At 71.3% G+C, this 115343-nt stretch carries 103 protein-coding genes, 2 tRNA genes, 1 pseudogene and 1 riboswitch (1 of these 107 running past the window's edge); of the genes and pseudogenes, 42 read left to right on the top strand and 64 right to left on the bottom strand.

Annotation, left to right across the window (positions count from 1 at the left end):
• From DI272_RS16880 to DI272_RS16895, 4 genes are all read left to right on the top strand, one after another.
• Positions 1-1231, top strand: a 1231-nt coding sequence (locus tag DI272_RS16880) for a sodium:solute symporter (RefSeq protein WP_109496163.1), incomplete at its 5' end; no start/stop codon positions are given.
• Positions 1232-1304: 73 nt separating this feature from the next.
• Complete coding sequence (locus DI272_RS16885; protein ID WP_109496164.1) at positions 1305-1805, top strand: GNAT family N-acetyltransferase; 501 nt, start codon at positions 1305-1307, stop codon at positions 1803-1805.
• A 45-nt stretch (positions 1806-1850) separates the two neighbouring features.
• A riboswitch (cobalamin riboswitch) is annotated at positions 1851-1988 on the top strand.
• Between the two features lie 121 nt (positions 1989-2109).
• A complete protein-coding gene (locus DI272_RS16890) occupies positions 2110-4467 on the top strand; it encodes a ribonucleoside-diphosphate reductase subunit alpha (RefSeq protein WP_109496165.1) in 2358 nt (785 codons plus the stop codon).
• Positions 4467-5480: a ribonucleotide-diphosphate reductase subunit beta gene (locus tag DI272_RS16895; protein WP_109496166.1), complete on the top strand. Its 1014-nt coding sequence runs from the start codon at positions 4467-4469 to the stop codon at positions 5478-5480. The genes DI272_RS16890 and DI272_RS16895 overlap by 1 nt, the downstream gene beginning before the upstream one ends.
• A gap of 12 nt (positions 5481-5492) precedes the next feature.
• Here the strand turns inward: DI272_RS16895 and DI272_RS16900 are convergent, their stop codons facing one another.
• Complete coding sequence (locus tag DI272_RS16900) at positions 5493-6269, bottom strand: hypothetical protein (protein ID WP_258314586.1); 777 nt, start codon at positions 6267-6269, stop codon at positions 5493-5495.
• 236 nt (positions 6270-6505) lie between these two features.
• Between DI272_RS16900 and DI272_RS16905 the strand changes: the two genes are divergently transcribed.
• Positions 6506-7471 (top strand): helix-turn-helix domain-containing protein, encoded by a 966-nt coding sequence (locus DI272_RS16905; RefSeq protein WP_109496167.1) that lies wholly within the window; start codon positions 6506-6508, stop codon positions 7469-7471.
• A 19-nt stretch (positions 7472-7490) separates the two neighbouring features.
• Here the strand turns inward: DI272_RS16905 and DI272_RS16910 are convergent, their stop codons facing one another.
• From DI272_RS16910 to DI272_RS16955, 10 genes are all read right to left on the bottom strand, one after another.
• On the bottom strand, positions 7491-8867 hold the full coding sequence (locus DI272_RS16910) for a cytochrome P450 (protein WP_109496168.1): 1377 nt from the start codon (positions 8865-8867) through the stop codon (positions 7491-7493).
• Positions 8864-9949, bottom strand: a complete 1086-nt coding sequence (gene cyc1, locus DI272_RS16915; protein WP_109496169.1) for an epi-isozizaene synthase — start codon at positions 9947-9949, stop codon at positions 8864-8866. Before cyc1 ends, DI272_RS16910 begins: the two co-directional genes overlap by 4 nt.
• A 290-nt stretch (positions 9950-10239) precedes the next feature.
• A complete protein-coding gene (gene def, locus DI272_RS16920) occupies positions 10240-10890 on the bottom strand; it encodes a peptide deformylase (RefSeq protein WP_109496170.1) in 651 nt (216 codons plus the stop codon).
• A 146-nt stretch (positions 10891-11036) separates the two neighbouring features.
• Positions 11037-12017 (bottom strand): hypothetical protein, encoded by a 981-nt coding sequence (locus tag DI272_RS16925; RefSeq protein WP_109496171.1) that lies wholly within the window; start codon positions 12015-12017, stop codon positions 11037-11039.
• A gap of 105 nt (positions 12018-12122) precedes the next feature.
• Positions 12123-13421: an HD-GYP domain-containing protein gene (locus DI272_RS16930; RefSeq protein WP_109496172.1), complete on the bottom strand. Its 1299-nt coding sequence runs from the start codon at positions 13419-13421 to the stop codon at positions 12123-12125.
• Positions 13418-14713 (bottom strand): HD-GYP domain-containing protein, encoded by a 1296-nt coding sequence (locus DI272_RS16935; protein ID WP_109496173.1) that lies wholly within the window; start codon positions 14711-14713, stop codon positions 13418-13420. The genes DI272_RS16930 and DI272_RS16935 overlap by 4 nt, the downstream gene beginning before the upstream one ends.
• Before the next feature lie 108 nt (positions 14714-14821).
• Positions 14822-15133: a mycothiol system anti-sigma-R factor gene (gene rsrA / locus DI272_RS16940; RefSeq protein WP_109496174.1), complete on the bottom strand. Its 312-nt coding sequence runs from the start codon at positions 15131-15133 to the stop codon at positions 14822-14824.
• On the bottom strand, positions 15130-15837 hold the full coding sequence (locus tag DI272_RS16945) for a sigma-70 family RNA polymerase sigma factor (protein WP_109496175.1): 708 nt from the start codon (positions 15835-15837) through the stop codon (positions 15130-15132). The genes rsrA and DI272_RS16945 overlap by 4 nt, the downstream gene beginning before the upstream one ends.
• Before the next feature lie 258 nt (positions 15838-16095).
• The gene (locus tag DI272_RS16950) at positions 16096-16728 is read right to left on the bottom strand and encodes an alpha/beta family hydrolase (RefSeq protein WP_109496176.1); all 633 of its coding nucleotides are present in this window, start codon (positions 16726-16728) and stop codon (positions 16096-16098) included.
• A 1-nt stretch (position 16729) separates the two neighbouring features.
• Positions 16730-17545: an SOS response-associated peptidase gene (locus tag DI272_RS16955; RefSeq protein WP_109496177.1), complete on the bottom strand. Its 816-nt coding sequence runs from the start codon at positions 17543-17545 to the stop codon at positions 16730-16732.
• A gap of 50 nt (positions 17546-17595) precedes the next feature.
• Here DI272_RS16955 and DI272_RS16960 point away from each other — a divergent pair, with 50 nt between their 5' ends.
• The 4 genes from DI272_RS16960 (at position 17596) to DI272_RS16975 (ending at position 21167) form a co-directional block, all read left to right on the top strand.
• Complete coding sequence (locus tag DI272_RS16960) at positions 17596-18309, top strand: M50 family metallopeptidase (RefSeq protein WP_109496178.1); 714 nt, start codon at positions 17596-17598, stop codon at positions 18307-18309.
• Positions 18310-18408: 99 nt separating this feature from the next.
• Complete coding sequence (gene aroA, locus DI272_RS16965) at positions 18409-19734, top strand: 3-phosphoshikimate 1-carboxyvinyltransferase (RefSeq protein ID WP_109496179.1); 1326 nt, start codon at positions 18409-18411, stop codon at positions 19732-19734.
• Between the two features lie 12 nt (positions 19735-19746).
• Positions 19747-20757 carry a ribosome small subunit-dependent GTPase A gene (gene rsgA / locus DI272_RS16970; RefSeq protein WP_109496180.1) on the top strand — a complete coding sequence of 337 codons (1011 nt, stop codon included), beginning with the start codon at positions 19747-19749 and terminating at the stop codon, positions 20755-20757.
• Positions 20758-20843: 86 nt separating this feature from the next.
• Complete coding sequence (locus tag DI272_RS16975; RefSeq protein WP_109496181.1) at positions 20844-21167, top strand: multidrug efflux SMR transporter; 324 nt, start codon at positions 20844-20846, stop codon at positions 21165-21167.
• A gap of 12 nt (positions 21168-21179) precedes the next feature.
• On the opposite strand, the gene DI272_RS16980 is transcribed toward DI272_RS16975, so the two are convergent.
• A complete protein-coding gene (locus tag DI272_RS16980; protein ID WP_181387215.1) occupies positions 21180-21788 on the bottom strand; it encodes a TetR/AcrR family transcriptional regulator in 609 nt (202 codons plus the stop codon).
• 403 nt (positions 21789-22191) lie between these two features.
• On the opposite strand from DI272_RS16980, the gene hisN reads away from it, so the two are divergent.
• The 6 genes from hisN (at position 22192) to DI272_RS17010 (ending at position 27062) form a co-directional block, all read left to right on the top strand.
• Complete coding sequence (gene hisN, locus DI272_RS16985; RefSeq protein WP_109496183.1) at positions 22192-22992, top strand: histidinol-phosphatase; 801 nt, start codon at positions 22192-22194, stop codon at positions 22990-22992.
• Positions 22993-23185: 193 nt separating this feature from the next.
• The gene (locus tag DI272_RS16990) at positions 23186-23587 is read left to right on the top strand and encodes a cyclic nucleotide-binding/CBS domain-containing protein (protein ID WP_109496184.1); all 402 of its coding nucleotides are present in this window, start codon (positions 23186-23188) and stop codon (positions 23585-23587) included.
• Positions 23588-23718: 131 nt separating this feature from the next.
• Positions 23719-24135, top strand: coding sequence for a Fur family transcriptional regulator (locus DI272_RS16995; protein WP_109496185.1), 417 nt, complete (start codon positions 23719-23721; stop codon positions 24133-24135).
• A gap of 163 nt (positions 24136-24298) precedes the next feature.
• The gene (locus DI272_RS17000) at positions 24299-25066 is read left to right on the top strand and encodes an ABC transporter ATP-binding protein (RefSeq protein ID WP_109496186.1); all 768 of its coding nucleotides are present in this window, start codon (positions 24299-24301) and stop codon (positions 25064-25066) included.
• Entirely contained in the window at positions 25063-25923 is an 861-nt protein-coding gene (locus tag DI272_RS17005) for an ABC transporter permease (protein ID WP_109496187.1), read from the top strand. Before DI272_RS17000 ends, DI272_RS17005 begins: the two co-directional genes overlap by 4 nt.
• Positions 25920-27062, top strand: coding sequence for an ABC transporter substrate-binding protein (locus tag DI272_RS17010; protein ID WP_109496188.1), 1143 nt, complete (start codon positions 25920-25922; stop codon positions 27060-27062). The genes DI272_RS17005 and DI272_RS17010 overlap by 4 nt, the downstream gene beginning before the upstream one ends.
• A gap of 48 nt (positions 27063-27110) precedes the next feature.
• On the opposite strand, the gene DI272_RS17015 is transcribed toward DI272_RS17010, so the two are convergent.
• From DI272_RS17015 to DI272_RS17035, 4 genes are all read right to left on the bottom strand, one after another.
• Positions 27111-27184, bottom strand: a tRNA-Met gene (locus DI272_RS17015).
• A gap of 417 nt (positions 27185-27601) precedes the next feature.
• On the bottom strand, positions 27602-29416 hold the full coding sequence (locus DI272_RS17025) for a tetratricopeptide repeat protein (RefSeq protein WP_109496190.1): 1815 nt from the start codon (positions 29414-29416) through the stop codon (positions 27602-27604).
• A 218-nt stretch (positions 29417-29634) separates the two neighbouring features.
• Positions 29635-29708, bottom strand: a tRNA-Met gene (locus tag DI272_RS17030).
• 44 nt (positions 29709-29752) lie between these two features.
• Positions 29753-32707 carry a UPF0182 family protein gene (locus DI272_RS17035; RefSeq protein ID WP_109496191.1) on the bottom strand — a complete coding sequence of 985 codons (2955 nt, stop codon included), beginning with the start codon at positions 32705-32707 and terminating at the stop codon, positions 29753-29755.
• Between the two features lie 163 nt (positions 32708-32870).
• On the opposite strand from DI272_RS17035, the gene DI272_RS17040 reads away from it, so the two are divergent.
• Positions 32871-33413 (top strand): PPA1309 family protein, encoded by a 543-nt coding sequence (locus DI272_RS17040; protein ID WP_109496192.1) that lies wholly within the window; start codon positions 32871-32873, stop codon positions 33411-33413.
• Between the two features lie 21 nt (positions 33414-33434).
• Here the strand turns inward: DI272_RS17040 and DI272_RS17045 are convergent, their stop codons facing one another.
• The 4 genes from DI272_RS17045 to DI272_RS17060 form a co-directional block, all read right to left on the bottom strand.
• Positions 33435-34529, bottom strand: a complete 1095-nt coding sequence (locus DI272_RS17045) for a PDZ domain-containing protein (protein WP_109496193.1) — start codon at positions 34527-34529, stop codon at positions 33435-33437.
• A gap of 36 nt (positions 34530-34565) precedes the next feature.
• Positions 34566-34778 carry a hypothetical protein gene (locus DI272_RS17050; RefSeq protein WP_146238337.1) on the bottom strand — a complete coding sequence of 71 codons (213 nt, stop codon included), beginning with the start codon at positions 34776-34778 and terminating at the stop codon, positions 34566-34568.
• 114 nt (positions 34779-34892) lie between these two features.
• Positions 34893-35354: a molybdenum cofactor biosynthesis protein MoaE gene (locus DI272_RS17055; protein ID WP_109496195.1), complete on the bottom strand. Its 462-nt coding sequence runs from the start codon at positions 35352-35354 to the stop codon at positions 34893-34895.
• 93 nt (positions 35355-35447) lie between these two features.
• Positions 35448-36560 carry an SDR family oxidoreductase gene (locus tag DI272_RS17060; protein WP_109496196.1) on the bottom strand — a complete coding sequence of 371 codons (1113 nt, stop codon included), beginning with the start codon at positions 36558-36560 and terminating at the stop codon, positions 35448-35450.
• A 190-nt stretch (positions 36561-36750) separates the two neighbouring features.
• On the opposite strand from DI272_RS17060, the gene DI272_RS17065 reads away from it, so the two are divergent.
• Both DI272_RS17065 and DI272_RS17070 read left to right on the top strand, forming a co-directional pair.
• A complete protein-coding gene (locus DI272_RS17065; RefSeq protein ID WP_109496197.1) occupies positions 36751-38178 on the top strand; it encodes a zinc-dependent metalloprotease in 1428 nt (475 codons plus the stop codon).
• Entirely contained in the window at positions 38175-38690 is a 516-nt protein-coding gene (locus tag DI272_RS17070) for an NUDIX hydrolase (protein WP_109496198.1), read from the top strand. The genes DI272_RS17065 and DI272_RS17070 overlap by 4 nt, the downstream gene beginning before the upstream one ends.
• 150 nt (positions 38691-38840) lie before the next feature.
• Here DI272_RS17070 and DI272_RS17075 read toward each other — a convergent pair whose 3' ends face one another.
• The 4 genes from DI272_RS17075 to DI272_RS17090 all read right to left on the bottom strand — a co-directional run bounded on the left by DI272_RS17075 (position 38841) and on the right by DI272_RS17090 (position 42739).
• Positions 38841-39596, bottom strand: a complete 756-nt coding sequence (locus DI272_RS17075; protein WP_109496199.1) for an AIM24 family protein — start codon at positions 39594-39596, stop codon at positions 38841-38843.
• Between the two features lie 18 nt (positions 39597-39614).
• A complete protein-coding gene (locus DI272_RS17080) occupies positions 39615-40295 on the bottom strand; it encodes an AIM24 family protein (protein WP_109496200.1) in 681 nt (226 codons plus the stop codon).
• Positions 40296-40306: 11 nt separating this feature from the next.
• On the bottom strand, positions 40307-42013 hold the full coding sequence (locus DI272_RS17085) for a TerD family protein (RefSeq protein WP_109496201.1): 1707 nt from the start codon (positions 42011-42013) through the stop codon (positions 40307-40309).
• Between the two features lie 129 nt (positions 42014-42142).
• The gene (locus DI272_RS17090) at positions 42143-42739 is read right to left on the bottom strand and encodes a M48 family metallopeptidase (RefSeq protein WP_109496202.1); all 597 of its coding nucleotides are present in this window, start codon (positions 42737-42739) and stop codon (positions 42143-42145) included.
• Between the two features lie 291 nt (positions 42740-43030).
• On the opposite strand from DI272_RS17090, the gene DI272_RS17095 reads away from it, so the two are divergent.
• Positions 43031-44245, top strand: a complete 1215-nt coding sequence (locus tag DI272_RS17095; protein ID WP_109496203.1) for a TOMM precursor leader peptide-binding protein — start codon at positions 43031-43033, stop codon at positions 44243-44245.
• Positions 44238-45605, top strand: coding sequence for an AarF/ABC1/UbiB kinase family protein (locus DI272_RS17100; protein WP_109496204.1), 1368 nt, complete (start codon positions 44238-44240; stop codon positions 45603-45605). The genes DI272_RS17095 and DI272_RS17100 overlap by 8 nt, the downstream gene beginning before the upstream one ends.
• A 41-nt stretch (positions 45606-45646) precedes the next feature.
• On the opposite strand, the gene DI272_RS44170 is transcribed toward DI272_RS17100, so the two are convergent.
• From DI272_RS44170 to DI272_RS17120, 5 genes are all read right to left on the bottom strand, one after another.
• Positions 45647-45856, bottom strand: a complete 210-nt coding sequence (locus DI272_RS44170; protein WP_146238338.1) for a hypothetical protein — start codon at positions 45854-45856, stop codon at positions 45647-45649.
• A gap of 136 nt (positions 45857-45992) precedes the next feature.
• On the bottom strand, positions 45993-46316 hold the full coding sequence (locus DI272_RS17105; RefSeq protein ID WP_109496205.1) for a hypothetical protein: 324 nt from the start codon (positions 46314-46316) through the stop codon (positions 45993-45995).
• A complete protein-coding gene (locus DI272_RS17110; RefSeq protein ID WP_109496206.1) occupies positions 46313-46681 on the bottom strand; it encodes a WhiB family transcriptional regulator in 369 nt (122 codons plus the stop codon). The genes DI272_RS17105 and DI272_RS17110 overlap by 4 nt, the downstream gene beginning before the upstream one ends.
• 177 nt (positions 46682-46858) lie before the next feature.
• A complete protein-coding gene (locus DI272_RS17115) occupies positions 46859-47143 on the bottom strand; it encodes a hypothetical protein (protein ID WP_079311785.1) in 285 nt (94 codons plus the stop codon).
• Between the two features lie 198 nt (positions 47144-47341).
• Positions 47342-49642: an ATP-dependent DNA helicase UvrD2 gene (locus DI272_RS17120; RefSeq protein WP_109496207.1), complete on the bottom strand. Its 2301-nt coding sequence runs from the start codon at positions 49640-49642 to the stop codon at positions 47342-47344.
• An 86-nt stretch (positions 49643-49728) separates the two neighbouring features.
• Here DI272_RS17120 and DI272_RS17125 point away from each other — a divergent pair, with 86 nt between their 5' ends.
• A complete protein-coding gene (locus DI272_RS17125; protein WP_059192461.1) occupies positions 49729-49971 on the top strand; it encodes a mycoredoxin in 243 nt (80 codons plus the stop codon).
• Between the two features lie 58 nt (positions 49972-50029).
• Here DI272_RS17125 and nudC read toward each other — a convergent pair whose 3' ends face one another.
• From nudC to DI272_RS17150, 5 genes are all read right to left on the bottom strand, one after another.
• Positions 50030-50971 carry an NAD(+) diphosphatase gene (gene nudC / locus DI272_RS17130; RefSeq protein WP_109496208.1) on the bottom strand — a complete coding sequence of 314 codons (942 nt, stop codon included), beginning with the start codon at positions 50969-50971 and terminating at the stop codon, positions 50030-50032.
• 66 nt (positions 50972-51037) lie between these two features.
• The gene (locus DI272_RS17135) at positions 51038-52450 is read right to left on the bottom strand and encodes a dipeptidase (RefSeq protein ID WP_109500880.1); all 1413 of its coding nucleotides are present in this window, start codon (positions 52448-52450) and stop codon (positions 51038-51040) included.
• 10 nt (positions 52451-52460) lie between these two features.
• On the bottom strand, positions 52461-56039 hold the full coding sequence (locus tag DI272_RS17140; RefSeq protein WP_109496209.1) for an ATP-dependent DNA helicase: 3579 nt from the start codon (positions 56037-56039) through the stop codon (positions 52461-52463).
• Positions 56040-56150: 111 nt separating this feature from the next.
• Positions 56151-59489: an ATP-dependent DNA helicase gene (locus DI272_RS17145; protein ID WP_109496210.1), complete on the bottom strand. Its 3339-nt coding sequence runs from the start codon at positions 59487-59489 to the stop codon at positions 56151-56153.
• Between the two features lie 266 nt (positions 59490-59755).
• Positions 59756-60133 (bottom strand): MGMT family protein, encoded by a 378-nt coding sequence (locus DI272_RS17150; RefSeq protein WP_109496211.1) that lies wholly within the window; start codon positions 60131-60133, stop codon positions 59756-59758.
• Between the two features lie 186 nt (positions 60134-60319).
• On the opposite strand from DI272_RS17150, the gene DI272_RS17155 reads away from it, so the two are divergent.
• The 3 genes from DI272_RS17155 to DI272_RS17165 all read left to right on the top strand — a co-directional run bounded on the left by DI272_RS17155 (position 60320) and on the right by DI272_RS17165 (position 66527).
• Positions 60320-63043, top strand: a complete 2724-nt coding sequence (locus DI272_RS17155) for a lysylphosphatidylglycerol synthase transmembrane domain-containing protein (RefSeq protein WP_109496212.1) — start codon at positions 60320-60322, stop codon at positions 63041-63043.
• 254 nt (positions 63044-63297) lie between these two features.
• Entirely contained in the window at positions 63298-64842 is a 1545-nt protein-coding gene (locus DI272_RS17160) for an alpha/beta hydrolase (protein WP_109496213.1), read from the top strand.
• A 131-nt stretch (positions 64843-64973) separates the two neighbouring features.
• The gene (locus tag DI272_RS17165; RefSeq protein WP_109496214.1) at positions 64974-66527 is read left to right on the top strand and encodes an alpha/beta hydrolase; all 1554 of its coding nucleotides are present in this window, start codon (positions 64974-64976) and stop codon (positions 66525-66527) included.
• A gap of 62 nt (positions 66528-66589) precedes the next feature.
• On the opposite strand, the gene moeZ is transcribed toward DI272_RS17165, so the two are convergent.
• The 12 genes and pseudogenes from moeZ to DI272_RS17220 all read right to left on the bottom strand — a co-directional run.
• Complete coding sequence (gene moeZ, locus DI272_RS17170) at positions 66590-67768, bottom strand: adenylyltransferase/sulfurtransferase MoeZ (RefSeq protein ID WP_053851724.1); 1179 nt, start codon at positions 67766-67768, stop codon at positions 66590-66592.
• 63 nt (positions 67769-67831) lie between these two features.
• Positions 67832-68584 (bottom strand): spherulation-specific family 4 protein, encoded by a 753-nt coding sequence (locus DI272_RS17175; protein WP_109496215.1) that lies wholly within the window; start codon positions 68582-68584, stop codon positions 67832-67834.
• Positions 68572-69534, bottom strand: a complete 963-nt coding sequence (locus tag DI272_RS17180) for an NAD(P)-dependent oxidoreductase (protein ID WP_109496216.1) — start codon at positions 69532-69534, stop codon at positions 68572-68574. The genes DI272_RS17175 and DI272_RS17180 overlap by 13 nt, the downstream gene beginning before the upstream one ends.
• 408 nt (positions 69535-69942) lie before the next feature.
• On the bottom strand, positions 69943-71307 hold the full coding sequence (locus tag DI272_RS17185) for a hypothetical protein (RefSeq protein WP_258314587.1): 1365 nt from the start codon (positions 71305-71307) through the stop codon (positions 69943-69945).
• 263 nt (positions 71308-71570) lie between these two features.
• Positions 71571-73292, bottom strand: a complete 1722-nt coding sequence (locus DI272_RS17190; protein ID WP_258314588.1) for a glycosyltransferase — start codon at positions 73290-73292, stop codon at positions 71571-71573.
• 219 nt (positions 73293-73511) lie between these two features.
• On the bottom strand, positions 73512-75233 hold the full coding sequence (locus DI272_RS17195; RefSeq protein ID WP_109496218.1) for an ABC transporter ATP-binding protein: 1722 nt from the start codon (positions 75231-75233) through the stop codon (positions 73512-73514).
• Complete coding sequence (locus tag DI272_RS17200; RefSeq protein ID WP_181387217.1) at positions 75230-76219, bottom strand: ABC transporter permease; 990 nt, start codon at positions 76217-76219, stop codon at positions 75230-75232. Before DI272_RS17200 ends, DI272_RS17195 begins: the two co-directional genes overlap by 4 nt.
• A 113-nt stretch (positions 76220-76332) precedes the next feature.
• On the bottom strand, positions 76333-77319 hold the full coding sequence (locus tag DI272_RS17205; RefSeq protein ID WP_109496219.1) for an ABC transporter permease: 987 nt from the start codon (positions 77317-77319) through the stop codon (positions 76333-76335).
• 4 nt (positions 77320-77323) lie between these two features.
• Positions 77324-79042: an ABC transporter substrate-binding protein gene (locus DI272_RS17210; RefSeq protein ID WP_109496220.1), complete on the bottom strand. Its 1719-nt coding sequence runs from the start codon at positions 79040-79042 to the stop codon at positions 77324-77326.
• A gap of 172 nt (positions 79043-79214) precedes the next feature.
• On the bottom strand, positions 79215-79307 hold the full coding sequence (locus DI272_RS46230) for an Ms4533A family Cys-rich leader peptide (RefSeq protein ID WP_329334993.1): 93 nt from the start codon (positions 79305-79307) through the stop codon (positions 79215-79217).
• Between the two features lie 57 nt (positions 79308-79364).
• On the bottom strand, positions 79365-81077 hold the full coding sequence (locus tag DI272_RS17215; RefSeq protein WP_109496221.1) for a DUF3152 domain-containing protein: 1713 nt from the start codon (positions 81075-81077) through the stop codon (positions 79365-79367).
• Positions 81078-81426: 349 nt separating this feature from the next.
• Positions 81427-82369 (bottom strand): annotated as a pseudogene (locus DI272_RS17220) (alpha/beta fold hydrolase); the annotation flags it as partial.
• A gap of 220 nt (positions 82370-82589) precedes the next feature.
• On the opposite strand from DI272_RS17220, the gene DI272_RS17225 reads away from it, so the two are divergent.
• From DI272_RS17225 to DI272_RS17240, 4 genes are all read left to right on the top strand, one after another.
• The gene (locus DI272_RS17225; protein ID WP_109496223.1) at positions 82590-82805 is read left to right on the top strand and encodes a hypothetical protein; all 216 of its coding nucleotides are present in this window, start codon (positions 82590-82592) and stop codon (positions 82803-82805) included.
• A gap of 192 nt (positions 82806-82997) precedes the next feature.
• Positions 82998-83639, top strand: coding sequence for a TetR/AcrR family transcriptional regulator (locus tag DI272_RS17230; RefSeq protein ID WP_109500883.1), 642 nt, complete (start codon positions 82998-83000; stop codon positions 83637-83639).
• Between the two features lie 147 nt (positions 83640-83786).
• Positions 83787-84014, top strand: coding sequence for a DUF3107 domain-containing protein (locus tag DI272_RS17235; RefSeq protein WP_079310382.1), 228 nt, complete (start codon positions 83787-83789; stop codon positions 84012-84014).
• 295 nt (positions 84015-84309) lie between these two features.
• Complete coding sequence (locus DI272_RS17240; protein WP_109500884.1) at positions 84310-84579, top strand: hypothetical protein; 270 nt, start codon at positions 84310-84312, stop codon at positions 84577-84579.
• Positions 84580-84690: 111 nt separating this feature from the next.
• On the opposite strand, the gene DI272_RS17245 is transcribed toward DI272_RS17240, so the two are convergent.
• Positions 84691-85428, bottom strand: coding sequence for a ferritin-like fold-containing protein (locus DI272_RS17245; RefSeq protein WP_181387218.1), 738 nt, complete (start codon positions 85426-85428; stop codon positions 84691-84693).
• A 493-nt stretch (positions 85429-85921) separates the two neighbouring features.
• Between DI272_RS17245 and DI272_RS17255 the strand changes: the two genes are divergently transcribed.
• A complete protein-coding gene (locus DI272_RS17255; RefSeq protein WP_109496226.1) occupies positions 85922-88315 on the top strand; it encodes a DEAD/DEAH box helicase in 2394 nt (797 codons plus the stop codon).
• Between the two features lie 361 nt (positions 88316-88676).
• A complete protein-coding gene (locus tag DI272_RS17260) occupies positions 88677-89549 on the top strand; it encodes an alpha/beta fold hydrolase (RefSeq protein ID WP_109496227.1) in 873 nt (290 codons plus the stop codon).
• Between the two features lie 132 nt (positions 89550-89681).
• Here DI272_RS17260 and DI272_RS17265 read toward each other — a convergent pair whose 3' ends face one another.
• On the bottom strand, positions 89682-90575 hold the full coding sequence (locus tag DI272_RS17265; protein WP_109500885.1) for an NYN domain-containing protein: 894 nt from the start codon (positions 90573-90575) through the stop codon (positions 89682-89684).
• 195 nt (positions 90576-90770) lie between these two features.
• Between DI272_RS17265 and DI272_RS17270 the strand changes: the two genes are divergently transcribed.
• Positions 90771-90923, top strand: coding sequence for a hypothetical protein (locus DI272_RS17270; RefSeq protein WP_109496228.1), 153 nt, complete (start codon positions 90771-90773; stop codon positions 90921-90923).
• Positions 90924-91002: 79 nt separating this feature from the next.
• On the opposite strand, the gene DI272_RS17275 is transcribed toward DI272_RS17270, so the two are convergent.
• From DI272_RS17275 to DI272_RS17285, 3 genes are all read right to left on the bottom strand, one after another.
• On the bottom strand, positions 91003-91608 hold the full coding sequence (locus tag DI272_RS17275; protein ID WP_109496229.1) for a MarC family protein: 606 nt from the start codon (positions 91606-91608) through the stop codon (positions 91003-91005).
• A gap of 203 nt (positions 91609-91811) precedes the next feature.
• Positions 91812-92669, bottom strand: coding sequence for a PHP domain-containing protein (locus tag DI272_RS17280; RefSeq protein ID WP_109496230.1), 858 nt, complete (start codon positions 92667-92669; stop codon positions 91812-91814).
• Between the two features lie 189 nt (positions 92670-92858).
• The gene (locus tag DI272_RS17285; RefSeq protein WP_109496231.1) at positions 92859-93500 is read right to left on the bottom strand and encodes a DUF6758 family protein; all 642 of its coding nucleotides are present in this window, start codon (positions 93498-93500) and stop codon (positions 92859-92861) included.
• Positions 93501-93659: 159 nt separating this feature from the next.
• Between DI272_RS17285 and DI272_RS17290 the strand changes: the two genes are divergently transcribed.
• Positions 93660-94886: an MFS transporter gene (locus DI272_RS17290; protein ID WP_109496232.1), complete on the top strand. Its 1227-nt coding sequence runs from the start codon at positions 93660-93662 to the stop codon at positions 94884-94886.
• Positions 94887-94916: 30 nt separating this feature from the next.
• Here DI272_RS17290 and DI272_RS17295 read toward each other — a convergent pair whose 3' ends face one another.
• Complete coding sequence (locus DI272_RS17295; protein ID WP_109496233.1) at positions 94917-95501, bottom strand: suppressor of fused domain protein; 585 nt, start codon at positions 95499-95501, stop codon at positions 94917-94919.
• A 557-nt stretch (positions 95502-96058) separates the two neighbouring features.
• Between DI272_RS17295 and DI272_RS17300 the strand changes: the two genes are divergently transcribed.
• Together DI272_RS17300 and DI272_RS17305 are read left to right on the top strand one after the other, a co-directional pair.
• Positions 96059-97186 carry a magnesium and cobalt transport protein CorA gene (locus tag DI272_RS17300; protein WP_109496234.1) on the top strand — a complete coding sequence of 376 codons (1128 nt, stop codon included), beginning with the start codon at positions 96059-96061 and terminating at the stop codon, positions 97184-97186.
• Between the two features lie 33 nt (positions 97187-97219).
• Positions 97220-97732, top strand: coding sequence for a hypothetical protein (locus DI272_RS17305; protein WP_109496235.1), 513 nt, complete (start codon positions 97220-97222; stop codon positions 97730-97732).
• Here the strand turns inward: DI272_RS17305 and DI272_RS17310 are convergent, their stop codons facing one another.
• On the bottom strand, positions 97733-98488 hold the full coding sequence (locus DI272_RS17310; RefSeq protein ID WP_109496236.1) for a hypothetical protein: 756 nt from the start codon (positions 98486-98488) through the stop codon (positions 97733-97735).
• Positions 98489-98663: 175 nt separating this feature from the next.
• On the opposite strand from DI272_RS17310, the gene DI272_RS17315 reads away from it, so the two are divergent.
• Genes DI272_RS17315 through DI272_RS17325 form a run of 3 tightly spaced genes read left to right on the top strand, consistent with a single transcriptional unit; the run spans position 98664 to position 101706 of the window.
• Complete coding sequence (locus tag DI272_RS17315; protein WP_109496237.1) at positions 98664-99956, top strand: magnesium transporter MgtE N-terminal domain-containing protein; 1293 nt, start codon at positions 98664-98666, stop codon at positions 99954-99956.
• The gene (locus DI272_RS17320) at positions 99946-100530 is read left to right on the top strand and encodes a DUF1003 domain-containing protein (protein WP_109496238.1); all 585 of its coding nucleotides are present in this window, start codon (positions 99946-99948) and stop codon (positions 100528-100530) included. The genes DI272_RS17315 and DI272_RS17320 overlap by 11 nt, the downstream gene beginning before the upstream one ends.
• 42 nt (positions 100531-100572) lie before the next feature.
• Positions 100573-101706, top strand: a complete 1134-nt coding sequence (locus tag DI272_RS17325) for an Mrp/NBP35 family ATP-binding protein (protein WP_109500886.1) — start codon at positions 100573-100575, stop codon at positions 101704-101706.
• 57 nt (positions 101707-101763) lie between these two features.
• Here DI272_RS17325 and DI272_RS17330 read toward each other — a convergent pair whose 3' ends face one another.
• From DI272_RS17330 to sigE, 5 genes are all read right to left on the bottom strand, one after another.
• Complete coding sequence (locus DI272_RS17330) at positions 101764-102420, bottom strand: hypothetical protein (protein WP_181387219.1); 657 nt, start codon at positions 102418-102420, stop codon at positions 101764-101766.
• 251 nt (positions 102421-102671) lie between these two features.
• Positions 102672-103109 (bottom strand): sec-independent translocase, encoded by a 438-nt coding sequence (locus DI272_RS17335; RefSeq protein WP_109496240.1) that lies wholly within the window; start codon positions 103107-103109, stop codon positions 102672-102674.
• Positions 103110-103291: 182 nt separating this feature from the next.
• Complete coding sequence (locus tag DI272_RS17340) at positions 103292-105277, bottom strand: S1C family serine protease (protein ID WP_109496241.1); 1986 nt, start codon at positions 105275-105277, stop codon at positions 103292-103294.
• Between the two features lie 158 nt (positions 105278-105435).
• Positions 105436-106404 (bottom strand): anti-sigma factor, encoded by a 969-nt coding sequence (locus DI272_RS17345; RefSeq protein WP_109496242.1) that lies wholly within the window; start codon positions 106402-106404, stop codon positions 105436-105438.
• Positions 106401-107099, bottom strand: a complete 699-nt coding sequence (sigE, locus tag DI272_RS17350) for an RNA polymerase sigma factor SigE (RefSeq protein ID WP_109496243.1) — start codon at positions 107097-107099, stop codon at positions 106401-106403. Before sigE ends, DI272_RS17345 begins: the two co-directional genes overlap by 4 nt.
• 211 nt (positions 107100-107310) lie before the next feature.
• Here sigE and DI272_RS17355 point away from each other — a divergent pair, with 211 nt between their 5' ends.
• Positions 107311-108009: an O-methyltransferase gene (locus tag DI272_RS17355; RefSeq protein WP_109496244.1), complete on the top strand. Its 699-nt coding sequence runs from the start codon at positions 107311-107313 to the stop codon at positions 108007-108009.
• A gap of 81 nt (positions 108010-108090) precedes the next feature.
• On the opposite strand, the gene DI272_RS17360 is transcribed toward DI272_RS17355, so the two are convergent.
• On the bottom strand, positions 108091-108258 hold the full coding sequence (locus DI272_RS17360) for a DUF3117 domain-containing protein (RefSeq protein ID WP_003966491.1): 168 nt from the start codon (positions 108256-108258) through the stop codon (positions 108091-108093).
• 371 nt (positions 108259-108629) lie between these two features.
• Between DI272_RS17360 and DI272_RS17365 the strand changes: the two genes are divergently transcribed.
• Complete coding sequence (locus tag DI272_RS17365) at positions 108630-109421, top strand: enoyl-CoA hydratase/isomerase family protein (RefSeq protein ID WP_109496245.1); 792 nt, start codon at positions 108630-108632, stop codon at positions 109419-109421.
• Between the two features lie 6 nt (positions 109422-109427).
• Here the strand turns inward: DI272_RS17365 and DI272_RS17370 are convergent, their stop codons facing one another.
• Together DI272_RS17370 and DI272_RS45995 are read right to left on the bottom strand one after the other, a co-directional pair.
• On the bottom strand, positions 109428-110009 hold the full coding sequence (locus DI272_RS17370) for a DNA-3-methyladenine glycosylase I (protein ID WP_109496246.1): 582 nt from the start codon (positions 110007-110009) through the stop codon (positions 109428-109430).
• On the bottom strand, positions 110006-110380 hold the full coding sequence (locus tag DI272_RS45995; RefSeq protein WP_109496247.1) for a DivIVA domain-containing protein: 375 nt from the start codon (positions 110378-110380) through the stop codon (positions 110006-110008). Before DI272_RS45995 ends, DI272_RS17370 begins: the two co-directional genes overlap by 4 nt.
• 166 nt (positions 110381-110546) lie before the next feature.
• Between DI272_RS45995 and folP the strand changes: the two genes are divergently transcribed.
• Complete coding sequence (gene folP / locus DI272_RS17380; protein WP_109496248.1) at positions 110547-111407, top strand: dihydropteroate synthase; 861 nt, start codon at positions 110547-110549, stop codon at positions 111405-111407.
• 28 nt (positions 111408-111435) lie between these two features.
• On the opposite strand, the gene DI272_RS17385 is transcribed toward folP, so the two are convergent.
• Both DI272_RS17385 and dapE read right to left on the bottom strand, forming a co-directional pair.
• Positions 111436-112194 (bottom strand): TIGR00730 family Rossman fold protein, encoded by a 759-nt coding sequence (locus DI272_RS17385; RefSeq protein WP_109496249.1) that lies wholly within the window; start codon positions 112192-112194, stop codon positions 111436-111438.
• A 98-nt stretch (positions 112195-112292) separates the two neighbouring features.
• Positions 112293-113372 (bottom strand): succinyl-diaminopimelate desuccinylase, encoded by a 1080-nt coding sequence (dapE, locus tag DI272_RS17390; RefSeq protein ID WP_109496250.1) that lies wholly within the window; start codon positions 113370-113372, stop codon positions 112293-112295.
• 84 nt (positions 113373-113456) lie between these two features.
• Here dapE and DI272_RS17395 point away from each other — a divergent pair, with 84 nt between their 5' ends.
• Both DI272_RS17395 and DI272_RS17400 read left to right on the top strand, forming a co-directional pair.
• On the top strand, positions 113457-114428 hold the full coding sequence (locus tag DI272_RS17395) for a heavy metal transporter (RefSeq protein ID WP_109496251.1): 972 nt from the start codon (positions 113457-113459) through the stop codon (positions 114426-114428).
• A gap of 310 nt (positions 114429-114738) precedes the next feature.
• On the top strand, positions 114739-115191 hold the full coding sequence (locus DI272_RS17400; RefSeq protein WP_109496252.1) for an ATP-binding protein: 453 nt from the start codon (positions 114739-114741) through the stop codon (positions 115189-115191).
• 68 nt (positions 115192-115259) lie between these two features.
• Here DI272_RS17400 and DI272_RS17405 read toward each other — a convergent pair whose 3' ends face one another.
• Positions 115260-115343 carry the 3' portion of a bifunctional succinyldiaminopimelate transaminase/glutamate-prephenate aminotransferase gene (locus DI272_RS17405; protein WP_109496253.1) on the bottom strand. 1008 nt of this gene lie beyond the right edge of the window, so only the last 84 of its 1092 coding nucleotides appear in the window; its start codon lies off the right edge, out of view; its stop codon occupies positions 115260-115262.

Raw genomic sequence — 115343 nt, forward strand, 5'->3', positions numbered from 1 at the left:
GGTCACCGGCATCCTCGCGACCATGCCCTACATCGCCCTCCAACTGGTGGGCATCCAGGCCGTCCTGGACGTCATGGGCGTGGGCGGCGGCGAGAACACCAACTGGTTCGTCAAGGACCTGCCGCTGCTGATCGCGTTCGGTGTGCTGGCCGCGTACACCTACTCGTCCGGTCTGCGGGCGCCCGCCCTGATCGCGTTCGTCAAGGACACGCTGATCTACATCGTGATCGCGGTGGCGATCATCTACATCCCGATCAAGCTGGGCGGCTTCGACGAGATCTTCGCCAAGGCGGGCGAGGCCTACAGCCAGACCAACCCGGCGACGGGCGCCCCGCGCGGTGCGCTGACGCCGGCCGAGCCGGGGCAGTGGACGTACGCCACGCTGGCGCTGGGCTCCGCGCTCGCGCTCTTCATGTACCCGCACTCGATCACCGCGACGCTCTCCTCCAAGAGCCGTGAGGTGATCCGCCGCAACACCACGATCCTGCCCCTGTATTCGCTGATGCTGGGGCTGCTGGCGCTGCTCGGGTTCATGGCGATCGCGGCCGGAGTCAAGGTCACCAACGGCCAGTTGGCGATCCCGCAGCTCTTCGAGAACATGTTCCCGGCGTGGTTCGCGGGGGTGGCCTTCGCGGCAATCGGCATCGGCGCGCTCGTGCCCGCCGCCATCATGTCCATCGCGGCGGCGAACCTGTTCACCCGCAACATCTACAAGGACTTCATCAAGCCGGACGCCACGCCCCAGCAGGAGACCAAGGTCTCCAAGCTGGTGTCCCTGCTGGTGAAGGTCGGCGCGCTCGTCTTCGTCCTCACCATGGACAAGACGGTCGCCATCAACTTCCAGCTGCTGGGCGGGATCTGGATCCTCCAGACCTTCCCGGCCCTGGTCGGCGGCCTGTTCACCCGCTGGTTCCACCGCTGGGCGCTGCTCGCGGGCTGGGCGGTCGGCATGGTCTACGGCACCGTCGCCGCGTACGGCGTCGCCTCCCCGACCCAGAAGCACTTCGGCGGCTCGGCGAAGGAGATCCCGGGCATCGGCGAGATCGGCTACATCGGCCTCACGGCCTTCGTGCTCAACGTCGTCGTCACCGTGGTCCTGACCTTCGTCCTGAAGGCCGTCAAGGCCCCCGACGGCATCGACGAGACCAGGCCGGAGGACTACACGGCGGACGCGGGCGACCCCGGCGTCCAGGTGGAGCTGCCGCCGGCCACGGCAGGCACCTCGCACTGAGTGTCACGACCGTCAGCGGGCCGTCGGGAAATCCGGCGGCCCGTCGTCGTGCCGGTCGGGCAGACTCACCCGCATGGACATCGTGATCCGGGCAGCGCACCCCACCGAATACGAGACCCTCGGCGAGATCACCGCCCAGGCCTACCTCCAGGACGGGCTTCTGGCCTTCGGGGAGAGCGACTGGTACCTCGGCGAGCTGCGGGACGTGGCCAAGCGCGCGGCCGCCGCGGACATCCTCGTGGCCGCCGAACAGGACCGGCTCCTCGGCAGCGTCACCTTCGTCCCCGCCCCCGGCCCCATGGCCGACCTCGCCCGCCCCGGCGAGGCCGAGATCCGCATGCTCGCCGTCAGCCGCGCGTCCCGCGGCAGAGGCGCCGGCGAGGCCCTCGTACGGGCCTGTGTCGACCGGGCGAGAAGCGCGGGGTGCGCGGGCGTCGTGCTGTCCACCCAGCCCACCATGCAGGCCGCCCACCGCATCTACGAACGTCTCGGTTTCGTCCGCGTACCGGAACGCGACTGGAAGCCGATCCCCGGCGACGACTTCACGCTTCTCACCTATGAGTTGACGCTCTGAAGTCACCGCGACACAACATCTAGGGGTGCCACCGCGCCCCGGCACAAGATGTATGCTCATGCTCGCTGTCGCCGCAGGGGAATCCGGTGCGAATCCGGAACTGTCCCGCAACGGTGTACTTGTGCACGCCTTGGGCGTGTACGGGAGTCAGTCCGAGGACCTGCCGACAGCGTGCCCAGGCCGCCGTGGCCCGGGTCCATGACGTCCGGGCCTCGTGGAGTGGGCCGGTGGACGCGACGCCGCGTGCGCTCGTGCTGCCCCCTGCCCTCCGCAAGGCCCCTTGCCGAGCGAGGGAGAGCCCCACGTGACCATCGCGCCAGCCGATCCGGCTTCAGCGGTCCAGGTGGAGAACGACGGTCCCGGTGCCGCGCTGCTGCGGACCCTGACCGAGCTGACCGCCGACCTGCCCGACGCCGACCCCGGACGGGTCGCCGCCGCCGCGCTGCGGGGCCGCTCCGCGCGGGCCGACGAGGCGGAGCTGCGTGAGCTGGCCACCGAGGCCGCCGCCGGGCTCATCTCCGAGGACCCCGCCTACTCCCGGCTGGCCGCCCGGCTGCTGACCGTCAGCATCGCCGCCGAGGCCGCCTCCCAGGGCGTCACGTCCTTCACCGAGTCGGTCGCGGTCGGCCACCGCGAGGGCCTGGTCGCCGACCGCACCGCGGAGTTCGTACGGCTCCACGCGGCGCGCCTCGACGCGCTGATCGACCCGGCCGCCGACGACCGCTTCGGCTACTTCGGCCTGCGCACCCTGCACAGCCGGTACCTCCTGCGGCACCCGATCACCCGCCAGGTCATCGAGACGCCCCAGCACTTCATGCTGCGCGTGGCGTCCGGCCTCGCCGAGGACGACACCACCCGTGCCGTGGACGAGGTCGCCGCGCTCTACGGCCTGATGAGCCGCCTCGACTACCTCCCCTCCTCCCCCACCCTGTTCAACTCCGGCACCCGGCACCCCCAGATGTCGTCCTGCTACCTCCTCGACTCCCCGCTGGACGAGCTGGACTCCATCTACGACCGCTACCACCAGGTCGCCCGGCTCTCCAAGCACGCCGGTGGCATCGGGCTGTCGTACTCCCGTATCCGCAGCCGCGGTTCGCTGATCCGGGGCACCAACGGGCACTCCAACGGCATCGTGCCGTTCCTGAAGACGCTGGACGCCTCGGTCGCCGCGGTCAACCAGGGCGGCCGGCGCAAGGGTGCCGCCGCGGTGTACCTGGAGACCTGGCACTCCGACATCGAGGAGTTCCTGGAGCTGCGCGACAACACCGGTGAGGACGCCCGGCGTACGCACAACCTGAACCTCGCGCACTGGATCCCGGACGAGTTCATGCGCCGCGTGAACGCCGACGCCGAGTGGTCGCTGTTCTCCCCGGCGGACGTGCCCGAGCTGGTCGACCTGTGGGGCGACGAGTTCGACGCGGCGTACCGCAAGGCGGAGGCGGCCGGTCTCGCCAGGAAGACCATCCCGGCCCGTGACCTCTACGGCCGCATGATGCGCACCCTCGCGCAGACCGGCAACGGCTGGATGACCTTCAAGGACGCCGCCAACCGCACCGCCAACCAGACGGCCCTGCCCGGCCATGTCGTCCACTCCTCCAACCTCTGCACGGAGATCCTGGAGGTCACGGACGACGGCGAGACGGCGGTCTGCAACCTGGGGTCGGTGAACCTGGGCGCGTTCGTCGACCAGGAGACCGGCGACATCGACTGGGAGCGGCTGGACGAGACCGTCCGCACCGCCGTCACCTTCCTCGACCGCGTGGTGGACATCAACTTCTACCCGACCGAGCAGGCGGGCCGCTCCAACGCCAAGTGGCGTCCCGTCGGCCTGGGCGCGATGGGCCTCCAGGACGTCTTCTTCAAGCTGCGCCTCCCCTTCGACTCCGCCGAGGCCAAGGCGCTCTCCACCCGGATCGCCGAGCGCATCATGCTCGCCGCGTACGAGGCCTCCGCCGACCTGGCCGAGCGCAACGGCCCGCTGCCGGCCTGGGAGAAGACCCGTACCGCGCAGGGCGTCCTGCACCCCGACCACTACGGCGTCGAGCTGACCTGGCCGGAGCGCTGGGCGGCGCTGCGGGAGCGGATCACCGCGGTCGGCATGCGCAACAGCCTCCTCCTCGCCATCGCGCCGACGGCCACGATCGCCTCGATCGCGGGCGTGTACGAGTGCATCGAGCCGCAGGTCTCGAACCTCTTCAAGCGCGAGACCCTGTCGGGGGAGTTCCTCCAGGTCAACTCCTACCTGGTGGCCGAGCTGAAGAAGCTCGGCGTGTGGGACGCGCAGACCCGGGAGGCGCTGCGCGAGTCCAACGGCTCGGTGCAGGGCTTCACCTGGGTGCCGCAGGAGGTCCGCGACCTGTACCGCACGGCGTGGGAGATCCCGCAGCGCGGCCTCATCGACATGGCCGCCGCCCGCACCCCGTTCCTGGACCAGTCCCAGTCGCTGAACCTGTTCCTGGAGACGCCGACCATCGGCAAGCTCTCCTCGATGTACGCGTACGCCTGGAAGTCCGGGCTGAAGACGACGTACTACCTGCGCTCGCGCCCGGCGACGAGGATCGCCCGCGCGGCCCAGGCAACTGTCCCCGTGCAGCAGGTCACTTCGGAAGAAGCGATCGCCTGCTCCCTTGAGAACCCCGAGTCCTGCGAGGCCTGCCAGTAATGACCAGCGAAGCCAAGAACCTTCTCGACCCGGGCTTCGAGCTGACTCTCCGCCCCATGCGCTACCCGGACTTCTACGAGCGCTACCGGGACGCCATCAAGAACACCTGGACCGTCGAGGAGGTCGACCTCCACTCGGACGTCGCCGACCTGGCGAAGCTGTCCCCCGAGGAGCAGCACCTGATCGGCCGCCTGGTGGCGTTCTTCGCGACGGGCGACTCGATCGTGGCGAACAACCTGGTGCTGACGCTGTACAAGCACATCAACTCCCCCGAGGCGCGCCTGTACCTGTCGCGCCAGCTGTTCGAGGAGGCCGTGCACGTCCAGTTCTATCTGACGCTCCTGGACACCTACCTTCCCGACCCGGAGGACAGGGCGGCGGCCTTCGCGGCGGTGGAGAACATCCCGTCCATCCGCGAGAAGGCCGGGTTCTGCTTCAAGTGGATAGACTCGGTCGAGAAGCTGGACCGCCTGGAGTCGAGGGCCGACCGCCGCCGCTTCCTGCTCAACCTGATCTGCTTCGCCGCGTGCATCGAGGGCCTGTTCTTCTACGGTGCCTTCGCGTACGTCTACTGGTTCCGCAGCCGGGGCCTGCTGCACGGCCTCGCCACCGGCACCAACTGGGTGTTCCGCGACGAGACCATGCACATGAGCTTCGCGTTCGACGTGGTCGACACCGTTCGCAAGGAGGAGCCGGACCTCTTCGACGACCAGCTCCAGCAGCAGGTGACGGACATGCTGCGGGAGGCCGTCGAGGCGGAGCTCCAGTTCGCGCGCGACCTGTGCGGTGACGGCCTGCCGGGCATGAACACCGAGTCGATGCGCCAGTACCTGGAGTGCGTCGCAGACCAGCGCCTCACCCGCCTGGGCTTCGCGCCGGTGTACGGCTCGGAGAACCCGTTCTCCTTCATGGAGCTCCAGGGCGTCCAGGAGCTGACCAACTTCTTCGAGCGGCGTCCGTCCGCGTACCAGGTCGCCGTGGAGGGCACGGTCGACCTGGACGAGGACTTCTGATCCCGGCGGACGCTACTTCAGCGTGACGGCATCCCCGGCCGACACGATCCGCGCGGTCGTCGTCGTGCCGGGGAAGTACCAGCGCCAGCTGCCGGCCGAGGTGACGGTGACCTTGGTGGTCAGCTTCCCGGCGTCGCCCGTCCGCACGGTCTTGACCGTGCTGTAGTGGGCGGCGCCGGCCGGGCGGTACTGGAGTCTGACGTCCTGCCCGGTGAAGCCGTGGTACTTCAGGTCCTCCCAGTCGGCGCGGGAGAGCTTGCCGTTGATGGTGAGCCTGGCGCCCTTGGCCACCGGCTCGGGCGTGGCGTCCGTGGTGAGCTTCGAGGCGCGCTTGACCTTGTACTCGGCGATGTCGTCCGAGATCCAGTAGTCGCCGTCGTTGGCCTTGACGGTGGCGTTGACCTGCCAGACGCCGGCGACCTTGTTGCTGTCGATGTCGTCGCTGTCGGCGATCCAGCCGGGGTCGACCGTCATCGTGCCCGTGCACACCGAGGTCGTGGCGCTCTTCTTCACGCACGACGAGTCGCCGTCCCAGGTGATGAAGCCGTAGCCGTTGGACCTGTTGAACGTGCTCAGATCCGTGATCTTCTTGACGCCCGAGTCGTCCTTGACGGTGATCGCGATCGGGTACCTGACGGTCTTCGCCACCCCGATGATCACGTTGCTTCCGCGGTTGACGACCGTGTTGGTCACCCGGATGTCGCCCCGCCCCTCGGCGTGGGCCCCCGTGGCCGTGAGCAGGGTAAGGGCCGCAACCCCGCCCGCCACGGCCGGCATTCTGTGTCTCATGTTCCTCCCCTGTTGGTGCAGGAGAGGTTATGTCTCCTTGAGCTGCCGGTCGATCCGGTGTTCGTGGGCCCACCCCACGAGCCCCGGGGCGGCGAGGAGGGCGAAGAGGATCAGCAGGGTCACGTATCCGATGAATGCGTCCATGAGGTAAGCATCACGGGCGCACGTCACTCCTGACAGTGGCAGGACTGCCGCAGTACCTCGATTTACTGCCAATCCCGAGGCACACTGGCAGCATGCTGAGAAACGTCGCCGCCGTCCTCCTCGACGGCGTACACCCCTTCGAACTCGGCGTCGTCTGCGAGGTGTTCGGCATCGACCGCAGCGACGAGGGGCTGCCGGCCTATGACTTCGCCGTGGCCTCGGCGGAGGGACCGACCCTCACCACGCACGTCGGCGGCCTCACCGTCGGCACGCCGTACGGGCTGGAGCGGCTGGAGGAGGCCGACCTGATCGCCGTACCGGCGGGGTCGGACTACGTCGTGCGCGACTACCCGCCCGCACTCCTCGACGCCCTCGTCCGGGCCGTCGACCGGGGCGCCCGCGTCCTCAGCGTCTGCTCCGGCGTCTTCGTGCTCGGCGCCGCCGGGCTGCTCGACGGGCGGCGGTGCAGCGTGCACTGGAAGCAGGCCACCGAGCTCGGCATCCGCTACCCCAGGGCGGTCATCGAGCCGGACGTGCTCTACGTCGACGAGGACCCGGTGATCACCTCGGCCGGCACCGCCGCCGGCATCGACGCCTGTCTGCACATCGTCCGCAAGGAACAGGGCCCCGAGGTCGCCAACACGATCGCCCGGCGGATGGTCGTACCGCCGCACCGGGACGGCGGCCAGGCGCAGTACATCGAGCGGCCGCTGCCCGCGTCGGCCTGCGACACCGTCGCCGAGGTCCTCGTCTGGATGCAGCGGCATCTCGACGAGGAGGTCACCGTCGAGCAGCTCGCCGCCCGCGCGCACATGTCGCCGCGCACCTTCGCCCGCCGCTTCCAGCAGGAGACGGGAACCACGCCCTACCGCTGGATCCTGCGGCAACGCGTGCTGCTCGCCCAGCGGTTGCTGGAAGGGACGGACGAAACGGTGGACGCGGTCGCGAGCCGAACGGGGTTCGGCACCGCGGCCGCACTGCGCCACCAGTTCGTACGGGCGCTGGGGACCACGCCCCAGGCCTACCGGCGTGCCTTCAGGGGCCCGCAGGCGGCCTGAACCGCCGGCCCCGGCTCCCTCACCTCGCGACCGGCCGCAGCAGCAGCTGGTGCGGCCGGAGCGTGATGCCCACCCGGGTCCCGTCGTTCGACCCCGCCACCTGCTCGAAGCGGTACTTCGTGGCGAGCGCCGCCGTGATGAGTGACAGCTGCGCCATCGAGAAGTGGTCGCTCGGGCACTTGCGGTTGCCGACGCTGAACGGGCTCATGGCGTATTTCGGCACGTCCTTGGCCCGCTCCGGAAGCCAGCGGTCGGGGTCGAACTCCAGGCTGTCCTTGTACGACTTCGGATCGCGCTGGATCGCGTACGGGCTGTACACGATGTCGGCACCGGCCGGAATGCGATACCCACCGAGTTCCGTGTCGGCGACCGCGCGGCGCGTCAATATCCATACCGCGGGACGCAAACGCATGGCCTCGACGACGACATTGTTGGTGTGCGCGAGCGAGCGGACGTCGTCGAATGCGACGGGACGGCCACCGGTTACGGATTGAACCTCGTCGCGCACCCTGTCCGCGTGTTCCGGGTGTTCCGCGAGGACTTGGAGCAGCCACATGATCGTGGACGCCACCGTTTCGCTGCCGGGGGTGACTATGGCGACGACCTGGTCGTGGATCTCCTGTTCCCCGATGGGGTCGCCATTGTCGTCCTTCGCCTCCAGCAATGCCGTCAGCAAATCGTCCGGCTTTTGACCAGATGCACGGCGCTCGGCGATGATCTCGTCGACGAGGAGATGCAAATCGGCCAGGGCCGCGTTGAATTTCCGGTTGGGCGGCAGGGGCAGGTTGTAGAGCGGCCCGAGGGGCACGACCATCCGCCGGTACATCCCGCGGAAGACGGTGGCGAGGGCGACGCACAGCCGCTCCGCGCGCTCGTCCATGAAGTCGCCGCGCAGCAGGCAGCGGGCGGCGATGCGGACGGCGACCCGGAAGGACTCGGTGGTGCAGTCGACGGTCTCCCCGGGCTGCCAGCGCTCGGTGAGCGCGTGCGCCTCCTCCTCCATGATCGGCCCGTAGCCGGGTATCGCGTCGAGCCGGAAGGCGGGCTGTATGGTGCGCCGCTGACGCCGGTGCTGCGGGCCGTTGGCGGTGGCCACGCCCTCCTTGCCGAGCAGGCCTTCCAGGGACTCCCAGAGCGGTCCGGCGATGACGAAGTCGGGGTTGAGCGCGAGGGCTCCGGTGAGGGCCGGTGTGGTGGGCGCGTAGACCTCCTTGGGGCCCAGCTTGAGCCGTACGACGTCGCCGTGGTCGCGGAGCTGCGACATGAAGGCCAGCGGGTCGCGCAGCAGCTTCAGGCCGTGTCCGAGGAGCGGGACGCCGCCGCCCGCGAGGGGTGGTTCACGAAGCTCGGGCGCCGGGGTCACCGGGGCTTCGGGCTTCACAGACTCGACGGTCATTTCTCACCTGCTGCTTCGTTGTTGACGTACGGAGGCGTGGACCGGTCGTCCCAGCTGTCGACCGTGTAGCGGCCGGACTCGTGGTGGAACCAGTAGACGGTGCTGAACCAGTTGCGCATATTGCCGACGCAGGCCCGCACGGTGTGACTCAGCTCTTTTCCGTGGACCGTTCCGTCCGCCAGCGAGTCCGCGAACCTCAGGGCGTCGTGCTCGGCGACGATGAATTCGTCGATGCATTCCTCGACGCGTCGCCTGACTTCCCCGACGGCCTGTTTGAGGGTCATCCCCTCGTGTTTGATGAGACTGATTCCGAGATTGTGGACCTCATCGCCCGCGATTTCCTTGGGGAGTGAGCAGAGGTCGTTGTACCAGGCGGCGAATTCCTGGCTCAGCAGCGCCGCCCGCCGATAGGCCGGGTTTTTCCGCACCCGGTCCGGGAGTTCGCGGCCCGCGCTGGGTTCCAGCAGATCCGTCCAGATCCAGTGCGCGAATGTGAGGCGGCGCAGTGCGAGATATTCCTCGACCGTCGGCACGACACCTTCGGTGCGGTTGCGGAATTCCCGGTCGTACGCCTCGATCACCTCGTGGAAGTGCCGGGCGAACCGCGCGTTCCAGGTACGCGGCAGGAACGAGTACAGCCGCTCCATGCTGTCGGCGAACCCGGCGACCAGCGGATCTTCGTGGTGCAGATGGTCCCCGGGGGAGTCGAGGGCCGCGTGCAGCCGGAACCTGAGCCGCCGCCAGGCCTCGGTCCGGCCGTGGACGATGTCGCGGTCGTGCCGGTCGTCCCAGACGAAGAACCAGGCGCTGTAGTCCGCTATCGCCTGGAGGACCTCGTCGGGGGCACCGAGGTAGTAGCCCGCCATGAGGTCCGTGTAGCAAAGTCCGTCGGCATATTCCTCCACCTTGTCGGCCGGCATGAGCCGCTTTTCCAGCAGCCAGGTGCGCGTCTTCTCCTGGAGCTGGGGCCAATACGGGTGGAGTTGCCGGGGAAACGCTGCCTCGATCACCGGGAGAGAGAGCGACGGTGGAACCGCGACCGCTGTCGGTGTCGATGTGGTGCCGTGTGAGAAAGCGTGCACGAACTAACCCCTCTCAGCCGCCAGTTGCGCACGCCCCTCCCGCTGTACCGGGCGTGCGCCGTTGCGTATCCCCGCACTTCCCATTCAGCACTACAACTGACCGTTCTGGGAACGGATTTGCACCATTCACTACCCCACAGTGCCGAGAATCTCCCCTTGTGTGACTGGTTCTGGATCACTAAGAGGGCACAGGCGATCGAACGTACGACGGACAGACGCACGGCGCCTGCTCAGGAAGGGGTTCCTGAACAGACGCCGTGCAGACGGTACTTGTGGGGCCCGAGTCGGTCTCAGCCGTTCGCGACGACGGGGTAGCGGGGCTCGTTCTCGGCCATCTGCCGCAGCGCGTCCTTGCGCTCACGCTTGGAGAGCCGGTCGATGTAGAGGTACCCGTACAGGTGATCGGTCTCGTGCTGCAAACACCGAGCGAAGTAGCCGGTGCCGCGCACCTTGATCGGGTTGCCCTTCTCGTCCTGCCCGGTCACCTCGGCGTAGTCGGGGCGGGCGAGCGGCGCGTACGCCGTCGGCACCGACAGACAGCCCTCGTTGCTGTCGTCCAGGCGGCGCTTCTCGGCGGGCAGGTCGACGAGCTTGGGGTTGCAGACCACGCCGACGTGCCGGGTGCCCTCGTCGTCCATGCAGTCGTACACGAAGACCTTCAGGTCGACGCCGATCTGGTTGGCGGCCAGGCCCACGCCCTCGGCGGTGCGCTGCGAGGCGAACATGTCCGCCACCAGCTGGTCCAGTTCGGCGCCGAACTCGGTGACGTCCTTGCACTCCTTGTGCAGCACGGGGTTGCCGACGACCGTGATGGGCCGCGAGGTGCCGCGCTCACGCCAGGCGTTCTCGCGCTCCTCGGCCTCCTGGGTGTCGATGACGAAACCCTCATCGTCCACGGGGAGCACGCCCGCGTGCTGCTGATCGGTGTCCTGCTGCGCCATGACCGACGATGCCTTCCTAAAACCAAACAAGGGGAAAGTTGCTGATACAGGGTAAGGGGATGCGCCCCTTCAGGGGCGCTGGGCTGTGTCAAGGTGCGGCTCCGCCGCGTGGGTGCGACCAGCCACGGCGCCGCACCCGAAATCCGTCAGCACACCTCTTCGAGATCACGCCAGTCCCGGGAATCAGGGCTGTCGGCGACCCACCCGTCCAGCAGCCCCCGCACCAGCGAAGCCGGCGCGGCCACCCCGCACTCCCGCTCCGGCACCCACAGCTGCCCGTCCGTCCGGTGCCCCAGCGGCCCGGGATGCCCCGGCTCGCTGTGGTCGTGCGGGTCGAGATGCTCCCCGTCGCCCTCGTCCGACGGCATCCGGGACTCCGAGCACATCCGGCACAGCAGCCGCACCGACGACGACCAGTCCTCCGCCGCGAACCCGGCGTCGGCGGCGAGCTGCTCCAGCGCGTCCCGGTCGGCCTCGGTGGCGGCCTCCAGGAGGACCACCCAGGTCGGCACCGGCGACGGCGCCCACAGCTCGATCTCGTCGAAGACGGGGTAGGAGTGCCCGGCGGCAGTGGTCCGCTCCCCGTGCGGCACCCCGTCGTGCAGCACGACCTCGCCCCAGCGCCGCCCGGAGGACGGCAGCGGAATCGACAGCACCTCGATACGAGCCGGGTCCAGCCGCCGCCCCCACACCACCTCGGCCTCCCCCTCCGGGGACAGCCGTACGGCGGCACTGCCGAGGTCCATGCCGACCGGCTCCCCGGAGTCGGCCGCCCCGCCCGGCACCCGCAGCCCGTAGGCCTGCCAGGCCCGCCGGGCCAGCGGCCAGTCCTGGAGCGCGGTGGCCGCGATGCCGACGTTCCACCAGTCGGGTGCGCCCGTCTCGCGGTCGAGGAGGGCGACGGCACGCAGTCCGGCCGCGCGGGCCTGCTCCCAGTCGTGCCGGAACTTGTGCAGCAGGGCGAGGTTGAACCAGGACTCGGACAGCCACGGTTCCAGGTCGGCGGCGCGCGTCAGCAGCGCGCCCGCGTCCTCGTACCGACCGTCGCCGATCAGCGTGAACGCGCGGTCGGTGGCCTGCCGCCAGGAGGCGGAGGGCCGGTGCCGTCCTTTGCCGAAGATCCTCACGATTCCCGCCTGCCAGTTGCCCTCAGTGACCTCGCCACTGCCCCCGGAATCCCTCTCCTTCGCATCCAACCACGTGCGGCTGGAAGGGCGCTCATTACCCATGGGTTACCCACCCCGGGGCAGGGTCAGACAGTCGCGCGCCAGCACCCTGGCCAGCGCCTCCACCACTTCGGGCGCGTGGTCCCCCGCGGTCGCCAGCCGCAGTTCCTCCAGAGCGGTGAGCGGCCCGCCGGGCCCGGCGTCCCGCGCCTTCTCCTCGTAGGCGTTCACGGTCCGTACGATCCGGGCGGCGACCGGCTGCTGCCGGTAGGGGTCGGCCTGCCGCTCCACGACCACGGCGACCGCGCCGTCCACCCCCGTCTGCCGTACGACGGCCCCGCCGAGCAGCGCGATCCGCCGCTGCTCCTCGGCGGGCAGGGCGGCGGTGGCCCCCGCCGGGACCGGGTCGACGAGGCTGAGCTGTCCGATGTCGTGCATCAGGGCGGCGTACTCCAGGACGGTGAGGTCGCGCCCGGACAGCCCCAGGTCGCGGCCGACGGCCCGGCTCAGCGCGGCGACCCGGCGGGCGTGTCCGGCGGGGGTGTACCCGGCGATCTCGGTGGCCCGGGCGAGGGAGGCGATGGTCTGCCGGTAGGTGGCACGGACGGCGGCGTACCGCCGGAAGGACAGCTGGGTCAGCAGCAGCGGCACACAGAACACCGGCAGCGCCCACAGGCCGACGACGGCGACCGCGAGCGCCATCACCGCGCCGGTCGCGCAGACAGCGGACCCGATGCCGAGCAGCGCCCGCAGCTCGTCGCGGAGCAGCGGACCGAAGGGCCAGCGGGTGCGGGAGTGCCGCAGCGCGGCGGCGAGCAGGGCGTCGCACAGCGCGGTGAGGGCGAGCAGCGCGAGCAGCAGCAGCGCGTACGCCGGTCCGCCCCAGGCGCTGAACACGCCCTGGTTGTAGAGGGGCTGGAAGCAGACGGCGGCGAACCCGGTGCTGAGCACGCGCCGGGCGAGGTGGTCCGCGGTGCCCCGGTCGCCGCGCCAGATGTGCGGCACGCTGCCGAGCAGCGCGGCCGCGACGACGACGGTGACGACCTGGGCGGCCCCGTGCTGCGTGGCCCGCCCGGCGTCCGCCCCGAGCAGCGCGTACGACAGCGCGCCCGCGGCTCCGATCGGCGCGGCCTCCCTGACCCGGGCGCCGGTCCACCGGGTCAGCTCACCGACGAGGATCAGCACCCCGAAGGCGAGCGCGGCCCCGCGCTCCTCCAGGCCGTTCCAGAGGCTGCCGGCGAGGGAGCCGGCGGCGAGGAGGGCGGCGGAGGTGTGGACGAGGGTGAGCAGGGACGGCGGCCGGGGCGCGCGCGGCGGCGCCTCGGTCCGCGGTTCGGGCGCCGCTCCCGGCGCGGCCACGCTCATGGCCGCACCCCGGGCCGGCTTCCCACCGGCCGCCGCGGCTCCGGCGGACGCGCCGACGCCTCGTCCGCGGTGACCGCGGGATGCCAGCCGTGCCGTCCCAGCGCCCGGACGAGAGCGGTGACCATCCGCGGGTCGAACTGCGTGCCCGCGCACCGCTCCAGCTCCTCCAGCGCCGTGCCCACGGGCCGGGCCCGGCTGTAGGACCGGGTGGACGTCATCGCGTCGAAGGCGTCGGCGACCGCCACCACCCGCGCCGACTCGGGGATCTGGGCGCCCACCAGCCCGTACGGGTAGCCGCTGCCGTCCAGCCGCTCGTGATGGTGCAGTACGGCCGCCCGTGCCTCCCCCAGGAACGAGATCCCCCGCACCATCTCGTGCCCGTACTCGGGGTGCAGCTCGATGATCCGGCGTTCCTCGGGGGTCAGCGGCCCGTCCTTGCGCAGCAGCCGGGTCGGGACGCCCAGCTTGCCCACGTCGTGCAGGATGCCGGCGAAGCGCAGCACCTCGATGCGGCCCTCGTCCATCCCGAGCTCGCGGGCGATCATCATCGAGGCCTGGCCGACGCGTTCGCTGTGCCCGCGCGTGTACTCGTCCTTGATGTCGACGGCCTGCACCAGCGCGCGGATGGTCGCCTGATGGGCGGCCCGCTCCCGGTGGTACTGCGCGAACGCCCACCAGGACACGCACATCGGCAGCAGCACCAGCAGCGCGGCGACCGGCCCGAAGGGGCTGCGCCACAGGACGGCCATCATGAGCCCGGCGAGCCCGTGGACGGCGATCGGCGGGAGGGAGCGTACGAGCTGCCCCCGCCAGGCCGGCCGGAGGGGCACTCCCTCGGCGAGGGCCAGGATTCCGCCGTCGAGCACCGTCAGCACCAGGCAGAAGGCGACGACGGCCGCCCCCGCCGGGACGAGCGCGTACGGGAAGTCGGAGGTGACGACGGCGTCCCGGCCGCCCAGCACCCAGTGCGCGCAGGACGCCGCCCAGACGGCGAGGGCGAGTTGGGACGCCCGCCAGATCCGCCGCACCGGCCGCGGCCGGCGGACGACCGGGGACAGCAGCGCCCCCGGCACCGCGACGAGCGCGGCGGCGGGCGGCGGCAGCAGGAAGGCCCCGGCGAGCAGCACGGGGTAGAACGAGCCGGAGAGCCGCTCGCCGGCGGCGTAGAGGGCGGCGAGCAGGGCCACCGCCCACCACGGGGCGCGTACCGACGGCAGCAGATGCAGGCAGTACAGCGCGGCGAGGGCGACACAGCCGACGTACGCACGGGCCCGTGCGGGTATCGCCTCCATACACCCCTCCCCGGGCACGCGCTTGCAGCACGGGAGCCTAGGGCGGCGAGGGGGAGGTCCGCGGGCTTATGACCCGCGGATTAGCACGTTCGAGTGACGATCGTGCGTTCAGGATTCCTGCGGGGCGGCCGGTGCGGCAGCGATGTCGTGGTCCGGCACGGCCTGCCCGGAGCGGATCAGGTCGAGCCGCCCGAGGACCTTGGCGCGCAGGTCGGTGGGGACGTCGTCATGGCCGCAGCAGCGCTTGACGAGCTTCTTCACCGCCTCTTCGAGCCCGTACTTCTCCAGGCACGGCGAGCACTCGCTGAAGTGCTGCTTGAACTTGTCGCGGTCGACGTCCGGCATCTCGCTGTCGAGGAACTCGTAGAGATGGTCGAGTACCTCACTGCAGTCCGTCTCGTGCGGCTCTCCGCAGCTCATGAGCCCGAACCTTTCACTTCGTTCGACTCTCCGGCGCCGGCCGGGACCAGTCCGCGCTCACGGGCGTAGTCCTCGAGCATGCCGCGCAGTTGGCGGCGGCCCCGGTGCAGCCGGGACATCACCGTACCGATGGGTGTCCCCATGATGTCCGCGATCTCCTTGTAGGCAAAGCCCTCTACGTCAGCGAGGTAGACGGCGATGCGGAACTCCTCGGGGATCGCCTGGAGCGCTTCCTTCACGTCCGAGTCGGGCAGGTGGTCCAGCGCCTGCGACTCGGCGGAGCGCAGACCGGTCGACATGTGCGACTCGGCGCGCGCGAGCTGCCAGTCCTCGATCTCCTCGGCCGCGGAGCGCTGGGGTTCACGCTGCTTCTTGCGGTACGAGTTGATGAACGTGTTGGTCAGGATCCGGTACAGCCAGGCCTTCAGGTTGGTGCCCTCGCGGAACTGGTGGAAGGACGCGTACGCCTTGGCGTAGGTCTCCTGCACCAGGTCCTCGGCGTCGGCCGGGTTGCGCGTCATGCGCAGGGCGGCCGAGTACATCTGGTCGAGGAATTCGAGCGCGTCCCGCTCGAAGCGCGCGCTGCGCTCCGCGGTGGATTCCGTGCTGGTGTCCGTGCTGGTCTCCACGCTCGTGCCCTGGCCCTCGGGCTGCTCCGCCTGGCCGTGATCGGTCCCTGCGTCGGTACCGGGAACCGGACCCACCTCCTCAAGATTCCGGGCAGCACCGAAGCCGGTACCACCAGAATCGGAGGATAGACGACTACCCGTCCCCGCCGCGCCTCGAATAGGCGCGGTCTTGCCCGCGTGCAGCACCGTCCAGTCCAGGTCAGCGCGGCTGCTGCGGGTCGGGCAGAAGGTCGAACCCATGCGGCGGACTTCCTCTCCTACGACGGTCGGTGCTGGTTCTTCAGCACTTCTGTCCGCCACAACAGAGCTTCGCGGCCCAGCATTCCCGGCGCTTCACCTGAGTGACCCGACCCACTTCACGACCGCGTCCGTGATGACCGTCACGGCCTCGTCCTGACCGATGCCCGCCCGTTTCGGCACCGCGAATCCATGATCGCCGTACGGCACCTCGACCAGTTCGTGAGCACCGTCCCCGGGAAACTCCTCCGGCTTCCCGAAGGGATCGTTGCCTCCCTGTACGACGAGCGTGGGCACCCCGGCCCCGAGCAGCTCCGCGGCGCGGGACTTCTCCGGCTTGCCCGGCGGGTGGAGCGGGAAGCTGAGCGCGAGCACGGCGGCGGCGCCCAGTTCCCCGGCGGTACGGCAGGCGACCCGGGCCCCGGCACTGCGTCCGCCGGAGATCACGGGCAGTCCGCGCTCGGCGACGGCGGGCCAGATTCCGCGCCACCCGATGTCGAGGGTCCTCGGCGCGGGCGCCACCTTCCTGCCCGCCACCCGCCAGGGCTGCTCGACGAGGGCGACGGTGACGCCGTGCGCGGGGAGGACGCGCGCGAGGGCCTGGAGGTCCCGCGCCTCGATGCCGCCCCCGGCGCCGTGGCTGACGGCTAGGACGAGGCGGGCCTTCTTCGCGGGGTGCCAGGTGATGCGGGCGTCCCCGGCGTCGGTGGCAATGATCTCGGTCGTCACGCTAGAAGAGTGTGCCTTCTTCCGGACCTTCCAGCTCCTTCAGCAGCTCCGGCCCGTTGTTGCGCACGTTGCTGACGGCGGTGGAGACGGGGTAGGCGCGCATGAGCCCGGGAGGGGGCGGTGCGAGCAGGGACCGCAGGTCCTCGACATCCGTACGGGACGGGTCCAGCCAGGAGTCCCAGCGGTCGGGGGTGAGCATCAGCGGCATCCGGGGATGGATGTCGGCGAGCGCGTGCGGCCCCTCGGCGGGCGCCACGGCCAGCGGGGTCGTCTCGGCCTCGGTCGTGATCACCGAGCAGGTCACCCACCAGGCCTGGGGATGGTCGTCGGGCAGGGTCCTGTCCCGCCAGAACTCGTAGAGCCCGGCCATCGCGAACACCGACCCGTCGGCCGGCAGCACGAAGTACGGCTGCTTGCGCGGCCGCTTCTTCTTCCCCTCGACCTCCAGCTCCCGCTCGGCGGCGGCGGTGACCCACTCGTAGTAGCCGTCGGCGGGGATGATGCAGCGGCGCGAGGAGAAGGCCCGCTTGTAGGAGGGCTTCTCGTGGACGGTCTCGGCCCGGGCGTTGATCATCCGGGCGCCGCCCTCGGGGGTCTTGGACCAGCTCGGCACCAGCCCCCACTTCAGCTTCCGCAGCTGCCGAACCGGCCGCGGGTCGTCGGCGTCCTTCAGAGGGCGGTCGAGGACGGCGTAGACCTCCTTGGTCGGGGCCACGTTGTAGTCGGGAGCCAACGTCTCCTCCGGCTCCCACTGCTCGATCTCAAAGATTCCTGCGAGATCCTCGGGCCTACGACTCGCTGCATACCGTCCGCACATACGTGCCACACTGCCAGACTCCGTACGAGGAGAGGGAGCCACCGCCGAACATGGACACCAGTACCGCGTCCTCTCTCTGGGACGAGCTCGTCGGCACCCAGCCCGACCCCGATCTGTGGGTGGTGCTGGCCACCATGGTGGCGGCGCTCGCCATAGTCGTCCCGCACGTCCTGTGGCGTATCTCGCGCAACGCCATCACCATCGCCCACGAGGGCGGGCACGGCCTGGTCGCCCTGCTCACCGGACGCACCCTGACCGGCATCCGGCTGCACTCCGACACCAGCGGCCTGACGGTCAGCAAGGGCAAGCCGTACGGCATCGGCATGATCCTCACCGCGTCCGCCGGCTACACCGCTCCCCCGCTGCTGGGCCTGGGCGGCGCGGCCCTGCTCGCCGCCGGCCGCATCACCCTCCTGCTGTGGGCGGCGACGGCCCTGCTGGTGGCGATGCTGGTGATGATCCGCAACGCGTACGGCGCCCTGACGGTGATCCTCACGGGCGGCACGTTCGTGGTGGTGTCGTGGCTGGCGGGACCGCAGGTGCAGGCGGCGTTCGCGTACGCGGTCGTGTGGTTCTTGTTGCTCGGTGGAGTTCGACCGGCATTCGAGTTGCAGGCGAAGCGGGCGAGGGGAGGCGCCGGCGACTCGGACGCGGACCAGTTGTCACGGCTGACGCATGTGCCGGCCGGGCTGTGGTTGTTCCTGTTCCACGCGGTGAGCCTGTGTGCGTTGATAGGCGGCGGACGGTGGTTGCTGGAGGTGTGACGCGGCCCCGAAGAGGCGCCTCGCAGGGGTGCCGGGAACCGCGCGCCCGGCCCCCACGGCGCAGCACTCGGACCACGGCCCCCCACTAAAGTGGACCTCATGGCTTTGAACCCCTCAGAAACCGCCCTCTGGCCCGCCCCTCACGCAAGCGGAGCCGTCGACGCGACGGTCCATGTACCGGGGTCGAAGTCCGTCACCAACCGCGCCCTCGTGCTCGCGGCCCTCGCCAGCGAGCCGGGCTGGCTGCGCCGCCCCCTCCGCTCCCGCGACACCCTCCTCATGGCGGCCGCGCTGCGCGAGATGGGCGTCGGCATCGAGGAGGGCGTGGGCCCGGACGGCACCGGCGAGACCTGGCGTGTCCTGCCGGCCGGCCTGCGCGGCCCCGCCACCGTCAACGTCGGCAACGCCGGCACCGTCATGCGCTTCCTCCCGCCCGTCGCCGCCCTCGCCGACGGCCCCGTCCGTTTCGACGGTGACCCGCGGTCGTACGAGCGCCCCCTGAACGGTGTCATCGACGCCCTCCGCGTCCTCGGCGCCCGTATCGACGACGACGGCCGTGGCGCGCTGCCGCTGACGGTCCACGGCGGTGGCGCGCTGGACGGCGGCCCGGTGCAGATCGACGCGTCGAGCTCGTCGCAGTTCGTCAGCGCCCTCCTGCTCTCCGGCCCTCGCTTCAACCAGGGGGTGGAGGTCCGCCACGTGGGCGCCGCGCTCCCCTCCCTCCCCCACATCCGCATGACGGTCGACATGCTGCGGGCGGTGGGCGCCCAGGTCGACACCCCGGAGTCCGGCGGCGAGCCCGACGTGTGGCGGGTCACCCCCGGTGCCCTGCTCGGCCGGGACCTCACCATCGAGCCCGACCTGTCCAACGCCCAGCCCTTCCTCGCCGCGGCGCTCGTCACCGGGGGCAAGGTCGTCGTCCCGGACTGGCCGGCCCGCACCACGCAGCCCGGCGACAAGCTGCGGGAGATCTTCACCGAGATGGGCGGTTCCTGCGAACTCACCGAGTACGGTCTGGAGTTCACCGGATCGGGTGCGATTCACGGTATCGACGTCGACCTGAGCGAGGTCGGCGAACTGACCCCCGGTATCGCGGCGGTCGCGGCCCTCGCGGACTCCCCGTCGACGCTCCGCGGCGTCGCCCATCTGCGCCTGCACGAGACGGACCGGCTGGCCGCGCTCACCAAGGAGATCAACGAGCTCGGCGGTGACGTCACCGAGACCGCCGACGGCCTGCACATCCGCCCGCGCAAGCTGCACGGCGGGATCTTCCACACCTACGAGGACCACCGCATGGCGACGGCCGGCGCGATCATCGGCCTCGCGGTCGAGGGCGTGCAGATCGAGAACGTGGCGACGACGGCGAAGACCCTGCCGGACTTCCCGGACCTGTGGACAGGGATGCTCGGGAGCGACGGGGCGTAGGGGCGTACGACCATGCGCCGCTACGGCAAGCACACCGACGAGGACGACATCCGCTCCCGGCCCAACCGCAAGGGCAACCGGCCGCGTACGAACATCCGCCCCAAGCACGAGGACGCGGCCGAGGGCATGGTCCTCACCGTGGACCGGGGGCGGCTGACCTGTCTGGTCGAGGACCGGATCGTGCTGGCGATGAAGGCCCGTGAGCTGGGCCGCAAGGCCGCGATCGTCGGTGACCGGGTGGCCCTCGTGGGCGACCTGTCCGGCAAGAAGGACACCCTCGCGCGGATCGTCCGCATCGAGGAACGCACGTCGGTGCTGCGCCGCACGGCGGACGACGACGACCCGTACGAGCGGGTGGTCGTCGCCAACGCCGACCAGCTCGCCATCGTCACCGCCCTCGCCGACCCCGAGCCGCGCCCCCGTCTCATCGACCGCTGCCTGGTCGCGGCGTACGACGGCGGCCTGGAACCGCTCCTGGTCCTGACGAAGTCGGACCTCGCCCCGCCCGACAAGCTCCTGGAGCTGTACGGCGACCTCGACATCCCGTATGTCGTCACCAGCCGCGACGAACTGGAGAACGGCGACGCGGCGGACCGGGTGCGCGAGGAGCTGGGCGGCAAGATCACCGCGTTCGTCGGGCATTCCGGCGTCGGCAAGACGACCCTGGTGAACGCGCTGGTCCCGGAGGAGCGGCGGCGTCTGACCGGCCATGTGAACGCGGTGACGGGCCGCGGCCGGCACACCACGACCTCGGCGCTGGCGCTCCCGCTGGAGGGCGCGGACGGCTGGGTCATCGACACCCCGGGCGTACGGTCCTTCGGCCTCGCCCACATCGACCCGTCCCGGGTGATCCACGCGTTCCCGGACCTGGAACCGGGAACCGAGGGCTGCCCGCGCGCGTGCAGTCACGACGAGCCGGACTGCGCGCTCGACCAGTGGGTGGCGGACGGTCACGCGGATCCCGCCCGCCTCTACTCACTGCGCCGCCTGCTGGCCACCCGTGAGCGGAAGGAAGGCGACTGACCTTCGCGTTGTTTGTGGGTCCCTGAGTCCGGCAAGTGCATAATCGCACCGAGCCGGACCGAGCCGGACGTACGGGAGGACAGCACATGGCGTGGCTGCTGGTGGTGGTGGCCGGGTTGCTCGAGACCGGATTCGCCGTGTGTCTGAAGCTCTCCCACGGGTTCACCCGGCTCTGGCCCACGATCGCCTTCTGCGTCTTCGCGCTCGGCAGCTTCGGCTTGCTGACCCTGTCCCTGAAGAAGCTCGACGTGGGTCCGGCGTACGCGGTGTGGACCGGCATCGGCGCGGCGGGCACGGCGATCTACGGGATGATCTTCCTCGGCGACCTGGTCTCGACGCTGAAGATCGTCTCGATCAGCTTCGTCATCATCGGCGTGATCGGGCTGCAACTGTCGGGCTCGGCCCACTGAGCACCGCGTTCGCTAGACGGGCTGCCGGTACAGCGCGGCACGCACCAGGTCCGTGACGCCGCCCTCCCCCGGCGGCGCCGACACACAGGAGATGGCGAGCCGTACGACGAGTTCGCAGGCGCGGGCCAGGTCGGCGGCGTCCGGCTTGGACATGCCGGGCCCGCCGAGCACCGCCACGGCGCGGTCGCGGACGAGCGCGACGAAGTCGCCGGGCGAGGGCAGCGGGCCGTCGGCGCGGCGCTGTGCCGGTACCGCCGAGGAGGACGGGACGGCGGACAGTGTCGGCGCGGGCAGCCGCTCACTCCAGCAGCCGGTGAGCATGGCCCGTACGAGCGCGTTCTCGCGGGCCGTGGCGGCCGTCCACTCGGCGGTGGCGGCCAGCCGCTCACGGGTGTCGGCAGGGGCGGAGAGCGCGCGGTCGACCCCGGCGAGATAGCCGTCGGCCTCCCTTCTGACGAGCGCGCGGGCCAGGCCTTCCTTGCTCCCGAACTCGTTGTACAGCGTCTGCCGGGACACTCCGGCCGCCGCGGCGACGTCCACCATCCGCACGGCGGACCACGGCCGGCGGGCCAGTGCCGTGTACGCGGCGTCCAGCAGAGATTCCCTCGCTGCAGGCATCATCGCCTCCTAGGGGCGAGCGGCTCTGCGCCCAGATTTGACGCGCACAGGGGCACTGTCAAGGGTTCGCGAAAGCATGAGGGGGCGCCCCTGATCGGCAGCACGCCGCCACACCCTGACGGACCCGCCGGACACGACGCCGGACGCACCGTCGGCGCGGCAGGCGGACCATCGGTACGGCCGCGGGCGAGCCGTCGGCGGAGGGGTAGGCGAGCCGTCAGCGTGGCGGCGAGCGAGCCACCGGCGTGGAGACAGGGGGGCCATCGGCGTGGCGGCGCGCGAAGCCGGCGGTGCGGGCGGGGCGGGGGGTATGCGGCGGACCGCCGGGCCGTGTCCGGACCGTGTCCGCTGTCCACACTCCGGCCCCTGTAGCCCCGTACCACCCCCGGCAGATACCGTTCGTCGCATGCTGGACTACCTCGACGACCTCCGCTTCGCCCACGTCCTCGCCGACGCGGCCGACGCTGCCACCATGGACCGCTTCAAGGCCCTCGACCTCAAGGTCGAGACGAAGCCGGACATGACCCCGGTGAGCGAGGCGGACAAGGCCGCCGAGGAACTGATCCGCAGCCAGCTCCAGCGCGCCCGCCCGCGCGACGCGATCCTGGGCGAGGAGTACGGCGTGCAGGGCACCGGCCCGCGCCGCTGGGTCGTCGACCCGATCGACGGCACCAAGAACTACGTCCGCGGCGTCCCCGTCTGGGCCACGCTGATCTCCCTGATGGAGGCGGGCGAAAGCGGCTTCCAGCCCGTCGTCGGCGTGGTCTCCGCCCCCGCCCTCGGCCGCCGCTGGTGGGCCGCGAAGGGACACGGCGCCTTCACCGGCCGCAGCCTCTCCTCGGCGTCCCGGCTGCACGTCTCCCAGGTCGGCAAGCTCTCCGACGCCTCCTTCGCGTACTCCTCGCTGAGCGGCTGGGAGGAGCAGGGCCGGCTGAACGGTTTCCTGGACCTGACCCGCGAGGTGTGGCGCACGCGCGCGTACGGCGACTTCTGGCCCTACATGCTGGTCGCCGAGGGTGCCGTCGACATCTGCGCCGAGCCCGAGCTCTCCCTCTGGGACATGGCCGCCAACGCGATCATCGTCACCGAGGCCGGCGGCAGCTTCACCGGCCTCGACGGCCGCCCGGGCCCGCACAGCGGCAACGCGGCCGCCTCCAACGGCCTCCTCCACGACGAGCTGCTGGGCTATCTGAACCAGCGGTACTGACCATTCCGCGCGGCCCGCTCCCGTTCCTCGCGGTCCTCGCCGAAAAGCGCAGATGAGCGCGTGCGCCCTCAATTGGCCGCACGCGCCCCCTTGTTGACCGTCGCTTTACCTGCGACTCTGAGGGGACCCTCATTTGTGAACTTGTGAACCGCCGAACTAGCTCGGCGGTTCCTCAGGAGGTGACTCCGCACCCATGCTCGTCCGCGACGCCATGAGCACAGTCGTCCTCACCATCGGCCCCACTCACACCCTCCGCCAGGCAGCCGCCCTGATGTCCGCCCGCCGGGTCGGCGCGGCCGTGGTCCTCGACCCCGACGGCACCGGCATCGGCATCCTCACCGAACGCGACGTCCTCAACGCGGTGGGCCTGGGCCAGAACCCGGACACCGAGCCCACCCACGCCCACACCACCACCGACGTCGTCTTCGCGGCGCCGTCCTGGACCCTGGAAGAGGCGGCCCGGGCCATGGCCCACGGCGGCTTCCGGCACCTCATCGTCCTGGACCGGGGCGAGCCCATCGGCATCGTGTCGGTGCGCGACATCATCCGCTGCTGGGCACCGGTACGGCAGCAGCAGATGACCTTGTCGCACTAGGAAGCACCCGGAAGCACCGGGAAGGGCCAGGAAGAGGGAGGAGGAGCCAGCAGGAGCCGGGAGGCTAGATTGGACGAAGTCTAAAATCACACCCATTCGCGACCTGGTCCCCTTCTGTTAGGCTGGCGCGTATGAGTGACCTTCTGGAACGGCTGCGCGGACGTGGATGGCGGATGACCGCGCAGCGGCGCGTCGTGGCCGAGGTCCTCGAAGGCGAACACGTCCACCTGACGGCCGACGAGGTCCACGCGCGGGCCGTCGCCAAGCTGCCCGAGATCTCCCGGGCCACCGTCTACAACACGCTGGGCGAGCTGGTCTCCCTCGGCGAAGTCCTCGAGGTCGCCACCGACAAGCGCGCCAAGCGGTACGACCCCAACGCGCACCGTCCGCACCACCACCTGGTCTGCGCCCGCTGCGGCGCGATCAAGGACGTCCACCCCAGCGGCAACCCGCTGGCCGACCTCCCCGACTCCGAGCGCTTCGGCTTCAAGGTCTCGGACGTCGAGGTGACGTACCGCGGAATCTGCCCGAACTGCGCGGCGGCATAAGCAAGCACAGGCGAGCGAGCACTCCCGAAGCCCCGGCCCCTCTATGGTGCCGGGGCTTTGTGCCGTCTACAGCCTTCCCGAATCTGACGCCCCGTCATATCGTCGTGCGACACCCCCACTTCGTACCGATCACTCCGTACCGCACCCTCCGCGAGGAGCAACCGTGGGAGATCCGCACCCCAAACTCCACGCCACCGCCCTGACCCGCGCCTTCGGCCGCCCACCGCGGACCGTCGACGCCCTCGGCCCCCTGGACCTCACCGTCGCCCCCGGCGAGTTCGTCTGCCTGGTCGGCCCCTCGGGCTGCGGCAAGTCGACGCTGCTGCGCATCGCCGCCGGCCTGCTGCGCCCGAGCACGGGCACTCTGGAGATCCGTACGTCCACCTCCCGCCCGGCCGCCATGATCTTCCAGGACTACGGCATCTACGACTGGAAGACCGTCCGCGCCAACGTCCGCTTCGGCCTCGACATCCAGCGCGTCCCGCGCCACGAGGCCGACGCCCGCGTCGACTCCTGGCTGGCCCGACTGGGCCTGGCCGACTTCGCCGACGCCTACCCGGCCGCGCTGTCGGGCGGTATGCGCCAGCGCGTGGCCATCGCCAGGGCGCTGGCCGTGGAACCCGAACTCCTGCTGATGGACGAGCCGTTCGCGGCGCTCGACGCCCAACTCCGCATGATCCTCCAGGACGAGCTGCTGGAACTCACCCAAGCCCTGCGCACCACCACCCTCTTCATCACGCACAGCCTGGAGGAGGCGATCGTCCTCGGCGACCGGGTCCTGGTGATGTCCGCCCGCCCGGGCCGCATCCTCGCCGAGCACCGCCCGCCGTTCCCCCGCCCACGCACCGGCGACATCCGCGACACCCCCGCATTCACGTCCCTCAAGAGCGAGTTGTGGGACCTGCTGCGCAAGGAGGCGGTACCGGCATGACCACGCTCACCCCCGACCGGGAGTCGGTGCTGATCCGCGCCCCGGGCCCCCGAGAACTCCATCCCGTACGCACCCACCGCCGCCGCAGGGCCGTGGAACTGTCCCTCGCCGCGGCCGTCCCCCTCGTCCTCGTCCTCCTCTGGCAACTGGCCGCGCACCAGGCGTGGATCGACGCCCGCGTCTACCCGGCACCGTCCACGATCTTCGCGGACGGCTGGGACCGGGCGGCGGCGGGCGACCTGTGGCCGGACGTGTGGGCCACGCTGAGACGCGTCCTCGCCGGCTACGCGGTGGGCACGGCGGCGGGCTATGCGCTGGGCCTGCTCATGGGCTCGCTCGCCCTGGTCCGCGCGGCCCTGGAACCCCTCCTGGACGCCCTGTACGTGGTCCCCAAACTGGCCCTGCTCCCGGTCTTCCTGAACATGTTCGGCCTCGGCGAGGGCCCGCAGGTCGCCCTGGTGGCGACGACCGTCTTCTTCTTCGTGTGGATCTCGACGATGTCCGCGGTCCTGGCGATCCCGTCCGGCCATCGCGACGCCGGCCAGGTCTTCGGCGCCTCCCCCTGGCAGATGTTCCGCCATGTGCTGCTCCCCGCCTCGCTGCCCGCGGTCCTGGTGGGCGCGCGGATCGCGGCGGGCGTGGCGGTCCTGGTGATCGTCGCCTCGGAGCAGATCGCCGCGACCAACGGCCTGGGCCACCTGATCTTCGACTCACGGGCCCTGTTCCAGAACGACGTGATGTTCGTGGGCATCGTGTGCGTGGCCGTGCTCGGCGTGGTCTTCTCGGAACTGGTGCGGGTGGCGGGCCGGTTGCTCACGCCCTGGGCACCGCGGGACCGGGGCCGGGGGCAGTCATGAGGGGACGTACCGGTGTGCTGGCCGCCGTGACGGCCGTCCTGCTGACGGCGTCCGCCTGCGGAGGGTCGCCGTACGAATCGGACACGAAGCCGAGGACCGGGGCGGGCCACCGCACGATCAGCCCCGTGGAGGGCTGCGGGGACACGGCCCGGACGGACCCCGCCGACCTGTCCCCCACCCGTGAACCGGCCCGCTGCCAGCAGGGCGCCCCGCCCGCGCGGCCCCTCGCCGAGCCGCGCAAGGTCACGATCGCGACCGGCACGCTGAGCGCGGAGTACGTGGCGCCGCTGCAAGTGGCTGTCGACAAGGGCGAGTTCAAGAAGGAGGGCCTGGACGTCACCCTCAAGGTCCTGCCCACTCCGGACGCGCTGCCCCTCCTCGCCAAGGGGGACGTCGACGCGGTCTGGGCGGCGCCCGAGGCGGCCGTGATGAACGGCATCCGGGGCGGCTTCGACATCAAATGGGTCGCCGGGAACTTCTCCCCCGCCCCGGAGTCGAAGAGCGGCCTGTGGGTGCGGCTGAAGGACGGCGAGACACCGGACAACGTGTCGATGGCCGACCGCAGACTCGGCACGATGATCGGCAAGGGCTCGGTCATCGCGTACCCCATGGAGAAGGCCCTGGAACGGCACGGCGGCGCCCTCGACGAGATCACTTACCAGCAGCTGGGCTCCGCCGACGTCCTCACCGCCCTCCAGAACGGCGGCGTCGACTCCGCGTGGCTCCTGGACCCGGTGTGGCGCAAGGTGGACGACAAGCCGGGCTACGCGTTCCTGGGCGGCCAGCCGGCCGGTGAGCCGCTGGGCGGCATGCTCTACGGCCGCAGTCTGCTCCAGGACGACGTGGACGCGGGGGTGGCGGTGCTGCGGGCGTACATCCGCACGGTGAACTCGTACTTCGCGACGGACTACAAACACGACGAGGCCTTCGTCACATACCTCGCGAAGCTGCTGAAGTCCGACCGCAAGATCTTGGAATCCACCCCGTCCCTGCGCATGGACTGGGAGATCCGCAAGGGCACGGCGGACCGTCTTCAGGCGGCGTACAAGGCCCAGGGCGTGATGGAGGGGGACCCGCTCCCGGAGTCCCGGACGGTGGACCGCGCCCTGTACGAGGAGGCCGTGGGCCAGGCCCCTTGAACACACCGAGGGCCGGAACCCTTTCGGATTCCGGCCCTCGGCCTTCAGTAGCGGGGACAGGATTTGAACCTGCGACCTCTGGGTTATGAGCCCAGCGAGCTACCGAGCTGCTCCACCCCGCGTCGATGAACTGAACACTACGTCAAGAACAAGAACAGAGGCAAATCGACAACCTCCCCAGCCGCGAACATCCGCACGCCCACCTCCTGACTGCCGACGCCGCGGGTCTTTCCAGCCCCGAGACAGCCACACGCCCACCTCCTGGCTGCGGGCGCCGCATGCCTCCCCAGCCCCGGACAACCGCACGCCTGCCTCCCAGCCGCCGACGCCGCGTGCCCCAGCCTCGGACAACCGCACGCCCACTTCCTGGCTGCGGGGACCGCGCGCCTCCCAGCTGCGGGCAGTCGTGCCGCTGGGGCGGCACGGGTGGGCGCGGCGGCACCCCGCCGGCGCGGGCGAGCACCGCCCCACCCCGGCCCCCACCCAGCCGCACCCGAAACACCAACCCGCACGGCATCACACCGGACCGCGCCGCACCGTCACGCCGACAGTTCCTCCCGCAACGCGTCCCGCAACCGAGCCGCCCGCTCCGAGACCTCCTCCGGCCCCAGTGACACCGCCCGGTCCGCCCACCGCTGCCCTTCCGCCAGCTCCCCCCGACGCGCGTAGACCAGGGCCAGCCGCAACGCCGCCCGCCCGTGCCCCGCGTCAGCCGCCCGTGTCCACCACACGGCGGCCTCCGGCTCGCTCCCCTCCCGGGCCAGCAGCAGCCCCAGGTTGAACGCCCCGTTCCGCGACCCGGCCTCGGCCGCCTCCCGGTACCACCGAGCCGCCTCCACGACGTCCCCCCGACCCGCCGCGAGCATGCCGACCCGCACCTGCGCCCGCCGGTGCCCCTGGGAGGCCGCCCGCTCGTACCACTCCTCGCACTCGGTCTTGGACAGGTGCACGGACTCGCCCAGCTCGTGCGCGGGCGCCGGCGGCCGCCGCGCGTCCAGCACGGTCGCCAGCCGGTACGCCGCTTCCGCGCTGCCGCCCCCCGCGGCGCACCGCAGATGCCGCTCGGCCGCCTGCTCGTCGCCGTCCCGCAGCCGCGCCATGCCGACCTGGAGCGCGGCCTCGGTGTGCCCGGCGGCCGCGGCCCGCTCGTACCAGCGCAGCGCGACGTCGTCCTCACCTCGCCCCGCGAAGAGGATGCCGAGGTTGAACGCGGCGTCCACGCTCCCGGCCTCGGCCGCCTTGGAGAACCACGGCTCGGCACCGGTCGCGTCCCCGACCTGGAGCAGCAGGATCGCCAGCGCGTTGGCGGCCTCGCGGTGCCCGGCGTACGCGGCCCGCCGGTACCACTGCTCGGCCTGCGCGGTCCGCCCCTGCTCGGCGCAGAGCAGTCCGAGGTTGTACGCGCCGTTCACGTCCCCGGCGTCCATCGCGGCCCGGTACCAGCGCTCGGCGGTCTGGGTCTCGCCCCGCTCGGCGTGCAGCGCGCCCAGCGCGTTGGCGGCGTTGCCGTCGCCCTCCTGGGCGGCCCGCAGCCACCACACGGCGGCGCTCTCGGTGTCCCCGGCGTCGCGCAGCAGGAACCCGAGCGCGCAGGCGGCCCGCGCCTCACCGTCCTTGGCGGAGGTCAGGTACCAGCGCCCGGCCTCCTTGAGCTCGCCGCGCTTCTCCAGGATCGCGCCCAGGTGCAGCGCGGCCCGCCGGTGTCCGCGCGCGGCGGCCTGCCGGTACCACTGCTCGGCCTCCGCGGCCTGCGAGACACCGTTGTCAGGGCCGTCGCCCCCCTCGGCCGGCGTCTGTCGGTCGAGCGCGCGGGCGAGCCGGTACGCGGCCTCGCGGTGCCCGCGCTCGGCGGCGGCCCGCATCCACCGCGCGGCGCCCGCGTCCCCGCGGTGCTCCAGCAGGTCGGCGAGGGCGTACGCGCCCAGCGCGTGCCCCTGTTCGGCGGACTGCTGGAGCCAGTACTCGGCGGCGGGCTCGTCGCCCCGTTCGCGGTGGTGGCGGCCGAGCGCGTGCGCGGCCGGGGCGGAGCCGGCGACGGCGGCGATCCGCCACCAGCCGGCCGCCTCGTCGGCGTAGCCGCGCTGGTGGAGAAGGACGCCCAGGTTGTTGGCGGCGGCACGGTCGCCGGCGGCGGTGGCGGCACGCAGCTGGGGTTCGGCTCCGTCGAGATCACCGCGGCGCAGCAGCATGGCTCCGAGGACGCTCATCGCCTCGACGTCGCCGGCTTCGGCGGCGAGCCGCCGGCGCACCTCCTCGGCCGCTTCCTCGGCGCCCTCAACCGCCCCGTCACGGTCGGAGGGCTGCACAAATCGCCCTGTCTCGTACAGAGTTGCCTTGTCCCCCATAACATCCATCGTCGCACCACCTGCAACCTGGGTACACCTGGTATACCGCAGCCAGTGAGGTCACTACAGCGTTTTGTCGACATGCCCACAGAGAGACAAGTCAAACACAGTTCCCCCAACTCCCCACGGCGGCACGTCCATCCCTCCTTGCGGCACACGCGTTCGTAGACCGTTCGCACATCACGAAGGCCCGGATCCTTGATCAGGATCCGGGCCTTCGTTTTCAGTAGCGGGGACAGGATTTGAACCTGCGACCTCTGGGTTATGAGCCCAGCGAGCTACCGAGCTGCTCCACCCCGCGCCGTTGTGCGGCAACCGTACCACGGCGCGGGGCGGGGCATTTGATCAGCCGCTGGGACTGCTGCTCGGACTCGGACTGGAGCTGGGCTTCGCGCTCGAACCGGGGCTGGGGCTCGCACTGGGCTTCGGAGTCGTCTTGTCCTGCTTGGACTGCGCGTCCTCGGCCCGCTGGAGTGCGTCCTCCAGGTCCTTCTGCGCCTGTCCGTACGCCTCCCAGTCGCCCTTCTTGAGGGCTTCCTGCCCGTCGTCGAAGGCCTTCTGGGCGTCGTCCAGGGCCTGTTGGACCGTCGGGTTGTCGGAGGTGGGCGGCTTCGTCGTGCCCCCGCCCTCGTCCTCCGGTGGCGTGGTGGTGCTGCCTTCCGCCCCGAAGACCTTGTTGAGCGCCTCGTCGAGGGTGTTCTCGAAGGCGGTGTTGCCTCCGTAGGTCACCAACACCTTGCGCAGCAGCGGGTACTTCAGTCCGCCACCGCGTACGTAGACGGGCTCCACGTACAGCAGTCCGCCGTCCAGCGGCACCGTCAGCAGGTTGCCGTACTCGACCTTGGAATCGCCTCTGTTGAGGAGGCTGATGGTCTCGGCGATGTTCTGCTCGGAGTTGAACTGGGCCTGCACCTGTTTGGGACCGCTGACGGTGGTGTTCGCCGGCAGTTTCAGGATTCTGATCTTGCCGTAGCCGCTGGTGCCCGCCTCGGCGTCGACCGACATGAACGCACTGAGCTGGTCCCGGCCGTTGGGAGTGAACGTCGTCGTGAGCGAGAACGCCTGTTCCTTCTGGTCGGGCATCTTCATGCTCAGGTAGTACGGCGGCACCGCGTCGCCCGAGGTGTTGGTCGGGTCGTCCGGCACCTGCCACACCTCGGAGCCGGAGAGGAACGTCGTCGCGTCCTTCACGTGGTACCGGCTGAGCAGCTCGCGCTGGACCTTGAACAGGTCCTGCGGGTAACGCAGATGGGCCATGAGCGACTGCGAGATCTCGCTCTTGTCCTTCACCGTGCCCGGGAACGCCTTCATCCAGGTCTTCAGGACCGGGTCCTTGGTGTCCCACTGGTAGAGCTTGACCTGGCCGGTGTAAGCGTCGACGGTCGCCTTCACCGAGTTGCGGATGTAGTTGACCTGGTTCTGCTGGGCCACCACCGCGCGCGAGTTGTTCGTCGCGGTCAGCGAGTCGGCCGTGGTGTCACCGAGGGTCGTACGGGACGAGTACGGGTAGCCGTTCGTCGTCGTGTACGCGTCGACGATCCACTGGATCTTGCCGTCCACGACCGCCGGGTAGGCGTCGCCGTCGATGGTCAGCCAGGGGGCGACGGCCTCGACGCGCTCCTTGGGCGTGCGGTTGTACAGAATCCGCGAACCCTCGCCGATCGCGCCGGAGTAGAGGATCTGCGGCTCGCTGAACGCCACCGCGTACGCGGCCCGGTTGATCGGGTTGGAGAGGTTGACGCCGCTCTTGCCCGTGTAGGTGAAGGTCTTCTCACCGCTGTCGTCGGAGTAGTCGATCTCCTTCTGGGGACCGCCGACGATCGAGTACGTGGTGGTCTTCTCGCCGTAGTAGACCCGCTGCTGGTACGTGCCGAGGTCGCCCTGCGAGGGCAGGTCGGACTCGGTGAAGACCGGGCGGCCCTCGTCGTCGGCGTCGGTGCCCTTGGCGGCTACCACGCCGTAGCCGTGGGTGTAGCGGAAGTGGTCGTTGATCCAGTTGTTCTTCGGAATGCCGCTGAGGTTCAGCTCACGCAGACCGATGACCGTGTCCTGGTCCTTGCCGTCCTTGCTGTAGCGGTCGACGTCCAGGTTGGTCGGGAACGCGTAGTAGTTCCGGATCTGCTGGAGCTGCTGGAACGTCGGCGAGACGACGTTCGGGTCGATGACACGGATGCTGGCCGCGTCCGCGACGTCGTCGCGCAGCTTGGTCTTGTCCTGGGTCTTCGACGTGCCCTCGTACTCGTCGACCTGGGCGTCGTCGATGCCGTAGGCCTCACGCGTCGCCTTGAGGTTCTTCGTGACGTACGGCGCTTCCTTGGCCTGCTCGTTCGGCTGGACCTGGAACTTCTGGACGATCGCCGGGTACAGGCCGCCGATGAGGATCGCCGAGAGCACCATCAGGCCGAAACCGATGACGGGCAGCTGCCAGGTGCGCCGCCACAGGGTGGCGAAGAACAGCAGCGCGCAGATGACGGCGATGCAGAACAGGATCGTCTTGGCCGGCAGGTAGGCGTTGGCGTCGACGTACCTGAGGCCGGTCCAGTTGTCCGTCGCCTTGAAGTCGCTGGACTTCACCGCGAGGCCGTACCGGTCCAGCCAGTAGGCGACCGCCTTCAGGGCGACGAAGATGCCGAGCAGCACCGACAGGTGGCCGGTGGCCGCGGCCGTGGCGCGCGCGCCCGGGGAGGTGATCCGCAGTCCGCCGTACAGGTAGTGCGTCAGCGCGGCGGCGATCACGGACAGGATCGCGGCGGCGAAGCCGAAGCCGAGCAGGAACCGGTACCAGGGCAGGTCGAAGGTGTAGAAGGAGATGTCGAGCTTGAACTGCGGGTCCTTCTCGCCGAAGGACACGCCGTTGACCCACAGCAGCCAGGTCCGCCACTGGCTCGACGCCGAGGCGCCGGCGATGAGACCCACCAGCGCGGTGATCCCCAGCAGCAGCCACTTCTTGTACGGCGCGATGCCCATGCGGTAGCGGTCGAGGTTCTGCTGCTCCATCGACATCGCGCTCAGCGGCGGCCGCAGCCGGTGCGCCAGCCAGATGTTGAAGCCGACCGCCACGGCCATGAGCAGGCCGAAGACGAAGAACAGTCCGATCTTCGTCCACAGGGTGGTCGTGAACACCGACGAGTAGTTCACCGACCGGTACCAGAGCCAGTCGGTCCAGAACCCGGCGAACATGGTGAACGCCATGCCGAGTACGGCAAGGACGCCCAGCGTCATGAGCAGGGTCCGGACGCGCCGGGACGGGCGGCCCACTCTCATCCGCGGCCCCGTCGGGCCTCCGCCGCGGTCCGGCATCTGGAAAGCCAAGGTGCGCACCTCGAAGTTCGCTGTTGGTTCGTCAGACCCGCGTGTTCACGGGCCGGCCGTGGGCCTCGTGATCGTAGGCCCTCACCTATGCAACTTACTCACGCTTTACTCGGTTCCCGATTCCGGCCATGAACGAGGCAGGATTGTGACCATGTCCAACACTCCCATGGCAGCGAGCCCCCTGACCCGGGCCGTACTCGAGATCGACGAGTACGTCTCCGGCCTCGGCTGGGACCAGCCCGCTCGCCTTTTCGCCCTCGTAGACACCGCTCGGCTGCGAGCCCAGGAACCTGCCCTCGCGGCCCAGCTCGGCCTGGAGGACGAGCAGGAGTCCTCCGGCCTCACCCCGATCGAGCAGGAGGAGATCCCGGCCGGCAAGCCGCTCGACGAGTTCCTCGGCACGATCGCCTGGCCCGACGCGGTGGCCGGCTGCGCCCTGACGGTGGAGCGTCTGATGCTGCCCCCGTCCGCCGAGGCACAGGTCCCGGAGGGCCTCAGCGACAAGAAGCTCACCCAGTGGGTCGCGCAGCATCCCGACCGTCAGGAGGTCCGCATGACGGTCGCGGTCCTGCGCGACGGCACCCGCGACTCGGCCCTGCGCCTGCGCGAGAAGGACTCCCCGACGGAGGTCCTCACCGGCGGCGACCTGGTGCCGGGTCTGGCGGAGGCGCTGTCGGCGACGTTCGAGGACTGAGGTCCTGGCGCGGTCCCCGAGTTACTTCGTCGTGCACTTCGGCAGGTCGGACGTCCTGCCGGACCGAATGTCCTTGAGCGCGCCGAGGGCATCCTCGATGGTGTTCACCTTCACCAGGGTGAGGCCGTCGGGGGTGTCCTTCGCGGCGGAGGCGCAGTTCTCGGCAGGGGTCAGGAAGTACTGCGCGCCCTTGTCGCGCGCGCCGACGGTCTTCATCTCGATGCCGCCGATGGGGCCGACCTTGCCGTCGTCGTCGATCGTGCCGGTGCCGGCCACGAACTTGCCGCCGGTGAGGCTGCCCGGGGTGAGCTTGTCGTAGATGCCGAGGGAGAACATCAGACCGGCGCTCGGGCCGCCGACGTCGGCGAGCTTGATGTCGATGGTGAACGGGAAGGTGTGGTCGATCCCGGCGGTGATGCCGACGATGGCGCGCTTCTCGAGGTCGTCGTCGGACTCCTTGGTCGTGATGGTCACCTCCTCGGTCTGGGTCGCCGTCTTGTTCTCCTTCTCCGCGGCGGCCTGCGCCTTGGCGGGCACGATCGTGAAGGTGACCTTCTCGCCGGGCTTGTGCTTGGTGATCAGGTCGGCGACGTCCGTGGGCACCTTGACGGCGGTGCCGTCGACGGCCTTGATGACGTCCCCCGCGTGCAGCGTGCCCTCGGCCGGGGAGTCCTTGGAGACCGTGGAGACGATCACGAAGGACTTCACCGGGATGTCCAGCTCCTTCAGGGCGGCGACCTTGGCGCTCTCCTGGGACTGGCTGAACTCCTCGGCGTTCTCCTGGGTGGACTCTTCCTCGGTCTTGCCGTCGGGGTAGAGGGTGTCGTGCGGCACGACCTTGTTGTCGTGCGCCAGCCAGCCGTAGACGGCCTCGACGAGGTTCATCTTGTAGTCGGCGCTGGTGACCCGGACGGTGGTCATGTTGAGGTGTCCGGAGGTCGCGTAGGTCTTGTGCCCGGAGATCTGCAGCACCGGCTCGCCGTCGTGCTCGCCCAGGGTGTTCACCGTCGGCCCCGGGGACAGCTCCGAGTACGGCACGGGGATGAAGACTCCCGCGCACAGGAGCGCGATCAGCATCAGGGTGGAGGCGAGCATCGTCGCGGTGCGGCGTGGCATGGAACGACAGTACGGGACGGGTCTGTCAGCGTCCCGTCAGGGCTGCTTCTCCATCGCCCTGCGGAACCGGGCGTACCCGTCCAGCTCGGGTCCGTCGCTCCGCACCTTGCGGGTGCGGTTGGCCCAGCTTCCCCACAGACCGGCACCGATCGCGGCCAACAGCGGAATCAGCAACCAGGCGAGCGCCGCCATGCCGACCTCCCAACCCCAGATGAGCGACCGCAACTGACTGATCAGCAGATTAACCATCCGCACTGACAACGCTCACGCGCGGGGGGCGGTTACGCAACTGGAAGGAGTGGCAGGTGGGATGGGCGGGGGAACAGCGGCGGATACGCGCGGACTCAGCGGGCGGGCGCGGACTCAGCAGGCGCCGACCCATTCCTCGGTGCCGTCGGAGAACTTCTGGTGCTTCCAGATCGGCACTTCGTGCTTGAGGTCGTCGATCAGCTTCCGGCAGGCCTCGAAGGCCTCGCCGCGGTGCGGGCAGGAGACGGCGACGACGACGGCGAGGTCCCCGACCCCGAGGTCCCCCACGCGGTGCACGGCGGCCAGCGCCCGCACCGGGTACTCCGCGACGACCTTCTCCGCGATCCGCCGCATCTCGGCCTCGGCACTGGGGTGGCAGGAGTAGCCGAGCTGATCGACGTCCGCTCCCCCGTCGTGATTGCGCACGGTCCCCACGAAGAGCGCGGTCCCCCCGGCGGCCTCGTCGCCGACGGCCCGGAAGACCTCGTCCAGGGAGAGGGGCGTCTCACGGATGGCGATGAGCTTGATCGGCTCGTCGCCGGCCTGCTCACCGGGGTGGTCGTAGGTGGTTCCCATGGCCCCATCGTGCCTCACGCGCGGAACCGGACGGAATAGCGTCATCGCCCGGCACGCGCGTGTACGCGTTTGGAGCCTTCTACAGGAGCCGCCTCAGATCCGCCGCCGAGCCTTGCGAGCCCTCCGCACCACGGCCGCCGCACCCAGCAGCGCCACCGTCGCGCCCGCCGCGCCCGCGGCCGTCGCGTCCTTGCGCCCCAGCCGCCGCCCGGCCACCGTGTGCCGCCCGGAAACCTCCTCCAGGAGCTCCGCGAGCACCTCCTCGTTGGTCCACCGCGGCCGCCACCCGGCGTCGTGCAGCCGGCTCCCGCTCACCACCCAGGGGTACATCGTGTACGCGAGGTCCCCCGCCGGGGAGGGCGTCAGCCCGATGCGGTGCAGCCGGGCCGCCGCCCCCAGGGCGACCGCCGACGGCAGCTCCATCCGCCGGATCCCGCTGAGCTCCTCGACCTCCTCCTGCTCCAGCCACCCGTCACAGCCGACGGCGAGCTCGCCCTCGACCTTCTCCAGGACGGCGTACTCCAGAGCACTGCACAGATCCTCGACATGGCAGAACTGCCAGGCGGGCCGCGACCCGGCCACGACCAGCAGCCGCGGCGACTCGAAATACCTGGTCAGCGCGGTGTCGGTGCCGCCCACCAGGACGGCGGGGCGCACGACGGTGACATTGAGCCCCGGATGCGCCCGCGGCGCCCGCCGCGCGAGCCGCTCGATCTCCAGCAGGTCGCCGACGCCGGTCGCCTCCGCGGTCGCCCGCAGTTCCGCGTCCTCGGACAACGGCAGCTCATTGTCCTCCAGCGCCCCGTAGACCATGGCGGACGTGCACAGCACGACCCGGTGCACGCCGGCCGCCGCGGCGGCGGTCAGCACGGTCTGCGTCCCCCGCACGTTGTACGCCGTACGGGCGGCGGCGTCCGTCTCCAGGTCCAGGTCCAGCGCCAGGTGCACCACGACGTCCGCGCCGCGCAGCTTGTCCGCGATCGCCGGGTCCCGCACGTCGAGGATGTGCCACTGCGCCGCGGCGCACTCACCGCGCCGCTCGTCGATGGCGATGACCTGCTTGATCTCCTCCGAGGCGGCGAGCCGCTCGGTGAGCAGCGCGCCGATGCCGGCCGCGGCACCGGTCACGGCGACGACCGGGCCGCGCACACCGGGACCGGTTGACTGGTTTCGCGCTGCGCGAACCTGTGGATCAGGGGAACTCACCGGGCGTCTCCAGCGGTTGTCTTCAGTACGAGCGCGAGTGACGCGTACGTACCAGGTGGCATCCATCCTGCCGCAGGCAGCGAGTCGGCGGAGCACCGAGGCCCGAACCGCCGACGGTGTCTACGCTGGGTGGTGTTATCGGGCAGTCGCGCCGCCGGGACACCGGTGGCCTTACCAGCCGAGGAATCCCGTGAGTGACACCCCATTCGGATTCGGCCTTCCGCCGGAGGAGCCGGAAGACGGCGACGAGGGCAAGAAGAAGGACCAGCAGAGCGGTGGTGGTCAGGGCCCGGCCAACCCGTTCGGTTTCGGCGGGCTGCCCGGAGCCGGAGGTTTTGGCGCCCCCGGTGCCGACAACCCGTTCGCTGCCATGTTCGGTTCCCTGAACCCCAACGACCTGGGCGCCGCGTTCCAGCAGCTGGGCCAGATGCTCTCGTACGAGGGCGGCCCGGTGAACTGGGACATGGCCAAGCAGATCGCCCGTCAGACGGTCTCCCAGGGCACCGCGGACGGCACCAAGGACTCCAGTGTCGGCCCCGCCGAGCGCACCGCGGTCGAGGAGGCCGTCCGCCTGGCCGACCTGTGGCTGGACGACGCCACGTCCCTGCCGTCCGGCGCGGGCTCCGCCGTGGCCTGGTCCCGCGCGGAGTGGGTCGAGGCGACCCTGCCCGCGTGGAAGGAGCTCGTGGACCCGGTCGCCGAGCGTGTGGGCACCGCCATGGGCGACGTCCTGCCGGAGGAGATGCAGGCCATGGCCGGCCCGCTGATCGGCATGATGCGCTCGATGGGCGGTGCCATGTTCGGCACGCAGATCGGGCAGGCCGTCGGCGTCCTCGCGGGCGAGGTGGTCGGCTCGACCGACATCGGCCTGCCGCTCGGCCCGGCCGGCAAGGCCGCGCTGCTGCCGGTGAACGTGGAGGCGTTCGGCAAGGACCTGGGCGTGCCGAAGGACGAGGTGCGGCTGTACCTCGCCCTGCGCGAGGCCGCCCACCAGCGCCTGTTCGCGCATGTGCCGTGGCTGCGTTCGCATCTGTTCGGCGCGGTCGACGGCTACGCGCGCGGGATCAAGGTCGACACCGCCAAGCTGGAGGACGTGGTCGGCCAGTTCGACCCGCAGAACCCCGAGCAGCTCCAGGACGCGCTCCAGCAGGGCATGTTCCAGCCGGAGGACACCCCGGAGCAGAAGGCGGCCCTGGCCCGTCTGGAGACGGCTCTGGCGCTCGTCGAGGGCTGGGTCGACGCGGTGGTCCACGCGGCCGCCAAGCCCCGTCTGTCGTCCGCGGACGCGCTGCGCGAGACGCTGCGCCGCCGCCGCGCCTCGGGCGGCCCGGCCGAGCAGACGTTCGCCACGCTGATCGGCCTGGAGCTGCGCCCGCGCCGCCTGCGGGACGCCTCCCGTCTGTGGGCGTCGCTCACGGACGCGCGCGGCGTGGACGGCCGGGACGGCCTGTGGGCCCACCCGGACATGCTGCCGACCGCCTCCGACCTGGACGACCCGGACGGCTTCGTGCACCGCGAGCAGCTGGACTTCTCGGAGCTGGACAAGATGCTCGGCGAGGCGGCGGAGAAGCCCGACCTGCGCAAGAAGGACGACTCCGAGGACAACGACACCGAGTGAGCCTGTTCGACGACGCGGTCCTCGTACTGAAGGGCTACGAGGACCAGGAAGAGCTGCGCCAGACCTATCTCGACCATCTGGCGACCCACCCGGACGGGATGTGGAAGGCCTGCGGCGACGGGCACATCACGGCGAGTGCGCTGGTGATCGACCCGTCGCGCGGGCAGGTCCTGCTGACCCTGCACAAGAAGCTGCGGATGTGGCTCCAGATGGGCGGCCACTGCGAGCCGGCGGACGTCTCGCTGGCGGCGGCGGCTCTGCGCGAGGGCACCGAGGAGTCCGGCATCGAGGGCCTGACCCTGCTGCCCGGCGGCCCGGTCCGCCTGGACCGCCACCTGACGCCGTGCGCCTGGCATCTGGACGTCCAGTACGCGGCACTCGCTCCGGCCGGTGCCCGGGAGGCGATCAGCGACGAGTCACTGGACCTGCGCTGGTTCGCCTACGACGAGGTGGCGGACGTGGCGGACGACTCGGTCGTACGACTGCTGGAGGCGACCCGCGCGCGGCTGTGACAGGTAAGGGGCGACCGCCATGGACGGTCGCCCCTTACACAGGTTGGCGCCGGCGCCCCGTCAGGGGCGCGGGGAACTGCGCGACCAGCCACGACGAAGCCGCAGCGGGCCGCAGCCCACCCGTGCCCCTCGGCCCGACCCGCGGAGCGATCAGCTCCAGACGTTGCCCTGGTTCTGGCCCCGGGCCCCCTGCTGGCCCATGCCGTACTGGGCGGCGAGCCCCGAGCCGATCTGGGCGTTCTGCGGCGGCAGCAGCTCGCTGGGCTGGACGATCGCGTAACCGCTGCCCATGAAGCTGAGCTCCCAGCCCTCACCGGTGTTGCCGCGGCGCCGGAACACCCCGGTGGAGTGCGTCTGGGCCTGCATCTGGACACGCAGCGAGGTCGACCAGGCGACGATCGCGTCGGCGTCGCAGTTGACGTACTTGTCCGGGGTGACCTGCATCATCAGCGGCATGCCGGAGGTCATGAGGGCGACCTTGCCGCGGCCGGTGATGTTGAGCTGGTACTTCCCGGAGCCGGAGATGCCGTAGAGGCTGTCGACGGCGATGACCTCGTGGTGCAGCGAGGAGTCCATGGCGAGGACGTAGGAGCTGTCGACGGTGAGGCCGTCCTGCTCCACGTCCACCAGGTGCACGTGCTGCTTGAGGTTGGCGAGGTAGACCGTGCCCTGCCCGTGGCAGCGCATCAGGTCCAGGCCCTCACCGGTGTGCGCACGCGCGCGTCCCTGCTGGTTGGACTGGTACTCGGCGTCGAACTCCATCAGCCCCTGGTAGGCGACCATCGTGCCCTTGCGGGCGAGGATGTCGTCGTGCCCCTCCAGGGTGACGCGGAGCATCTGCTTGTTCTGCAGGCTCCAGCGGTCCTGGGTCTGCTGGTCGTTGTAGGTGAAAATCGGGCTCTGCATGGCGTTTCTGGCTCCCCCTCAGCCCCGGACCCGGAGGCGGTCGGTGCTGTCCTCGCTGGGCTGGACGACGACGATGCCCTGGCCGGAGAAGGCCATCTGGTAGGCCTCACCGCTGCCCCGGCCGATGAGCGACTGCGCCTTGAAGCTGCGCTTGCCCTTGACCTTGAGGTTGGGCGACCAGGCGACGAGCGCGTCCGGGTCGACGTACGTCTCGTCCTCGCCACCGCCGCAGTCGACGACGATCGGCTTGCCCCGGGAGGTCAGTGCGACCCAGCCCTGCCCGGAGATCTTGGTGTTCCACAGGCCCTGTCCGGCGAACTTCGCCAGACCCTTGACCCGCTCGACGCCCCACTGGAGGTGCGCGTCGAAGGCGAGCAGGTTGGTGGCGTTGACGGAGATGCCGTCGCCGTTGAGGTTGATGACGACGACGTTGGCGCCGTAGTCGGCGAGGTAGAGCAGTCCGTCGCCGGAGCACTTCATCAGGGGGGCGCCCTCGCCGGTCATCCAGTCCTTGGCGATCTGGCGGACGGCGGGCGGGTTGGGCTCGTACTGGACGAAGCCCTCGTAGGCGACCATCGAGCCCACGCGCGCGAAGAGGTCGTTCCCGGTCTGCATGGCGACCTTCAGCATGTGGTTGCCGTGGTTCTCCATGCGGGCGGTGACGGGTGCGGGGGCGTAGCCCGCGAGCGGCTGGTTCATGACGGGCTCCCTCAGATCTCGTACGGCTGGACGACGATGAAGTTGCCGGGAGCGGCCCGGAACTGGAGGTTGACGCTCTCGCCGGTGTCGCCGGGGTAGGCGTTGCGGCGCATCCGGACCTGGCTGGAGACGACTACCTGGGCGGCGGACGACCAGGCGACCACGGCGTTGGCGTCGGCGAACGTCGTCGGCGTGACCGGGAGGACCACGGGCGTGCCGTGGGTCTTCACGACGATCGTGCCGGTGCCGGTGAACTGCATCGTGAACAGCGCGCCGCCGGGGATGCCGTGGCCCTCGATGCGGCGGACCTCGTACTGGAGGCCCTCGTCGAAGGCGAGGACGTTCTCGGCGGAGACGCAGATGCCGTCCCCTTGGAGCTCGATGGGGTGCAGCATCGTGGAGTTCTCGGCGAGGAACACCTGTCCCTGGCCGGTGCAGCGCATCAGCTGCATCTCCTGGCCGGTGGCGTTGCCCACGATCCGGCCGGCGAAGCCCGCGCCCTTGTAGCTGAAGTCGACCTTGCCCTGGTAGAGCACCATGCTGCCCTGCCGGGCGAGCACCGGCTGGCCGCCGATGCCGAGGTCGACGCGGACCAGCTTCTTGTTCTGCTGCGTCCAGCGCTGCCCGGTCGGCGTCTCCCTGTACTGCTGGAGCGCGGCGGCGACTCCGGGCGCCTGGGGCGTGCCCTGCGGGGCGCCCTGAGGGGCGCCGTAGGGGGCCTGCTGGCCGGGGACCTGGCCGTAAGGAGGCTGCTGGCCGTAGCCGGGCGGCGGGGTGGGCTGGCCGTAGCCGGGCGGCGGGGCCGGGGCGTGGGGCTGGGCGCCGTAGCCGGGGGGCGGGGGCGCGGTCTGGCCGGGGGCGCCCTGGCCGTACGGCTGCTGCTGGGGCGGCTGGCCGTAGGGCGCGGCGGGACCGGGGGGCGGCACCGGGGCGCCGCCGGGCGGGGTCAGGGGCGCGACGATCGTCGGCGCGGCGTGCACGTTCGGCGCGGGGGCCGGGGCAGGTGCCGGGGGCGGGGTCGCTCCGGGCGGAGGCGCGTAACCCTGTGCGGGCTGCGGGGCCGGGGCGGGGGCAGGAGCGGGAGCCGGAGCGCCGAACGCGGGCGGCGCGGTGGCCTGGGCCGGCGGGGCGAACCCGGGCGTGGCACCGGCCTGCGGCTGCTGCGGGGCGGGGGCCGCGGGGGCCTCCTCCTCCAGCACCTCGCCGCCGAAGTTCTTCAGCAGCGCGTCCAGGCCACCGTCGAAGCCCTGTCCGACCGCGGCGAAGCGCCAGACGTCCTTCAGGTAGATGTCGCCCAGCATCACGGCGCGCTCGGTGGAGAACTCCGAGCCGTTGAAGGCGTAGCGGGCCACCTCCTCGCCGCCCGCCACGATCCGGAGGTATCCGGGGGCGATCTGCGACATCTGCCCGGCGCCGTCGAGGGTCGCCGTGAACGACAGCTTCTGGATCTGCGCCGGAATCCGGTCGAGGGTGACCCGGAAGGACTCCGTGTCGCCCGCCTGGGCGCCCAGGAGCTGGATGGACTCCTCGGGGGACTTCGGCTGGTTGAAGAAGACGAAGTACCGGTCGTCCGAGAGCCGTTCGTCGGCGTCAAGGCCGAAGCAGCTGATGTCGAACGTCAGTCCGGGGCCGGTGATCTGCACGCCTACGTACAGATCGGTGCCCGCGGTGAGGTCACTGATCTTGGCCTTGTGGCCGCGTTGGAATTCCCTGGCCATGCGTAACGACCGTCCCCCATCCAAATGCGAGTGCGTCGCGCCAGGCTAACGGCAAACGCCGAGAGCGGACGAAGTCGGTACAGAGCCGGTACACAAACCCCGCCCGGCCGCGCCCGGGGAGGCGGTCACTCACTCCCCGCGCGCGCCCGGCAGATGCGGCAGCCGTTCCGCGGCCACCACGCCTTCGAGATAGCCCCGGGCCCGCTCGGTCCGGGGGTACGTCTCCAGGAGCCGCCAGAAACGCGGCCCGTGTCCCGGCACGAGCAGATGGGCCAGTTCATGGAGCAGGACGTAGTCGACGACGTACTCGGGCATGCCCTGGAGCCGGTGCGAGAGGCGGATGCTGCCTTCGGAAGGGGTGCACGAGCCCCAGCGCGTGTTCTGGTTGGTGACCCAGCGCACGGACCTGGGCCGGGCGCGCCCGCCGAAGTACTGCGCCGACAATCGCTCGGCGCGCTCGGCCAACTCGTCGTCGCCGAGCACTCGCTTGCTCTCCTGGGCGGCGAGTTTGTCGAGCATGACGCTCACCCAGCGTTGCTCCTCCGCCTCGGACATCCGGGCAGGGATGAGCACGACGGTGCGATCGCCCTCGCGGTACGCGGAGACCGTCCGGCGTCGACGAGCGCTCCTGCGCACCTCGATGGCGGTAGCCCCCGAGCCGCTCGGCGGCTGGCTCGTCGTGCTGCGCTGTGGTGTTCCGGCACGGTGCAGTGGGTCGGCGGACACGCCCCGACGTTACCCGCTGTACATGGCGGAAGTCCCGACTCCGGGACGGTTCGGTCTCGATCCCCCACCATGCGTTTGATTTGTACGACGAATACCCCCCGCCTGTGGACAACTTTCGGCACGGTCCGCCGCGTCCGGGCATGCTGGCTCTCGCCGCCGGGCTCCCGGCCGACCAGGGGGAGGGCTCCGCGCGGCGTACGGGATGGACTGAAGGTACGGGGGCCTGTCATGCGGTCGAAGACTTCACCGGTTCCGGCACCGGAGGCGGCGCCTCCGCTCGTGCGGATTCCGGTGGTACCACTGCTGAAGCCCGCGCTGCGGCGCGGCTGGCGCGATCTCAACACCGTGCAGTTCGGGATGACCCCGGCGCATGCGATGACGCTGGGTCCCATGGACACGGCGACGGGCAGCTTCCTGGACCTGCTCAACGGCACCCGCGGCCCGGCGCTGCTCCGCGAGGAGGGGCAGCGGCTGGATCTGCCGGAGAGTCACGTCGACGGCCTGCTGGAGCGGCTGGCGCGGGCCGGGCTGCTCGACGACGCGCGGGGCGGCGGTCCGGCCGTCGAGACCCTGCGGAGGAAGAAGAAGCTCCTCGACCGGCTCCGCCCCGACCTGGCCTCACTGTCCCTGACCACGTCCGAACCGGGCGAGGCGATGGAACTGCTGGCCGCCCGGCGCACCCTGCGCGTCCAGGTGCGGGGCGCGGGCCGGGTCGGCGCGGTGCTGGCGTCTCTGCTCTCGGCCGCCGGGATCGGCGAGGTCGACGTACGCGACGGCGGCCATGTCGAACCGTGGGACGTCGCCCCGGGCGGGCTGCCCGCCGACTCCGTCGGCAGCCGCAGGGACGACGCCGCCCGGCGCACCGTACGCCACTGGGCGCCGGACAACCCGTTGCGCCGCGGTCCGCAGTCACCGCCCGGGGACGGCGATCCGGGGTTCTCCCTGGTGATCCTCGCCCCGCGGGACGACGTCTCCGTCCACGCGCCGCCCGCTGCCGACGCCTTCGTCAGCACCGGTACGCCCCATCTGTACGCCGGGGTCGTGGAGGGAACCGGGGTCGTGGGTCCGCTCGTCCTGCCCGGCGAGACCAGTTGCGCGGGCTGTCTCCAGGAGTGGCGCACCGACCGGGACCCGGCCTGGCCGCGGCTGGTCGCCCAGTGGCGGTCGGGTACGCGCCGGGTGCGCCGGGTACCGGCGTGCGACCTGGCGCTGGCCACGACGGTCGCCGGGCTGGCGGCGGCGCACGCCCTGGCCTTCCTGGACGGCCGGGTGCCGTCCAGTGCCGGCGCCCGGTGGGAGGTCGCGCTGCCCGCCCTCGACTGGCACGCGCGGCCGGTTTGGCCGCATCCCGCGTGTCCTTGCGGGGCCGCGGAGAAAGGTAAGGAAGAACACCCCTCCAATGCCGAGGAGTCGCACGAGACAATGACGGAACAAGGGCCGTCGATGGAGTCACGCCGCAAGGCAGCCGTGGCACGGCCGGCTGGGACTTGGAGGGCGCATGTCTGATCTTCCCCGGAAGGCGGTCACCCGGACCGCCAAGCTCGCCGCGCTCCCGCTCGGCTTCGCCGGCCGGGCGACCTGGGGGCTCGGCAAGAGAATCGTCGGGGAGTCCGCGGAGATCGTCGGCCGTGAGCTTCAGCAGCGCACCGCCGAGCAGCTGTTCAAGGTGCTCGGCGAGCTCAAGGGCGGTGCGATGAAGTTCGGGCAGGCCCTGTCCGTCTTCGAGTCGGCGCTGCCCGAGGAGGTCGCCGGTCCCTACCGGGCGGCCCTGACGAAGCTCCAGGAGGCCGCGCCTCCGATGCCGACGCGCACCGTGCACGGGGTGCTGGAGGACCGGCTCGGCGCGGACTGGCAGGAGCTGTTCCTGGAGTTCGAGGACAAGCCGTCCGCGGCGGCGTCGATCGGGCAGGTGCATCGAGGGGTGTGGCACGACGGCCGCGAGGTCGCGGTCAAGGTGCAGTATCCGGGCGCCGGAGAGGCGCTCCTGTCCGACTTGAACCAGCTGAGTCGCTTTGCCCGTCTGCTGGGCCCGCTGATTCCCGGCATGGACATCAAGCCGCTGATCACCGAGCTGAGGGACCGGGTCTCGGAGGAACTGGACTACGGCCTGGAGGCTCAGGCCCAGCAGGTCCACGCCGAGGAGTTCGCCGACGATCCGGACGTGGTGGTGCCCGGCGTGGTGCACCAGTGCGACCAGATCCTGGTCACCGAGTGGATCGAGGGCGTCCCCCTGTCGGAGATCATCGCGGACGGCACCCCGGAGCAGCGCGACCGCGCCGGCCAGCTGCTGGCCCGGTTCCTGTTCTCCGGCCCGGCCCGCACCGGACTGCTCCACGCCGACCCGCACCCCGGCAACTTCCGCCTGTTGCCCGGCGGCCCGGACAGCGAGGAGGACTGGCGGCTGGGCGTCCTGGACTTCGGCACCGTCGACCGCCTCCCCGGCGGCCTGCCGACACCCATCGGCGACTCCCTGCGCATGACCCTCGACGACGAGGCGGAGGCCGTCTACGAGTTGCTGCGCGCGGAGGGCTTCGTCAAGGACTCCATAGATCTGGACCCCGATGCCGTCCTCGACTATCTCCGGCCGATCATCGAACCGGCCCTGGTGGACGAGTTCACCTTCACCCGAGGCTGGATGCGCAGCCAGGCGGCCCGCATCGCCGACATCCGCTCCCCCGCCTACCAGCTGGGCAAGCAGCTCAACCTGCCGCCGGCCTATCTGCTCATCCACCGTGTGACCCTCAGCACGATCGGTGTCCTGTGCCAACTGGGTGCGACGGTCCGGCTGCGCGAGGAACTGGAGACCTGGCTACCGGGGTTCGTACCGGAGGAGGACGCGGCCGGGGAACCGGCGGCGGAGGCGTGAGCGGCTGAGCAGCGGAGGCACGAGCGGCGGCTGGGCGGGTCCTACCACCAGGCCGAGTCCAGTCGCCCCTCGATCGCCCTGAGGTTCTCCCGCGAGCAGGTGTCGCAGAAGTACTGACGGATGCCGTTCTCCACGGAACAGGTCCAGGTGGGGCGCGGGCCGTCGGCGGTGGTGCCGCAGCGGGCACACACGAGGGGCTCGGGCTGCGGGGCGGAGCCGCCCTGGTCACGTCCGCCGGGATGACTCGTCACGCCGCGACGATATCGCCGTGGCCGCCGGAACGGCGCGCACAACGCACCGCGGGGGCCGGTCCGTTCGGACGGACCGGCCCCCGCGGGGAGCTTTCGCCTCCCGGGTCCGGGAGGCCACCGCTTCAGGTGGTGGTTGTTACTGCATGACCGCGATGGCGAGCGCTCGGCGGGCGCGCATCGAGGCGCGCTCGGCCTTGCGCTGCATCCGGCGCGCGGCCGCCAGGCTCACGGCCCGGCGTTCCTGCTGCGCGGCGTGCAGTCGCTCGTGCATATGCGCACGAGCCAGGGCTTCTGGTTGGAGTTGCATCTCTCGGGTCCTGTTCTGACGCAAGTCGGTCGCGCCAACGGTGGTGAAGTCTGGAATCGCGGAGCCGGCGGGCTCGGTGGTGGACGGCTTCATCGGGGCCTGCTTCTTGGGGTCGTGCGTGAGGGGGCGGTCGATCGTTCCTGTGATGTTCATGCTGTGACCGGGTTCTTGCGCGGGCGACCACGGGGCCGCTTCCGGGCGACGACGACACCCTGGACGAACAGCTCGCCACCCCAGACGCCCCAGGGCTCACGCCGCTCCTTGGCACCGGCGAGGCAGGCCTCGATCAGCGGGCAGGTGCGGCAGAGGGACTTGGCGTACTCGACGTCGGCCGGCGACTCGGCGAAGAAGACCTCCGGGTCGTAGGAACGGCAGGGGACGGGTACGCCGAGGTTCTCGATGGCGTCGTCGAGCGCGGTGAGCGCGGTGAGCGGGGTCAAGGTGGAGTCCTCCGTGAGGCCGGGCTTGGGGATCGCGTCTGAAGGCGGTACGGACGGGGCGTGCGCTTCGAGTTGCACGGTTGGTCTTCCTCGTCTTTTCGGTCCGGCCCTGTTGGTCCGGTGGTCGGTTTGGTACCGGGTTCTTTTCCTGTCCCGAGGCCCCTTCGCTCCGTCATCCCCGTTCGGGGACAAACAGAAGGGCCGCGGATCCCGGATGGGGTTCCGCGGCCCTGAAGGCGCCGGCCTGATCGACGATCAGGCTGGATCACTCCAGGGTTCTGGCCCACGGAAGGCCCACATCAGGTGGTGCTGCGTTGCCTGCTTCCGGCTTCCGGCACCGGCTGCCGTAAAGGCATAGGCGTGCGCCTGTCCCTCTACTGCTTCCAGTGCCTTGGTCGGTCGCTCATTGCGCTCACGAACGGGGAGACCCGCGAGAGACACGGAGGACGCCGGGCCGGCGACACGAATGCCGGACAGACCGGTGCCCTGGTTCGAGACGGCGAGCATGCACAGGGAGGCGACGACCGAGCGATCGGTCATTTTCGCGGTGAAGCTGGCGTTGATGCTGGTCACTGGACTCGCCTCCTCTCGGCGTCTCGGGGGACTGGGGTGAGCCAGTCCTTCGGGTATGTAAGTACAGCACGGAATCGGGGCCTCCGAGAAGGCCTCCGTTCCCGTGGCTAAGAACCTATGGGGATTGCTGGGGCATGCGCAAACTATTTTTTCGACGAGTTCGCTTCAGTCCCCAACTTCTTCCGCCCCGGGGTCCTGGCCTGCGCAGATGGCCAGAACATCGGCTCCGTAGCGGTCGAGCTTGCGCTTGAGGACGCCGGGAATGCGCGACAGCTCGACCGGAGTGCTCGGCTCCGTCTCGGCGATGGCCATCAGGGTCCGGTCCGTGAAGACGCAGAAGTCCGGCTGTCCGCTGAGCCGGGCCTGGATGCCGCGCCATTCGCGCAGCCGCTCGTAGAGACCCTCGTCCATGTCGGAGGGGCAGTCCTCGCAGCGCATCAGCTTCATCTCGCCCGCGTCGGTGAGTGTGCGTCCGCAGACCCGGCAGCGGGCGGGGGTGCGCTGGGTCCGGCGGGGCACGACGTCCGCCGCTGTGCCGCCTGTGAAGCCCCGCTCGACGCCCCCGGAGCCCGCGGCGGCCGCCCGCCCCGCCGTCGTGGCCGAGCCGGGGCGCAGTCCGTCGAGGAAGCGGCTGGGGCGGCGGTTGGGGCGGCCGCCGGGCGAGCGGGACAGGGCCCAGGAGACGTGCAGGTGTTCGCGGGCGCGGGTGACACCGACGTAGAGGAGCCGGCGCTCCTCCTCGATCTGCTCGTCGGTCTTTGCGTAGGTGATCGGCATCATGCCCTCGGCGACGCCGACCAGGAAGACGACGTCCCATTCCAGGCCCTTGGCCGAGTGCAGGGAGGCGAGGGTGACGCCCTGCACGGTCGGGGCGTGCTGGGCGTTCGCCCGCTCGTCGAGCTCCGCGACGAGGTCGGCCAGTGTGGCATCGGATCTCGCGGCGGCGAAGTCCTGCGCCAGGTTCACCAGCGCGGCGAGCGACTCCCAGCGTTCCCTGACCGCGCCGGAGCCCGCGGGGGGCTCGGACGTCCAGCCCTCGCCCGAGAGGACGGCACGGACCTGGGACGGCAGGTCGGGGGCGTCGTCCAGTCGCGAGTCGTTGCCGCCGAAGCGGGCGGCTCCGCGCAGGTTGACGATGGCTCTGCGCACTTCAGGGCGGTCGAAGAATCTCTCGGCCCCGCGCAGCTGGTAGGGGACACCGGCGTCGGCGAGGGCCTGCTCGTAGGTCTCGGACTGGGCGTTGGTGCGGAACAGCACGGCGATCTCGGCGGCCTGGACACCGGCGGCCAGCAGCTCGCGGATGCGGCGGGCGGCCCCCTCGGCCTCGGCGGGTTCGTCGACGTACTCGGTGTAGACGGGCTCGGGGCCGGGGGCGCGTTGGGAGACCAGCTCCAGGCGGTGGTCGGCGGCGCGACCGCTGGCCTGCGCGAGCAGGCCGTTGGCGAGATGGACGACCTGCGGGGTGGAGCGGTAGTCACGGACCAGCTTGACGACGGTGGCGCCGGGGTGACGGGTGCGGAAGTCGAGAAGGTGGTCGGGGGTTGCGCCTGTGAACGAGTAGATCGTCTGGCTGGCGTCGCCGACCACGCAGAGGCTGTCGCGGTCGCCGAGCCACAGGTCCAGCAGCCGCTGCTGGAGGGGGCTGACGTCCTGGTACTCGTCGACGACGAAATGCTGGTACTGGGCGCGGACCTGGTCGGCGATGTCGTGCCGGTCCTGGAGGACGGCCACCGTCAGCAGCAGGACGTCCTCGAAGTCGATGACGGCGCGGTCGCGCTTGAGGTCCTCGTAGGCGGCGTAGAGCTGGGAGATCTCGGCGGGGTTGCGGGGGGCCTCGCGCCCGGCTTTGACGGCGGCGAGGGCGTAGTCACCGGGAACGGTCTGGGTGACCTTGGACCACTCGATCTCGGCGGTGACGTCGCGCAGCTCGCCCCGGTCGAGGCGGATGCGGCAGGCGGCGGCCGCGTCGGCGACGAGCTGGATCTTGCGGTCGACGAGCCGGGGCATGGAGCCGCCGACGGCTTTCGGCCAGAAGTACTGGAGCTGGCGCAGGGCGGCCGAGTGGAACGTACGGGCCTGGACCCCGGCGGCCCCGAGCTGACGGAGCCGCCCACGCATCTCTCCGGCGGCGCGGTTGGTGAAGGTGACGGCCAGCACGCTGGAGGGCTGGAGGATGCCGGCGCGCACTCCGTAGGCGATCCGGTGGGTGATCGCCCGGGTCTTGCCCGTCCCGGCTCCGGCCAGCACGCACACCGGGCCGTGCAGGGCGGTGGCCACCTCGCGCTGCTCGGGGTCGAGCCCTTCGAGCACCGCGTCGGCCGAGTCCGGTACCTGCGGGAAGAGGGTGGAGTGCGTTGCTGCTGTCACACCGCCATGCTGCCAGGTCGGCGGAGACGGCTGTGCCGGTTGTCCACAGGCAGGGGCCCGCAGTCGTACTAATGCGGCAGGCGTCACGTGCGCGGGCATACCCCGGGTGGGAATGGTGACCCGGTCGCGTACGTTTCCCCACTGGACGACCTCATCCCCCGAGCCACCAGAGGAGCGCGCGAGACATGCAGGGCACTGTGACGATGTACAGCACCACGTGGTGCGGCTACTGCCAGCGGCTGAAGAAGCAGCTGGACCGCGAAGGCATCGCGTACACCGAGATCAACATCGAGCAGGACCCGGCGTCCGCCGCTTTCGTGGAGAAGGCGAATGGCGGAAACCAGACGGTTCCGACCGTGCTGTTCGCCGACGGTTCGACGCTCACGAACCCGTCGCTGGCTCAGGTGAAGCAGAAGATCGCCGCGTAACCGGCGTTCGTGCGAGCAGTGGGGCCGCCCTCTTCTGAGGGCGGCCCCACGTGCATGCTCAGACGCTGCGCGTGGGCAGCGGCTTGCCGTACCAGAGCTCGATCAGGCGGGCCGCGATCGAGATGCCGTAGGGCGGCAGGACCTCGCCGGAGTCGAAGGCGGCGCCCAGTTCGTCGCGGGAGAACCAGCGGGCCTCGCTGATCTCGTCGCCGTCGACGTTGATCTCGGTGGAGGTGGCGCGGGCCAGGAAGCCGAGCATCAGGCTGGACGGGAACGGCCAGGGCTGGCTGGCGACGTACTCGACCTGGCCGACGGCAATGCCGGCCTCCTCGAAGACCTCCCGGCGCACCGCCTGCTCGATGGACTCGCCGGGCTCGACGAAGCCGGCGAGCGTGGAGAAGCGGCCCTCGGGCCAGTGGACCTGGCGGCCGAGCAGGATGCGGTCGTCCTCGTCGGTGACGGCCATGATCACGGCGGGGTCGGTGCGCGGGTAGTGCTCGGCGCCACAGGCCTGGCAGCGGCGGATGTGCCCGGCGGCGGCGATGACGGTGCGCTCGCCGCAGCGGGAGCAGAAGCGGTGGGTGCGCTGCCAGTTCTCCAGGCCGACCGCGTGGACCATCAGTCCGGCGTCGCGCGCCGACAGCAGCAGGCCCGCCTCGCGCAGGCCCGCGGGCCGCGCGGACTGGTCGATGCGGCCGGGCAGGGTGTCCTTCTGGAGGGCGAAGTAGCGGACGCCTTCCTCGTCGATGCCGAGGAAGTAGCGGTGGGCCTCGGTGAGCGGGGCCTCGAAGGCGGGCGTCATGACGAGTTCGGTGCGCCCGTCGGGCGTCTCGTCGATGAGGACCTGACCGCCGGAGACCACGAAACAGCGGGTCGTGGGGTGGCTCCAGGCCGCCGCGAGCCAGGCCTCGTCGAGCCGGTGGTGGGCGGCCCGGTCGATGCCGCTGGGGGCGGTGAGCGAGATGGGTCGGTCGGCGGTGTGGTCGGTCCAGGTGGTCACGGGTGCTTCCAACTCCCCCGGTGGAACGGATTGTTTCGGCGGGCGGTTCGGCGGGACGGACGAGTTTCAGGGCTCATGGCGCCAGTGCTCCGCCAGGTCGCCCCACAGGTACGCGGTGGTCTCGACGCCCTTGAGGAGGAGATCCAGCTCCACCTTCTCGTCGGGCGCGTGCCAGCCGTCGGACGGGACGGAGATGCCGAGGAAGAGCACGGGCGTACCGAGGACCTCCTGGAGGTCGGCGGCCGGTCCCGAGCCTCCCTCGCGGGTGAAGCGGACGGGCTTGTCGAAGGCGCGGCTCATGGCGCGCGTCACGGACTGCAGGGCGGGGTGGTCGAGCGGGGTCAGGCACGGGCGGGTCGCTGCGCCGAACGTGATCTCGCAGCGGATTCCCGCGGGCACCTGCTGGGCGGCCCAGGCGCGGACGGCCTTCTCGATGTGATCGGGGTCCTGGCCGGCGACCAGTCGGAAGGACAGTTTGACCATGGCCGAGGACGGGATGATCGTCTTGCTGCCGGGGCCTTGGTAGCCGCCGCCGATGCCGTTGACCTCGGCGGTGGGGCGGGCCCAGATGCGCTCCAGCGTGGTGTGCCCGGCCTCGCCGTGGGTGGCGTACGACTTGGCGGTGCGCAGCCACTGCTGCTCGTCGAAGGGCAGCTCGGCGAAGAGTGCGCGCTCGCGGTCGGTGAGTTCGACGATGCCGTCGTAGAAGCCGGGGACGGCCACGCGTGCGTGCTCGTCGTGCAGGGCGGCGACGAGGCGGGCGGCGGCGGTCGCCGGGTTGGGGACGGCGCCGCCGAAGGAGCCGGAGTGGATGTCCTGGTCGGGGCCGTACAGCTGGATCTCGCACTCGGCGAGGCCGCGCATGCCGGTGCAGACGGTGGGGGTGTCCTCGGACCACATGCCGGTGTCGGAGACGATCACGGCGTCGGCGGCGAGCCGCTCCGCGCGCTCCTCGACGAGGGCGCGGAAGTGCGGGGAGCCGGACTCCTCCTCGCCCTCGATCAGCAGCTTGAGGTTGACCGCGGGGGCGGTGCGGCCGGTGGCGGCGAGGTGGGCGCGGACGCCGAGTGTGTGGAAGAACACCTGGCCCTTGTCGTCGGCGGCCCCGCGCGCGTAGAGGCGGTTGCCGCGGACGACGGGCTCGAAGGGGTCGCTGTCCCAGCCGTCCGCCAGGGCGGCGGGCTGTACGTCGTGGTGGCCGTAGACGAGGACGGTGGGCGCACCGGGGACGTCGGAGGGCCACTCCGCGAAGACGGCGGGGGCGCCCGGGGTCTCCCAGACCTCGGTGGTCGGGAAGCCGGTCTCGGTCAGTTTGGCGGCGAGCCAGTCGGCGCTGCGGCGTACGTCGGCGGCGTGGTCGGGCTGGGCCGACACGGAGGGGATGCGCAGCCACTCGGCGAGGTCGCCGAGGAAGTCGGTGCGGTGCTGCTCGATGTACGTACGGACGGCGCTGACGACGCTGTCAACGGGATGGCTCATGGTCACGAGCCTATCGGCCCGCACCGACATCCTCGGTGGGCGGTTCCTCACAGTTTGCTTGCGCGGAGGACTCCTCCAGCAACAGTCGCTCGAGCGTTCGCCGCGCGGGGAGGTCGTCCGGCCGTACGACCTCGCCGGTGCGGATGTACACGAACGCGGCCGTGACCGACTCCAGGGGCACGCCCTGCTGCTCGGCCCAGGCCAGCCGGTACAGGGCGAGCTGGAGGGGGTCGGCGGTGCGGTCGCGGCTGGTCTTCCAGTCGACGATCTCGTACGTCGTGCTGTCGCCGTCGTCCGACTTGTAGACGGCGTCGATACGGCCTCGCACCACGCGTCCGGCGATGGCGAGCTGGAAGGGTGCCTCCACGCGGTGGGGGGTGCGGTGGGCGTACTCGGTGCGTTCGAAGGCTTCCTTGAGGGCTTCCAGATCGCGTTCGTCGTCGATCTCGGTGTCGTCGATGCCGGGGAGTTCCTCCGGCCCCAGCATGGGCAGCGTCAGTTCCTCGAAGCGGGCTTCCACCCACGCGTGGAATCGGGTGCCCCGGCGCGCGGCCGGTTGCGGGGGGCGCGGCATGGGGCGTGCGAGTTCCTGCGCGAACCCGTCCGGGTCCTCGGCCAGCCGCAGGAGCTGCGAGACGGTGAGCGACGCGGGCAGGGGTACGTCGGTGACGGCTTCCCGCGCGCGCAGGAGCTCGCCGGTGAGGGCGTCGAGGTCGCGGTCCCAGGAGGCGAGGGTGCGGGCCTCTTCGGGGGTGAAGGGTTCCTCCGGGGCGAAGGGCTCCTCCGGGACGAGCGGCTCCTCCGGGGCGAAGGATTCCTCCGGGACGAGCGGCTCTTCCAGGGCGAAGGGGCGCACCGGTTCTGGTTCCGGGTGTGCGGGGTGCGGGAGTGCCTGGGGGGTCCCGGCCGGGGGTTCCGGGGCGGTGGCCTGGTGCGGGACCGAGGGGCGGTCCGTGGTCCAGGAGTCCCAGTCGTCCGGGTCGTCCACGGCCAAGGGGCCCTCTTCGTAGGGGACTTCGTCGTCCTCGGGCGGAGGCGGCCAGTCCGGGTCCTCGTAGTCGTCCGGGTCGTGCGCGTCCGCGCGGGAGGCGAGGCGCTCCAGGTGGGCCAGAACCGTCTCGGCGGCGGCGCGGCGGCGGGCCAGGGACCTGTCGTCCAGGGGCAGGGGCCACACCTGGTCGGCGGTGGCCTGGTGCAGGGCGGGGTTCTCCTCGTCCTCGGCGGGCTCGTCGGCCCATGCCTCGATCTCGCCGTGTCCGGCCTCGCAATGGTCGTAGAGGGCCTGGAGGAAGTCGGAGGGGCCGCGGGGCTTCTTCTGGGCCGGGCCCCACCAGTGGCCGGAGCCGAGGAGCAGCGAGCGGGGGCGGGTGAAGGTGACGTAGCCGAGGCGGAGCTCCTCGGTGTGCTGGTGGTCCTTCATGGCCTCCTGGAAGGCCTTCAGGCCGCGGGAGTCCCAGGACTCGACGTCGGGCAGGGTGGCGGCGTCGCCGCGCAGGTCGTGCGGCAGCACCTTGCCCTGGGCGGTCCACTTCTCGCGGCCCTGGGTGCTGGGGAAGGTGCCCGTGACCAGGCCGGGGACGGCGACGACGTCCCATTCCAGGCCCTTGGACTTGTGCGCGGTGAGCACCTTGACGGTGTTCTCGCCGCCGGGGAGGGCGTTGTCGAGGCCTTTCTCGTACTGGGCGGCGGTGCGAAGGAAACCCAGGAAGGCGAGCAGGGTGGCCTCGCCGTCGCCCGCGGCGAAGGAGGCGGCGACGTCCAGGAAGTTGGAGAGGGTCTCGCGGCGCCGGGCGGCCAGGGCGTGCGGGGACGCCGACAGCTCCACTTCCAGACCGGTGACGGCGAGGACGCGGTGCAGGACGTCCATCAACGGGTCGGAGAGCGATCGGCGCAGGTCGCGCAGTTCGGTGGCCAGCCGCGCGAACCGTACGCGCGCGTCCGGCGAGAACGGCAGGCCGTCGTCCTCCTGGTCGGCGTCGAAGGGCAGCTCCAGGAACGTGTCCAGGGCGTCCGCGAGCGATATCACCTCGGACGGGTCGACCCCCTCGACGGCCTCGGCGAGCCGGCGGTCCCGGTCGTCGCCGGCGCCCACGCGCGCGTGGGAGACGAGCATGCGCGCGCGGCGGCCCAGGAGGGCGAGGTCGCGCGGGCCGATGCGCCAGCGCGGGCCGGTCAGCAGCCGGACCAGGGAGGCGTTGGCGCCGGGGTCCTGGAGGACTTCGCAGACGGCGACGAGGTCGGCGACCTCGGGCAGGTGCAGCAGGCCGGAGAGGCCCACCACCTCCACCGGTACGTCCCGGGCGACGAGCGCGCCCTGGATCTCGGCGAAGTCGGTCGCGGTGCGGCACAGGACGGCGATCTCGCCGGGCGCCTTGCCGGTGTGCACCAGGTGGGCGACGGAGTCGGCGATCCAGTCGATCTCCTCGGCGTGGGTGCGCAGCAGGGCGCAGCGCACCAGGCCGTCGCGTTCGGCGCCGGGGGCCGGGCGGAGGGCCTCCACGCCCGCGTGCATGGCGCGCAGGGGCTCGGCGAGGCCGTTGGCGAGGTCGAGGAGGCGGCCGCCGCTGCGGCGGTTCTCGCTGAGCGCCTGGCGGGTGGCGGGGTGGCCGTCGGGGTGGGCGAAGTGCTCGGGGAAGTCGTCGAGGTTGGCGACGGAGGCGCCGCGCCAGCCGTAGATGGCCTGGCAGGGGTCGCCGACGGCGGTCACGGGGTGTCCGGTGCCCCGGCCGAACAGGCCCGCCAGGAGGATGCGCTGGGCGACCGAGGTGTCCTGGTACTCGTCGAGCAGCACGACCCGGAACTCGTCCCGCAGGACGCGCCCCACCTCGGGGATCTGGGCGAGTTCGGCGGACAGCGCGATCTGGTCGCCGAAGTCGAGCAGGTCGCGCTCGCGCTTCGCGGCCCGGTAGCGGGTGACGAGCTCGGCCAGTTCGCGGCGGGCGGCGGCGGCTTCGGGGATCTTGCGCAGGTCGGCGTTGGTGAGCTTGGCGCCCTGGAGGGCGAGCAGCAGCTCGGCGTCGTACGCCCGCAGGGCTTCCGGCCGTACGAGGTGCTCGGCGAGTTCGGCGTCGAGGGTGAGCAGGTCGCCGACGAGGTCCGGGAAGGAGCGGGTCAGCGCCGGGTAGGGGCCGGGGGCTTCGCGGAGCACACGCGCGGCGAGCTGGTAGCGGGTGGCGTCGGCGAGGAGGCGGGAGGTCGGTTCGAGGCCGATGCGCAGGCCGTGGTCGGTCAGCAGACGGCCGGCGAAGGCGTGGTACGTGGAGATCACCGGCTCGCCGGGCGGGTTGTCCGGGTCGATGACGTCGGGGTCGGTGACGCCCGCCTTGATGAGCGCCTTGCGGACGCGTTCGGCGAGTTCGCCGGCGGCCTTGTTGGTGAAGGTCAGGCCGAGGACCTGCTCGGGGGCGACCTGGCCGGTGCCGACCAGCCAGACCACGCGGGCCGCCATCACCGTCGTCTTGCCCGAGCCCGCGCCGGCCACGATCACCTGCGGGGCGGGCGGCGCGGTGATGCAGGCCGTCTGCTCCGGGGTGAACGGGATGCCGAGGAGCTCCTTGAGCTGATCGGGATCGGTGATACGGGCGGGCATGTCGGAGAGGCTAGCGGCGGCCACTGACAGTCGTGGACGAATCGCCTCCGGGTTCGAGAGAAGCGCAGGTCAGCACGTGTGGTGCGACTGGTCACAGCGGGGGGCGCGGGCTCACTCCACCACGTGCCGTCCCTCGGGCCGTGCGCTGCACGACGCCCGGAAGGCGCAGTGGGTGCAGTGCTGGCCGGTGGTCGGGGTGAACCGTTCGTCGAGGACCTTGCCGGCCGCCGTGGCGAGCAGATCGCCGACCCACTCCCCCTCCAGGGGCTCCTGGGCCTGCACCTTCGGCAGCGTCTCGCCGCCGTCCCGCTTGGCGGCCCCCTGGCGCAGCTGGACGAGTTCGGCGCCGCCCGGTTCGGGGCGTACGCCGTCGAAGGCCTCGTCGACGGCGCCCTCGCGGACGGCGAGCTGGTAGACGGCGAGCTGTGGATGGTGTTCCACCTCGCGCGCGGTGGGCGCCTGTTTGCCGGTCTTGAAGTCGACGACATAGGCGCGGCCGTCGCCGTCCGCCTCGACGCGGTCCATCTGGCCGCGGATGCGCACCTCGTAGTCGCCGGCTTCGAGGGTGACGTCGAAGTCGTGCTCGCTGGCGACCGGCGTGCGGCCGGTGCGGTCCATGACGTGCCACTTCAGGAAGCGTTCGAGCGCCACGCGCGCGTTCTCCTTCTCCTGCGCCGACTTCCAGGGCGCGTCGAAGGCGAGGGCGTTCCACACGGAGTCGAGGCGTTCCATGAGGACGGCGAGGTCGGCCGGGGTGTGTCCGGAGGCGACCTCGTCGGCGAGGACGTGCACGACGTTGCCGAAGCCCTGGGCGGCCGTCGCGGGCGCGTCCGCCTTCACCTCGCGGCCCAGGAACCATTGCAGGGCGCAGGTGTTGGCGAGCTGGTCGAGTGCGCTGCCGGAGAGCACGACCGGCTGGTCGCGGTTGCGCAGCGGCACCTTGGACTCGGTCGGCTCGAACATGCCCCACCACCGGTAAGGGTGGGCGGACGGGACGAGCGGGCGGCCGTCCTCGTCGGTGAGGGCGGCGAGCCGGGCCAGTCGGCGGGCGGCTGCTTCCCTGAGAGCGTCCGACGCGCGCGGGTCGACCGTGGTGGCGCGCAGTTCGGCGACGAGCGCGGCGACGGACAGGGGGCGGCGCGGGCGGCCGGTGACGTCCTTGGGTTCGACGCCGAGTTCGGTGAGGAATCGGGAGGGCTGGTCACCGTCGTCGGCCGGGGCCTTCACCGCGGTGACGACGAGGCGCTCACGCGCGCGCGTGGCGGCGACGTAGAACAGGCGGCGCTCCTCCGCCAGCAGCGCTCCCGGGGTGAGCGGTTCGGCGAGGCCGTCGCGGCCGATGCGGTCGGCCTCCAGGAGGGAACCGCGGCGGCGCAGGTCGGGCCACAGGCCCTCCTGGACGCCCGCGACGACGACCAGGCGCCACTCCAGGCCCTTGGAGCGGTGGGCGGTCATCAGGCGGACGGCGTCGGGGCGTACGGCACGCCGGGTGAGGGTGTCGGCGGCGATGTCCTCGGCGTCGATCTCCTCCAGGAAGTTGAGCGCGCCCCGGCCACCGCTGCGCTCCTCCGCACGGGCGGCGGTGGCGAACAGGGCGCATACGGCGTCCAGGTCGCGGTCGGCGTTGCGGCCGGCCGCGCCGCCGCGCCGGGCGGCCCGCTCCAGGCGGCCGGGCCAGGGGGTGCCGTTCCACAGGTCCCACAGGGCCTCCTCGGCGCTGCCACCGCCTGCGAGACGCTCACGGGCCTTGCGCAGCAGCGCGCCCAGGCGCTGGGCGCCGCGCGCGTAGGCGGGGTCCTGCACGGCCAGCCGCTCCGGCTCCGCCAGTGCCCGCGCGAGGAGCTCGTCCGAAGGCGGCGGGAGGGGGTTGCCCGCGGCCCGCTCCTCGTCGCGCAGGGCCCGGCCGAGGCGGCGCAGGTCGGCGGCGTCCATGCCGGCGAGGGGGGAGGTGAGGAGAGCGAGGGCGGTCTCGGTGTCGAGCCAAGAGCTGCCGGGCTCCTGAGGACGGAACTCGTCCCCCTCATCCGTGGAACGAGCTTCCTCGGGCCGCGCCCCCTCCTCCGCCATGGCTACCGCCCGCAGCGCGGTCAGCAGGGGCGCCACCGCCGGTTCGTGCCGCAGCGGCAGGTCGTCGCCGTCGATGTCCAGCGGCACGCCCGCCGCCGTGAGGGCTCGGCGCACCGTCGGGATGCTGCGTGACCCGGCGCGCACCAGGACGGCCATCTCGCCCCAGGGCACGCCGTCCTCCAGGTGCGCCCGGCGCAGGATGTCGGCGATGTTGTCCAGTTCCGTGCCGGGCGTCGGGTAGGTGAAGACCTCGACCCGGCCGCCCTCCCGGACCGGGACGAGCTCGCGGTGGGCGCGGACCTTCTCCGCGGGCAGCCGGGTCAGCGGCATGCGCTGGGTCAGCAGACGGGTCGCGGTCAGCAGGTCGGCGCCGGAGCGGCGGGAGGTGCGCAGGACCTGCACGGGCGCCGGGCGGCCGTCCGCGCGCGGGAAGGCGTGCGGGAAGTCCAGGATGCCGTTCACGTCGGCGCCCCGGAAGGCGTAGATCGACTGGTCGGGGTCGCCGAGGGCGACCAGGGTGCGGCCGCCGCCGGCGAGGGCGTGCAGGAGCCTGACCTGGGCCGGGTCGGTGTCCTGGTACTCGTCGACGTACACGGCGTCGTACTGCGCGGCGAGCCGCCCGGCGACCTCGGGGCGGTGAGCGAGGAGCACCGCGCGGTGGACGAGTTCGGCGTAGTCGAGCACTCCCTGGAGGTCGAGGACGTCGAGGTACTCGGCGAGGAAGGCCGCGGCGGCCCGCCAGTCGGGGCGGCCGATGCGGCGGGCGAAGGCGTCCAGGGCGCCCGGGTCCAGGCCCAGTTCGCGGCTGCGGGCGAGGACCGCGCGGACCTCGTCGGCGAAGCCGCGGGTGGTCAGGCAGGCGCGCAGCTCGTCGGGCCAGCGCACATGGGCGAGGCCGAGGCGTTCCAGGTCGGGCTGGCCCGCCAGCAGTTCACGGACGGTGACGTCCTGCTCGGGGCCGGACAGCAGCCGCAGCGGCTCCACGAACAGGTCGCTGTCCTGGTGGGCGCGGACCAGGGCGTAGCAGAACGAGTGGAAGGTGGTCGCCTGCGGCGCCCTGGCGGCTCCTATGCGCAGGGCCATGCGGTCGCGCAGTTCGACGGCCGCCTTGCGGCTGAACGTCAGCACGAGCACGCGCGCGGGGTCACCGCCACGGGCGATCCGCGCCGCCACGGACTCGACGAGGGTGGTGGTCTTGCCGGTGCCCGGACCTGCGAGGACGAGCAGCGGTCCGCCCTTGTGCTCAACCACGGAGCGCTGTGCGGCGTCCAGAGGAGGGGGATCCACTCGGGCCGGCGGGGTACGCACCAGTCGGTAAGCGCCACGGTTCCCCTGGCGCACCTGGGGGTGCGGCAGGCGCCTGGTGGAGGAAGAGGAGCTCACGTGGTTCGCCGGTCCTGGTGGGTGTGCTGGTTGGCTGTCCGCCGTGCGAGCAGGGCGGTGATCGCGGGGTGAGCGGGGCGCGTGCAGCCGACGCTACGCCGCCGAACGGATCGGAAGCAGGGCTTCCGCTTCTTCCCTCGGGGCGCTCGCGGCACTCGCGACACGTACGTCCCTCGCCCCACGAACGTACGCCATGCCACGGGCGTGCCCCTGTTCCCCCGTACGGACCACAGGCTCCCCCTGGCCCCGCCCGATGGCGGAAGCTGTCAGGTGTGACCTTCCGCGCGTTCGCCGCCGTCCCACCGCGCCCGCTTCATGTCCAGGCGTGGCACGTGGCCCTCGGCGGCCCTGCTCGCCGCCTTCAGAGGCGTGCCCTCGTCGCGGTAGTGACCGAGGGCCCGCAGCTCGTGGCCGGGCAGCAGCACGCCGTCCGAGCGGACGACACGCCACCACGGGACCGCGCTTCCGTAGAGGGCCATCACACGGCCGACCTGACGCGGGCCGCCCTCCTCCAGCCACTCCGCGACATCGCCGTACGTCATGACGCGGCCGGGCGGGATCAGTTCGGCGACCTCCAGGACCCGCTCGGCGTACTCCGGCAGCGCGTCCGGCGGGACGTCCTGCGGCAGGCTCTCGTCACTCATCCGCCCCATCCTGCCCCACCCCACCGACAATGCGACGCGCTCAGCACCGCGAGTGACCCTCGCCCTGGAGCGGCGCTTCCGGCAGACTGTGCGCCCCCGCGTTTGCACCCTGATGCCCCCGTGTGTCGGTGGAGCATGCCACCATCGTGCGGGCGGTGACCGGTGATACGAGATCAAGAAGAGACGATGAAGCAACAGGGCGTGCACCCGGAGGACGCGGAGAGCACCTCTGACGCTTCGTCGCGCCCGGATACCAGTGAGGTGGCCGAGACGTCCGCGACCGGCGCCGAATTCGACGACGAGGTCCACACCGACGAGGTCGAGGGCGACGAACCCCTGCTCCCCGCGCGCGTGCACCGACCGTCGGACCTCATGCGGCTCCTGGTGGGCGTGCTCGCGGTCGTCGTGCTGCTGGCGATCGCCGCCTTCGCGCACGGCACGACCTCGGGCCTCGAACAGGACATCAACAAGGGCACCGGACAGGCACCCGACCTGCTCATCAAGATCGCCGGGCTGGCCTCCAGCATCGCGATCCTGCTGGTGCCCGTCGCCTTCGCGATCGAGCGGCTGATCAAACGCGACGGACTGCGCATCGCGGACGGCGTCCTCGCGGCCGTCCTCGCGCACGGTGTGACACTCGCCACCGACCTCTGGGTCGCCAAGGCCGCCCCCGACTCGATCCAGGAGGCGCTCACCCAGCCCTCCCCCGGCGACATCCACGCCCTCACCGACCCGGTGCACGGCTACCTCGCGCCGGTCATCGCGTACATGACCGCGGTCGGCATGTCGCGCCGCCCGCGCTGGCGCGCGGTGCTGTGGATCGTGCTGATGCTCGACGCCTTCTCGATGCTCGTCACCGGCTACACGACGCCGTTCTCGATCATCCTGACGGTACTGATCGGCTGGACCGTCGCCTACGGCACGCTGTACGCGGTCGGCTCGCCCAATGTCCGGCCCACCGGGCGCACGCTGATGGCGGGCCTGCGGCACGTCGGCTTCCACCCGGTCAGCGCGGCCCGCGAGGAGACCGTGGAGACGCCCGAGACCGGCGACCGCGGCCGGCGCTACTTCGTCACCCTGGAGGACGGCCCGCCCCTGGACGTCACGGTGGTCGACCGTGAACAGCAGGCCCAGGGCTTCTTCTACCGCGCGTGGCGCAATCTGACCCTGCGCGGCTTCGCCACCCGCAGCAGCCTGCCGTCCCTGCGCCAGGCCCTGGAGCAGGAGGCCCTGCTCGCCTACGCGGCCATCGCGGCCGGCGCCAACGCGCCCAAGCTGATCGCGACCTCCGAACTCGGCCCCGACGCCGTGATGCTCGTCTACGAGCACACCGGCGGGCGCACCCTGGACTCGCTGGCGGACGACGAGATCACCGATGACCTGCTGCGCGACACCTGGCACCAGGTGCGCGCACTCCAGTCGCGGCGCATCGCGCACCGCAGGCTGGTGGGTGACGCGATTCTGGTGGATCGTTCCGGCACGGTGATCCTCACCGATCTTCGGGTCGGCGAGATCGCCGCCGGAGACCTGCTGCTGCGCATGGACATCTCCCAGCTGCTGGTGACGCTCGGCCTGCGGGTGGGCGCCGAGCGCGCGGTGGCGGCGGCGGTGAGCGTGCTCGGTCCCGACGCCGTCGCCGACTGCCTGCCGATGCTTCAGCCCATCGCGCTGAGTCGCTCCACGCGCGCGACGCTGCGCGCGCTGGCCCGGGAACGCGCCCAGCGCGAGCGCGACGCGATCCTGGAGGCCTCCCGGCAGGCCAAGCAGGCCAGGCTCGAGGAGGCGCACGACGACGCCCGGCCGGTCGTCGACAAGCCCGACAAGCCCGACAAGAAGGCCGTACGCGCGGAGGCGCGGGCCGAGAAGCGGGCCATCGACGAGGCCGTGGAGGAGGCGCGCGAGGACGACCTGCTCACGCTGATCCGCCACGAGGTACTGCTGATCCGGCCGCAGGCGCCCGTCGAACCGGCCCGCCTGGAGCGGGTTCGCCCGCGCACCCTCATCAGCTTCATCGCCGGTGCCATCGGCGCGTACTTCCTGCTGACGCAGCTCACCCACATCGAGTTCGGCCCGCTCATCCAGAACGCCGAGTGGGGCTGGGTGGCCGCGGCCGTGCTGTTCTCCGCGGCGAGCTACTTCGCGGCGGCGATGTCCCTGCTGGGGTTCGTGCCGGAGCGGGTGCCGTTCATGCGGACCGTGGGGGCGCAGGTCGCCGGGTCGTTCGTGAAGATCGTCGCGCCGGCCGCGGTGGGCGGCGTCGCCCTCAACACGCGGTTCCTGCAACGCCAGGGGGTGCGGCCGGGGCTCGCGGTGGCCAGTGTCGGCGCCTCGCAGCTGTTCGGGCTCGGCTGCCACATCCTGATGCTGCTGTCCTTCGGCTACCTGACCGGCACCGAGAAGACCCCGTCGCTGTCGCCGTCCCGGACGGTCATCGCGGGCCTGCTGACGGTGGCGGTGCTCGTGCTGGTCGTCACCTCGGTGCCGTTCCTGCGGAAGTTCGTGGTCACGCGCGTGCGGTCGCTGTTCGCGGGCGTCATCCCGCGCATGCTCGACGTGCTGCAGCGGCCGCAGAAGCTCCTCACGGGCATCGGCGGCATGCTTCTGCTGACCGCCTGTTTCGTGATGTGCCTGGACGCCTCGATCCGCGCCTTCGGCACCGAGGGGTCCTCGATCAGCATCGCCAGCGTCGCCGTCGTCTTCCTCGCCGGCAACGCGCTCGGTTCGGCGGCTCCGACGCCGGGCGGCGTGGGCGCGGTGGAAGCAACCCTGACGGTCGGTCTGATCGCCGTGGGCCTGCCCAGCGAGGTCGCGGCGCCCGCGGTGCTGCTCTACCGGTTGCTGACGCTGTGGCTGCCCGTGCTGCCGGGGTGGCTGGCGTTCAACCACCTGACCCGCAAGGGAGCGCTGTAGGTAGGCGCGCGAGGCGCAGGTCCGCCACGCGCGCGTGCCGGTCGCACGACGTACGCGCGCATGCCTCGGCTCACAGGTGCGCGCATCCTTCATACGGCCCGCCTGGGCCCTCAAGTGCACGCACCCTCGTACGGCCCGCCTGGGCCCTCAAGTGCACGCACCCTCGTACGGCCCGCCTGGGCCCTCAAGTGCGCCCATCCCTCGTACGGCCCGTGCCCCGAGCGGGCGGACCTGCCCGACCGCAGGATGGGTGCATGCCGAACCCTCCTCGCCTGCGCGCCGCTGCCCTGACCGCCTCCGCCGTCCTGCTGTCCACCGTGCTGACGGGCTGCGGCGACGACTCCCAGGACCAGGATCTGACGGCACAGAAGCTGAGCTGGAAGGACTGCCCGGCCCCGTCCACGGCCGAGGGCGGCGGTGACGCCCCGTCACCTCTGCCCAACGGCGACGAATGGCAGTGCGCCACCCTCAAGGCACCCCGCGACTGGGACGAACCCAAGGGCGACACGATCGACCTGGCCCTGATCCGGGCCGAGGCCAGCGGCGCCGAGAGCAACCGGATCGGCTCCCTGATCTTCAACTTCGGCGGCCCCGGCGGGTCCGGCGTCACCACGCTGCCCGCCTTCGGCGAGGACTACGCGAAACTGCGCACCCGCTACGACCTGGTGAGCTTCGACCCACGCGGGGTGGGCCGCAGCGCCCCCGTGGAGTGCCTCGACGACCTCCAGCTCGACGCCTACTTCCAGCAGGACGCCACACCTGACGACGCGACCGAGCGCACCAAGCTGCTGGACAACACCAAGGAGTTCAACGCGGCCTGCGAGGACAACTCCAAGAAGGTCCTGCCTCATGTGCGCACCACGGACGCCGCCCGCGACATGGACCTGATGCGCCAGGTCCTCGGCGACGACCGGCTGCACTACTTCGGCATCTCGTACGGCACCGAACTCGGCGGTGTCTACGCCCACTTGTTCCCCAAGAAGGTGGGCCGGGCCGTCTTCGACGCCGTCGTCGACCCCACCGAGGACTCCGAACAGGGCTCGCTCGGACAGGCGAAGGGCTTCCAGCTCGCCCTCGACAACTTCGCCGAGGACTGTGTGTCGAAGACCGAGGACTGCCCGATCGGCGACACCGCGCAGGACGTCAAGAACCGGATCGCCAAGCTGCTGAAGGACCTCGACCGCACACCGATCCCCGGCGTCGGGCTGCGCAAGCTGACCCAGACGGCGGCGACCAGCGGCATCGCACAGTCGCTGTACTCGCAGGACTTCTGGGAGTACCTCACCGAGGGGCTGGAGCAGGCGTACGACGGGGACGGCAGGGTCCTGATGCTGCTGGCCGACTCCATGAACGGGCGCAACGAGGACGGCACGTACAGCAACCTCACCGCGGCGAACATCGCCATCAACTGCGCCGACGACAAGGCCCGGTACACCGAGGGCGACGTCGAGCGGAAGCTTCCCGAGTTCCGGTCCGCGTCCCCCGTGTTCGGCGACTACCTGGCCTGGGGGATGGTCAGCTGCACCGACTGGGCCGTGGCGGGCGCCGCCGGCCACCCCGACGTGAGCGCGGCCGGTTCGGCGCCGATCCTCGTCGTCGGCAACACCGGCGACCCGGCCACTCCGTACGAGGGGGCCCGGAAGATGGTGGACGCGCTGGGCGCGGGCGTCGGCGTCGAGCTGACGTACAAGGGGCAGGGGCACGGCGCGTACGACAGCAAGAACAAGTGCGTGCAGGGCGCGGTGAACGGCTATCTGCTGAACGGGAAGGTGCCGGCGGCGGGGACCGTGTGCTCCTGACGCTCGGATCACTCGAAAAGTGCAGGTCAGAACGTTATCCACAGGCAACGGCGGCGGTCGTGTGATCCGCCTACCATGGCATGACCGCCATCCGCGGCACGGTGCGGACGGCTCGCGAGGGGGGATGTGCGATGACGCGTTTCGTACGGTGGACGGCTCTGGCCGCCGCCGCGGCACTGCTGGTGGGGGGTTGCAGTGGGAGCTCGCCCGGCGACGACAAGAACGACGAGGAGACGAACGCGACGACTCCTTCGTCGGCCCCCTCCGACACCGAGGCCGCCGCAGCCCTGCCCGCCTCGCTGACCTCGCAGAAGCTCGGCTGGAAAGGCTGCAAGGGCACCTCCGACTCCCCCGCGCCGGCCAGCGAATGGCAGTGCGCGACGCTCAAGGTGCCGCTGGACTGGGCGAAGCCGGAGGGGAAGACGATCGGCCTCGCGCTGATCCGCGCCAAGGCCCGTGGCGGCGACAGAATCGGCTCGTTGCTGTTCAACTTCGGCGGCCCGGGCGGCTCCGGCGTGTCGATGATGCCGCTGTACGGCGCGACGGTGTCGCAGCTGCGCGAGCGGTACGACCTGGTGAGCTGGGACCCGCGCGGGGTCGGCGGAAGCGAAGGCGTGCGCTGCCGCAGCGACAAGGAGATCCAGTCCGCCGAGTCGGTCGACGCCACTCCGGACACGGCGGCCGAGGAGGCGGCCTACTTCCGGGACGCCACCGACTTCGGCAAGGGCTGCCAGGAGGCGGCCGGCGACCTGCTGGCCCACGTCTCCACCACCGACACCGCCCGCGACATGGACCTGATGCGTCAGGTGCTGGGCGACACGAAGATGCACTACTTCGGCATCTCGTACGGCACCGAACTCGGCGGCGTGTACGCCCATCTGTTCCCGAAGAACGTGGGACGGCTGATCCTCGACGCGGTCGTCGACCCCAGCGCCGACACGGTCGGCCACGCCGAGAACCAGACCAAGGGCTTCCAGCGCGCGCTGGACGACTACCTGAAGTCGACCGGGCAGGACCCGAAGCAGGGCACCCAGAAGATCGCCGCCCTGCTGAAGGACCTCGATGCCGATCCGCTGCCGACGGGGAGTTCGCGGAAGCTGACCCAGACGCTCGCGGTCACCGGCATCGTGCTGCCGCTCTACAGCAAGGCCAGTTGGCCCACCCTCACCAGCGCGCTGGAGGCCGCGGAGAACGGTGACGGCTCGGAGCTGCTGACGCTCGCCGACGGCTACAACGAACGGGACACCTCGGGCCGCTACGGCACGACCACCCACTCCCAGCGGGTCATATCGTGCCTGGACGACAGGCAACGGCCGACCGCAGCGGAGACGAAGAAGCTGCTGCCGACGTTCGAGAAGCTCTCGCCCGTCTTCGGGGCGTTCCTGGGCTGGGACACGGCCGGCTGGTGCCACGACTGGCCGGTGGCCGGGCAGTGGGACACCCCGGAGGTGAGCGCGCCCGGCGCGGCGCCGATCCTCGTGGTCGGCAACACCGGCGATCCGGCGACCCCCTACGAGGGCGCCCGGAAGATGGCGGACGAACTGGGCAAGGACGTCGGTGTGGTGCTCACCTGGAAGGGCGAGGGACACGGGGCGTACGGCAGCGGGAGCGACTGCGTCGACTCGACGGTGAACGCGTACCTGCTCAAGGGCACGGCGCCGAAGGACGGCAAGGTCTGCTCATGACGACGGCGGGGGCCGCACGCACCCGTGGTGCACGCGGCCCCCGCCATACGGGAGACCTGAGGTCAGTAGACCGGCTTCTCCGGCTCGATCTGGTTGACCCAGCCGATCACACCGCCGCCGACGTGCACGGCGTCCGCGAAGCCCGCGGACTTCAGCACCGCGAGGACTTCCGCACTACGGACACCCGTCTTGCAGTGCAGGACGATCTTCTTGTCCTGCGGGAGGCTCTCCAGGGCGGTGCCCATGAGGAACTCGTTCTTCGGGATCAGCTTGGCGCCGGGGATCGAGACGATCTCGTACTCGTTGATCTCGCGGACGTCGATGATCTCGATGTTCTCGCCGTCGTCGATCCACTCCTTGAGCTGCTTGGGAGTGATCGTCGAGCCGGCGGCCGCCTCCTGGGCCTCCTCGGAGACGACGCCGCAGAAGGCCTCGTAGTCGATGAGCTCGGTGACGGTCGGGTTCTCGCCGCAGACCGCGCAGTTCGGGTCCTTGCGGACCTTGACCTGGCGGTACTGCATCTCCAGGGCGTCGTAGATCATCAGGCGGCCGACCAGGGGCTCACCGGTGCCGGTGAGGACCTTGATGGCCTCGGTGACCTGGATGGAGCCGATGGACGCGCACAGCACGCCCAGGACGCCGCCCTCGGCGCAGGAGGGGACCATGCCCGGCGGCGGGGGCTCCGGGTAGAGGCAGCGGTAGCAGGGACCGTGCTCGGACCAGAAGACGGAGGCCTGGCCGTCGAAGCGGTAGATCGAGCCCCACACATACGGCTTGTTCAGCAGCACGCAGGCGTCGTTGACCAGGTAGCGCGTCGCGAAGTTGTCCGTGCCGTCGACGATCAGGTCGTACTGGCTGAAGATGTCCATCACGTTGTCGGCCTCGAGCCGCTCCTCGTGAAGGATCACGTTCACGTACGGGTTGATGCCGAGGACGGAGTCGCGCGCGGACTCGGCCTTGGAGCGGCCGATGTCGGCCTGGCTGTGGATGATCTGGCGCTGCAGGTTCGACTCGTCGACCTCGTCGAACTCCACGATGCCGAGCGTGCCGACGCCCGCCGCGGCCAGGTACATCAGCGCCGGCGAGCCCAGGCCGCCGGCGCCCACACAGAGCACCTTGGCGTTCTTCAGCCGCTTCTGCCCGTCCATCCCGACGTCGGGGATGATCAGGTGGCGGGAGTACCTGCGGACCTCGTCTACGGTGAGCTCGGCAGCGGGCTCGACCAGGGGTGGCAGCGACACGGGGACTCCGTTGGTCGGTCAATCATTACGGTTGTTCTCCCCGTAACACTGCCATGGCCTTTTTCATTCCGAGACACCCGTCCCGATCCGCGAGACGATTTCGTCCCAGTAGCCGGGCATCGTCTCCCAGGGGTCGGTGCGGCCACCTCGGTCTGTGCGGTCGGTGAAGTAGATCGTGGCCGCACCCTGCCAGCGGGCGATGCGCAGGGCCTCGTCCAGGTGGGGTCCCGGGACGCCGTGGACGAAGTGACAGAAGCGGTCCGGAGGGTAGTCGGCGGTCCACTCGGCCACCTGCGACCAGCGGTAGTCGCTCCACGGGCCGGAGAAGGTGACCAGCTGGTCCGCGCTCTCGGCGTAACCCGGGTAGGGGTGGGTGCCGTGACCGAGGACGACGTGGGCGTCGGCGCGGATCGCCCGGAGCGTGGTGACGGTGCGGCGGATCTCGGGGAGCGAGGTCCGTTCGGTCGGGCAGCGGTCGAGGAAGAAGCCGTCGACCTTGTACCAGTCGATGTAGCGCTGCGCGTCGGAGACCATCTCGCCGAAGGACCGGGCCCCGTACGTGGCGTCGATGTGACCGAGAACACGGATGCCGGCGTTGCGCAGCCGCCCGGCCGCCTCCAGACAGTGCGGGTCGGGGCGGCTGCCCGGGCCGTCGGCCACGTTGAGGACGACCCAGTGCAGGGAGGCGGAGCGAGGGCGGGTGAGTTCGGCCCACTCGGCGGGGGCGACGAGGGGGTGGGCGAAGCCGGGGATGCCGAGGCCGATGTGCAGGCCAGTGCCCTGTTTCGTCGCGTTCGGGCTGGTCAGATGCGGCATGCCGCCTCCATCCAGATGTCTGCCAACGACTCTTCGAGATTGATGCGGGGGCGCCAGCCGAGGCGGTCTCGGGCGGTGCGGACGTCGGCCTGCTGCCAGCTGCCGCAGCCGTCCGGGTACGGGTAGGCGACCGGGGCCGCGTGCTCCGCTTCGGAACGGGGGTGGCCGATGGACGCGCGCAGCGGCGGGCCGGGCGGGCCGTCGAGTTCGTGCAGCGCGCCGCCGTAGCCGGCCACGCGGGCGAGGATGGCAGCGGCGTCACGCAGGCGGACGGCACGGCCGGAGCCGATGTTGATGACCCCCTGCGCGGCGGACAGGCTGGCCGCGTGCACGGCTCGGGCGACGTCCCGGACGTCGATGAAGTCGCGCTGAGCGCCGAGACCACCGAGCTTCAGCTCGCCGTCGCCGGACTGCATGGCGCGGCGCATGGCCTCGGCGAGGCGGCCGAGCGGGGAGCCGGCGGGGGTGCCGGGGCCCGCCGGTGAGAAGACCCGGAGGACGACCGCGTCCAGGCCGGAGCCCAGGACCAGTTCGGTGGCGGCGAGTTTGCTGACGCCGTACGGGCCGCCGGGGCGGGGGACGGCGTCCTCGGCGGTGGAGCTGCCGGGTTGGCTGGGGCCGTATTCGGCGCCGCACCCGATCTGGACGAGCCGCGCGCCGCAGCCGCTGCGGCGCAGCGCCTCGCAGACGGTGGCCACGGCGACCGTGTTGTGGCGGGTCAGTTCGCGGGCGCCGCCCCTGGTGGCGCCGGCGCAGTTGACGACGACTCCTGGGTGGACCGCGTCGAGGAAGCGGGTGAGCGCGCCGGGGCTGCCGGACGCGAGGTCGAAACGGACGTCCGCGTCGTCGCCGCGGCCCAGCGCGGTGAGCTGGACGGCGGGGTCGGCGAGGAGACGGTCGGCCACGAAGCGGCCGAGGTAGCCGTTGGCTCCGATCAGCAGGACCCTCATCGCGCTGCTCCCGGGGCCTCGTGGTCGGGTCGGGAGGTGATCATCTGGTGCTCTCCTTCAGCAAGGGGGCCGCCGGACTCCGGCGGTGGGCGGGGGTGCCTGGGGCGGCCTGTGCGAGATGGGTGGACGTGGGGGTGGGGGTGGGGGTGATGTGGGCGAGGACGGAGGTGGAGGTGGCTCGCTGCGGGCTCCAAGGGGTGGGCTTCGGAGGGTGCCGGTGATCCGGGCGGGTGCGCTTCGGGGGGCACCGGTGATCCGGGCGGGTGCGCGTTGCGGGCCGGGCCGCGAGGGTGCGCGTGCGCGTTGCAAGCCGGGCCGCGGGCGCGCGCGTTGCAAGCCGGGCCCCGGCGCCGCACGCGTCCGTCTCCCGCCATTGCGGCCCTACGGCTCCACGCGGGCGTGCCCGGCTCACCACTGGGCGTCCGTGCTGGCGTGGGCCGACGCCCTCGTGAGCCTGCGGGTCGCGTGGACGAGGAGGGTCATGGCCGCGACACCGCAGGCGAGCGCCTGGACCGCGCCTGGGCCCCAGGCCGCTACGAGCGTCGTCACCGGGGTGCCCAGGAAGCCACAGCCGGGGAGGCGGGACGCGAAAGTCGTGGCCAGGGCCGTCACTTGGGTGGCGGCGGTCGCCGTGAGGACCAGGGCGGGCGCCCGGGTGAAGCCGTGGGTGGTGAGGAGGCGGGAGAGGAAGAGAAGCGCGCCGAGGGCCATCGTCTGGGCGTACGGGACCGGTTCGTCCAGGGCCACGGCCGACAAGGCCAGTAGGGCCGTCAGCGCGGACAGGTACAGGGCGAACGCGCCCAGGAGAAGCGGCCGTACGGCTGCCGCGAAGTCCTCCAGACCTCGGCTGGCGGTCAGCCTGCGGCGGGCCCGCGCGGTCAGCAGGTGGGCGGCCCAGGCCGCGGGGGCCAGGGACAGGGCGAGGGCCAGGACGGGAACGCCGGCCGTGGGCCAAGGGGCGTCCGCGGCGCCGGTGGGGAGGCTGTCGGGGCCGCCGGTGATGGCTTGCTGGAGCAGACCGTCGCCCAGCATGGCGTAGACGATCAGCAGGCAGGTGAGCGTGCGGGTTCGGGGCGGCGTGTAGTGGGTGGTGCCGAGGGGGCCTCTGGCGAGTGCCGCGCGCAGGGACAGGGTGACGGCGAGGATGCCCACGGCCACGGTGATCAGGCGGGCCCGACCGTCGGTGAGGTGGATGCCGGTCAATGCCGCGGCGCACAGCGCGCCCGGCAGGAGGGTGAGCAGCGCCCAGTCGGCGCGGGCTCGGGGGACCTCTGGGGCCGCCGCCGGTGCCGGCGACTCGCCGTCCCGGGACGCGCGCGCGTACATCTCCTCGGCGAGCGAGAAGACGTCGCGGTGACGGAAACGGGTCGCGGTGCGGTCGGTGACGCCGTGCGCCTCCAGGCCCGCCGCGATCTCCAAGGGGTCGACGGCTCGTGCGCACAGCTCGCGGTGGCGGTGCATCAGGGCTTTGACCGGGTCCGCGGCCGTCGTTCGACGTGCGGTGGCGGCGGGCTGCGGGGGGCGGACCGCGAAGGGCGAGGGTGAGCGTGGGGGTGAGGGCGGGAGCGTGGCCCGCTGGGCGGTGGCGACCGCGGTGCGGTCGGTGGTGGTGACGGAGACGGCGGGGGAAGCGGAGGCGAAGGCTCCTGTGGCGGCAGAAGCTTCCCCAGGCGCCGAAGCGACTCCGGCGGTGACCGCCGCGCGGGAGGCCTCGCCGCTACGGGGCACCAGATCGGGCACCCCGCCCTGCCGCGCAGCCGCGCCGGTGGTCATCTCGCCGTCGGCCTCTGCACCGGGCCGTGTGGCGGCCTCTGTACCGACCTCGGCCAATGCGTCGATCCCTCCGTCGCCGACGGCCGCCTGACCTTCTGTCCGCTCCCCTGTCCGTTCAGCCTTCCACTCATCCGTCCGCGCACCCTTCCGCTCCTCCTCCCGCTCCCCTTCCTGTGTCGCCCACACCTCCGAGCGCGCATCCCACGCTCCAGGGCTGCCAGGGGTGCCCGGTCGGTCCAGTGCGCCGAGTTCGTCCAGCTCGCTCATCGCGCTCCCTCCGTCGCGGGCAGCGGGGTGTTGGCGCGTACCGGCGGGCCCGCCGCCCAGCCGGGGCCGCCGCGGGCCACGACGCGGGCGCCGGGGCCGGTCCAGCGGCCGGGCACGTGGGCCTCGGCGGGGACGGCGAAGGGCAGGGGCTCCCCCGTGGCGTCGTCGAGAACGACCCGGCGGACCGGGTGGCGCGAGACGATCTCCAGGTAAATGCCGTGAAATGCCGCGATGTTCTGTTCGACGGTGAACAGCTCGAGCGCACGCGCGCGTGCGGCGGCGCCCAGGCGTGCCCGGCGCTCGGGGTCGCGCAACAGCGCCACGCACGCCTCGGCGAGCGCCCGTGGATTGCGCGGGGGTACGACGAGACCGGTACCGCCGATCACCTCGACCACCGCGCCGACGTCGGTGGACACCGTCGCGCGGGCGCAGAACATGGCCTCCACCAGGCTGATCGGAAAGCCCTCGACCACGCTGGACAGAACGGTCACCGCGCCGGACGCGTACGCCTCCGCCGGGCTCGGGATGTCGGGGCCGCCGATCTCCTCGAAGGACACCGGGTTGTCGCCGACCGCGTGCAGACCGTCCGCCTCGTCGGGGAAGAGCTGGGCGGCGAGCGCCTTGCAGTGGCCGAGGTAGGCCACGCCCTCGCTGCCCGCCGGGACGCCGATGATCCGCAGACGCGTCTTCGGCTCCTCCTTGCGGATCTCCGCGAAAGCGTGGAGGAGGGAGATCAGGTCCTTCGTCGGCTCCACGCGACCGACCCACGCCAGCGTGTCGGGGTCGGCGCACTCCGGGGACTCGCCGACCTCCGCGAAGCGGGTGGCGTCCATGCCCGGATAGACCGTGCGGATCTTGTCGCGGTCGGCGCCGCAGCGTTCCTGCCAGCGGCGGGCGTGGGCGTTGCCGGGTGTGACAAGGGCGGCCCGGGCGTAGATCTCCGCGGCGAGCCTGCCGTGGAAGGCGGCGAGCAGGGCGCGTACCGACGGGGCGGCCTCGGCGGCGGACAGGTGGTGCGTGCGCAGTTGGACGCCGTACTCGGTCACCAGCAGCGGTGCGCCGGAGAAGTGCCGGGCAAGCAGGCCGGGGAGCGCTCCCGGACCGCCGGAGGTGGCGTGACAGAGGTCGACGGAGCCGAGGCCGTCGTCCTCGTACCAGTCGAGCGACAGGGGGCGCAGCGCGCGCTCCAGGTGGCGGGCGACGGCGAGCAGATCGGGGACGCGTGCCTCGCGGGCCGCCTGGGGGGCGCCCGGCGTACGACAGGCGCGCTCCAGGGCGCGTACGGCGGTCTCGGAGCGGAGCGCCCCGCCGAGGCCGCCCTCGTCACGGGCGAGTTCGGCGAGACCGTACAGCGCGCTGCCGAAACGGTCCGCCTCAGTGGCCGACGACCCCTCAGCCGAGGGTCCCTCAACCGAGGACCCCGCAGTCGACGCCCCCTCGATAGCGGCACCACCGGAAGGGCCCGCACCCGCGCACAGGGCCGCCGCCAACTCCCCGTAGTGCTCGGCGAACCGCCGGCGCGCACGGCGCCCGAGGACGATCCCGTCGTCCTCGGCGGTCCACAGCGGCGCCGTCCGTACGCGGCTGACCTGCGGCGGCAGGGCGACCCAGCCCTCGTCCTCCTGCCGCCGGCTGCGGCTGAGCGCGTAGATGTCGAACTCGTGTTGATCGAGCCCGCGCACGAGCCGGTCGCACCACAGCCTGGCGTCACCGCTCACATACGGATAGCCACCCTCCGTAAGCAGTCCGATGCGCACGAGTACACCCCCGATCTCCCGTATGGGGAGCCGCCGTTGACCCGGCGGCTCGCAGCGGGACGAACGTATGCGGACAAGGCGGTGGTGCGACGGACGGTTGTCCGTCGCACCACCAAAAGGGGTGAACGGTCGTAACTTTCCCGTGCGGGTCGCGTTCGATCGCGCTAAGAGATCATGCAGTTACGTTCCGTCAGGCGCGGCCAGCTCCCGACGTGCGGCTCTGCGCCGTGCGGCCACCTCGGGGTCGAGTGCCGGTACGGCGGCCAGCAGTTGCTTGGTGTAGGGGTGCTGCGGGCTGTCGTACACCTCGTCGGCAGGCCCGGTCTCGACGATCCGGCCGCGCCGCATCACCGCGACCCGGTCGCTGACCTGTCTTACGACGGCCAGGTCGTGCGCGACGAAGACGAGCGCGAGTCCGAGTTCGCGCTGCAACTCCCCCAGCAGGGCGACCACTTGGGCCTGTGTGGTGACGTCCAGCGCGGAGACGGGCTCGTCGCAGACGATGACGCGCGGGTCGGCGGCGAGCGCACGCGCGATGCCCACCCGCTGGCGCTGTCCGCCGCTGAACTCGTGCGGGTAGCGGTCGTAGTGCGCCCCTTCGAGCCCGACGCGCGCCAGGAGCTCTGTCACGCGCCCCCTGATGCGTTGCTCGTCGCGCTCACCCCGCGCGCGGAGCGGGTCGGCTATGGACTCGCCCACGCTGCGGCGGGGGTTGAGGGAGGCGACGGGGTCCTGGAAGACCATCTGCACGGCGGGATGCACGCCCACGCGCGCGTGCCCGTCGTGACGGACCTCCCCCGCCGTCGGCTCCAGCAGCCCGACCAGCATCCGGCCGAGCGTCGTCTTGCCGCTGCCGCTCTCACCGACGACACCGAGGGTCTCGCCCCGGCGGATGGTCAGCGAGACGTCGTCGACGGCCGTGAAGGCCGTCTTCCCGCGCCCGAACTCGCGCCGGAGGCCGGTGGCCTCCAGAACGACCTCACCGAGGTCCTCACCGACCCTCCCACCGAGCTCCTCGCCGAGCTCTTCGCCGACCTTCTCACCGAGCCCCTCGCCGACGTTCTCACCGGCCTTGTCGCCGGCCTTCCCGGCGGCCTTCTCGGTGGCCTCCCTGCCGGCCGTCCGGGTCGCGTCCACGCGCGGGACCGCGGCGAGCAGGTCGCATGTGTACGCCTCCCGAGGCGCCCCGAGCACCGCGCCGACCGGCCCGTGCTCGACCGCCCGCCCGTGCCGCATCACGAGCACCTCGTCGACGCTCTCCGCCGCGACGCCCACGTCGTGCGTGACGAGCAGCAGCCCCATGCCGGTCTCCTCGCGCAGCGTGTGCAGCAGGTCGAGGATCTGGGCCTGGACGGTGACGTCGAGCGCGGTGGTCGGCTCGTCGGCGATCAGCAGGTCCGGTTCGCAGGCGAGCGCCATGGCGATCAGCACGCGCTGGCGCATGCCGCCGCTGAACTCGTGCGGGCGGGACCGCGACCGCCGTACCGCGTCCGGAATTCCAACCCGGTCGAGTACGTCGACCGCACGCGCGCGTGCGGCCCGTCGCGACACGCGCGTGTGCACGCGGTACACCTCGGCGATCTGGTCCCCGACCGCGTAGTAAGGGTCGAGGGACGACAGCGGGTCCTGGAAGACCATCGCCGCCCTTCCACCGCGCAGTCGCCGCAGTTCCTCGTCCGTGGCCCGCTCCACGTCGATGCCGGCGACCTCGACCGAGCCGCCGACCCACGCGCCCGTGCCGCGGTGCAGCCCCAGCAGGGCGGCGGCGACGGTGGACTTGCCGGAGCCGGACTCCCCGACCAGGGCGAGGGCGGCGCCCGGCTCCAGTCGGAGGGAGAGCTTGTCGACGGCACGCACCGAGCCGAACTCGACCGTCAGGTCCTTGACGTCCACGAGGCTCATGCGAGCACCACCCGTCGGTCGGCCACCGCGTACAGCACGTCCGCGACGGCGTTGGCGAGAACCACGAAGAAGCCGATGACCAGGACCATGCCGACCACGACCGGCAGGTCGACCACATTGACCGCATGGACCAGTTCCTGTCCGATGCCGGGCAGGCCGAACAGTGTCTCGGTGAGCACCGCGCCCCCGACCGCGCTGCCGAAGTTGTTGGCGTTGAGCGCAATGACCGGCGCCAACGCGCCCCGCAGGGCGTGCCGTCCGATCACGGACCGCTCCCCCACGCCGTACGCCCGGAAGGTGCGGATGTGGTCCTCGGCGAGCGTCTCCAGCATCGACGCGCGGGTCAGACGGGCGAACGCGGCGGCCTCGATGAGCGCGAGCGACAGCCAGGGCAGCAGCAGGTTCCACGCCCACTGCTCGGGGTCGTCGGTGAAGTCCACGTACTGCGGGAACGGCAGCAGTTGGAGCTGCCCGCAGACGACGATCATCAGGACCAGGCCGATGACGAAGACCGGCGTGGCCACGCCCGCGAGCGTGACGCCGGTCAGCAGCCGCTCGCTGAGCCGGCCGCGCCGCCAGGCGGACAGGACGCCGGTCCCGACGCCGAGGATCAGCCACAGCACCATCGCACCGAACACCAGCGACAGGCTGACCGGCAGCTTGGTGAGGATCAGCTGGGTGACCTGCTGGTCGCTCTGGTACGACAGCCCGAGGCAGGGTGCCGAGCAGTGCTGCACGGACGTGCCGGTCGAGTAGTCCTGGCCGGCGACGAGGCCCTCCAGGAAGTGCCAATAGCGCACGTAGAGCGGGTCGTCGAGCCTGAGCTGCTGGGCGACCTGGTGCACCTGTTCCGGCGAGCAGCGCGGACCGCAGGTGATCTGGGCGACGTCGCCGGGGGTGACATAGAAGACGACGTAGACGATCACCGAGATGGCGAACAGGGTGACGACGGCGCCGAGCGTGCGCCTTACGAGGAAGCCCAGCATGCCCTGAAGCCCCGCCAGCCCCGCCAGCCCCGGAAGGCTTGCCGTGACTCGAGAGCCTGCCGTGCCTGGAGAGTCCTTCGTGGCTTGAGAACCCGTCGTGGCTTGAGAGCCCGTCATGCCTTGGCCTCCCTCTTGCGGCCCGTGCCGACGCGCAGCCGGGACGCCGCGCGCGGGTCCAGGGCGGTGCGCACGCCGTCGCCGAGGACGGTCAGGGCGAGGACGGTGACGAAGAGCGCGCCGGCCGGCAGCAGCAGGTACTGCGGGGCGGCCTGGTACCAGACGTCGGCGGCGGTGAGCATCTGCCCCCACGACGGCGTGGGCGGCTTCACGCCGACGCCCAGGAAGGACAGGGCCGCCTCGACCGAGATGTTGCCCGGGACCAGCAGTGCCGCGTAGGTGATCACCGGCGCGGCGATGCCGGGCAGCAGTTCACGGCGGGCGATCCGCCAGGTGCCCCAGCCGCTGAGCCGCGCGGCGGAGACGTAGTCGAGCCCCTTCAGCGTGAGCGTCTGGGCGCGCACGATCTTGGCGATGTTGCCCCACGCGATCAACCCGATGACCAGCGCGACGAGGACGGGTCGCGGGAAGCTCGCCGGGACGATCGCGAGCAGCGCCAACGACATGATCATGAGAGGCATGGCGACGATGACGTCCGTGAACCTGCTCAACAGTTGATCAACCCATCGACTGCCGAGCGCGGCCGATACACCCACGACGACACCGATCAACACCTGGACGACGGTGGCGGCCAGCGCGACGCCCAGCGAGACCCGGGCGCCGTACACGAGCCGCGCGAACAGGTCGCGCCCCGTCTGCGGTTCGACGCCGAGCCAGTGGTCCCCGCTGATCCCGCCGAGGGACCCGATCGGCACGCCTCCGCGCGCGGAGTCCACCAGGGAGGAGTGATAGGTGTTCGGGTCCTGGCCCTCCAACGCGGTGAACAGCGGCGCCGCGAGGGCGACCAGGACGAGCAACGCGACAACGCCGGCCGCGACCATGGCGGCCCGCTGCGCCCGCAGCCGCCGCCAGAACTGACGAGCCCCCGAGGCCCCCGGGGCGAGTGCCCCGGGGGTCTCGACGGCGACAAGTGCCTCGCTCATCGGGTTACTTGACCGCGACCTGCGAGATGTCCAGCACACCGGTCCAGTCGCTGATCACGACGTTCTTGATGTCCTTGCCGACCAGACGCTTGTAGACCGGGTGGAACAGCGGGACGGTCAGCGCCTGCTCACCGATCTTCTTGTCCAGTGCACCCCACCTCTTGGCGGCAGCGTCAAGATCGGTCAACTTGTTGATCGCGTCAATCTCGGCATTGACCGACTTGTCATTGAGCAGGCCCGAGTTGAAGTTCGCGCCGTCCTCGACGATCTGACGGCCGTCGAAGATCGGGGCGAGGAAGGGACCGCCGGAGGGCCAGTCGGCACCCCACGCGGAGAGGAAGAAGCCCGGTTCGGTCTTCACGTCGTGGATGGTGTCCGAGTAGGTGTTGTCCTCCAGGCCCTGCAGCTTGACCGTGATCCCGGCCTTCTTGAGCGCGTCCTGGATCGCGGTCGCGATCTCGGGGCTGGTCTTGAAGTTCTGGGCGTTGTCGTGGGTCAGCGTGACGGTGAGCCCGTTCGGGTAGCCGGCCTCCTTCAGCAGCTCCTTGGCCTTGGCCGCGTCGCCGGTGGCGCCCGCCGGGAAGTGGTCGTACGGCTCGTAGCCGAAGGACTTCTGGTTCGGCAGGAAGGTGGTGGCGGCCTCGGCCAGCGACGAGCCGCCGGCGGCGTTGACCACCGACGAACGATCAACGGCGTACGCGATCGCCTGCCGCACCTTGACGTTGTTGAACGGCTTGACGGTGGGGTTGAACGCTATGTAGTTCGTGTAGCCGAAGTGGCCCGTGCCGACGCGCGCGGCGAGCTCCTTGTCGCCGGTCACCTTGGCGAGCTCGGCGGGGCCGAGGTTGGTGTCCGTGGTGACCGCGGTCGCGTCCGCACCCTGGGACGCGGACAGCCGCTGGTTGATCACGGATGCGTCGAGCCCGGACCTGACGTCGATCTTGTCCGGGTACGCCTTGCGCTCGGCGTCCGTCGAGGCGGACCAGTACGTGTTGCGCGCCAGGAGGACGGTCTCGCCGTCGTTCTCGTTCTTGACGACCTTGTAGGGGCCGGACGAGACCGGGTGCTCCTCGTACTTCGTCCCGGTGTCCTTGGCCTTCGGGACGGGCGCGAACTGCGTCTGCGTGGCCAGGAAGGGGAACTCGCCCTCGGGCTTGTTCAGGTGGAAGACGATGGTCCGGTCGTCCGGCGTCTCGATGGCGCCCAGCCCGCCCTTGTCCTTGTACGGCCCCTGGTAGTCGGCCGCGCCGACCAGCCAGTCCCGCAGGTAGGGCGCACCACCGGACAGCTCGGGCGCGAAGGAGCGCTCGATGCCGTACTTGATGTCGGCCGAGGTGATCGCGGTGCCGTCCTCGTACTTGAGCCCCTTCTTCAGGGTGTACGTCCACACGGTCGCGTCCTTGTTGGGACGCCCGGTGTCGGTGGCGAGGTCGGGGACGACCTTCGCGCCGGCGGCGCCGTCCTCGCGGTTGCGGGTGGTGAGCGTACGGAAGACGAGCGAGGGCACGTTGCCGCCGCCGGAGGTGTAGAGGCGGGCCGGGTCGAAGTCGGTCTGCGGCTCGGAGTTCAGGACCGTGAGGGTGCCGCCCTTGTGGGGCGTGGAGTCGCCACCGGAGCTCTCGGCATCGTTGTCCTCAGGGCCGCAGGCGGCGGCGCCCGCGGCCAGGACCAGGCTTACGGATGCCGCGGCCACGCGGCGCGCGATGACGGACGGTTGACGCATCGGAGACGACCTCTCGAGGAATGATTCTCTGCATCTCGAATGACGAGACAGATTGACGAAGGGTGAGACAGGAGTGAACAGACGTCTGCCCGGGCGTCAGGTCGTCGAAGAACCGTGGGCAAGAGCCCACAGACAAGGAAGAAGATCGCGACGCGAACGCCAGAGGCGGACGTCAGCGACAGTGAATGTCGGCCACGCAGAGCGCGGTCACGCCGATGAGCGCCAGCTCGATGGCGGCGCGAACGGAGGCGTGACGGGACGACATGCGCAGAAAATTAGTACGACTTTTCTGCGCATGTCAACGTGACTTGGGAGACGTCCGTCAACTCCCGGGATACGGCCAGGGGTTGGGCTTGCACGTGATGCCGTTGTGGGTCAGGAACTTGGTCTGCTGCTGCATGACCGGGGCGAGTTCGCCGTTCTTGTCGCAGGTCACATGGCTGTAGCCGAGCCGATGACCGACCTCGTGGTTGATCAGCATCTGCCGGTAGGCGTGGATCTGGTCGCCGTAGGTCTTGGAGCCCTGGGCCCACCGGAACGCGTTGATCATCACGCGCTCGGTGGCGGCCGAGTCGCAGGACACGTTGTCCACGGTCGTGTCCAGACCGGACTTGGCGCACCACTTGGCCGTGGTGCCCGGGCTGGCGAGCGTGATCACGAAGTCGGGTTTGCCGGAGTAGACGCGCTCGAAGGTGCGGGCACCGTTGTGGGACCAGCTCCGGTCGTCGTTGAGCGTCTTGTGCACCGCCTCGGCGAACAGCTCCCCGTCGAGCCCGAGCCCCTGCTCGACGTCCACCCGGTAGGTGAACTTCTGCCCGCTGCCGGGCGCCTTGGCGACGCCCTTGACCGCATCGAACTTCCCCGACCCGGTGAGCCCGGCCGCGAGGGCGTACTTCTGGTCCATCTTCTGCTCGTACGTCAGCGTCGCCACGCCGGGCGACGACGACGGCGTGGGCCGCCCGTCCCCGCGCGAGGCGGAGTCACGGGCGTCCCGCGCGCGGTCGGTGGCGGCCTGCGACTGCACGGCGGTGTCGTCCCGCCCGTCGGCGACCTGACCGGCGACGACGACGGCCAGCACGGTGGTGACGGCGGCGGCCGCGATCCCGGTGAACGTCCGCCCCTTGCCGCCCTTGCCGCGCACGGGCTCGCCGGTGGGCGGGGCGTCCTCGTCATCGGCGTCGGTACGCGGTTCCGGGGTGGTCTGCCAGTCGGTGACGGAGGCGTACGGGTCCGCGGCCACGGAAGCGTGAGCAGTACGGTGCGCGAACCCGGGGCCCTGATCCGGCCGGCGCGAGAACAGATCGACGTCCTCGCCCTCGAAGGCGTCGAGATAGTCCTGCCGGGGACCGGGCTGCCGGCGGCCACCAGGACCACCGGGAGGCGCCTGGCGCTGCCGGGGCAGGGTGACACCGGGCCCGGCGGTGGCGGAGGTGCCGTGCGCCCCCAACTCGCCCCAGCCACCCCCGTTCTCACGCTGCTCGGGATGACCGCCCCGAACCCCGGGAGTGCCGTGCGCGGGGGTGCCATCGGGGAACGGGAACCGGGGGACACCGCGAGCGGGCGTCCCGTCCGGAAGCCGGGGAACTCCATGAGCAGGCGTCCCATCGGCAAACCGCGGCACACCGCGAGCAGGCGTCCCATCAGGCAGCCGCGGAACCCCATGCGCAGGCGTCCCATCAGGAAGCCGAGGAACCCCATGCGCAGGCGTCCCATCGGCAAACCGCGGCACACCCCGCGCCGGCGTCCCGTCCGGAAGCCGAGGCACTCCATGAGCAGGCGTGCCGTCAGGGATTCGCGCCCCCTGCGCAAGCCGATACACCGGGTCCCCGTACACCGAGGGCCCGCCCGCCGAGGGCATCCCCTGCCCCGGCGCAGCACCCGATCGAGGTACGGCACCCGCCCCAGGCACGGCACCGGACCCAGGGGCGACACCGGGCCGAGGTGCGGCACCCGCGTCCCCCCGACCGCCTCGCCTTGCGGCTGTCTCCGCGGAGTCACCCTTGGGGGCGGACCCGCGGCGGCTGTGGCGTCCCACCGCGCGCCTCAGCTCCCCGCACTCGAAGACTCGACGGCACCATCGCCGGAGCCGTCACCCGCACCCGCACCCGCACCCGCACCCGCACCCGCACCCGCAGTCTCACCGACACCCGCGGAGACGCCCCCCTCACCCGACGCCTCACCCGCACCCGCGGAGACGCCCTCCGCGCTCGATGCCTCACCGACACTCTCGTAGACGTCACCCGCGCCCAACACCTCGCCGGCACCCTCGTAGACGCCACCCGAGCCCGTAGCCCCGCCAACCCTCTCGGCCAGGTCATCCGGTGCCAAAGCCCCGACAGCCCCCGCACTCCCCGAGTCTCCCGAGCGCCTCAAGTCCCCTCGGCTCACAAGGAGTTCACCGAACGCCCGGGCCACCGTCTCCGGGTACTCCATCATCGCCACATGCCCCGCGTCCGGCAGGCTGAGCAGCCGGGAGTCGCGGAAGGCGCGGGCCGCCTTCTGGGCCATGCGGTAGCCGACGAGTTGGTCGCGGCCGCCGTAGACGAGGAGTGTCGGCGCCAGGACCCGCTCGGCCTGACGCCACAGTGCGTGCTGCCCGCCCAGCGTGTACGCGTTGACCAGCCCGCGCGCGGAACGCGTCATCGCATCCCAGAAATACGGCAGCTGCTGCCGCCGCTCCATCTCCTCCACGGCATGCCGGAAGCCTTCCGGCGACACACGCGCGGGATCGCCGTAGCAGAGCGCCATGACCCCGCGGACCCGCTGCTCGGCCGTCCAGTCACGGCTGAGCCGGGCGAAGAGCGCCGTCACGCCGGGCAGCGCCATCAGCGCCGTGGGCACGGCGGAGCGCTGCACGCGGAGCTCAGGGAGCGCGGGCGAGACCAGGGTGAGCGTGCGGACGAGGTCGGGGCGCACCGCGGCGACCCGGGTCGAGACCGCACCGCCGAGAGAGTTGCCGAACAGGTGCACGGGCCCGCGGCCGGAGGCGTCGAGATAGCGGATCACCGCACGCGCGTGTGCGGTGATGGAGTAGTCGCCGTCGTCCGGCGGCGGCGAGTCCCCGAAGCCGGGCAGATCGACGGCCTCACCGTCGACGGCCCCCTCCAGCTCCAGCATCAGCGCCGACCAGTTCTGGGAGGAACCACCGAGGCCATGGATGTAGAGCGCGGGCGGCAGCCCCTCACGCGCGGGTGGTCTCGACCGCACCGTCAGCGTGATCCCCGGCAGTCCGACCGAGCGCAGCCGCTCGCCTTCCGCGACCCTGACGGCCGCCACCTTCGGGAGCACATTGGTGGCCGGCACGAACGGCAGCTCGGTCGAAGACATGCGGCAATGTTACGAGACGATCACGCACTGGTTCATGTGTTCGCCGTCACAGGCGGCACTCGGTTCCCCGCTCACTCCCGGCTCGCACTCCGGGACAACGCACCCATAGTTCGCGCGCGCATCGCATAGCGCCCGGATCGGGTGTCTCCTAGGCTCGTACGCAGGGCACCCGCATGTGGCCCCCTGCTTCCCCAGGGACGTTCTAGGAAGGGAGCCCGTCATGGCCCACGACCCCAGCGACCCCGACATCTTCGAGGAAGGCGACCCCGCCGAGCTCGACGTCGAGGCCCCCGAGAACGACGCCGCCGAACAGCAGACGGACGTCACCGCGGACCACGACGATCCATTGACCGGCGTGGACCCCGCGCGGGCGAACGAGGCCGATCTCATCGAGCAGGCCCGTGTCGTCCAGATCGACGAGGACGACTACCGCTGACGCCCCCACCGACCAACGGTGAGCAGGGGCGGTGCGTCCGCTGCCCGCCCGATCCCCCTTTGAAACCTTTGCGCGGGTTTCGCCATCGTCCGGTACGTGAAATTCTGCGCTCGCACCGCGCACACCACGGTTACCGAAAAGTACGATGGCGGCGCGGCGCACACCGCAAGTGGACGACTTATGGGAGGCGGCGTGACAGCCATCGAGCAGACAGAGGCGGCACGCCCGCGAGGCACGCGCCTGCCGCGCCGTGCCCGACGGAATCAGCTGCTGGGCGCCGCACAGGAAGTCTTCGTGGCGCAGGGCTATCACTCGGCCGCGATGGACGACATCGCCGAGCGCGCCGGCGTCAGCAAGCCGGTGCTCTACCAGCACTTCCCGGGCAAGCTCGACCTCTACCTCGCGCTGCTGGACCAGCACTGCGAGGCACTGATCGGCTCCGTGCGGCAGGCGCTCGCGTCGACGACCGACAACAAGCAGCGCGTACGGGCGACCATGGACGCCTATTTCGCGTACGTCGAGGACGACGGTGGCGCGTTCCGCCTGGTCTTCGAGTCGGACCTGACCAACGAGCCCGCGGTGCGCGAGCGCGTGGACAAGGTGACGAACGAGTGCGCCGAGGCGATCTGCGACGTGATCGCGGAGGACACCGGCCTCTCGCGCGCGGAGTCGATGCTGCTGGCCTCCGGCCTCGGCGGCCTCGCGCAGGTCGTGGCCCGCTCCTGGCTGCACAGCGACCGCAGCGTGCCGCGCGACCAGGCGGTCCAGCTGCTGACCTCGCTGGCCTGGCGAGGCATCGCCGGATTCCCGCTGCACGGCATCGACCACCACTGACCGGGGCGGGCCGGGGGCATTTGTTCCCGCTCGCTGTTCGCTCCTGGCGTTCTTGCGCGGAGCGTGTACGTCCCCTCACCGGGCTAATGTGTGCGGAGTACGGCGCGGAAGGTCGCGCACTTCACTGACCGTCGGAGGGACATAGCCGTGGAGGTCAAGATCGGCGTGCAGCACGCGCCCCGCGAGATCGTTCTGGAGAGCGGTCAGAGTGCCGAGGAGGTCGAGCGCGTGGTGGCCGAGGCACTCGCCGGAAAGACGCAGCTGCTGAGCCTCACGGACGAGCACGGCCGCAAGGTCCTGGTCCCGGCCGACCGCCTCGCCTACGTGGAGCTCGGCGAGCCGGCCCCGCGCAAGGTGGGCTTCGGCGCGCTGTAGGCAGACGCATGAGGAAGGGCCCGGCGACTTCAAAGTCGCCGGGCCCTTCTCGTCGTACAGCCACCGGGGCCTTGCCGCCGTACAGCCACCGGGCCCTCGTCGACGTACAGCCGCCGGGCCCTTGCCGCCGTAGCCGCCGGGCTCTTCTCGCCGTCCGGGCAGAACTCGGCAAGATTTTTTTCTCCACATATGGAGCACAGGTCACGCACAGAGGAGGATTGCATTCCGCAGGTCACGGGTATGACGGGCTACGACCGTGATAGGCAGCGTGGCCGTGTGGGAGGGACCCTCGATGATGTTGCTGGAAGCGCTCGGCTCCGCTCTGCTCGGTCTCGTTCTGGCGGCCGTGGCCGCCCATCGCCTGGCCCACCGTCTGCCGGCCCGGTCCCTGGTCTTCGCGACGGGCGTGGCCGGATCGCTGTTCGGCGCCTTCGTGACCCACAGCGCCCTGGGTCCCGGCAACGTCCTGCTCACCTTGATCGGCGCGGCGGTCGTCTCCATCGCGTCCCTGTCACTGCTGCTCCGCCCGGCGGGAAGACTCCGCCGTAGGTCGGTGGCGGCTTAGACACTGAGGCGCCGCGGCGGCAACGCCCTCAAGGGGGCGCGGGGAACTGCGCGGCCAGCCCCCACGCTCCCGTGCACGCCGTGGAACGACCCGAGCCGCCCCCGCAGGACGCTACGCCGCCAAGCCCAGCGCAGCCATCCGCTTCGTGTGCGCCTCGGTGATCCGCGAGAACATCCGTCCTACCTCGGCCAGATCGAACCCGTCGGCGACCCCGCCCACGAGCATCGTCGACAAGGCGTCCCGGTCCGCGACCACCCGCTGCGACTGCGACAGGGCCTCGCCCATGAGACGCCGAGCCCACAGAGCGAGACGCCCGCCCACGCGCGGATCGGCGTCGATCGCGGCCCGCACCTTCTCGACGGCGAACCCGGCGTGCCCGGTGTCGTCCAGCACGGCCAGCACCAGCTCCCGCGTGTCCGAGTCCAGCCGGGCCGCGACCTCGCGGTAGAAGTCGCTGGCGATGGAGTCGCCGACGTAGGCCTTGACGAGCCCCTCCAGCCAGTCCGACGGTGCCGTCTGCCGGTGGAAGCCGTCCAGCGCGGCGACGAACGGCTCCATGGCCGCCGTCGGCTCGGCGCCGATCTCGGTCAGCCGGTCACGCAGCTTCTCGTAGTGGTGGAACTCCGCCGACGCCATCTTCGCCAGCTCCGCCTTGTCCGCGAGCGTCGGCGCCAGCTTGGCGTCCTCCGCGAGCCGCTCGAACGCCGCGAGTTCGCCGTATGCGAGAGCGCCGAGAAGGTCGACGACCGCGGCCCGGTACTGCGGCTCCGCGGAGGCCTTGGCCCAGTCCTGGGCCGCCACTCCGGTGTGTTCGGCGGAAGCGTCAGAGGTGTTGTCAGGCGTCGTCATGAAGCGCACAATAGCCCGCTCTCCGCGCGGCGGAAGGCCCTGGTCAATCAGTGTGACGACGACTACGTGACCAAATCGGCCATCGCATGTGCGCGTTTCCGGGGTATGGTGGTAATGCGCCTGCTGAGTACGTGCGTCTACGACGACGCCGTGTTCGACGGGCCGCGCGTATGAGGATGCCCGGTCGGTGGCCCGATCGGCTCCGACCTGACAGCTCTCCTCGCCCGTACGGCACTGTGCGTACGGCATCCGGGGAGAGACCCTCAGCGGTTCGAGCGCTAGAGCGTCGGCAGAGGTCCCGTGCCATTACGGCTGGTCCGTAAGGCAGTCGACGTCCCCAGCACGGTCTCAAGAGACCCCCGAGCTCGCCTCGCACCGCGTACACAGAAGAGGCAGCACCCTGACTACGACGTTCAGAGATCTCGGAATCCTTCCCGAGACCGCCGAGGCCCTCGAGGCCGTCGGCATCATCAACCCCTTCCCCATCCAGGAGATGACCCTCCCCGTCGCCCTCTCCGGCACGGACGTCATCGGCCAGGCCAAGACCGGCACCGGCAAGACGCTGGGCTTCGGCCTCCCGCTCCTCGAGCGCGTCACCGTCCCCGCCGACGTCGAGGCCGGCCGCGCCGGGCCCGAGGACCTCACCGACGCCCCGCAGGCCCTCGTCGTCGTCCCCACGCGCGAGCTGTGCACCCAGGTCACCAACGACCTGCTGACCGCGGGCAAGGTCCGCAACGTACGCGTACTGGCCATTTACGGCGGCCGCGCCTACGAGCCGCAGGTCGAGGCCCTCAAGAAGGGCGTCGACGTCATCGTGGGCACCCCGGGCCGCCTGCTCGACCTCGCGGGCCAGAAGAAGCTCAACCTCAAGCACATCAAGGCGCTCGTCCTCGACGAGGCCGACGAGATGCTCGACCTGGGCTTCCTGCCCGACGTCGAGAAGATCATCGACATGCTGCCGGCGCGACGCCAGACCATGCTGTTCTCGGCGACCATGCCGGGCGCGGTCATCGGTCTCGCGCGCCGCTACATGTCGCAGCCCACGCACATCCGCGCCACCGCGCCGGACGACGAGGGCGTGACGGTCGCGAACATCTCGCAGCACGTGTACCGCGCGCACAACATGGACAAGCCCGAGATGGTCGCGCGCATCCTGCAGGCCGAGGGCCGGGGACTGGCCATGGTCTTCTGCCGCACCAAGCGCACCGCGGCCGACCTCGCCGACCAGCTCAAGCAGCGCGGCTTCGCCTCCGGCGCGGTCCACGGCGACCTCGGCCAGGGCGCGCGCGAGCAGGCGCTGCGCGCGTTCCGCAACGGCAAGGTGGACGTGCTCGTCTGCACCGACGTCGCCGCGCGCGGTATCGACGTCGAAGGCGTCACGCACGTCATCAACTACCAGTCCCCCGAGGACGAGAAGACGTATCTGCACCGGGTCGGCCGTACCGGCCGCGCGGGTGCCAAGGGCATCGCGATCACCCTCGTCGACTGGGACGACATCCCGCGCTGGCAGCTCATCAACAAGGCGCTGGAGCTCAGCTTCAACGACCCGCCGGAGACGTACTCCACCTCCCCGCATTTCTACGAGGAGATGAACATCCCCGCGGGCACCAAGGGTGTCCTGCCGCGGGCCGAGCGCACCCGCGCCGGGCTCGACGCGGAGGAGCTCGAGGACCTGGGCGAGACCGGTGGCCGCGGTGGCCGCGGCCGTGCCGACCGGGGTGGCCGTGGCGGTCGTGGCGGCCGGGACGAGTCCCGTTCCGCCGACAGCGAGCGTTCGTCCCGTACGCCGCGCCGTCGCCGCCGTACCCGCGGCGGTGCCGCACTGGACGGAGCGACTGCGCCCGCCGCCGAGGCGGTCGCGCCCTCCGCGGACAGCGCGGTGACCGAGGACGCCCCCGCGTCCCGCACCCCGCGCAGGCGTCGCCGCACCCGTGGCGGTGCCTCGGCGGAACAGGCACCGGCTGCGGTGACGACGGCCGAGACCACGACGCCCGAGGCCGCGACGTCCGAGGCCGCGCAGACCGCGGTCGAGACGGCCGAGACGGTGGAGGCAACAGAGCCGAAGCCGCGTCGGCGTCGCACCCGCAGGGCCGCCGCGGAGACCGTGACGGCGGTCGAGCCGACCACCACCGAGGCCACGCCGGTCGCCACGGAGGTCGTCGAGGCCACGCCGGTCACCACCGAGACCGAGGCGACCGCACCCGCGCCGCGCCGCCGCACCCGCAAGGCCACGGCAGCCGCCGAGACCGCGGTCGACACCGCCGAGGCCGCCGAGGTCAAGCCGCGCCGCCGCACCCGCAAGGCCGCGGAGCCGGTGGCAGCCGAGCCGGTGGCCGCGAAGACCGTCGAGGCCGCGCCTGTCGCCACCGAGCCCGAGGCTCCGGCCGCCGCGCCGCGCCGCCGCACCCGCAAGACGGCCGCCGCTGCGGCCGAGGCCGCGGTGGACACGGCCGAGGCCACCGAGGCCAAGCCGACGGCACGGCGTACCCGCAAGACCGCGACCACCGCGGAGACCACTGCCGAGGCTGCCGCCGAGGCCACCGAGTCGAAGCCGCGCCGCACCCGCAAGACGGCCGCCGCTGCAGCCGAGACCGCGGTGGACACGGCCGAGGCCACCGAGGCCAAGCCCCGTCGCACGCGCAAGACGGCCGCCACCGCGACCGCCGACGCCACCGTGGACACGGCCGAGACCGCCGAGGCCAAGCCACGCCGGACCCGCAAGACGGCCGCCACCGCGGAGACGACCGAGGCCAAGCCTCGCCGTACCCGCAAGACCGCCGCCGCTGCCGCCGACATCCCGGCCCAGGCCGCCGATGAGGCGGAGGCCAAGCCCAAGGCACGGCGTACCCGCAAGGCTGCGGCTGCCGCGGAGCCCGCGGAGAGCTGAGCGTCCGCCTGTCGCCGACGGCCCGGTCCACCCCGTGTGGGCCGGGCCGTCGGCATTCAGGTCCGTGGGGGACGGCCCTGCGCAAGCCACCGACCCAGCCAGCCACCAGCCCTGCGCAAGCCGCCGACGTCACGCGATCCACCGGCCCTCCGTAAGCCACCACCTCGCGCGACCCGCCACTCCCACGCGACCCGCCACTCCCACGCGACCCGCTGCCCCCACGCAGGCCACCACCCCACGCAAGCCCCCACTGCCCCGCGCCCCAGCGCCCCCACGCAAACCACCACCCCCGCGCGATCCCCACCCCCCGCGCTCCCCACCCCACCCAGCACTCCCCACCCCCGCCGGATAGCCTCAAGCCATGAGCCGTCCGCCCACCTTCACGCCACCCCCCGGCGCCCGCGCCTACTCCCTGCGCACCTCACGCGGTGAGTTCGCCGTCGTCGACGCCCCTGTGGCGGAGGGTGTCCCGGCCCGTGGGACCGCCCTGCTGCTGCCCGGGTTCACCGGCAGCAAGGAGGACTTCAACCCGCTGCACGTGCCGCTCGCGGCGCGCGGGTACCGGACGGTCGCCGTGGACGGGCGGGGCCAGTACGAGTCGGACGGGCCCGAGGCCGACGAATCCGCCTACGCCCAGGACGAGTTGGCGAAGGACGTGCTCGCGCAGGCCACGGCGGTCGGCGCGCCCGTGCATCTCGTGGGGCACTCGCTCGGCGGGCAGATCGCCCGGGCCGCGGTACTCCTCGACCCCGCGCCCTTCCGCTCCCTCACCCTCATGGCCTCGGGGCCCGCCCAGATCTCCGGCTCCCAGCAGCAGCGCGTCAAGCTGCTCCGGGACGCGCTCGCCGTGATGAGCATGGCGGAGGTGTGGGACGCCATCCAGGCCATGGAGCCGCCCGAGGAGACCGAAACCGGCGACCTCGACGAGGGCCTGGACGACCGGGACGATCTGCGGCGGCGCTGGCTGGCCAACAAGCCCGCCCAACTCATCGTCACTGGCCGCCAGTTGTGCACCGAACCGGACCGCGTGGACGAACTGGCCGCCGTTCCGCTGCCGTTCCACGTGCTGTCCGGGGCGCACGACGACACCTGGCCGGTGCCGCTCCTCGACGAGATGGCCGTACGGCTCGACGCGCGCCGGACGATCGTCGCCGGCGCCGAACACTCCCCCAACACGGACCGCCCCGAGGAAACGGCCCGCGCCTTCGCCGACTTCTGGGACACCGCCCTCTAAAACGCCTGACCACAGCGGCGATACCGTCCCCGAAAACGCCTGACCACAACGGAACCACCGTCCCCGAGACGCCCAGCACAGCAGGGCCCCCGAAGACACCCAGTACAGCGGAGGCACCCTCTTCGCAGCCGCCTAGTACAGCGTCTGCAAGTGCTCCCAGAACCCGTCCCGCAGCGCCCGTCGCAGGTCCGCCTGGCCGCGCAGGGAGTACTGGAGCAGCCCCTCCGCCTCGACCAGCAGGTCCTGGTCGACCGACCCGGGCAGATAGGGGTGGCCCGGCAGCAGCTCCACCAGCGCCTCGCGCCCCCGGGCGGCCAGCCACTTCGCCGCGATCTGGGCGCCCACGAAGCGGACGTCCTCGCGGGTGGGCCGGTTCACGGAGGTCTCGTACGCGGCAGCCGTGCGGCGGGCGACGTACGGCTTGAAGAAGTCGAGGTCGAGGACGCGCTGGCTGTCGACCTCCCAGAGCAGGGGCTCGGCCTGGTTGCGGCCCTCGGGCGCCTCGATGCCCCAGAGGTGCACGCGGGCGCCGTAACCCTGCGCCGCCTCCACCGCCGAGACCAGGTCCTCGTCGCCGCCGAGCAGGGCCGCGTCGCTGATCGCGCGGTGCCGGGCGAGGGACTCCAGGTCGGACCTGATCAGTGAGTCGACGCCCTTCTGCTGGTTGTTGGCGTTGAGGTTGCCGAGCCGCACCTTCACGTCCGGGAGTTCGGCGATCGACTGCTGCTCGGCGGTGTGGATGCGCCGCCGGGCGCCGTCGTACCAGTAGACCCGGAGCAGTCTGCTGTCCGCGAAGATCGTGCGGGCCCGGTCGATGAGCGCCTCGATGAGCCCCTCGGCGTCGAGGTCGAAGGCGCGGCGGTCTTCCGTCCCTGCGACCAAGCGCCCCGCCGCCGCGTACAGATACCCCGCGTCCACGAAGATCGCGTGGGTCGAGGGCGTCTTCGCCACCTCGGCGAGCATGCGCTGCAACAGCTCGTTGGTGTGGTCGATGCGGGCGCCCAGCGCCTGGAGGTCGTCGTTCATCGCCACCATTGTCCCGGCGGTCACGCTGCGAACACAACCGGTCCCGGTCAGTCTCATCCGGACCGCTTACCGGTCAGTAGTTAGTCGTTCGAAAAATTTCTTTAGCGTAGGGAATGTTTGTAACACGCAGCCCGTTAGATACAGACGTACGCAGATGTTCTCCTCAGGAGGATGACCAGACGAAGGGAGAAGCCCATGCGCTTCGAAATCATGCGACTCGACGATGTCGACGGCACCCCCGTGGACAGCACCGTCGTGGACGCCGCCTCCGTCAACGGGATCGTCCAGCAGGCCGCCGCCATCGGACAGCGCCTCTGGATTCGCCCGGCCGACACCTCGGCCTCGTAACCGACACAGCTTCAGAGCCCCCGTACGGCAACGATGTCGTGCGGGGGCTCTGCGCTGTCCGGCGCCATGGCCGCCGGGGTCAGCTGCCCTGGATCACCTGAGTGACCCCGTTGATGATCTGCTGCACGGCGATCGCGGACAGCATCATGCCCGCGAGCCGGGTCACCAGGACCACGCCGCCGTCCTTGATGACCTTGATGATCAGCAGCGAGTACCGCATGACCAGCCACAGCACGACGTGGATGGCGAGGATCGCCGCCCACACCGACACCTGGGTGGCGACGCTGTCGGCCTTCTGCACGGCGAGGATCACGGACACGATCGCGCCCGGTCCGGCCAGCAGCGGCATGCCCAGCGGCACCAGCGCCACATTGACGTCCTTGGTCTGCTTGGGCTCGTCGGTCTTGCCGGTGAGCAGGTCCAGGGCGATCAGCAGGAGCAGCAGGCCGCCCGCGATCATCAGCGCGGGGACGGAGACGTGCAGGTAGTTCAGGATCTGGTGGCCGAGAAGGCCGAAGACCGTGATCACTCCGCCCGCCACGCAGACGGCCTGGAAGGCCATCCGCTTCTGCACCTTGCCGGGCCGGCCGGCGGTCAGGGCGAGGAAGATCGGGGTGATCCCGGGGGGATCCATGATGACGAACAGGGTCAGGAAGAGAGAGCCGAAAACGGCAGCGTCGAACACAGGTGAGCCTTGCAGGAGAGAGATGGTGCAGGTGAGCGTGGCGGCGTCCTGGAGGAGGGCAAACTCCTCAGGTACGGACAGTCCTGAGGCACGGACCGTCCTCAGGTACGGATGGTCCTCAGGTATGGACGACCCTCAGACACGGACGGTCCTGAAGTACGGACGGTCCTCAGGTGCGGGTAGTCCTCGGGTGCGGACGGCCCTCAGGCCCCGCCGGTCCCCGGTACCGGGAACGCGCCGGTCGCGCGGCGGGTGATCTCGCCGTACACCTCGGGGTCGGTCCGGTACTCGCCGAGCGTCACCGTCTTGCGGCTGCCGTGGTAGTCCGAGGAGCCCGTGACGAGCAGGCCCAGGTCGGCGGCGAGGCCGCGCAGCCGGTTCCGGGTCTCGGCGTCGTGGTCCATGTGGTCGACCTCGATGCCGTCGAGCCCGGCCGCGGCCATCTCGGCGATCGCGGACTCCGGGACGGTACGGCCGCGCTTGCTGGCGCCGGGGTGCGCGAAGACGGTGACCCCGCCCGCGGCCTTGACCAGCCGGATCGCCTCGAACGGGTCGGTCTCGTGCTTCTCGACGTAGGCCCGGCCGCCGTCGGCCAGCCAGTCCTCGGTGAAGGCGTCGCTCACGGTCGGGACGACGCCGAGCTCGACGAGCGCGGTCGCGACATGCGGCCGGCCGACCGAGCCGTCACCCGCGATCCGCGCCACCTGCTCCCAGGTGACCGGTACGCCCAGCGCCTGAAGCTTCGTGACCATGCCCCGGGCCCGCGGCACCCGGTCGTCCCGCACGAGCTCACGCTCGGCGAGCAGCTCCGGCTCCTCGGGGTCGAAGAGGTAGGCCAGCAGGTGCATGGAGACACCGTCGATACGGCAGGACAGCTCGGCGCCGGTGACGAGGGTGAGCCCCTCGGGCAGCGCGGCGATGGCCTCGGCGTACCCGCGGGTGGTGTCGTGGTCGGTCAGCGCGACGACGTCCAGACCGGCAGCGGCGGCGTTGCGCACCAGCTCGGCCGGGGTGTCCGTGCCGTCGGATGCCGTGGAGTGGGTGTGCAGGTCGATACGCACGACGCGGACTCCAGGCGGTGACGGTACGGAAGGGACGCTCAAGGATAACCGGATTTTCGATCCCTCATGTCACACCCGAAACCTGTGAGCGACCTTTACACACCCGCACCCGCGGGGTGCGGGGAACGGCGCGACCGGGCACACCGAACCCGCGACCGCCCATCGGGCGTTCCCGGCGCCCCGGTGGCGTCACGGCTTCAGCAAGCGCGGCGACAACGCCCCGCAGGGCACCAGCTCCACCTCGGCCCCCGCGTCCCGCAGGTCCGTCAGCACCAGCTCGTCGTACATCAGCAGGCCCGACTGCTCCGGCCACACGATCGCCCACAGCCACAGCCCGAGCGCCTCGCCCGCGAAAACGGCCCGGTCGTCGGGTGTACCGGAGACATGCCACAGCGGTGTCGGCCGGCCCGCGGCCAGCACCTTGGCCTGGGGTGGCTTCTCGACGCTCATGTACGGCCCCGGGTCCGGGCCGTCGATGCCCGCGTAGTACGCGCCGAGGCCGACGCCGAGTTCCTCGGCGACGAGGATCAGCTCGCCGAAGCCGCCGAGCGGCCCGGGCCCCGAGCACGCCACAGCCGTCGCCCGGCCGCCACTGCGGTCGTCACCGGCACTGCCGACGCCCGTGAAGAGCCAGCCGACCGGCAGCGGCCACGGCATCCACACCGGCACCTGCGTGCGATGCACCACGACGCCGAGGGCCTCGACGCTGGGCGGGATCACGGGCTGCAGCGGATGCACGGTCCCGTGCACATCGCACTGCCAGGAATCGGCGAAGAGTCCGGGAGCCCTGACCCGGCCACCACACTTCGGGCAACTGGGTTCGCCCCTCATAGGGCCCCACGGTCCTACCCCTTCACCGCCACGTCAAGGACGATCACCCGTCCGGGCGGAACCGGTCACCGCACGGAACTAGATGTACCTTGCATTAATTAGTCGCCCTAACTTACTATATGCATACGCCAACTATCTACTCGTCGGAAAGGGAGAACCATGGACGCCTTCGACGCGGGAGCGGGCGGCAGCCTCCTGCGACAGCCCAGGGCGGTCTGGGCCACGGCCGGCGCCTCCGTCGTCGCCTTCATGGGCATCGGACTCGTCGACCCGATCCTGCCGTCCATCGCCCAGGGCCTGGACGCCACCGCGAGCCAGGTGTCGCTGCTCTTCACCTCGTACTTCCTGATCACCGCGTTCGCGATGCTGGTCACCGGCTGGGTCTCCAGCCGTATCGGCGGCCGCAAGACCCTGCTGCTCGGCCTCGCCTTCGTGGTCGTCTTCGCCGGCCTCGCCGGGACGTCGGACTCGGTCGCCGAACTCGTCGGCTTCCGCGCGGGCTGGGGCCTCGGCAACGCGCTCTTCGTCTCGACGGCCCTCGCGGTCATCGTCGGCGCGGCGGCGGGAGGGAGCGCCGCGGCGATCCTGCTGTACGAGTCCGCGCTCGGCCTCGGCATGGCGTGCGGCCCGCTGCTGGGCGCCCTGCTCGGCGACGCGAGCTGGCGCTACCCGTTCTTCGGCACGGCCTTCCTGATGGCGGTCGGCTTCCTGTGCATCACGGTGTTCCTGAAGGAGCAGCCCAGGCCGGCCCGCCGGACCTCGCTGCTCGACCCGGTCAGGGCGCTCGGCCACGGCGGTCTCGCGTCCGCCGCCGCCTCGGCGTTCTTCTACAACTACACGTTCTTCACCGTGCTGGCCTTCACCCCGTTCGTGCTGGACATGACCCCGTACAAGTCGGGGGCCGTGTTCTTCGCCTGGGGTGTGCTGCTCGCGGTGTTCTCGGTGATCGTGGCGCCGCGGCTGCAGGAGCGGTTCGGTTCGCTGCGGGTACTGGGCGGCTCGCTGGTGCTGCTCGCGGCGGACGTGCTCGTCCTCGGCTACGGCAACCACACCACCGCGATCGTCTGCACGGTCCTGTCCGGCGCCTTCATCGGCGTGAACAACACCGTCTACACGGAGCTGGCCCTCGGCGTCTCGGACGCGCCGCGCCCGGTCGCCAGCGCGGGATACAACTTCGTACGGTGGTTCGCGGCCGCCGCGGCGCCCTACTTCGCGCCGAAGATCGAGGAGTGGACCGACATCCACATCCCGTTCGTGGTGGCGGCGGTCACCGCGCTCGTGGGCGCGCTCGTGGTCGTCGTACGGCGGAAGGCGCTCACTCGGGAAGCGGCGGAGCTGGAGTCGCGGCACGCCACAGAGGACGGTGTGGCCGTCTTCGCCAACTGACGTGCCGCGGGCAGCACTTGGTGAGGTTGCTCACTCCAGCGGGACGGACTTCCGGGACGGGTCCCTGAGGTCCGTCCCGTGCGTCAGCCAGCGCTCCTGGAGGGCCTGGGCGCCGTGCACCCGCTTCCAGGCGGCCTCGTTCGGGGTCATGGGGAGCAGGGGGAGGAACTGGACCGGGTCCATGGGCGCGTCGAGCTCCAGGTCCTCGACCAGGCCGCCCGGTTCGGCCACCAGGACCGAGGTGAAGGGGGCGCCGGGCCACAGCGGCCCGCCCACGTCGAGGGACGCGCCGGGGGCCACGATCACGCCCTCGACCTGCGGGGACGCGGCGAGAACGGCGAGCGCGCGGAGCGCCTTGTCGGTGTCGGCGAGCCCGGCACGGACCGAGAGGACCAGCTCCGCGCGGGGGCCCTTGACCGGGTCGGCGAGCATCGCGGTGGGGTCGCCCATCGGCGCCGCGGACATGCCGAGCGTGGCGTAGCGGACGATGTCGCCCTCGTGGAAGCGGAGCACCTCGATGCGGTCCGTGCCCAGGAAGGTGACCGCCGCGCGGGCGTCCGGCTCGCCCAGCGCGGTGCGCAACCGGGCCTCGACCAGAGGAAGAACATCAGCCATGTCGCGAGCATAGAACTCGTCAGTACCGGGCAAAGCAGCGCCTTGACACTTCAGTCGGCTGATACTCTTGCCCGGTCGTTCGGGGCAGCACGCAGAAGCGTAGCGGTCGAGTCCCGACGCCATGGAAATCCCCTGCGGGGGAACTCCCCTACGGGGAATGGACGTCCCTTACGAGGGACCGGCCGGAGGAGGTGGGGCTGTCATGGATCGAAGTCACCCGTGCAGTACCACTCGTTCTTCCGCCCGCTGATGTAGCTGATCGATGTAGCTGATCCGGATTTCCGGCTGATCGCCGCCTCTCTTCACGCTCGCGTCTTCATCGGAAGAGCACTTCGTCTAGATCTGCCTGATCTATCTGATCTGTCTGATTCGAATCAGCATCTGAATCAGCAACGAAGCCTGCCACCGCAATGGTGCGGTGCTCCCCGCTTTGTGGACGTGCCAAACATCCTTCCCCTGCCTTAAGGGCGGGAGACACCCGTTGTTCGGACGTCCCCATTCCGGGCAGTTCCACCCGTTGAAGCGGCCTTTCGTTGCCTGTCGCGAAGGAGCCTGCCATGTCGATGATCCGCGACCTGCGCGCCGTGGTCCGCCCGTCCCGCCCCTCGCTCCGCAAGGGCGTGCGGATGGACAGCGGGGCGTACGACACCACCCGCGACCCCGGTACCCCCTCGGCCGTCGTCGACTGTGCCGTCTACCGCGACGGCGCCCGCGTCGAGACGCCGACACCGCTGACGCCGCACGAGGCGATGCGACAGGTGCGGCGCGACGGAGGCTTCGTCTGGATCGGCCTGCACGAGCCGACCGAGGCCGAATTCGCCGGGATCGCGAGCGAGTTCGGGCTGCACCCGCTGGCCGTCGAGGACGCCGTGCAGGCGCACCAGCGGCCCAAGCTGGAGCGCTACGACGACTCCCTGTTCACCGTCTTCAAGACCATCCACTACGTCGAGCACGACCGGCTCACCGCCAACAGCGAGGTCGTCGAGACCGGTGAGGTCATGTGCTTCACCGGACGGGACTTCTTCATCACCGTCCGGCACGGCGGCCAGGGTTCGCTCAGGGCGCTGCGCCACCGCCTCCAGGACGACCCCGAGCTGCTCGCCAAGGGCCCCTCGGCGGTGCTGCACGCGATCGCCGACCACGTCGTCGACGGCTACATCGCGGTCGCCGACGCGGTGCAGGACGACATCGACGAGGTGGAGACGGACGTCTTCTCGCCGGGGCGCAAGGGTTCCCCGCGCGGTTCGGACGCCGGTCGGATCTACCAGCTCAAGCGCGAGGTGCTGGAGTTCAAGCGGGCGGTGTCGCCGCTGCTGCGGCCCATGCAGCTGCTGAGCGAGCGGCCGATGCGGCTGATCGACCCCGACATCCAGAAGTACTTCCGGGACGTCGCCGACCACCTCGCCCGCGTCCAGGAGCAGGTCATCGGCTTCGACGAGCTCCTCAACTCGATCCTCCAGGCCAACCTCGCGCAGGCGTCCGTCGCGCAGAACGAGGACATGCGGAAGATCACCTCGTGGGCGGCCATCATCGCCGTACCGACGATGGTGTGCGGCGTGTACGGCATGAACTTCGACTACATGCCCGAGACGCACTGGAAGTACGGCTACCCCGTGATCATGATGATCACCGGTGTCATCTGTCTCGGCATCCACCGCACCCTGAAGCGCAACGGCTGGCTGTAAGGGCCCTTCACCATGCCTCGATAGGCTGCCCCCATGACAAGCGAGCTGCTCGACCAGGCCCTCGTCGAGGAGGCCACGAAGAAGTCCGGCCTCATCTGGGTCAGGGGTCCCGAGGGGCCCGCCCGGGCGCTGTGGCACGTGTGGCACGAGGGTGCCGCGTGCCTGGTCGGCGACGGGCCGGGCGAGCAGCCGCTGCCGGGGCTGGCGGACGGCGGTTCGGCCGAGGTGACGGTCCGCAGCAAGGACAAGGGCGGACGGCTGGTCTCCTGGACCGCGAAGGTCGTGGAGCTGTCGTCCGGGTCGGAGGCGTGGGAGGCGGCGGTCGCCGAGCTCAAGGGCAAGCGGCTCAACGCGCCCGACGGGGAGGCGATGCCGGAGCGCTGGGCGCGGGAGTGCCGGGTGCTGCGTCTCGAACCCACCGGGGCGACCGCCGCGCTGCCCGACGGCGACCTGGCCGCGGCGCCGGTGCCGACGTCCGCGACGACCCGTCGGCCGATCCCGGCGGGACTGCCGAAGCTGCTGCTGAAGCGGCGCCGGCGGAAGTAGTCAGGACGTCGGGAGCTGCTTGCCGTAGTCCACGGTCTCGCCCTTCGCCGGGGCCCGGAGCTCGAAGGGCTTGCCCCAGCCGGAGAACGTCAGCGTGCCCGCGCCGCCCGCGCGTTCCAGGCGGAGCGGGTACGGCTTGCCCTCCAGGGAGACGTCCAGGGTGCCGCCGGAGCCGTCGTCGCCGGTGATGCGGATGGTGCGGGTGCCGGACTGCTCGTGGTGGCCGTCGGTGGCGAGGTCGCCGTGGAGCGTCAGCAGACCGGACAGCAGGACGTCCTTGTCGGTGAAGCCGCTGAACTTCTTGTACGACGGGTCGCCCTGAGGCACCTTCACGAACTTGCCGTCGAGCTTGTCGGCGGCGGCCGTGTCCGAGCCCTTGTCGTCGCCCTCGCCGTCCTCGTGGCTCCAGAAGCCCGCGTCGGCCTTGAGGAAGAGCTTCTCCCCGATCCGCAGCAGCTGGAAGGTGGCGCCCTCGGCGGTGACCGAGCCGGTACCGCCGTCCGCCTTGAGACGCATGTCGAGTTTGTAAGTGCGCCCACTGGTAACCACGGTTCCGGAGAGACGCACCGCGTCCGCGGTCTCGGCGGCGGCCCGGGTCTTCGTCTGGATCTGGTCGGCCGGCAGCTTGCCGACGCCGTTGGTGCCCGCGTCGGGGTCGTCACTGCACCCCGTCAGGACCGTTCCCGTCACGACCAGGGCGCACACCGCGCCCCTCAGTCCCGTCCGGCGGGTACGGACCTGGGGAATCGCAGTCACAGGTGGGGCGCCTTTCCGACGAGGTGTCCATCAAGCGGCGTACGGCAGAGTACCGGGGCCCCGCGGGCCGGGCGGAGCCAGTCCGTCCGGACCCCTCACCAGGGCGTACCGGATGGGGACGGGCTAGCCTGAAGCCGACCCGGGCGGGCAATCGGCACGAACAGGAGGCGCAGGGATGGCAGGGGGTGTGCCCAGGATCTTCGTCTCGCACCTCTCCGGAGTCGCCGTCTTCGACCCGAACGGCGACCAGGTGGGGCGCGTGCGCGATCTCGTCGTCATGCTGCGGGTCGGGCGCAGACCGCCGCGGCTGCTCGGCCTGGTCGTCGAACTCTCCACCCGGCGCCGCATCTTCCTGCCCATGACCAGGGTGACCAGCATCGAGTCCGGCCAGGTCATCACCACCGGCGTGCTCAACGTCCGCCGCTTCGAGCAACGGCCCACCGAGCGCCTGGTCTTCGGGGAGCTCCTGGACCGGCGCGTCACGCTGGTCGAGGCCGGCGAGGAGGTCACCGTCCTGGACGTCTCCGTGCAGCACCTCCCGGCCCGCCGGGACTGGGAGATCGACCGCGTGTTCGTGCGCAAGGGGAAGGGCGGCGCCTTCCGGCGGTCCAGGGGCGAGACGCTGACCGTCGAGTGGTCCGCCGTCACCGGCTTCTCCCTGGAGGAGCACGGACAGGGCGCCGAGAGCCTGCTGGCCACCTTCGAGCAGCTGCGCCCTGCCGACCTCGCCAACGTCCTGCACCACCTCTCCCCCAAGCGCCGCGCCGAGGTCGCCGCCGCCCTCGACGACGACCGCCTGGCCGACGTGCTCGAAGAGCTCCCGGAGGACGACCAGATCGAGATCCTCGGCAAGCTGAAGGAGGAGCGGGCGGCCGACGTGCTGGAGGCCATGGACCCGGACGACGCGGCCGACCTGCTGAGCGAGTTGCCCACGGAGGACCAGGAGCGGCTGCTGAGCCTGATGCAGCCGTCCGACGCGGCCGACATGCGGCGCCTGATGTCGTACGAGGAGCACACCGCGGGCGGTCTGATGACGACCGAGCCGATCGTGCTGCGGCCCGACGCCACCGTCGCCGACGCCCTCGCCCGGGTCCGCAACGCCGACCTCTCCCCCGCCCTCGCCGCCCAGGTCTACGTGTGCCGCCCGCCCGACGAGACACCGACCGGCAAGTACCTGGGCACGGTCCACTTCCAGCGGCTGCTGCGCGATCCGCCGTACACCCTGGTCAGCGCGATCATCGACGACGACCTCCAGCCGCTGGACCCGGACGCCGCGCTGCCGGTGGTCGCCGGGTTCTTCGCCACGTACGACATGGTCGCGGCGCCCGTGGTGGACGAGGCGGGGTCGCTGCTGGGGGCGGTGACGGTGGACGACGTGCTGGACCACATGCTGCCGGAGGACTGGCGGGAGACGGAGTTCCATCTGGACGAGGGTCATGAGGGCGAGGTGGCCCCGCATGCCTCCTGAGCGCGAGACCGTCCGCGACCGCGCCCCCAGCGGCGCCACGGCCACCACCCGCCCGCGCATCCGCCTCGACCAGCCCCGGGCGCCCCGGCGCCGACTGCTGCCCGAATGGGACCCGGAGGCCTTCGGACGGCTGTCGGAGCGCATCGCGCGGTTCCTCGGCACCGGCCGGTTCATCGTCTGGATGACGGTCGTCATCATCGCGTGGGTGCTGTGGAACGTCTTCGCACCCCGCGACCTGCGCTTCGACAACTACCCCTTCATCTTCCTGACCCTGATGCTGTCCCTCCAGGCCTCCTACGCCGCCCCGCTGATCCTGCTCGCGCAGAACCGGCAGGACGACCGCGACCGCGTCAACCTCGAACAGGACCGCAAGCAGAACGAGCGGTCCATCGCCGACACCGAGTACCTGACCCGCGAGATCGCCGCCCTGCGCATCGGCCTGGGCGAGGTCGCCACCCGCGACTGGATCCGCTCCGAACTCCAGGACCTGATGAAGGAGCTGGAGGAGAGACAGGACGGGCACGGTGTATTCCCGGCAGAACGGTCAGCGGGACGTGACGCAGACGACCGCTGAGGGCTTTCCAGGGCCCCCGTGTTCAGCCGTACCATCGTCCTTATGGCTAGCGAAGACGCGGTGCGCGAGGCACTGGCGACGGTGAACGACCCCGAGATCAACCGGCCCATCACGGAGCTCGGGATGGTCAAGTCGGTGGAGATCGGCGCGGACGGAGCCGTCGCGGTCACCGTCTATCTGACGGTCTCCGGCTGCCCGATGCGCGAGACGATCACGCAACGCGTGACGGACGCCGTCTCGGCCGTCGAGGGCGTCACCCGCGTCGACGTCACGCTGGACGTGATGAGCGACGAGCAGCGCAAGGAGCTGGCGACGGCCCTGCGCGGCGGCCAGACCGAGCGCGAGGTCCCCTTCGCCAAGCCCGGCTCGCTCACGCGCGTGTACGCGGTCGCCTCCGGCAAGGGCGGCGTCGGCAAGTCCTCGGTGACGGTGAACCTGGCGGCGGCCATGGCGGCCGACGGTCTGAAGGTCGGTGTCGTCGACGCCGACATCTACGGCCACTCCGTGCCGCGCATGCTGGGCGCCGACGGGCGTCCCACCCAGGTCGAGAACATGATCATGCCGCCGTCGGCGAACGGCGTGAAGGTCATCTCCATCGGCATGTTCACCCCGGGCAACGCCCCGGTGGTGTGGCGCGGCCCGATGCTGCACCGCGCGCTCCAGCAGTTCCTCGCGGACGTCTACTGGGGCGACCTGGACGTCCTCCTCCTGGACCTCCCGCCGGGCACCGGTGACATCGCGATCTCGGTGGCCCAGCTGGTGCCGAACGCCGAGATCCTCGTCGTGACGACCCCGCAGCAGGCGGCGGCCGAGGTGGCCGAGCGCGCGGGTTCCATCGCGGTCCAGACGCACCAGAAGATCGTGGGCGTCGTGGAGAACATGTCGGGTCTGCCCTGCCCGCACTGCGACGAGATGGTCGACGTCTTCGGCACGGGCGGCGGCCAGACGGTCGCCGACGGCCTGACCCGCACCACCGGCGCCACGGTCCCGGTCCTCGGCGCCATCCCGATCGACGTCCGCCTGCGCGAGGGCGGCGACGAGGGCAAGCCGGTCGTCCTCACCGACCCCGACTCCCCGGCGGGCAAGGCCCTGCGCGACATCGCGGGCAAGCTCGGCGGCCGCCAGCGCGGCCTCGCGGGCCTGTCGCTGGGCATCACCCCGCGGAACAAGTTCTAGCCGCCGCTACGACGACGGGGCGCCCTCCCGGCCGGAGGGCGCCCCGTCGTCGTACCGCTATGCGTACTCGCCGATGTCCTTGATCATGGCGAAGCCGAGCCCGTACGCGCTCATGCCTCTTCCGTACGCCCCCAGGTGCACGCCCTCCGGGGTCGACCCGGCCAGCACCCAGCCGAACTCGGACTCGCGGTAGTGGAAGGACGTCGGCACCCCGTCCACGGGGAGCGACAGCGTCGACCAGTCGGGGCCGTCGAGGTCGTCGGCCAGCGCCCACGCCGTCTCGGTCTGCTGGTCCAGCCAGTCGTCGCGCAGGGAGTGGTCCATCGAGCCGGGCCAGGTGAAGGACAGCAGCCCCACACCGGCGAGCCAGGCCGCCGAGGAGACCGACGTGGCCTCCAGCAGGCCCGTGCCGTCGGCGCTGCGCCGGGACGGGTTCGCCGCGACGGTGACCACCACCGCGAACTTCTCCTTGTCCTCCGAGGCCTCGTTGCGCACGGAGGGCTCGTCACCGTGCCCGATCGAACCGTGCTCGACGGCACCGTCGGCCGCCGTTCCGACCTGCATCAGCCACCGCGGCCCCGTGAAGGCCTCGTCGAGGCCGTACCACGGGAAGGGCGCCTGCAGGTAGCCGTCGACCGTGCGCCGGGCGGAGGGGACCTGCTGTCCGCCCTCCGTGGCCGGCGCCTGCGCGACTGCCTGACTCGTCGTCTCCATGTGCCCGGACGCCTCCTCGTTCCTCGTCGAACCGGAACGGCCCGCCCCCCTTCGGGCGACTCGTCCGGTCCGCACAACAACTCGGCAGCATAGCCACCCCTCCGGGACCAGCAGCGAAACCGCCCGGCACGCGGGGCGTCCGGGCGTCGGGTTCAGGCCGGGCGGGGCCGGACAGGCGTATGAAACGCGTCACACATGACAGAGCCGCACATCGCTGATGTGCGGCTCCGGGAGGTACGGGGTGGCGTCGCTCAGGTGGCGTCCGCGTCGAAGATCGGCCGGTCGTCCTTGCCGTCGTCGTCCTTCTTGGTCATGTCGATCCGGCCACTCGAAGAGGAGGACGAGCTCGACGACGAGGAGTCGGAGTCGCGGCCGTGGACCGCGTCCGTGACCTCGGCCATCTCCTTCTTCAGGTCGAAGCCGTTGCGGATCTCCTTGAGCCCCAGCTCGTCGTTGTCCAGCTGCTTGCGGATGAACGTCTTGGGGTTGAGGTCCTCGAACTCGAAGTCCTTGAACTCGGGGCCGAGCTCCTGCCGGATGTCCTGCTTGGCGCTCTCCGAGAACTCACGGATCTTGCGAATGGTCCGCGTGACGTCCTGGATGAGCTTCGGGAGCTTGTCCGGACCGAAGACGAGCACGGCAAGGACAACGAGCGTGACCAGCTCGAGCGGTCCTATGTCATTGAACACCTGAAGCTCCTTGCGATGTCCGGGCCGGGTCCACGGTACCCGGCGATCCGGTACGACCGGTACTGTCCCGAGGCTTCCGACTGCGTGCGCATGAGCGGTTTTGAGGGTTGTTTGCCAAGTGGGAGGGGGTTTCCGGGCGCGGCTATGAGGTTTCTGTCAATCACTGCGCACCGCCGGTCCGCTCAGTCGCCGTCCGAGGACCCGAGCACCAGGGAGATCGTCATCTCCTTGCCGCCGCGTTCCACGGTCAGCTCCAGCCGGTCGCCCGGGCGGTGGGCGCGGGTCTTGACGATCAGCTCCTCGCCGGAGTGGATGCGCTGGCCGTCGACCTCGGTGATGACGTCGCCCGCCTTGATGCCGGCCTTGTCGCCGGGGCCGCCCGCGTTGACGGCGGCGCCGCCGTCGTTGCCCTTGCTGCCGACGCGGGCGCCGTCGCCGGAGTAGTCCATGTCGAGCGTGACGCCGATCACCGGGTGGGTCGCCTTGCCGGTGTTGATCAGTTCCTCGGCGACGCGCTTGGCCTGGTTGACGGGGATGGCGAAACCGAGGCCGATGGAACCGGCCTGGCCGCCGCTCTCGTCGGAGCCGCTGTCGGCGGAGCGGATGGCGGAGTTGATGCCGATGACCCGGCCCTTGGAGTCGAGCAGCGGCCCGCCGGAGTTGCCGGGGTTGATCGGCGCGTCGGTCTGCAGGGCGTCGACGTACGACACGTCACTGCCGTCGCCGCTCTCGCCGCCGGCCGTGATGGGCCGTTCCTTGGCGCTGATGATGCCGGAGGTGACGGTGCCCTCCAGGTCGTAGGGGGCGCCGATCGCGACCACCGGGTCACCGACCTGGACGCTGTCGGAGTTGCCGAGGGGCATGGGGTCGAGCCCGCTGACGCCGCTGACCTTCACCACCGCGAGGTCGTAGCCGCTGTCCCGGCCGACGACGGTGGCCTTGGCGGTGTCCCCGCTGTGGAAGGTCACCGATATCTCGCCGTCGGCCCCGGCGGGCTCGACGACGTGGTTGTTGGTGAGGATGTGGCCCCGGTCGTCGAGCACGAAGCCGGTCCCGGTGCCGGACTCCTCGGTGCCGGTCACATGCAGCGTGACCACACTGGGCAGGGCACGCGCCGCGATCCCGGCCACGCTGTCCGGCGCCCGCCCCGCGGGCTCCTCCGCCGCCTGCGGCAGCTCTACGTCCCCCACGCCGCCGTTGCGCTCCAGATACGCCCCTACGACCCCGCCGACGCCCCCTGACACGAGCGCGAGCAGCACGACGGCCCCGACGAGCGCCTTCCTCGCCCGCTTCCGGCGCTGGTCCTTGGAGGGGACGGCGGCGCCGTTCTGCTGGAAGGGGGTCTGGAGATGTGCCTGGAGGGAGGTCTGAGGGGGCGTGGCCGGGACAGGGGCCCAGGGGTCGTAGTTCTGCCAGGGGTTGGCGGGGGGCGGGGTGGCGCCCGGGGGTGTGGGGGCCGGGGCGGGTGCGGCGGTGGGGGCGGGTGTCGCGGTGAGGGGCGGCGCTTCGTGGAGCTGGGCGGGCGCGGGGGCTGCGGGCAGCGGGGCGGGCGTGGAGGTGCCGTGGGGCGGGGGCGGTGCGAGGGTTCCGTGCGGCTGGGCCGGGGTGGGCGCGGCGAGGGCCGGGGCCGGGGCCGCGCCGGGTGGCGGGGCGGGCGTGGAGGCGCCGTGGGGCTGGGCCGTGGCGGGGGTTCCGTGGGCCGGGGTCGTCGCCGGGTGCTGGACCGGCGGGGCAGGGGCCCAGGGGCCGGGTTCGCCGTACGGCGGGGTGCCGTACGGGTCGGGGTCATGGAGGGGCTTGGGACGGTCCGCAGGGGCAGTGTGGGCCGGCGTCCCGGTCGCGTCCGGGGCGGGTGCCTCGGTGGCGGACGTCCCGGTCGCGTCCCGGGCGGGTGGCTCCGGCGTGGACGCGGCGGGAGCCTCGGGTGTGGACGCGGTGGGTGGCTGGGTGGGGTGGTCCGGCTCGCGGGCGTCCTCGGGAGCGGTCGGCGCGTCCTGTGGTGACCGCAGCTCGAAATCGCCCCCGGGGAGGGCCGGTTCGGCGTCGGCCACGGGCGGGGCGTCCTGAGGCCGCCTCAACTCGTAGTCACCGTCGGGCAGGCCCGCGTCCGCGTCACCCGCGCCCGCACGGCTCCACCACTTCGCCTTCGTGGGCTTCCCCTCGTTCATGCTCTCCCCACAGCCAGGGCCTGTCCGGCACGGCAGACCCCACTCACCTACACCTCTCGGGCGCGTCACCTCGACGGCACGGCCCGAGCTGCCGGACAGGACACGGCACGGCTCTCCCTGGATTCAACCAGGTTCACCGGCCGGCGCGCAGACGCCGGTCAGCCGGTGGGGCCGGAGGAGGTGGAAGGAGAAGAGGTCGCGTCGGGGACGGGTGCGGCGAGAAGGGCGGGCGGGGTGAGGTCCGGTGCCGTGGACCACGAGGTCAGCGTCAGCTGGGGAGTAGTGCTGAGCGGACGTATCAGAGGGGACATGGCAGCCGCGCCGGCCACGACGGGCGTGGTCAGCGAGTGCGCAACCGGCTGGGCCGGCACTCCGGGCACCAGCGGGGCGGACGCCTCGGTCGGCGCGACCGGGGTGTCGCCGACGCGGGACTGGCCGGCGGCGAGCAGCGGGCCCACGGCACGGCGGCGCTGGCTGTCGGGCGTGGTCGCGGCCCCGGCGCCCTGCGACGAGCGGGCCGGGGTCACATTGCTGCCCCCCGAGCCGCCGCGCGCGTCGGTGTCGGTCGGTGCGCCGGTCGTGACACCGCCCAGCGCGATCGCGGCCAGCGACACCGCACCGGCGGCGACGAACGCGAACCGCATGCCGCGGGACGCCGTCCGCTCGGTCTCGTGCCGGCTGACGTCGTGGATGCGGAAGCCGCCGCGGCCCGCGGTGGCCGGGAGGCCGGAGCCGTGCGGGCGGGCGGGGACGTAGTCGAACTCGAAACGCTCACCGCGTTTCACTCCGAAGACCCCGGCGGCACCGGGTCGTCCGTCGAAGCCGTCGGTGAAGCCTCCCCCGAACGGCGAGCCACCGCCGTCGTCCGTGCCACCTCCCCCGGGCAGCCCCTGGAGGCGCGCCAGAAAGCTCTCGGACGGAGGCGGCGGGGCCGCTTCCGCGAAGACGTTCTTCAGTCGGCGCTGGGCGTCGGCCTCGGCCTTGCACCTGGCGCAGGTGGCAAGGTGAGCGAGGACGCGCTCCCGCGCCTCATGACCGAGCTCGCCGTCGACCAGCGCGGCGAGTCGGTCTCCCAGATGCTGCTCCGCGAGACGCCCTTCGGCGGGATTGGGCCGTGATCCACTCACGCGGTCGCGCCCCCTCCCCCCAGTGCCGCGACGCGGGGCACGAAGGAGCGGCGCTCCTTGCGGGCCTCCGGCGAGCGGTGCGCGAGGGCCTTGCGCAGCTGGGAGCGGCCACGGTGGATACGGGAGCGGACGGTGCCGAGCTTGACCCCGAGGGTCGCGGCGATCTCCTCGTACGACAGCCCTTCGATGTCGCACAGCACGACCGCGGCGCGGAACTCGGGCGCCAGGGTGTCGAGGGCCTGCTGGACGTCCGCGTCGAAGTGGGCGTCGTTGAAGACCTGCTGGGGCGAGGGCTCACGGCTGGGCAGGCGCTCGGCCGCGTCCTCGCCGAGGGCGTCGAAACGGATGCGCTGCTTGCGGCGCACCATGTCCAGGAAGAGGTTGGTGGTGATGCGGTGCAGCCAGCCCTCGAAGGTGCCGGGCGTGTAGGTCGACAAGGAGCGGAAGACGCGGACGAAGACCTCCTGGGTGAGGTCCTCCGCGTCGTGCTGGTTGCCCGTCAGGCGGTAGGCGAGCCGGTACACCCGGCCGCTGTGCATGCTGACGATCTCCTCCCACGTCGGAGGAGTCCACGCCTGCCCGTCCGCGTCGGTGGAGAAGGTCGCGGTCTGGCTGTACTCGTCGTGGCTGGGGTCAGCAGCGGTGTCGTTCACGGATTTCGGCCTGCCCGCCGATCCGAGGAAGCGCCGCAGCACTCCTCCGCGATCCACAGGCGCAGCCGCACCTCCCCTGTCGGCTCTGGTGGTGTCCAGTGGAGCCCCTACCATAGCCACCTCGCCCGTTAGCTCCGGATAAGCGGTTTTACGAGAATTTGATCTGTGGAGCTCTCGCTCCGATCCCTGCTCGTCGTCGTGATCCAACTGTGTCCCCCCGCGTGCGTCTCCACCCCTCTAAACGCCCGGTCCCATCAGCAGGTTCCCGCCCCCAACGGATACAGTCACGCCGAGGCAACCACGGGGACAGGAGAGGGTCATTACCGGCAACCGGCAGACGAGCTGGGCGTTCGCCGACGCCTATGTCGCCGAGGACGAAGCGCTGCACTGGGCCCGGGACCGGGCCCGTGAGGCAGGGCTGCGCTCGGTGTCGCCCGGCGCGGGTGCCGCCCTGCGGTTGCTGGCGGCCTCGGTGGACGCCAAGGCGGTCGCCGAGATCGGTACCGGTACCGGAGTCTCCGGCATTCATCTGCTGCACGGCATGCGCCCCGACGGCGTCCTCACGACCGTCGACCCCGAGCCGGAGCACCAGCAGTTCGCCCGTCAGGCCTTCCGCGCCTCCGGCTTCGCCAGCAACCGGGCCCGCTTCATCCCCGGCCGCGCGCTCGACGTCCTGCCCCGTCTCGCGGACGCCGGCTACGACCTCGTCTTCTGCGACGGCGATCGCCAGGAGGTCATGGACTACCTCGCTGAATCGTTGCGCCTGCTGCGGCCGGGCGGCCTCGTGGTCTTCGAGGGTGTCTTCGCGCACGGCCGGACGGTGGACTCGGGTCCGCAGCCGACCGAGGTGCTGCGGCTGCGCGAGCTGCTGCGCGCGGTGCGGGAGAGCCCGGATCTGGTGCCGTCGTTGCTGCCGGTGGGTGACGGGCTGCTCTGCGCGGTCAAGCGGTAGCGCGCGGCGTAAGACGGCAAACGGCAACCCCGGCACCGCATGCGATGCCGGGGTTGCCGAAAGGGTATGGTCGCTTCCGCGTCAGCCGACGACCTTCTTGAGGGCGTCGCCGAGCGCGTCGGCCTCGTCAGGGGTCAGCTCGACGACGAGCCGACCGCCGCCTTCGAGCGGAACGCGCATGACGATGCCCCGCCCCTCCTTGGTCACCTCGAGCGGGCCATCGCCCGTCCGCGGCTTCATGGCCGCCATGCTCGTTCCCCTTCCTGAAACCAGCTCATCGTCAAAGCCGACGGCCCTGGGAGGGCACGCGTGTCGTGCGTGGGCACGCGACACCGGCATCGAACATATTGCTTCCAAGCCATTATCCCGCATCTCAGGACCCGATGACCAACATCAGTCGGCATCGCTTGGGCAACGCGCGCGAGCAAAACCACTCAATTCGGCGATGTGACTGCGATACTGCGCGGCCGCGCACACGTTCGGCGACGAAAATCGGCCGCGGATTCTTTGACGCAGGTCACACGTCCGTTCCGGTCCCCCGGCGGCGATCTCCGCCATGCTGTCCTTCTGAACCCGCAAGTAACCCGCAGACGCGGAACAGGACGCAGGAGGCGACACACATGGCCGACACCGTGCTCTACGAGGTGAGCGACGGACTCGCGACCATCACCATCAACCGGCCCGAGGCGATGAACGCGCTGAACATCGCGACGAAGGTGGCGCTGCGGGACGCGGTCCGGGCCGCGGCCGGTGACGACGCCGTACGGGCCGTGCTGCTGACCTCCGCCGGGGAGCGGGCGTTCTGCGTGGGACAGGACCTCAAGGAGCACATCGGGCTGCTCGCCGAGGGCTCCACCTCTGTCATGAGCACGGTGAAGGAGCACTACAACCCGATCGTGCGGGCGCTGACGGAGATGCCCAAGCCCGTGGTGGCCGGGGTGAACGGCGTCGCGGCCGGGGCCGGGTTCGGACTGGCGCTCGCGGCGGACTACCGGGTGGTCGCGGACAGCGCGGGGTTCAACACCTCGTTCGCGGGGGTCGCGCTGACGGCGGACTCCGGGATCTCCTGGACCCTGCCGCGCGTGGTGGGGCCGGGGCGCGCCACCGACCTGCTGCTCTTCCCGCGGACGATCAAGGCGCAGGAGGCGTACGAGCTGGGGATCGCGAACCGTCTGGTGCCCGCCGGTGAGCTGCACGCGGAGGCCGAGAACGTCGCGCGGGCCCTTGCCGAGGGACCGACCGTGGCGTACGCGGCGATCAAGGAGTCCGTCGCCTACGGGTTCTCGCACTCGCTGGCGGAGACGCTGGAGAAGGAGGACGAGCTCCAGACGCGGGCGGGGGCGTCCGAGGACCACACGATCGCCGTGCGGGCGTTCGTGAACAAGGAGCAGCCCAAGTACCTCGGCCGCTGAGGGGGCTCAGCTCCGCCTGGCCGAGCAGTCGGCCAGGTGATCGTTCACCAGACCGCACGCCTGCATCAGCGCGTAGGCCGTCGTCGGTCCCACGAAGCGCAGGCCCTTCTTCTTCAGGGCCTTCGACAGGGCCGTCGACTCCGGGGTGATCGCCGGGACGTCCCCCAGCGTCCGCGGGGCCGGGCCCGGCGTCTCCGGGGCGTGCGACCAGATCAGGGCGTCCAGGTCTCCTGGGGCCCAGTCGGCCAGCACGCGCGCGTTGGCGAGCGTCGCGTCGATCTTCGCGCGGTTGCGGATGATGCCCTCGTCGGCGAGGAGGCGCTCGCGGTCGGCGTCGGTGAACAGGGCCACCTTGGCGATCTCGAAGCCCGCGAAGGCCGCGCGGAAGCCCTCCCGGCGGCGCAGGATCGTGATCCAGGACAGGCCGGACTGGAAGGCCTCCAGGCTGAGGCGCTCGTACAGGGCGTCGTCGCCGCGGACCGGGCGGCCCCACTCCTCGTCGTGGTAGGCGATGTAGTCCTCGGTGGACAGGCCCCAGGGGCAGCGCGGCCGGCCGTCCGGGCCGGCGAGAGCGGCTCCGTCGCTCACTGGTCCTCCTGGGCGGGCTTCTCCATGGAGACATGGGAGCCGTGGGAGGCGGGCGTGCCGTGGGCGGCGGCCTGGGCGCCGGCCAGGGCCGACTCCAGGTCCGCGATGCGCGCGTCGCGCTCGGCGAGCTCGGCGCCGAGGCGGCCGAGGGCGTCGTCCACGTCGGACATGCGGTAGCCGCGGGCGGCGAGCGGGAAGCGGAGGGCCTCGACATCGGCGCGGTTGACCGGGCGGTCGTAGGGCAAGGGGTCCTGGAGGCGCTCCGGGGCGGCCTCCGGGAGCGGACCCGTCTCGCCGCCTCCCACCACGGCGAGCGTCACCGCGGCGACCACGACGGCGAGCGCGACGACGAGGAACAAGAACATAACCATCGCTGTGGGCCCCCACGCTGGGTGAAAGTGTCCGACTCGAACGGGTCGGAGTGTGTCGGAGTCGAATGTGTCAGAGTCCGATCGTGCCATGCGAGTCTGACAGTTAGGGTCGCAGACGGCCGCAGGCCGGCGACTTGCCAGGACGTACTAGGAGAGGTCACAGGGGATGCTCAGGCTGGGCAGGCGGGAATTCGAGCCGCACGAGCCGGTGATCATGGCGATCGTGAACCGGACCCCGGACTCCTTCTACGACCAGGGCGCGACCTTCCGCGATGAGCCCGCCCTCGCGCGCGTGGAGCAGGCGGTGGCCGAGGGTGCCGCGATCATCGACATCGGCGGGGTCAAGGCCGGGCCGGGCGAGGAGGTGTCCGCCGAGGAGGAGGTACGGCGGACGGTCGGGTTCGTGGCGGAGGTGCGGCGGCGGTTCCCCGACGTCGTCATCAGCGTGGACACCTGGCGGGCGTCGGTCGGTGCGGCCGTGTGCGAGGCGGGGGCGGATCTGCTGAACGACGCGTGGGGCGGGGTCGATCCCGGGCTCGCGGAGGTGGCGGCGCGGTACGGAGTGGGGCTGGTGTGCACGCACGCGGGGGGCGCCGAGCCCCGGACGCGGCCGCATCGGGTGGCGTACGACGACGTCATGGCCGACATTCTGCGGGTGACCGTGGGGCTGGCCGAGCGGGCCGTGGCGCTGGGGGTGCCTCGGGAGTCGGTGCTGATCGATCCCGGGCACGACTTCGGGAAGAACACGCGGCACAGTCTTGAGGCGACGCGGCGGCTCGGGGAGATGGTCGAGACGGGGTGGCCGGTGCTGGTGTCCCTGTCGAACAAGGACTTCGTGGGCGAGACGCTGGACAAGCCCGTGAAGGAGCGGGTGCTCGGGACGTTGGCGACCACGGCCGTCTCGGCCTGGCTGGGGGCGCAGGTGTACCGGGTGCACGAGGTGGCGGAGACGCGGCAGGTGCTGGACATGGTGGCGTCGATCGCGGGGTACCGGCCCCCGGCGGTGGCCCGGCGGGGGCTGGCGTAAGGCGCCGCCGCCCCCACCGGGTGGCGGGCTAGCGGCCCGCCTCCTTCGACACCAACGCCACCGCCTCGTTCACGTCGTCCGTGACGTGGAACAGCAGGAGGTCCTTCTCGGATGCCTTGCCCTGGGCGATCAGGGTGTTCTTGAGCCAGTCCACCAGGCCGCCCCAGTAGGCGCTGCCGAACAGGACGATCGGGAAGCGGGTGACCTTCTGGGTCTGGACGAGGGTGAGAGCCTCGAAGAGTTCGTCCAGGGTGCCGAGGCCGCCGGGCAGGACGACGAAGCCCTGCGCGTACTTCACGAACATCATCTTGCGGACGAAGAAGTAGCGGAAGTTCAGGCCGATGTCGACGTACGGGTTGAGGCCCTGCTCGAAGGGGAGCTCGATGCCGAGGCCCACCGAGATGCCGTTCGCCTCGCAGGCGCCCTTGTTGGCCGCCTCCATCGCGCCCGGACCGCCACCTGTGATCACCGCGAAGCCGGCCTCGACCAGGCCTCGACCGAGCTGCACGCCCGCCTCGTACTCCGGGGACTCGGCCGGTGTCCGCGCCGAGCCGAACACACTGATCGCGGGCGGGAGTTCGGCGAGCGTGCCGAAGCCCTCGATGAACTCCGACTGGATGCGCAGGACGCGCCAGGGGTCGGTGTGGACCCAGTCCGAGGGCCCGCCCGCGTCCAGGAGCCGCTGGTCGGTGGTGCTCGCCGTCACCTGCCCGCGCCTGCGGAGCACCGGTCCCAGGCGCTGCTCCGACGGCGGCTGGTCCTTCCCCTCGGGGTTGCCGGTAGCCATGTGCGCTCCCTCCAGTAGCGGGTAGTTCCGCTTCAGCGTAGATCCACGCCGGTTACGGAGGGGGGACGTGTGCGTGTCCGCCGTGCAGCCTTACCGCCTCATGCCGTCAGCCACGCCCTCAGCCGCTCCTCCGCCACCGGGATCAGGGACGCCTTCACGCGCTCGTCGACCTTGTGGGCGAGCAGCGGGTTGCCGGGGCTGTAGTTGACGGCCGGGACGCCGAGCCGGCTGAAGCGGGCCACGTCCGTCCAGCCGTACTTGGGGTGCACCTCGCCGCCCACGGCCTGCACGAAGGCCGCCGCGGAGGGGTCGTTCAGGCCCGGTCGCGCCCCGCCCGTGTGGTCGTCGACGACGAACTCGTCCACCCCGCAGTCGGCGAAGTAGTCGCGGACGAACGCCTCCGCCTCCTCCTCGCTGCGGTCGGGCGCGTAGCGGAAGTTGACGGTGACGGTGCACTCGTCCGGGATGACGTTGGTGGCCACGCCGCCCTCGATGCGGACGGCGTTCAGTCCCTCGTGGTAGCGCAGGCCGTCCACCACCGGCTGCCGGGGCTCGTACTCCGCCAGTTTCGCCAGCACGCGCGCGGAGCCGTGGATCGCGTTGGAGCCCATCCACGCGCGCGCGGAGTGTGCCCGCTCCCCCTTGAACTTGAGCAGCACCCGCAGCGTGCCCTGGCAGCCGCCCTCCACCTGGCCGTCGGTGGGCTCCAGCAGCACCGCGAAGTCGCCCGCGAGCCACTCCGGGTGGGCCTCGGCGACGTGCCCGAGCCCGTTGAGGTGGGCGGCGACCTCTTCGTTGTCGTAGAAGACGAAGGTGAGGTCGCGGTTGGGGGCCGGGACCGTGGCCGCGATGCGCAGCTGGACCGCGACGCCGGACTTCATGTCGCAGGTGCCGCAGCCCCACAGGTAGCCGTCCTCGTCGAGGCGAGAGGGCACGTTGTCGGCGATGGGGACCGTGTCGATGTGGCCGGCGAGGATCACCCGCTCCGCGCGGCCCAGGTTCGTGCGGGCCACGACGTTGTTGCCGTACCGGTCGACCGTGAGGTGCGGGAGGGTGCGCAGCGCCGCCTCGATGGCGTCCGCGAGGGGCTTCTCGGTGCCGCTCACCGAGGGGAAGTCGACGAGCTGCGCGGTCAGCTCCGCAGCGTCCAGCGTGAGGTCAAGCGGGGTATCGGCCATGGCCCCGACCCTAGCGCCCAGCCCTTCGGGCCCGCCGTCCCCACCCGGCTGAGGGGCCGCGGAACCCTCCAGTACCTTGTACGGATGCCAGAGCCGTCACCCGCTCCCCGACGCCGTCGTCGTGGTCGCCTCCTCCGTTTCGGGGCGGCTTTCGTGGTCCTGTGTGCCGTCGCGGGCTATCTCGTGATCCAGTACGTCACCGGGGGCGCGGGCGCGCCCGGCTGCAAGGTCGTCTCGGGCAAGGGCGACGGGACGGAGTACGAGTTCACGCCGGAGCAGGCGGTGAACGCGGCGACCATCACGGCCGTCGGCACCGGGCGCGGGCTGCCCGAGCGGGCGGTGGCGATCGCGCTGGCGACCTCGCTCCAGGAGTCGGGGCTGCGCAACATCACGCACGGCGACCGGGACTCCCTCGGCCTGTTCCAGCAGCGGCCGTCGCAGGGCTGGGGCACGGCGAAGCAGATCATGGACCCGTCGTACGCGGCGGGGAAGTTCTACGAGCATCTGGTCAAGGTCTCCGGGTACATGGAGCTGCCGCTCACCGTCGCCGCGCAGCGGGTGCAGCGCAGCGGCTATCCGGAGGCGTACGCCAAGCACGAGCCGGACGCCACCCTGCTGGCCGCCGCGCTCACCGGGACCTCGCCGGCCACGCTGACCTGCGACGGGCGGCCTGCCGCCACCGTGGCCGCGGGTCCTGCGGGGGTGCGTGACGCGCTGGTGAAGGACTTCGGGCGGGACGCGCTCGACACGACCGCCGACGAGGTGGCGAAGGGCGCGCCGTCGTCCGCCGGGGCGACCACGGCCGACGAGCGGACGCTGGTCGTGCCGGTCACCGCCGACGGCTCCGCGGCCAAGCGCACGGCGCGGCAGCGGGGCTGGCAGCTCGCGCACTGGGCGGTGGCCAACGCCTCCACCCTGCACATCCAGAGCGTCGACTACGCGGGGCGGCGGTGGACCGCCGGGAACACCCAGAGCGAGTGGCGGGCCGTGGACGGCGAGGGTGCGGGCGGGGCGGAGAAGACCGCCGGGTCCGTGCGGATCGTGACTGCTCAGTAGTACGGGGCGTCACTCGCAGGAGTTATGCGGGCCGGGTTCGGACGCGGGTGTGCGCAGGTTTTCGTCACCTCACCCTCGTATGCGTGAAATCCCTTGAGAACACAGGGCTGTATGGATTCGGCGGACTTTCGGATCGGGCGCGTTTTGCCCGCTTTTATCCGCAGCCGATAATGCGACGCATTGCCAACTCTTTACGTTGGCCGTCCGCAACCTTCGCGGGCTTCGAGCGGTAGTCACTGCGTCCGAGCCCGGTGATCAACTGCCGGGAGCGGGCGGACACTTCCTCGTTCTCTCGCGTCAAAGGAGCATCATGTCCCTCCCCCTGACCCGCAGGATCGCCCGTGCCGCGCTGCTCGTCGCTGCGGGAGCGGCAGCCGGGGTCGGTGCGGCCGGCTCCGCCAGTGCGGCCCCCGCCGAGCTGCCCGCGACTCCCAACCTGGGCGGTCTGACCGCTCTGGACGGGGCGAGCGTGGGCAACGGCGTCGACGGCGCCACGCAGAACGTCACCAAGATCGCCGGCAACACCGGTGGCAACGCGGTCAAGAAGGCGGTGCCGACGGCGGGCAAGACCGGCGGCAAGGTCGCGAAGAAGGCGGCGCCCGCCGCGCAGCAGACCGCGGGCGAGGCGGCGGGATCGGCCGGGGACATCCTCGGTGACACCGCGTCCACCGCGACGAAGGGCGGACTGCCGACGGACTCCCTCACCAAGGGCGGGCTGCCCGCTGCGGACTCGCTGCCGGTGAAGTCGCTGCCGCTCGGCTGAACAGCGGCCTGAAGCGCCGATGGGGCCAGGGAGACCGATCTCCCTGGCCCCATCGCGCTGTCCCGCGGCTACAGGCGCTCCACCGCCGCCCGCACCCGTTCGTCCGTCGCCGTGAAGGCCACGCGTACGTACGTCGCGCCGGCCTCGCCGTA

Origin of the sequence: Streptomyces sp. Act143 (genome assembly GCF_003143935.1) — a bacterium.
Lineage (GTDB): Bacteria > Actinomycetota > Actinomycetes > Streptomycetales > Streptomycetaceae > Streptomyces.

Coding starts and splice junctions, on each gene's coding strand:
- DI272_RS16900 (WP_258314586.1), bottom strand. CDS start 6,269: ATGAGACACAGAATGCCGGCCGTGGCGGGCGGGGTTGCGGCCCTTACC.
- DI272_RS17205 (WP_109496219.1), bottom strand. CDS start 77,319: ATGAGCGAGGCACTTGTCGCCGTCGAGACCCCCGGGGCACTCGCCCCG.
- DI272_RS17210 (WP_109496220.1), bottom strand. CDS start 79,042: ATGCGTCAACCGTCCGTCATCGCGCGCCGCGTGGCCGCGGCATCCGTA.
- DI272_RS17385 (WP_109496249.1), bottom strand. CDS start 112,194: ATGGCTACCGGCAACCCCGAGGGGAAGGACCAGCCGCCGTCGGAGCAG.
- DI272_RS17285 (WP_109496231.1), bottom strand. CDS start 93,500: ATGAGGGGCGAACCCAGTTGCCCGAAGTGTGGTGGCCGGGTCAGGGCT.
- DI272_RS17325 (WP_109500886.1), top strand. CDS start 100,573: ATGGCTAGCGAAGACGCGGTGCGCGAGGCACTGGCGACGGTGAACGAC.
- DI272_RS17395 (WP_109496251.1), top strand. CDS start 113,457: ATGCCAGAGCCGTCACCCGCTCCCCGACGCCGTCGTCGTGGTCGCCTC.
- DI272_RS17160 (WP_109496213.1), top strand. CDS start 63,298: ATGCCGAACCCTCCTCGCCTGCGCGCCGCTGCCCTGACCGCCTCCGCC.
- def (WP_109496170.1), bottom strand. CDS start 10,890: ATGGCGCAGCAGGACACCGATCAGCAGCACGCGGGCGTGCTCCCCGTG.
- DI272_RS17025 (WP_109496190.1), bottom strand. CDS start 29,416: ATGGATGTTATGGGGGACAAGGCAACTCTGTACGAGACAGGGCGATTT.
- DI272_RS16995 (WP_109496185.1), top strand. CDS start 23,719: ATGAGTGACCTTCTGGAACGGCTGCGCGGACGTGGATGGCGGATGACC.
- DI272_RS17155 (WP_109496212.1), top strand. CDS start 60,320: ATGAAGCAACAGGGCGTGCACCCGGAGGACGCGGAGAGCACCTCTGAC.
- DI272_RS17135 (WP_109500880.1), bottom strand. CDS start 52,450: ATGAGCCATCCCGTTGACAGCGTCGTCAGCGCCGTCCGTACGTACATC.
- DI272_RS17010 (WP_109496188.1), top strand. CDS start 25,920: ATGAGGGGACGTACCGGTGTGCTGGCCGCCGTGACGGCCGTCCTGCTG.
- DI272_RS16975 (WP_109496181.1), top strand. CDS start 20,844: ATGGCGTGGCTGCTGGTGGTGGTGGCCGGGTTGCTCGAGACCGGATTC.
- DI272_RS17055 (WP_109496195.1), bottom strand. CDS start 35,354: ATGGGAACCACCTACGACCACCCCGGTGAGCAGGCCGGCGACGAGCCG.
- DI272_RS17255 (WP_109496226.1), top strand. CDS start 85,922: ATGACCCTCCCCGTCGCCCTCTCCGGCACGGACGTCATCGGCCAGGCC.
- DI272_RS46230 (WP_329334993.1), bottom strand. CDS start 79,307: ATGTCGTCCCGTCACGCCTCCGTTCGCGCCGCCATCGAGCTGGCGCTC.
- DI272_RS17260 (WP_109496227.1), top strand. CDS start 88,677: ATGAGCCGTCCGCCCACCTTCACGCCACCCCCCGGCGCCCGCGCCTAC.
- DI272_RS17115 (WP_079311785.1), bottom strand. CDS start 47,143: ATGACCGATCGCTCGGTCGTCGCCTCCCTGTGCATGCTCGCCGTCTCG.
- DI272_RS16895 (WP_109496166.1), top strand. CDS start 4,467: ATGACCAGCGAAGCCAAGAACCTTCTCGACCCGGGCTTCGAGCTGACT.
- DI272_RS17340 (WP_109496241.1), bottom strand. CDS start 105,277: ATGAACGAGGGGAAGCCCACGAAGGCGAAGTGGTGGAGCCGTGCGGGC.
- DI272_RS45995 (WP_109496247.1), bottom strand. CDS start 110,380: ATGGTTATGTTCTTGTTCCTCGTCGTCGCGCTCGCCGTCGTGGTCGCC.
- DI272_RS17400 (WP_109496252.1), top strand. CDS start 114,739: ATGTCCCTCCCCCTGACCCGCAGGATCGCCCGTGCCGCGCTGCTCGTC.
- dapE (WP_109496250.1), bottom strand. CDS start 113,372: ATGGCCGATACCCCGCTTGACCTCACGCTGGACGCTGCGGAGCTGACC.
- DI272_RS17225 (WP_109496223.1), top strand. CDS start 82,590: ATGGCCCACGACCCCAGCGACCCCGACATCTTCGAGGAAGGCGACCCC.
- DI272_RS17165 (WP_109496214.1), top strand. CDS start 64,974: ATGACGCGTTTCGTACGGTGGACGGCTCTGGCCGCCGCCGCGGCACTG.
- hisN (WP_109496183.1), top strand. CDS start 22,192: ATGCTGGACTACCTCGACGACCTCCGCTTCGCCCACGTCCTCGCCGAC.
- DI272_RS17300 (WP_109496234.1), top strand. CDS start 96,059: ATGTCGATGATCCGCGACCTGCGCGCCGTGGTCCGCCCGTCCCGCCCC.
- DI272_RS17240 (WP_109500884.1), top strand. CDS start 84,310: ATGTTGCTGGAAGCGCTCGGCTCCGCTCTGCTCGGTCTCGTTCTGGCG.
- DI272_RS17185 (WP_258314587.1), bottom strand. CDS start 71,307: ATGACCACCGGCGCGGCTGCGCGGCAGGGCGGGGTGCCCGATCTGGTG.
- DI272_RS17270 (WP_109496228.1), top strand. CDS start 90,771: ATGCGCTTCGAAATCATGCGACTCGACGATGTCGACGGCACCCCCGTG.
- DI272_RS16990 (WP_109496184.1), top strand. CDS start 23,186: ATGCTCGTCCGCGACGCCATGAGCACAGTCGTCCTCACCATCGGCCCC.
- DI272_RS17175 (WP_109496215.1), bottom strand. CDS start 68,584: ATGCCGCATCTGACCAGCCCGAACGCGACGAAACAGGGCACTGGCCTG.
- DI272_RS17150 (WP_109496211.1), bottom strand. CDS start 60,133: ATGAGTGACGAGAGCCTGCCGCAGGACGTCCCGCCGGACGCGCTGCCG.
- DI272_RS17330 (WP_181387219.1), bottom strand. CDS start 102,420: ATGGAGACGACGAGTCAGGCAGTCGCGCAGGCGCCGGCCACGGAGGGC.
- DI272_RS17365 (WP_109496245.1), top strand. CDS start 108,630: ATGGCCGACACCGTGCTCTACGAGGTGAGCGACGGACTCGCGACCATC.
- DI272_RS16935 (WP_109496173.1), bottom strand. CDS start 14,713: ATGGAGGCGATACCCGCACGGGCCCGTGCGTACGTCGGCTGTGTCGCC.
- DI272_RS17050 (WP_146238337.1), bottom strand. CDS start 34,778: ATGGTTAATCTGCTGATCAGTCAGTTGCGGTCGCTCATCTGGGGTTGG.
- DI272_RS17360 (WP_003966491.1), bottom strand. CDS start 108,258: ATGGCGGCCATGAAGCCGCGGACGGGCGATGGCCCGCTCGAGGTGACC.
- DI272_RS17320 (WP_109496238.1), top strand. CDS start 99,946: ATGCCTCCTGAGCGCGAGACCGTCCGCGACCGCGCCCCCAGCGGCGCC.
- DI272_RS16930 (WP_109496172.1), bottom strand. CDS start 13,421: ATGAGCGTGGCCGCGCCGGGAGCGGCGCCCGAACCGCGGACCGAGGCG.
- DI272_RS17245 (WP_181387218.1), bottom strand. CDS start 85,428: ATGACGACGCCTGACAACACCTCTGACGCTTCCGCCGAACACACCGGA.
- DI272_RS16955 (WP_109496177.1), bottom strand. CDS start 17,545: ATGTGCGGACGGTATGCAGCGAGTCGTAGGCCCGAGGATCTCGCAGGA.
- DI272_RS17120 (WP_109496207.1), bottom strand. CDS start 49,642: ATGCCCGCGCACGTGACGCCTGCCGCATTAGTACGACTGCGGGCCCCT.
- DI272_RS16905 (WP_109496167.1), top strand. CDS start 6,506: ATGCTGAGAAACGTCGCCGCCGTCCTCCTCGACGGCGTACACCCCTTC.
- DI272_RS17265 (WP_109500885.1), bottom strand. CDS start 90,575: ATGAACGACGACCTCCAGGCGCTGGGCGCCCGCATCGACCACACCAAC.
- DI272_RS17290 (WP_109496232.1), top strand. CDS start 93,660: ATGGACGCCTTCGACGCGGGAGCGGGCGGCAGCCTCCTGCGACAGCCC.
- folP (WP_109496248.1), top strand. CDS start 110,547: ATGCTCAGGCTGGGCAGGCGGGAATTCGAGCCGCACGAGCCGGTGATC.
- DI272_RS16980 (WP_181387215.1), bottom strand. CDS start 21,788: ATGATGCCTGCAGCGAGGGAATCTCTGCTGGACGCCGCGTACACGGCA.
- DI272_RS17105 (WP_109496205.1), bottom strand. CDS start 46,316: ATGAACATCACAGGAACGATCGACCGCCCCCTCACGCACGACCCCAAG.
- DI272_RS17295 (WP_109496233.1), bottom strand. CDS start 95,501: ATGGCTGATGTTCTTCCTCTGGTCGAGGCCCGGTTGCGCACCGCGCTG.
- DI272_RS17140 (WP_109496209.1), bottom strand. CDS start 56,039: ATGCCCGCCCGTATCACCGATCCCGATCAGCTCAAGGAGCTCCTCGGC.
- DI272_RS17180 (WP_109496216.1), bottom strand. CDS start 69,534: ATGAGGGTCCTGCTGATCGGAGCCAACGGCTACCTCGGCCGCTTCGTG.
- DI272_RS17080 (WP_109496200.1), bottom strand. CDS start 40,295: ATGAACCAGCCGCTCGCGGGCTACGCCCCCGCACCCGTCACCGCCCGC.
- DI272_RS17005 (WP_109496187.1), top strand. CDS start 25,063: ATGACCACGCTCACCCCCGACCGGGAGTCGGTGCTGATCCGCGCCCCG.
- DI272_RS17100 (WP_109496204.1), top strand. CDS start 44,238: ATGTCTGATCTTCCCCGGAAGGCGGTCACCCGGACCGCCAAGCTCGCC.
- DI272_RS17045 (WP_109496193.1), bottom strand. CDS start 34,529: ATGCCACGCCGCACCGCGACGATGCTCGCCTCCACCCTGATGCTGATC.
- aroA (WP_109496179.1), top strand. CDS start 18,409: ATGGCTTTGAACCCCTCAGAAACCGCCCTCTGGCCCGCCCCTCACGCA.
- DI272_RS17040 (WP_109496192.1), top strand. CDS start 32,871: ATGTCCAACACTCCCATGGCAGCGAGCCCCCTGACCCGGGCCGTACTC.
- DI272_RS16910 (WP_109496168.1), bottom strand. CDS start 8,867: ATGACCGTCGAGTCTGTGAAGCCCGAAGCCCCGGTGACCCCGGCGCCC.
- DI272_RS17085 (WP_109496201.1), bottom strand. CDS start 42,013: ATGGCCAGGGAATTCCAACGCGGCCACAAGGCCAAGATCAGTGACCTC.
- DI272_RS17075 (WP_109496199.1), bottom strand. CDS start 39,596: ATGCAGAGCCCGATTTTCACCTACAACGACCAGCAGACCCAGGACCGC.
- DI272_RS17195 (WP_109496218.1), bottom strand. CDS start 75,233: ATGAGCCTCGTGGACGTCAAGGACCTGACGGTCGAGTTCGGCTCGGTG.
- rsrA (WP_109496174.1), bottom strand. CDS start 15,133: ATGAGCTGCGGAGAGCCGCACGAGACGGACTGCAGTGAGGTACTCGAC.
- DI272_RS17200 (WP_181387217.1), bottom strand. CDS start 76,219: ATGCTGGGCTTCCTCGTAAGGCGCACGCTCGGCGCCGTCGTCACCCTG.
- DI272_RS17305 (WP_109496235.1), top strand. CDS start 97,220: ATGACAAGCGAGCTGCTCGACCAGGCCCTCGTCGAGGAGGCCACGAAG.
- DI272_RS16885 (WP_109496164.1), top strand. CDS start 1,305: ATGGACATCGTGATCCGGGCAGCGCACCCCACCGAATACGAGACCCTC.
- rsgA (WP_109496180.1), top strand. CDS start 19,747: ATGCGCCGCTACGGCAAGCACACCGACGAGGACGACATCCGCTCCCGG.
- DI272_RS17315 (WP_109496237.1), top strand. CDS start 98,664: ATGGCAGGGGGTGTGCCCAGGATCTTCGTCTCGCACCTCTCCGGAGTC.
- DI272_RS16960 (WP_109496178.1), top strand. CDS start 17,596: ATGGACACCAGTACCGCGTCCTCTCTCTGGGACGAGCTCGTCGGCACC.
- DI272_RS17125 (WP_059192461.1), top strand. CDS start 49,729: ATGCAGGGCACTGTGACGATGTACAGCACCACGTGGTGCGGCTACTGC.
- DI272_RS17035 (WP_109496191.1), bottom strand. CDS start 32,707: ATGCCGGACCGCGGCGGAGGCCCGACGGGGCCGCGGATGAGAGTGGGC.